Raw genomic sequence first — 115,343 nt, 5'->3', positions numbered from 1 at the left:
CAATTGCTAGACGTTCCCAATCTAACCAGTCAGGTTTTAAATCGAGTGTATCAAAAAAAGTAGAAAAAAATTTGTGCCTAACGTTATAAGAGGTTGGATTAGCTATAAAACTCTTCAAGGCTTCATCTGCCTTTCTGAAGCCATCTTTTAAAAACACATCCAATATCAATTGATCACCTATTCGATCCCATTCATAAAAAAGAGGAATAAACTCTTTTGATTTCACTAAATCTGGTTTTTTAGCTAGGCGATCTAATAAATTCACGCCAGTTCCATGCTGCCAATAATATGCAAAAGAGGATGTATTTTCTGTATATCTATATGGTATATCCAATGCTTTTAATTATCTAATACCCAATTAAAATAGCTGGCTTCTGCCCTTACTGTTTCTTGTAAATATTCGAATTTAAAATCAATATAATCTTCCGAACAGTTTCCAAAATCCGAACAACAAAAAACACGATCGATATTAAACTTTAAACGGAACCCACCAGTTTTTGTTTGCTCATCATAAGTGAAAAAATGAACCTTCATTGCTGATATTTCGGGACTACCATCTTTATCAGCTAAATTATCAAATAAAAACTCTTTTAACCGATGTAACTCCAGATCTCCTAGAAGAGACAATAAAACATCCGGATTGGAGGAAATTCCATTAAATATTATACGAGGAACGATAATAGAAATATTTATTTTAGCTTGCGTAGTCATAATCTAAAATTTTTTGATATTGTTTGGCCTGTGGAAAATGTTTTTTTAATAGATCCATTTCATCTTTATCTTCGAATGCTATCAGTTTACTAATAGCCGAAAAAACTATGTACCCTAAAATATCTTTGGAGTATATATGTAATTTTTTATCAAAAATAAAACTGTTATTACTATATATAAAAGCATTTCGATGTAACATCCTAAGCTTTATTGGAGGAAGTAAACAGGAGAAGTATTCTTCCCAGTGCGCTATTTGATCTTCAATAAACTGTTTAAGTAATGCTTGTATAATATGATCTTTTTGTCTACTCGAAATTACGCCAGAATAACTAGAACATTTGATCTTGCCATTGCTTATACAAGGAACAGCTATTGTTTTGCTAATTTCAACCAACCACCTTCTATCAAAAAGATCCCAATACTCATTACTACTGAGCTGAGCCTGCTGTTGCCCCTTCGCTAATAATATGTTCTTTAATGTCCATACGGCTTCCTCTTTTGTTAGCCTACTTGGTAAACAGACGATTTTCTTTCCTTCAGTCCAATATTTGACAAGGGGTTCATCCACAGCCGAAACCTGTATTTCAATCTCTGTGCCGTCTATATTCCAATTCATATTAACAAATTAAGCAATTTATTCGGTTATTTAACTTGTTTACTTACATATTAACGGTCTACTTTTATTAAGTTTGTCTAGTAAACACTATAAAACAAATTTAACGCATATGAAATTCTCATGTTTAATAAACTACAAACACAATGAGTATTCCACATAAGCACTAAACAACAAATTATTCACATATGAAAAAGATTCTTGCTATGGCAGTGTTACTTACTGCCTCTGGAAGCGCTCTACATGCACAGCAGCAGGCGATAAATCTTTCCTATATGGACACGAATGTACGTCCTCAGGATGATTTTTACAACTATGTCAATGGAAATTGGATGAAAACAGTAGAGATTCCGTCTGATAAAGCACGCTGGGGCTCTTTTGATGAACTTCGTGAACATACAGACGTCGCTGTTTTGAAAATTTTAAAAGAGTCACTAAATCAAAATTTCGAAAAAGGTAGTGATGGGCAAAAAATTGCTGACCTGTACAAGTCGTATATAGACTTTGATAGCCGTGATCAAATCGGTTTAGCCCCGGTAAAACCATATCTAGATAAAATAGATGCAATTAATAACTTAAATGACCTTTATAGTTATTTACTAGAAGTTGGCCCAGAAGGTGGAAACCCTTTTTTTGGAGGCTACGTTTACGCTCATATGAAGAACAGCGATGTAAATGCTGTTTATCTAGGCGGTGGTGGTCTAGGTTTAGGCCGTTCATACTATCAAAAAGTGGATGATAAGAACACAGAGACTTTAGCACTATACTCGGACTTTGTGTCGGCTTTGTACACAAGAACAGGGCAAATGACCCGTGATTTGAAAGGTCCTAAAATTGTAGCTTTCGAAAAAGAAATCGCTTCATACCTAAAAACAATCGAGGAATCCAGAGATGCACAGAAAAGATATAACCCCGTAGCTGTAAGTGATCTAGGTAAAATCGTTAAAAACATTGATGTAGCGAAGTATATTAAAGACTTAGGCTTTACAGCCGATACAGTTATCATTAGTGAATTAAAGTACTACGAAAATTTAGATAAAATTATTAATACAGATAACTTATCTCAAATAAAAGAATACCTAAAGTTCAATATTATGAACGATGCAACAGGGTATCTAACGAAAGACTTGGATGAGTTATCTTTTGATTTCTATGGACGAAAACTTCGTGGACAGCAAGAACAGCGGGATCTAGAAAAACGAGGTTTAGAGTTTGTAAATGGTACAGTTGGCGAATTATTAGGTAAACTGTACGTTAAAGATAATTTTCCGCCTGAAGCTAAGCAAGCTTGTGAAGAGATGGTACAATACCTTATCAAATCTTTTGATATGCATATCAATGATCTAGATTGGATGTCCAGCGCTACTAAAGTTAAAGCTCTAGACAAGCTTTCAAAGTTTAAAGTAAAAATAGGTTACACCGACAAATGGAAAGATTATTCTACTTTAGAAGTCGGAAATTCATTATTTGAGAATATCCAAAAGATAAGCCGTTGGTCTTTTAATCAAAACTTAGCTAAACAAGGTAAACCTGTTGACAAGTCAGAATGGGGCATGACGCCGCAAACAGTGAACGCCTACTATAGCCCTTTGTTTAACGAGATTGTTTTCCCTGCAGCTATCTTACAAGCTCCCTTCTATGATTATAAAGCAGATGCCGCTGTTAACTTTGGTGGTATTGGTGCTGTTATAGGACATGAGCTTTCGCATGGATTTGATGATTCTGGTTCGCAATATGATGGTAACGGAAATTTGAACAACTGGTGGACAGACGAGGATAAAGAGAAATTTGAAGCGGCTACAGATGCACTTGTTGCGCAGTTTGAATCTTATGAGCCTGTACCTGGAGTTTTTGTAAATGGACGTTTTACCCTGGGTGAAAATATTGGCGATTTAGGTGGCGCTTCGGTAGCATACGACGCTTTAAAAATGTACTTAAAAGATAAAGGAAATCCAGGGCTAATTGATGGTTTTACTCCTTCTCAACGCTTCTTTTTATCTTGGGCAACAATATGGCGTACTAAAACCACAGATGAGTTTGTGATTAACCAGGTCAAAACAGATCCGCACTCACCAGCTCAATACCGTGCCTTTGCTCCTATCGTGAACATTGATGCTTTTCACGATGCTTTCGATACAAAACCGGGAGATAAGTTATATAAAGCTAAAGAAGATCGTATTAAAATTTGGTAGTTTTTTTTAATATTTTATGATAAAAAAAGGGGATATAATGTCCCCTTTTTTTATCATAAAATATTAGGAAATTTTAATACAAAACTAAATATCAAAACTCTTCGTAATCATTGGGCAACAAATTAGACACCTTATTGTACCACCCCCAAAAACCACTCATCATCCACTGCATACCAGGAGCATAGTTCCCGTACTCGTCAATCATTATTTTATCTACATCGACTATAATCAATTCGGTGTGGGGAGTATTTCCTCCCGACTGTGCAACATAATTTTCTTTACCAATTATCCCTTCATTAAGTACATGAATATAGTCTGTATATCTTATAGCTTTATGTCCGTTTTCTGTTTCCATTAAAATATCCTCCTCCCGCATAAATTTACTAAGTACACTAAAGTACTCATCCTCTCGAGAACGCTTTCTCAATTCTTGCACATCTTCTTTACTATATTCTTGTTGACTATCATAATAAGACTGCCAGCTAGAATTATACTTTTGTGTTACAGACATACCAATAGTTTTTAATAGGCTATCTGCCCTCCTCTTTTCTAAATTTGGAAACTTCTGTAATTTGCGTACAACATAACCATCTTTTAACCAAGACTTCTGATAGATACTTCTCACGAAACGATTAAGAGAGTTTTGATAGGCGGTACGTCTATTTTCAATCACTGATCTATTGTTTTTTGTCTCTTCGAAAAATGAACTACCCTCAAACTGTACCATATTTTGATTAAAGTAGGCGGTAAAACTGACCAAATCGTAAGTGATTTTGTAACCTAACGCTTCGTTTTCTATATGTAGAGGTTCAATAGCACTTACATTAAGAATCTTATCTTTTTCATTATAACGAAACCTCAAAACCTCCGTATTCTTAATTTTGGTTCTAAACGCATTTTTACTGAGTCCAATAAAGTTCTCGTGAAAATAACGGCCCCACTTTGCCCAACCATTCTGATCATAGGCTGTAACAACAATCTCTTCAATTTCTTGAATTCTTTCACTAAGGTATAATATATGATAGCTTTCTTTATTTACAAACAGTGGTTTAGTCAAAACATCGTAGCCTATATTTGAAACAACTAACTCGATATGACTATCGTTTGCTGCATATACAGTAAAATAACCTGCGCTATCTGCTTGTGATTTTTGTGTCGTATTATTAATATAGACAGTAGCATAAGGAAGTGGAGTCTTATGTATAGCATGCAGCACTTGTCCCCGAATCGGAGTCTGACCGAAAACAGCTATTCCGAACATGAAAAAGAAAACAACGACTACGTATAATTTGTAAGAAAGAATCTTCATTTACGAAAATTACGTAAATCTACGCTGATTTCAAACAAGTAAATGAATATATTAAAAAATAAAAAATGGGTATTTCAATTATAAACTATTTACTTCACATCCATTTCATCAACATAATCCTTGTTTTCTTCGTAATCAGCCACCATTAAAGTAGCATAATCAGGTTTTTCGCCTCGACCAAAACGTCTGCCTAAGCTGTCGAATATGGCATAAACGACAGGCACAACGACAAGAGTTAAAAATAATGAAGACAATAGACCGCCCATAATAACAAGAGCTAATCCTCGGTTCATATCTGCACCGTCTCCTGTTGCAAAAGCGATAGGTACCATACCTATTGCCATAGCAATAGTGGTCATTAAAATAGGTCTAAAACGCGCATGGTTTGCAGATATTAATGCATCGTATGTACTTGCGCCTGCATCTTTTCGATGGTTTGCAAAATCGACCAACATAATAGCATTTTTTGCTACCAGACCGATAAGCATAATTATACCCAAAATTGTAAAAATATTCAATGTCTGGTTAGCTAATGCTAAAGCAAGTAAAGCTCCGATAAAAGATAAAGGAATGGAAAACAGAACGACAAAAGGAGTGACAAAATTATCGTACAATGCAACCATTACCAAATAAACTAAGATAATAGAAGCTAATAGAGCTACACCTAAAGTACCAAAGCCTTCTTCTTGATTTTCCATATTACCTACCCATTTATGAGAGACACCTGCTGGCAATTCTTCTTTTGAAAACTCAGCTTGCCATTCAGCGGCAACCGTTCCTACAGGGCGACCAACTACCTGGGCTTGAATAGAAACAGCTGGTGATTTATCCCGACGTTCTAGCAGTGTTGGACCAGAAGTATAGGATACATCAGCAAATTGCTCAAGCTTAACGGCCTGTCCGTTTTGATTAATAAACTTAAGGTTTTGTACATCAACAAGATTTCCTCGCCCAATTTCGTCGTAGCGGATATTGATATCATACTCGGTATCACCAGCTCTAAATTTAGAATCAGTATTACCAGAAAAAGCCGTTTGCATAGTCATTCCGACATTAGCTACTGTAAGTCCCAAGGAGGTCATTTTATCGCGGTCTACTTTAACGCTAATCTCAGGGTTACCATCTTCTGATGTTAATTTCACTTCGGAAGCTCCAGGTATCTTTCTCAGAATATCTGAAAATCGCCGAGCAACTTGTAATGCATCTTCTTGTGAAGAACCAATCACAGTGAGTGACAAGGGCGCTTGTTCCGCTCCCATCAACCCCATATTAACTGTTTTTACTTTTGCTCCCACCAACAGGCTTTCCATTTCGCGCTTCAGTTTCGAGGAGTACACTTTCGTGGATTCTTTCTTATAATGTCCGTCTTCTAAAATAATATGGATTTCAGACTTATATTTTGTTCCAGAGGTATTTATCATTCCATCAGAAGCCTGCCCAACGGTAGTAATGATACGCTGTATTTCGGGCCTTTTCATCAAATGCTGTTCGGCCTGCTGTGTCAAAAAGTTGGTTTGCTCTAAAGAAGCATCTTTATTCATCTCCAACTGTAAATAAAATTCTCCCTTGTCATTTTCAGGAAAGAAATCTGTACCGATATACCCTTTTCCAACCAACATAAACGAAGCAAATAAGAGACCAACAGAAAGTAATAGTGTTAAAACTTTGTTCAATCTACTTTTTAATGCCCATTCCAATAAGCCCGATATGAACGATGTGAGTTTGGATAAGCCCTTCTCAAAACCGTATAATATGCTACCAAATAAAGTGTTTTTATTGATTTGTTCGATTCGTCCCATCCGTGAGTAAAGCCAAGGAACAACCGTAAAAGAGACCAATAGTGATAACAGCGTTGAAACCATTACTGTTACACAAAATTGTCGTAAGATATCAGATACTAAACCAGACGATAAAGCAATCGGTAAGAATACGACCACAATAACTAAAGTGATGGCTAAGACAGTAAATCCGATTTCTTTAGCACCATCGTAAGATGCCCTAATTTTACTTTTACCCATTTCCATGTGCCTATGGATGTTTTCTATTACGACAATAGCATCATCAACAAGAATTCCGACAACAAGTGATAAACCTAAAAGTGACATCAGATTTAAGGTATAACCCAATGCATTTAAAAAAATAAAGGTACCGATAAGTGATAAAGGAATAGCAACAACTGCTATAAAAGCGTCCCGTAAGCTATGTAAAAAGAATAACATAATAAATGCAACCAAGCCAATAGCTATCATCAAATCCTTAATAACATTGTTTGCTGCGTTTAAGGTATAATCTGTTGTATCATTCGCAATAACGATACTTATTTCTTGCGAAGCATAATCCCGCTCTATCTCCGAATTCATCTCTTTTACTAGCTTAGAAACCTCGACAGCATTCGCATCTGACTGTTTGAAAACCTGTAGTAAAATAGTATTTCTTCTATCTATACGTGAGATTTTTTCGACATCTTTAATTCCATCTTGAACATCGGCTATATCCTGTAGACGAATAACAGTACCACTAGGTGTTCGTATAGGTAACTTACGGAACTCTTCTATCGAAGTTATTTTTCCGGATAAACGTAAAGTTGTCTGATTATTTCGTGTTTTAACGTTACCAGTAGGGAAATCCATATTTGAAGAAGCTATTGCCTGCTGCACCTCTAAAATACTTAAACCATACCCTTCCAATTTATCCGGATTTACACTAACTTGAATTTCTCTTTCCTCTCCCCCAATCATGTCTACTTTTGCTACCCCATTAAGTCGTGCAAAAACAGGTTGTATTTTCTGATCAAGTAAATCGTATAGTTCCTTTTCTGAAAGATTGGACGTAACTGATAGATTAATAATGGGCACATCATCTATAGAAAATTTAGATAATGAAGGGGTTTCTACATCATCGGGTAAGTCTGCGAGCACTGCATTTATCTTTCGCTGTGCATCTGTGAGTAAAAAGTTAACATCAGCTCCCGTATTAAGTTGAATCAATATAACAGACACGGATTCCATTGATTTTGATTCGATTTTTTTAACATTCTCTAATGAAGCAACAGCATCTTCTAATACTTTAGTAACAGAGGTCTCTACTTCGGAAGGAGCAGCTCCCGGATAAATAGTTTGTACAGTGATTACGTTAACCTCAAATTTAGGGATAAGTTCATAACCCATTTGTGTATAAGAGAATATGCCTCCTAAGGTTAACATAATAAATAGCACAATAATTATACTGGGCCTCTTAATCGATATTTCAGCTACTTTCATTGTTACCTATTAAAAAATATTACTTAATAATTTCAACGGCATTGCCATCCAATAAATTAATTTGTCCAGAAACAATCACTTGATCGCCAGCTGTTAAACCTGAAGAAACTTCAATATAGTCGCCAAAACTTCTACCAGCTACTGCATTTTTCAATACAGCTTTTCCTTTCTCAACTATGAAAACCTGATTAGAACTAATACTACCTACAAAAGCATTTCTAGGTATCACCAACACAGCCGTTTCTGCAACATCGCCAAAAGAAGCTGTTGCATACATCCCTGCCTTTAAAAGATTGTCTTTACCTGTGCTGACTTCTAAATCAACAGGGAAATTTAAACTTGCATCAGCCTTGGGTGCAATAAAAATAACTCTTCCAACAAAACTTGTATCGGGCAATACAGCTGTTTCTATTTTAATTGTTTGCCCTAACTGCACCTGGGTTATGTTTTTCTCGTCTACAGGTACTCTTAGTTTTAACGTAGAAATATTAACAATTTCAAAAAGCTCTTGCCCTGGCGCAACATAAGAACCCGGCTCAATATTTCTTTTATTTACCACACCTGCGAAGGAAGCGACAATATTTACATCTGAAGCTGTTAATTGTGCAGATTTCAAATTGTTTTTAGCATTTTCCAACTGAAGCTTTACTTGATCGAGCTGCTGCTTAGTAACACCGCCTGTACTGAAGGCACTTTCAAAGCGTTCAAGTTCCGCCTGAGCATTGTTAAATACAGCCTGGGCGTTTGATACATTAACATTTTGTTTGTCACCATCTACAATAGCTAAAGTTTGTCCTGCACGCACTGTGGCCCCTTCCTCTACTAAAACGCGAATAACTTTTCCTGCTGTTTCGGATGATATTTTCACTTCTTGCTTAGGCATAAAAATACCATTAGTCAAATATTGTGCGTTAACCGATCTAACTTTAGCTGTATCAACCCGAACTGCTACAGCTTCATTTTGTACGGCTACAACTGCAGTATCTGCCTCATTTTTAGCTTTGTTTTTATTTAAAACAAACATAATTCCCGCAAAAGCTGCAGCAAGGATCAGTATTGTTATTATTCCGCGTTTCATATGTATATAATCTATCTTTTATGAGTGTAAAGAATGTCTACTTCTATTTACAAGTTTAATCCAGCAAGGATTTTAGATCTCCCTTAGCTTTAAACAACTGTACTTCCGCCACTTTAAAGTTTAATAAGGAGGTTGTATAGTTATTTTGCGCATCTGCATAAGCCTTTTCTGCATCAAGGAGGTCAGTTAATGTAGCAAGCCCATTTTTATAATTATTAGAAGTATCATCTAATACATCTTTAGCAAGATGCACATTTTCTTGATTGGTTTTTATTGTCAATAAACTGTTTTTAATTTGTGCTTTGGCGTTCTCATTACCAAGGCTTAATGCAAGTTTCGTATCAACTAAGTCTACCTGTGCTTTTTTTATTTCAATATCTGCTTGTCTCACTTTAGACCTGATTTCAAAACCACTGAATATGGGAAAAGTTAAATTCAGGCCAATACCTGAAAAATTAGCCCATTTTACGGATGGATGCTTACTAAATACTGGAAATTGCTGACCATAGCCAGTATATCCATATGTCGCATTTAATGACAAATTCGGATAGTATTGCGCTTGCATAGCCTTTTTATTTAGCTCCAACAACTCAATTTGCTTGTCTAGTAACTTAATTTCTGTACGATTATCTAAACTGAACACTTGATTTACAACTTCAGCGTCTATAGTAAATGTCTCTTCAGGCAGAATAATATCTTGTGTAATATTCATACCTATTGCAAATTTCAACGCATTCTCTTGTAAATCTAAAGCATTCTGTAACTGTTGCTTTTGTGCTTTCAAATTATTGATTGCTACAGCAATACGGTCTAGGTCAATTTTTTTAGCTAACCCTGCATCATGGAGTCCTTTAATAATATTATGAGTCTTTTCGGTGCTTTTTAAATTTATTTGCAAGGTTTCCATCTGTAGTTGAGTTTGATACACGTTATAATATGCATCTGCAACTTTTTCTATAAGCTGTTCGTCTGTCAACTGATAATTTATAGCATAAAACTCTTTGGTAGTATTAGCAGCTTTTAAACCAGTGAACACCGACTGGTTAAACAATTGTTGATTTAAAGAAACAACTGGGGTAGATTGCCACTTCTGTCCCATGGTAACCAACATTGTTTCTCCCGGTTTATTCATTAAAGCACCGTCAAGTGCCACCTGCTGTATAATAGGATTAAAAGTTATGCCAGCAGAGACATCTATTTTAGGTAAAGCCCCCGCTCGCACTTCATCTATTTTATTTTGAGCATTCTCCACATCTAGTTTTGCATTGCGAGCTTCTGCCTTGTGCTCTAACGCAAACCTTAACGCATCTTTTAAGGTAATTAATTCTTGAGATAGACTTTCATTAAGTTGAAAAAAAAGCCCAAATACGAAAACACTCCAAAATTTACTTTTCATATTTTATGTGTTATTCTAATACTACAATTAGTATCCTTTCTTTTTTGTCTTATAAACTGTTTATAACTTGGTTACGATAACAGTTAATTTAATTAAGAATTTTACCATTAAAAATAAAGGAGGTAGCATATTTTTGACTTTGTAAAACTGCCTCAACATTACTTACATTTGGCATTCCTGAAATCATATCACCGACACAATTCATTAGACTTAAACCTTTTACAACTTGAACATAGGATGAAGCTGCTTGCTTAACATCTTCAAAATCAACCTCACCAGCTTTCACAGCTTTTGAAAAAAGATCACTCACAATATCTACGTCTTTGGCATGCATTTCCTCCAAGAGTATACCAATACCGTGCCCTTTTATCCATTCTAAATTTTCACTGATATGTAAAATATAATACTCCCGCATGAACTGAGCGTTTAACTCTAACAATTGATCTAAAGAGTTTAATAAATCGCCGTTATAGCTATCTAAAATTTTTAATTCTTCTTTTTCAACCTTAGTTGAGAGCGTAAGCAGCACATCCTTAACCAAGGAGTTTTTATCAGGATAATAATAATAAAGGTTTGCTTTAGTAATCCCTAGATCGACCGCTATCTCACTCATAGTAGTTTTATTAAAACCATAATGAGCAAATCTTTTTAATGCTATTTCTATTATTTGTTCTTTTCTATCATCCATCTTTTCTCCATACTATTTGACTTTCTTCAGAAAACATTCAAAAATATAGAAATAAAATGGTAGCACAAAAGATAGTGTTCCATATTCTATTATTAATATATAAAGTTAAGGTTAACTCAATCAGATATTTGAAGGAGATTCAGCTCCGATATGTCTTAGAAATTTCCGTTTATCAAGTTTATAAAGGCGTGCTGCTCGATAGGATACTCCTTTTTGAACCTCTGCTAGTTCCTTTAAGTAACCCATATTAGCTATTTTTTTTCTAAAGTTCCTTTTATCTAAAACCTTACCTAGAATAGCCTCGTAAGCTTGTTGTAACTGAGTTAAAGTAAATTTTTCCGGTAGCAGTTCATAAATAGCAGTTGAGTAATGCAATGTGCTTTTTAACTTGCTCAGACTTTCCTGAATTATTTGCTTATGATCGAAAGCTAGTTCTGGAAGATCTTCTACGGCAAACCATTTCGCTTGCTTCATATAGTTTGTAACAGGTTTAACTTTTGCGTGTACTTCATCATACTTTACTATAGTTGAAAAAGCTACAGTTAAAATTCGTCCTTGTGGGTGTCTTTTGACACTGGCAAAGGCTCCTAACTGCTCCATGAAAATATTTTTCAATCCTGTATTTTCATATAAAATTCTTTTGACAGCATCTTCCATTTCTTCGTGCATATCGACAAAATAACCTGGCAATGCCCACCAGTCTTTATAAGGGTATTCATTTCTTTCATTAAGAAGTATGTGCAGCTTCCCTTCATTAAAGCTATAAATGACACAGTCAATTGTAAAGTGCGTTTGCAAAATTTTATCCTGTTTTGTTAAATAACTGTTCTCAACCTATTAAGAAATCGCTCAAAGTTCATCAATTATATTATTTTTATCTAAAAAAAGCAAAAAAAATTTAATAGTGTAATAAATACACACTATATTCGTAAAACCTAAAAAATTGTAATCAAGTGAAAGAAATACATAAAATAGGCATTTTTACTTCTGGGGGAGACGCTCCCGGCATGAATGCAGCAATACGTGCGGCAGTCCGCACGGCCTTATATAATAATAAAGAAGTCGTTGGAATTTACCATGGTTATCAGGGAATGATTGATAATACCATGTTTGAGATGGATAGCCGATCTGTTAGTTCTATTATACAAAAAGGGGGAACAATTTTAAAAACAGCACGCTGCACAGCATTTCGGACACCTGAGGGCCGAGCATTGGCTTATGCCAACGTCAAGAAAGCGGGTATTGATGCTTTAGTGGCTATAGGTGGAGATGGAACCTTCACTGGTGCGGAGGTTTTTTCACGAGAATTTGATATTCCTGTCATGTGTATACCAGGTACTATTGACAATGACCTTAGCGGAACAGATTTAACAATTGGTTATGACACGGCAAATAACACAGTTATAGATGCTATTGATAAAATAAGGGATACTGCAGCTTCTCATAATCGACTATTTTTCATTGAAGTTATGGGCCGCGACTCAGGATCAATAGCGCTTAATGCGGGAGTCGCAGGAGGAGCTGAAGCTATACTTCTTCCAGAGAAAGACACAGCTATTGACGAATTAATAGACTTACTATCTACAGCTTTAGAACGTAAAAAATCGTCTATGATCGTTGTTGTTGCTGAAGGTGATAAAAATGGCGGAGTGAGCAATGTTGCTAAACGTGTGAAAGAAAAATTTGATTATTTTGACACAAAAGTTAGTATCTTAGGGCATCTGCAACGTGGAGGCTCTCCTAGCAGTGCAGACCGTGTTTTAGCTACCAGAATGGGGTATGCTGCAGTTAATGAATTGCTCCAAGGAAACACAAGAGCAACAATTGGCATCAGAGGCTCAACTATTGTGAACACGCCTCTTGAAGTAGCACTCAGTAAGAAAGAGTTAAAACTAAATGAAGATTTGGTGCAAATCGCCAAAATTATGACTATTTAACCATAGTTATAATATCAACTTAAACATGCACTATCTTTTAAGTGATCATATAAAATAGAAAAGAATGATTGTAGTTGTTTTTAGTGGTTCTAGATATGCCGATTGGCGAATAGCCGACCGAAACAGAGTCCTTCATGGGTTTCGTACTTCAGGCATAAATTCGTACATACAAGATGAAAGGTATATTTTACAACTTTTAAATAAAAGCACTCATTTGATTAATAATGCCGAGAAAATAAAACGTATTTATTTCTTTGGCGCAGGAGCTTCATCACCGGAGAGACAGAAGAAGATTGAAGGAGTATTTATGCAGTTTTTTAAAAATGCAAGAGTAAAAGCAAGTCACGATGTATTAGCTTCTGCCATTTCAACTTTTGGTGATGAAAAAGGGATAGTAGGGATTCTCGGTAGCGGTTCTAATGCTGCATATTATAATGGTAAGAAGATAATCTCCAATAATTATGGCTTAGGTTATATTCTAGCAGATGAGGGCTCGACAAATTGGTTGGGGAAGCAATTGCTTAAAGATTTTCTCACAGAAAATACGCCGAGTGGTATTCGTGAAAAACTAATTCAAAAGTACAATCTCGAAAGACGGGCTATTTTGGATCGTGTTTATTATAATCCTAACCCCAACATCTTCCTCAATAGTTTCGCTGATTTTATATATGAGAATAAAGAGCATAGTTATGTTGCTCAGCATATTAAAAAGGGATTAGATAAATATGTGCAAACGTATCTTATCCCCCTTTCGGAAACATATCCGGATAGCAAAATAAACTTTACTGGCTCTGTCGCAAATAACTACTCGACATGGCTACGTGAGATCGGCCAAGAGTATGGGTTACAGATTGACACTATACTTAGTGAGCCTGTACAAAATTTAGTAAAATATTACATTAACAAAAACTGATAAAATGAAAATTGGAATTAACGGATTCGGCCGTATTGGCCGCTTAGCTTTCAGAGCTGCTATAAAACGCAGTGATATCGAAGTAGTAGGTATTAATGATTTGGTTGAGCCAGATTATTTAGCTTATATGTTAAAATATGACTCTACACATGGTAAGTTTGATGGAACTGTAGATGTTAAAGACGGTAATTTAATTGTAAATGGTAAAACCATCCGTATTACAGCTGAAAAAGACCCTGCTAATTTAAAATGGGGTGAAGTTGGTGCTGAAGTTATTATTGAGTCTACCGGCTTTTTCCTTACACAAGAATTAGCGCAAAAACACATTGAAGCTGGCGCTAAGAAAGTAGTTATGTCAGCTCCAGCTAAGGATGACACACCAACGTTTGTAATGGGTGTAAATGATAAAGAGCTTAAGGCCGAGTACACAATTGTATCTAATGCTTCATGTACAACAAACTGTTTAGCTCCAATTGCTAAAGTATTAAATGATAAGTTTGGCATCTTAGAGGGCTTGATGACTACTGTTCACGCTGTGACAGCTACTCAAAAAACTGTCGACTCCCCATCTGCAAAAGATTGGAGAGGTGGACGTGGTGCTTACCAAAACATCATTCCTTCATCAACAGGAGCTGCTAAAGCCGTAGGCCTTGTATTGCCAGAGTTGAAAGGAAAGTTAACAGGTATGTCTTTACGTGTTCCTACAGCTGACGTGTCCGTAGTGGATTTAACAGTACGTTTGGAAAAAGGAGCGTCTTATGAAGATGTTAAAAAAGCAATGAAAGATGCTTCTGAAGGCGAATTGAAAGGTATTTTGGGCTATACAGAAGACGATGTTGTATCAACAGATTTCTTAGGAGATGAGCGTACTTCGATTTTCGATGCGAAAGCTGGTATTTCTTTAAATGACAACTTTGTTAAAGTTATCGCTTGGTACGACAACGAGTGGGGTTACTCCAACAAAATTGTTGACTTAGCTCAAAAAGTAGGTAGTTTATAAGAATTAATTAGCTATATAAAAAGGCTTGCCACACATGGTCAAGCCTTTTTTATTGCTAAAACAGCTTATTGTTATTTCATTAAAAACCCACCTCCTATCAAATCACTGCCTTCATAGAATACAGCTGACTGTCCAGGAGCAATGCCCTTGACTTGATGCGAGAAATCTACTTTCATAATATTACCGTCTAATTGGGTTATCAACGATTCTGCACCAGCATCTTTATAACGAATCTTCGTCACAGCTTCCATCGGCTCTTGAAGCGACGCATATTTAATTAAATTAACATCGCGCACAAAGGCTTGTGATTTTTCCAACTCATGCTCCTCTCCCAATACAACAGAATTACTTTCCGGCAGGATTTCAATAACAAACATTGGTTTTCCTAAAGCTATTCCTAATCCTTTTCTCTGACCAATTGTAAAATAAGGATAACCAATATGCTGGCCCACTACTGTGCCATCAGAAAGAATAAAGTTACCAGGCCCCACCTCTTCGTCCAACGTAGGGCGTTTGTGTCTTAAAAAAGCCCTATAATCGTTTTCAGGAACAAAACATATCTCATAGCTTTCCGACTTTTGTGCAAGCTCCTCCTGCCCCATTTCTAAAGCCATTTGTCTGATTTCTTTTTTCGTAAACCCTCCCAAAGGGAATTGTGTACGCGCTAAATTTTCTTGCGATACACCCCAAAGGACATATGACTGATCTTTATTCTCATCTCTTCCTTTCGATATAACATAACGTCCATTATCGTGCATGCGAATATTTGCATAATGCCCCGTTGCAATAAACTCACAATCCAATTTGTCTGCCCGCTTCATTAAAGCAGACCACTTAATATGTGTATTACAAAGAACACAAGGATTAGGTGTACGACCGGCAATATATTCATCGACAAAGTTATCGATAACGAAATCACCAAATTCATCACGTATATCCAATATAAAGTGTGGAAAGCCATAACCAACAGCTAAAGAACGTGCGTCATTAATACTATCCAAACTACAGCACCCTGTTTCTTTGGAAGAACCACCGGCAGAAGCATAATCCCATGTTTTCATGGTGATACCAATGACTTCATACCCCTGTTCATGCAACATAATCGCTGCTACAGAACTGTCTACTCCGCCACTCATAGCAACTAAAACTCTTCCTCTCTTACTCATAACATTTTTGTAAAGTGCAAAGATAGCCTAAAATGATTAATTGGACTGTTAATTTCCTGTAATTTTATCTCCATCACAATCAGCACTTTGATTGATATACGTAAAATAAATGCATTAAAAGTTTCAAAATTCAAAAAAAGAACATAGATTTGCATCGCAACAAAGGAAGTTTATTGCATAAGTAAGGTGCCATAGCTCAGTTGGTAGAGCAAAGGACTGAAAATCCTTGTGTCGCTGGTTCGAATCCAGCTGGCACCACCAGAAAATCTGAACGTAACAGATAAAAAAACGTAGCGGTGCCATAGCTCAGTTGGTAGAGCAAAGGACTGAAAATCCTTGTGTCGCTGGTTCGAATCCAGCTGGCACCACCAGAAAATCTGAACGTAACAGATAAAAAAAAACGTAGCGGTGCCATAGCTCAGTTGGTAGAGCAAAGGACTGAAAATCCTTGTGTCGCTGGTTCGAATCCAGCTGGCACCACCAGAAAGCTAAGAATATGTATTCTTAGCTTTTTTTATTAACCTCCTGCCCGGTTTATTTTCTTAATATTTTCTCCATCGCTTTCCCTTTTGCTAATTCATCGACCAGCTTATCTAAAAAGCGAATTTTCTGCATCAATGGCTCTGTTATTTCTTCCACCCGATAACCACAGATTACACCTGTAATCTTAGAAGCATTTAGATTTATTCGTGGAGCTTGATCAAAGAACTCTTCAAAGCTAACTTTTTCATCAATTTTATTTTGTAAAGTCAGCTTATCATATCCTGTTAACCAAAAAATAACTTCATCCAATTCGACTTTGGTACGGCCTTTTTTCTCAACTTTTGCAATATAATGTGGGTAAACACTTGCAAATGACATACGATAAACGCGTTCGTTAGTTTTCATGCAGCTATAAATAATTTTTATCAGTATCAATATATTTTAACTTAAAAATACTTAAAATGCATACAGTTCAAAATACCTAAAGATAAAACAGCATATTTTCTGCATACATACCGTCCCATATAAAGTTCTAATATATTACACCTTCTATTCCGTCGAGATGAAGCTACAATAAGTATAATTAAGTAAAACAAAATACGCTAAAAGAGGATTAAATATTCAATAATTCATTTACTTTTGCATTAAATACAGGCAAATCATTATTCATTGATGTCTTAGATGACTAAAGAAATAGTTTTTAAGTTTAAGAATCATTGACAGACTTTGGTTATTATCTTTAGAACATAACCAATAAGAGTAATCCCCATGAACAAAAAATATCGCACACTATTATTCGGAGCTATCATTTCAATAACTAGCTTGCTGACGGGTTGTTTTGAATTTGTTGAGAAAATAGACCTCCAGAACAATGGTTCCGGTGCTATAACCGCTACGCTCAACATGAGTAAAAGCAAAACAAAAGTAGCTTCATTAATGAAGTTAAGTAGTTTTGGAAGCTTCAAAATACCCTCAGAGACTACAGTTAAAGCGGAAATGGAAGAACTAGCAACAACACTCAAAAATACAAAAGGTATTTCTAATGTTAAATATACCCTAGATTTTAAAAACTATATCGCTACATTATCCTGCAATTTTGCACATATTGAAGCTTTAAATGAGTTTAGTAAAGCCCTTTCAAAAAAGACTAAAGTTTCAATTACAAGCTACAATAGCTATAGCTTTAATCCTTCGGCGGGCGTTTTTAAACGTAATTATACGTATACATCTGATATGGGCAAAGAATTTGGTAAGTTGTCCAACGATGATCAACAACTTTTCAATGACGCTATCTATACCAATATTACCCGTTTTGAAAAAAGTATTAAAACACAGCAACACAATCAAGCCAAAGTTTCAGAAGATAAAAAAACTTCCTTGTTGAGAGTTAAAGCCATCGACTTGTTAAGAAACAAAGCAAACCTTACTAATAATATCAGTTTAATAAATTAACCCTACATATGCATATCAAAAAGTATATATTCAGTACATTGGCTATTTTTGCTGCGTACTGTTCTTACGGACAGGATTTAATTAACCGAGTGCCTAAAGAAGCTAAAATCGTCGCTGTTATCAATCATGATGCAATTGTTAAAAATAGCTCGTTAGAGATGCTAAATAGAGCTTTTGTAAAACTTGGACTATTTGAAGCCTTAGCTAATGAAAAGAACATTCACACAGAAAGCATAACGGATCTCCCCATTGCTTTAGATAGAAGTAGTTACATATACTATGCACAAACGGATAGCATCAATTATACGGGGATTCTTATTCCCTTGAAAAAAAATCATAATATAGCAGATGTCCTTTTCAAGGACTATGAAAGTTTTGTTGGCTTAAAAGGCTATGAATCTAAGCACTCTCCCGATCAAAAGACAAATGTAGCATGGAATCATAATATGCTTTTCGTCATGACAAGTGAAATTGAAAAGAAATTTTTCGAAAATCCGGACAATGCCGCTAGATATGGGATAGAGGTTCAAGATGATTATGTTAGTATGTATGAAGAGTTGTTTGAAGAAGCTCCTGCAGTAAGTGATTCTAGTGATGAAGATAGCTGGGAATATAATGAGGAAGAGGAAAATGAAAATTTTGAGTGGGAAACAGATAGTTTAGAAGATTTTGATCTCGAATCCGATTCTACTGCTATTGCTCTTGAAGACTACGATTGGGATGATTATGACCTAAGCGATTTGGAAACAGATTATGCTACCATAAGTACTACAAATGATAGCCTACAAAATAGTCTCCTTAAAAAATGGTCTACGGATAATTTCCCTCTATTTCTGGAACCTGCTCATAACAACGCTAAAAATAAGGGACTAAAAAACTTCAATAGAAAAAACACCCTTGTTCATTTTTGGATGACAGACCTGGATGCTTTTTATAAAAAATCACTACCAGCGGATGTTATTAACTTACGTTTCGGACTACAAACAAATGAATTCACTACCGGCTATACAGACTTAACATTAAGCTTGACACAAAAAGCTAACCAACTGCGCGTGGAGTCTTCCCTAGGTATAGATCGTGATATTGAGAAAATGTTAAAAGACGTTTTCAAAAGTAAGGTAAATAGAAAATTCGCTCACTATGTCCCTGACGACCACTTGGGATACTTTTCCATCAATATGAATACTGAAGCTTATTTAAAAAGCTTGCCTAAGTTTATCGAGCGTTGGTATGCACCTTTAATAGCGCAGTACAAAGAGCCCCTCTCTATTGCAGCTATTGCGACCGACGTATTGTTTGATGAGAAAGCAATCGCCAATTTAGCTAATGGAGACTTTGTTTTTTTTGTTAATGATGTCAAAAAAGTACAAACAGAATATATAGACTATGAATATGATGAGAATTACGATTATACAGAAGTAACGAAAACTAAAGAAGAATATATTCCAAGCTTCTTATCTATGTTCACTTCAAAAGATCAACGTATTTATAAAAAAATAGCTGACTATAGTGTACATAAAGATGAGCTCGAATTTATTGATGGTATTTATAAATTGAATATCAAAGATGCTGGCTTAGCTATGTATTTATTATTTAAAGACGATATTGTATTTCTAGGTTCAGAATTAGAACAGTTAACGGCAATAAGAGATAATAGTTTCAAATCAAAAAGTGGTCACAGCATTTTAAAAGAGGTGAATGGCAATAGCTTTACTGCTGTCGCACATGCAGAAAAAATACCAGAAACGTTTAAGAAGCTAGGTATTCCGATTGTTAAAAGTTTTGAGAAAAATTTTGAAGAGTTAAGCCATTTTGGAGCTTTAAAGACAGAAGTAGGCGCTATCAAAAAAGGAAGAATAGAAAGTGCTATTAGTTTTGACTTGCCAAAAAAAGAAAATAGTGCAATTCGCTATATTCTTAATAAAATACTGTCAAGCCAGGATGGTATGATAGAAACTCTGTTTTAAATGCGAAAACTGTTAAGAAATACTATGATTGCATTAGCCACTATACTTATAGTGGCTATTGCAATATATATCATCCGTGAGAATAAAGCCGACAAACAGTACATTTTACAAAATAGCGAATCGTTAATAGGCCTATCATTAGATGATATATTTCTGAGTAATTTAAGTGTACTATTACCCAAGACGATAGAGAGAACGAGGGATAGCACTAAATCCGAAAAACTCTTCAATAAGATATGGAGTTCTGGATTAGCTATACCTGCAAAATTATATTTTACGACATTACAAGGTAGCACCTCTAAGCTATATACTATTCAAAAAATCAGAAATTGGGAAAATTGGATCACAACGCTACACCAATTTGACCAAAAAATTGACACCCTTGCTGACAGCCATTATTTTTTCAAATTCGACAAAAATATAGCGATAGTTTTTGATCGTGAGCATATTATCTTTGAACTAGCCATAGGTCAACAAACAGATAGTGAAATATTACGACAACTTTTAAAGAATAAAGAACGTTGGCAAATGGTTAAAAACATTACAAGTAGTAAACTAACATCAGGCCTAAAAACAGAACACCTATTCTATTACCATTTCAAAGAAGAACATTTCTTAGGTGGACAAATAATCAATAAAGAGCTAGCGTTAGAAGGTATCTACAAATCCCAACATAATTTAGCAGACATGAATTCTATAAGACGAATAGATGAAAAGTCAAATGCCTTAATTTTTTGGAGTAGTCTATACTGGGATGAAATGCCTCGCCTCGCTCTTTTTTTTGAAAAATTCCTCAACATTAATACAGAACAAATAGCGCAATCTTATAAGAATTATATAGATTTCGTTATCAAAACAAAAACTGTTGTGCAAAAAGACACCGTTATCAGCTATGATTATGATGAGAATTTTAGCAGCATAGCAAAAGAAGAAGTTCAAACAACCCAAGTGCCTCTTATTGAGTTTACTTTGAAAGGTGAAAAAGAGTTCTTGCAAACTATACCCCAAGAAATATTTTATAATTTTTATAAAACAAGTAAAGGACAATTTCAATTGCATAGCACCGAACAAGGCACTTTAAAAACTTTGAAATTTGAACAGAACAAAATGCCTTTTTATTTTTATACAGACTTCACTTTATGGCCTACAATATCGCACGTTGGAGCAATAGCCTACTTCGTGCAAGAAAAAGTAAAAATAGAAATCCAAACAAGCGTAAAAAGTAAAAAAGAATTAAAAATAAAGGCAAAAATCGATTTTAAAGGCAATTAAGGGACTATGTGCTATTTTCTATCATTCATTTTACATAAGAACAACAGAAAATAGCATTCTTTAAATGAATAAACTATTCTTATTTATTCTGTTGGTCAAAAAAGTATACAATCAGCATAACTGCATTCTCCTCGCCAATATTTTTAGGTGTATGTGCCAATCGTCCATTAAATAGAATAGAGTCGCCTTCATCCAACTCGATAACTTCATCTATAAATTCATAAGCTACTTTACCTTTAATAATATATTTATACTCAAAAGCCTCTGTCTCTACCATCGGTCGTGATGCGCCAGGCAACAGCTCTAACAAAACCACATCAATGGTAGATTGATCTACTGAAGTGGTTATTATTCTATTATATAGAAAGCCTTCCGCTTGCTCTTTCTCAAAACTCTCATAATCTTTCTTTCTTTTGACCAAAATCGGACCTAGAGCAACTTCTGATTTAAAATCCTCAAAAAATACATTGAGATCTATATCTAAAGCAGAAATAATATTGACCAAAACCAATAATGATGGAATTGTACGGTTATTCTCGATTTGCGAAATTAACCCTTTACTTACTCCTGCTTTGTCAGCTACCTCCTGAAGGGTTATCCCCTTCTCTTTACGGCACTCGCGTAATTTCTGACTTATCTTAAATATCGTTTTACTTTCCATAATTGTAGTGAACAAATGTAATTAAATAAAACATTAACTCTCTACCGAGCTATAGAAATCCCCAAATAAAAGTTTGAAAATTACACTTTCTAACAATCACTAAACAATTATATAACATAAAATTAATCCTTATAAATGTATAGTATTTGTAAACTTTCTTTAGTATTGTAAAAATAAATACAACATGAACAATACAACACTTGTCAGCGTGAGTAACGCGTTCAATACAGAGATTAGATGTACGAAACACTTTATTTCTCCTTTAATCTAAAGAATGATGGCTAATAACTTCAGAAGAGATCAGTGGAAAATGTTGCTCGTTACCATGTTTGCCTATCTGTTCTTCTATACCGGGCGTCACAATTTCGGTTGGGCGGCAAAAGGAATGGCTGAAGATCTTTCTATCAGCTTTCAACAAATTGGCTGGATAAGTTTTGCAATGCTTATGGGCTATGCGATCGGCCAATTGATCAATGGTAATTTAGCAGATCGTTTCAGCCCAAAACACATGATTTTAACTGGCGGAACATTATCTGTTCTTTGCAATCTCGGAATAAGTTATGCAGACACCTATAAGACTATACTCCTATTGTGGACTTTAAATGGATATTTTCAATCGATGGCCTGGGGCTCGGGAAGCAAACTGATTGCCAATTGGTGGAGTGGAAAAGAACGTGGTAAAGCCTTTGGCTTTTATACAATGGCAGCCGGGAGTTCTTCTGTCATGACCTTTCTAATAGCACTTTTCTTAATACAAGATGACCAAAGCTGGCGCACGTTATTTCGTTATCCCATTCTTTTTCTCTTGGGAGCTCTAATACTATTTGCATTTATAGCGTATAGCCATCCTCGATTAAAAAGTTATACCCTTGAGGAAGACCAAAAAAAAGAAGATTTAAAACTCAATTGGAAACAAGCCTATTTAGCAGTTTTTAAGAATAAAAGCTTCTTGATTGTCTCCTTTGCTATTGGTTTTCAAAGCATGGCTCGTTACGGTTTAATCTTTTGGGTACCCATACATTTTTTAGGATCCAACTATAAGGATTCTACTGATGATCTTTGGATAACGCTCTTTATTCCGATAGGCATGGCCATCGGGGCTGTCTCTTTTGGCTATATATCAGATTACATATTCAAATCAAACCGTATAAAGTCTATCCGCTGGGGGATGCTATGCAGTTGTGCAATAGCTTTATTAATCTATTTCCTTCCCGAAGCCAATCGTTTAACAGCAGTCATTCTTATGTTTGCTGCAGGATTCTTTGTTTATGGCCCTCAAGCTAATTTCTGGACACTTAGCCCCGATCTTCTTGGTGTAAAATTAGTAGGAACTGGAATAGGTGTAATGAATATGTTTGCTTATGTCTTTGCTGCATTTGGTGAGCCGCTATTTGGGAAAGTCATAGATTATACAAAAAACACAGCAAATATTTTTTTATTAGTCGCTATCATCTGCGCTATATGTGCACTAATAATTTCACTAGTAAATAATAAAAATAATATATTAAAAGATTATGAGTAAAATAAAAATGGCCATTTTTGATATGGCAGGAACAACTGTTCAGGATCATCGTGAGGTAGAAAAATGTTTTTATGAAGCGATAAAAGCAACCAACCTAGATGTATCATCCGAGAAAATAAACAGTATGATGGGTTGGTCAAAGATTTTAGTTTTTGAAACGATCTGGAAAGAAGAGCTTGGCGAAAACCATCCTGCTTATAAAAGCAAGGTACAAGAATCTTATGATTACTTTTGCCACACCTTAGAGTCCCATTATGAAACTGTTGGAGCTAAACCTTACGATGGGATATTGGAAGTCTTTGAATATTGTAGAGCAGCAAATATCAAAATTGCACTAACAACAGGATTCTACCGTAAAGTAACAGACATTATCTTAGCTAAATTGGGCTGGAATACAGATCTAAACAGTGATTATTTATGTTTAGAAAACACAGGTAAGAATTTTATCAACTGCTCAATAGCTAGTAGCGATGTAAAAAATGGACGTCCAGCACCTGAGATGATTCAATTGGCCATGGCAAAATGCAATATTACAGATAGCAAACAAGTTTTTAATATTGGCGATACTCCTTCAGATTTACAATCAGCAGAGAGTGCAAGAGTTTTGCTTTCTGTGGGTTCACTCTACGGAACGCATACCGAAAATGAACTAAAAGACTATAAACACGATAAATTTATTACAAAACCTATCGATATCATCGAACTGATTAAGACGCATAATAACTAAAAAGAGGAACAGCTAACCCGCTGATGAAAGAGTTTTCCAACGGGTTAGCTAGCCTTAATTATACCTCCTCAAAAAAATGTTTACCTAAAAACAACCAATCCTTTATCTATATTTTATTATATTTGCTTTGTTTCTTGCTAAGATCTGTGATTTTCAGCATTCTAAAGAAGAAACATTTCTTTGCCCACATTAAGGCTAAGATAAATGCAAATGAAAAAAAATATATCCATAACAATAACATCTTTAGCAACGCTGATTATTTTACTTTCAGCGACTCTAGCACACCACCATCACCAAGAATGGGTGCACCTCGTTATGGACACCTGCAATATGACCAATTGCGACTTAGATCAATCAATAACACATTGTCATGATCTACCTGATCATAGTGACTTCGATAAAGATTGTGTATTTGAAAAGGACTATGTGAGTGCATCTTCCTATGATATAAAATTTGGAGGACTTGAAAAACAAATTTTTCATAATCCATTTCTTTTATATTGTATCAACGACAATCAATTAAAAAAATTCAGCGAAGCTGAAAAGAAGTTGATTTATAAGCAATATAAACTTCCATATATACCTACATATGTGGCTTCGAGTGTCGGTCTTCGTGCTCCACCTACTTCTCTCCTCTCAAGTTTGATTTAAACCCACAACTTCTAGTTTTTTTTACAAAAGGGTATAAAATCAATCATGTTTCCCACAATATTCTAGTTACAATAAGATAGGCTTTTTGTAGTCTACCAAATTGTCTTTTTAAACATTTCAGTTTTAAAATTACATCAATCAGTTTTAAAGCAAGTATTGCGCTCTAAATCAGAAAGATCAAATTTAAAGAGCACTTAAGTAACATTTAAAATGATAAAATCATTTATTCCATTAATAGGGCTTATTTTCACTTTATATGCATGTAATAATAATGCAAATAAAGTGAGTGAAAGTAATACAGGGCACAATAACGACCATGCCAGCCATGATCACGACCATGATCACGACCATGACCACGAGCACGAGCATGGTGATGACCACAGCGATGAAATTGTCTTTACTTCTGAACAAGCAGAGGCGGCGGGTTTACAAACGCAGATAGTGTCTCCAGGTACTTTCCATGAGGTTGTAAAAACAAGTGGGCAAATACAATCATCTCAAGGTGATGAAGTCACCATTGTTGCCACTGGAAATGGCACACTCACTTTTAGTAACGCTGCTATTGCCGAAGGTAAGTCAATAGCTGCTGGCGAATCAATCGTAACTATATCTGCAAAAAATTTACAGGAAGGTGATCCCATCGCTAAAATAAAAATAGAATACGAAACTGCAGAACGGGAACTAAAGCGCGCAGAATCTTTAATTGCGGATAAGATTATCTCTGATAAGGATTTTCAATTAGCCCGTCAACGCTATGAGAATGCTCAAACTGTTTACAATGCACAGGCTGCCAATGTCACCTCTTCGGGACTTCGGGTAACTTCTCCAATAGCTGGTTTTTTAAAAAACAGACTTGTCAATCAAGGCGAATACGTGACTATAGGTCAACCGATAGCCGTCGTGTCACAAAACAGAAAACTTCAGCTAAAAGCAGAAGTGTCAGAGCGCTATTTCAACAATCTAAAAGGTTTAAGTACTGCTCATTTTAAAACAGCTTATGATACTGTGACGTACAAACTTAACAACCTCAACGGGAAGCTTTTATCTTACGGAAAAGCAACAAATAGTTCATCTTTCTATATTCCCGTTATTTTCGAGTTTGACAATAAAGGTGGTATAATACCTGGAGCATATACAGAAGTATATCTGCTCTCCACTCCTTTGCAAAATGTAATCGCTATACCGCTAACAGCTGTAACTGAAGAGCAAGGATTACATTTCGTTTATTTACGTATCGGTAAAGAGGCCTACAAAAAACAGGAGGTTCAACTGGGGCAAAGTGATGGTGATCGTGTCCATGTTAAAAACGGCCTAGAAAGTGGCAATGAAATAGTAACAAGAGGAGCATATCAAGTAAAAATAGCCGCAAATGCATCTATCATACCTGAAGGCCATACCCACTAAAACGTATAGAAAGATTAAAACATGTTAAATTCTATTATAAAATTTGCATTAAACAACCGGCTTGTAGTTTTACTTGGATCTGTTCTGCTGATGTTAGCAGGTACTTATACAGCTACAAATATGGAAGTTGATGTCTTCCCCGACTTAAATGCCCCAACAGTTGTTGTGATGACTGAAGCAAGAGGAATGGCGCCAGAAGAAGTAGAAAGGCTGGTCACTTTTCCTGTAGAAACAGCAGTGAACGGAGCTACTGATGTACGCCGTGTCCGTTCGTCTTCAACAACAGGGTTTTCCATCGTCTGGATAGAATTCGATTGGGGAACTGATATTTATCGCGCTAGGCAGATTGTTTCAGAAAAATTAGCCATGGTTAATGAAACACTACCTAACAATGTCGGTTCCCCTACCTTAGGCCCTCAATCATCCATATTGGGTGAAGTAATGATCATGGGACTAACAGCTGATACTACATCCTTGCAAGAATTACGTACCATTGCTGACTGGACCATACGCCCCCGTCTTTTATCTACGGGTGGAGTTGCACAAGTTACAGTCATAGGTGGAGATATTAAGGAATACCAAATCCTGCTTGATCCTGAAAGAATGAAGCATTTCGGTATCAGTTTAGACGAAGTTATCACGGTCACGAAAGGTATGAATGAGAATGCCACAGGAGGCGTTCTTTATGAATATAGCAACGAGTATTTAATACAAGGTCAATTGTCAACAAACCAAGTTGAAGACTTAGCGAAATCAGTTGTTAAGACAGTCGATGATTCACCGATATTATTAGAACATATTGCCGATGTTAAAATTGGAAACAAAGAGCCGAAAATAGGTTTAGCTTCTGTCGATGGTAAATCTGCAGTTATTATTACGGTCACTAAACAGCCAGCAACAGGTACAATTGAACTGACCGAAAAGATAGAACAATCTCTTTCTGACTTACAAACTACCTTACCGAGCGACATCACAATTAATACGGAAATATTTAAACAATCCAAGTTTATTGACAACTCCATCAATAATGTTAAAAGCGCTTTATTAGAAGGTGGTATTTTTGTTGTTGTTATTCTATTTATCTTTTTGATGAACGTAAGAACAACACTCATATCACTAGTTACCATACCATTATCACTAGTAACCTCTATTTTAGCTTTAAAAGCTATGGGGCTCACCATTAACACAATGAGTTTAGGAGGAATGGCTATAGCCATTGGTTCTTTAGTGGATGATGCTATCGTAGACGTGGAAAATGTCTTCAAAAGACTGCGCGAGAATCGTTTAAAACCTAAAGAAGAACAACTAAGCGTGCTAATGGTCGTTTACGAAGCTTCAAAAGAAGTACGTATGCCTATTTTAAATTCCACGTTTATAATAGTTGCCAGCTTTGTTCCTTTATTTTTCCTTTCCGGCATGGAAGGCAGGATGTTAGCACCTTTAGGTATTGCTTTCATAGTAGCTTTATTTGCATCTACTGTTGTCGCATTGACCCTTACTCCTGTCCTCTGCAGTTACTTATTAGGTAGACCCAAAGAAAATAAAAAAGCTGATCGTGAGCCATTTGTTGCGCGTACACTTAAAAAAGTGTATGAAAAGTGTTTAAACTGGGCTTTACGCTTTAAAATAGTAGTTTTGAGTATTACTGTTGTACTATTTATTGCCTCATTAATCATTTTCTCGACATTGGGCAGAAGCTTTCTACCTGCTTTCAACGAGGGCTCCTTAACCGTCAATGTAAGTTCACTTCCTGGTGTTTCCCTAGAGGAGTCTGACAAAATCGGACTTATTGCAGAAAAAATACTTTTGTCAGTTCCTGAAATTAAAACAACAGGTAGAAAAACAGGCCGAGCCGAATTGGACGAACATGCTTTAGGTGTGAATGTTTCAGAAATTGAAGCTCCTTTTGAATTAGCTGATAGGTCGAAAGACGATTTTCTTGCTGATCTTAGGGAGAAGTTCAAAGATTTACCAGGGGTTAGTATAGAAATCGGACAACCAATCTCCCACCGTATCGATGCCATGCTATCGGGTACACAGGCGAATATCGCCATTAAACTATTTGGTACAGACCTCAATAAAATGTTTTCTATAGGTAATGAAATCAAAGCTAGTATTCAAGATGTTGAAGGTATAGCTGATTTAAACGTAGAGCAGCAGGTTGAGCGTCCTCAATTGAAAATCGAACCCAAAAGGGAATTATTAGCAAAATATGGCATTTCGTTACCCGAATTTGCAGAGATCATACGTGTTATGTTAGCGGGAGAAGAGGTTTCTCTGGTTTATGAAGGAAATAAAGTGTTTGATCTAACACTAAAAGTAAAAAATGAAAGCCGAGAAACTTCAGAGCGGATAAGAAACCTAACTATTGATGCTAATGGCCGTAAAATACCATTAGAGAATATTGCCAAAATAACCTCTACAACTGGACCAAATACCATCAGCCGCGAAAATGTAGCTCGTAAAATCGTTGTGTCTGCAAACGTAGCAGGGCGTGATCTCCGAGGTGTTGTTGAAGATATACAAGACAAGATAAACACCCAAATAACATTACCCGAGGGCTATCACTTAGAGTATGGCGGACAATTTGAGAGCGAGCAAGCAGCATCACGCACCTTGCTTCTTACGTCTATCTTCTCCTTAGTTGTGATATTTTTATTACTCTTCAACGAGTTTAAAAGTGTAAAACAATCTGCCGTCATCTTATTGAATCTTCCTTTAGCACTTATTGGAGGTGTATTTGTATTATGGCTCACAAATGGTATAATGAGTATTCCGGCCATTATCGGGTTTATCTCTCTTTTTGGAATCGCAACGCGTAATGGGATGTTACTAGTATCGCGTTTTAACGATCTCCAAGCACAAGGCATGCCTGTTCATGAGAGTGTGATTATCGGTTCACTAGACCGATTAAACCCTATCTTAATGACAGCCTTTACTTCTGCACTTGCTTTGATACCATTAGCCCTAGCAAGTGATTTGCCCGGCAATGAAATACAAAGCCCAATGGCACAAGTCTTATTAGGCGGTTTACTTAGCTCCACACTACTTAATGGTTTTGTTGTTCCAATAGTGTATAGCATGATGGGTAAAAAACAACAGAATACACATACAGTAGCATAAATAAAATAATATGAAAAAAGTTATTTATTCCCTGATATGCCTTGCATTTAGCAGTACTGCTTATGCCCAATCGGATATGCAAGATATACTGCAAACGATTGAAACGAATAACAGCACACTCAAGGCATTAAAAGAAGAAATGAATGCCCAAAAGATCAGTAACAAAACAGGCATATATTTACAAAACCCTGAAGTAGAATTTACACACCTCTGGGGCTCGCCAAAAATGGTGGGTAATGAGAAAGATTTGAATATCAAACAGACTTTTGACTTTGCTACAATTAGTGGGCGTAGAAATGAATTAGCCAACAAACAAAATGTGTTAATAGATATACAATATAAATCCAACAGACTCACTATACTTTCTGAAGCAAAACAATACTTAGTTGACTACCTATATTATCAAAGTTTAAAGTCCGAGCTTAATGTCAGGTTGCAACATGCTCAAATTATCGCTCAGGTATACAAAAAAAGATTAGAGCAAGGCGATGGTAATATACTTGAATATAATAAAGCGCAGCTTAACCTGAGTATGATTGAAGGTGAAATGTCAGCCAACAAAGTAGAGGAACAAGCCTTAAATGCTCAATTGACTCGTTTAAATGCAGGACAAGAACTCAATTTAGCTGCCGTAAATTTTGATTTAGAGAAACTACCTGATGACTTTGACACCTGGTACCAGACAGCAGAAAGTAAAAACCCTCTCCTAGCTTATATAAAACAAGAAATCGAAGTCGGCAAACAACAAGTATCAGTCAATAAAGCATTAGGTATGCCAAACTTTTCTGCGGGCTACGTGCGAGAAAAATCCACAGGGCAATCACTCAATGGTGTTATGGTAGGATTATCGATTCCTTTATGGGAAAACAAAAATCGGGTTAAACAAGCTAAACTAAGCATCAGAGCCGCCGAAGAAAGGCAAATGGATGCCCAACTTCAGTTTTACCAACAATTAAAAGCTTCTTACCAAAAAGCTTATGGACTACAACAAACTGCTACTGCGTACAAGAAGTCTTTACAAAGCACCAATAACATAGAACTACTTTCCAAAGCGCTAAATGCAGGTGAATTGTCTTTGTTAGAATATATGGTTGAACTCAGTATCTATTACGAAAACGTCAATAGGACGCTTATAGCTGAGCGAGACTATCAGCGGGCCTTAGCACAGCTGAAAGAAGTTGAACTCTAAAAGTAAATCCCCAGACTAATCTGGGGATTTCTCATTCTACAACAAAATAAAAACCAATAAAAATTCTATTTATTTAAATCTATTAAGATTTTAACTTCTGATGGACTAGAAACTAAAGCTTCGAAACCTTTATCTACAATCTCATCTAAAGTAATTCTGCTTGTAACCAACTTTTCGACAGGCATTCTCCCAGTATCAATCATTGCGATAACTTCTGGAAAAATATTACGGTAAGCAATAGTCCCCTTAATAGTCAGCTCTCTCACTACTTGTTCATAAGCATTATATGTTACTGGTTTCCCAAATAAAGCCACCAGAACGGCAGTTCCACCGTTACGCAAACTAGCAATACCATTATCAAAAGATGCCTGTACCCCAGCTGCGTCAATAAAAACATCTACACCTATTCCAGTAATCTTCCTTACTTGCTCTGCAATATTTGTATCAGTAGCACGGATAATCTTCGTAGCACCAATTTCCTGCGCCTTCGCTAAGCGGCTTTCTGAAACATCTGTTACAATCACGGTAGCAGCCCCCGCTGCAATAGCTGCTTGCACACATAACAAACCGATTGGACCAGCGCCTGATACCATTACCGATTGTCCCATTTGCAAACCACTTTCCAACACCGCATAAACCGCTACAGCTGCAGGTTCTACCAAAGCACCCTGCTCAAAACTCATACTATCTGGTATCTTATGTACCATATAACTTTCTACAACCGTATAATCTGCAAACCCTCCATTTGAAGTCAAACCCACAAACCCCAAAGGTTCCGATAAGTTATACTCTCCTTTAGCTATAAATGGACTGTCAAAATTCTTAAAAAGAGGTTCAACAACCACACGGTCGCCTTTTTTAACATGTTTTACATGAGCTCCAACTTCCTCAACAATGCCTGAAAACTCATGTCCTAGAGTAGTCACACCCACATGTCCATTTAAAGAATAGGGTTTTTCAGCTGGTATCAACTGCGGCCCCCCTGTATATTCGTGCAAATCGGAACCACAAATTCCTGCAAATTGAACCGCAATCTTTACTTGATTTTCATTAGGCGTTGGAACAGCAACCTCTTCTACTCGAATATCTTTAGCAGCATACCATCTCGCAGCTTTCATTATATTTTGATTTGTACCCATAGTAATTTAATATATGTGAACCTAAGCCCCATACTTAAGTTCCTGAATACTTTAAATGTACGTATCATTTCATGTTTAATAAATGACCTAGGTTATCTTTTAAAATGCTAAAAACCACTCCACTCCTCATTTGTAAAAGAAAAACAATTGATGTTAAATGTCTACGAATTTGTAAAAATTGAAACAAAAACGTATATTCTGTGTTATCTATATTCCTAGAAGTATCTAAAAGCAAATATTTTCCTAACAGCATTTGCTTTGCAATATCAAAATATTATGTACAATAAAAAGACAATAATCGTTTCAAACCGGTTGCCCATCCGAATAGAGAAAAACAATAACGAACTGCAGTTTATCCCCAGTGAAGGAGGTTTAGCTACTGGGCTAGGGTCTATCTACCAACAAGGCAATAATATCTGGGTAGGCTGGCCAGGTTATAATCCAGAAAGCCCCGAAGAAGAAGAGTTTATACGCCAAGAACTTCAGCGGCTCAACCTCGCTCCTGTCTTTTTAACCGAAGATGAAATACAGGGTTATTATGAAGGTTTTTCCAATGAGGTTCTCTGGCCGGTATTTCATTACAGGCTTTCTTATGCTGTCTACGACACTGATAACTGGAATACTTATGCGCAGGTTAACAAGAAATTTGCAGATGCTATAAAAAGGCAGGATATACAAGAAACAGATGAGGTATGGATACACGACTACCAATTAATGCTGTTGCCACAATTGGTAAGAGCAGAATATGAAAATATTTCAATAGGTTATTTTCAACACATTCCTTTTCCTCCGAACGAACTTTTCCGATCCATCCCTTGGCGAGACGAATTAATACAAGGCTTACTTGGTGCCGATCTTATCGCATTCCATACATTTAACGATGCTCAGCACTTTTTAGATGCATGCATGCACCTTTTAGGCTTACCACTTCATAATAACGCTGTTCAAATTGAAGACAGAACCGTCTTTGTCGAAGTTTATCCAATGGGTATAGATTTCAATAAATTCAGCAAATTGGCCGCCAGTGCAGAAATAAAAGAACGGGCTAACGAAATAAAAGACTTTTATCAAAATAGAAAAATCATTCTTTGTATCGATCGCCTAGACTATAGTAAGGGCATAATCGAGCGTTTGCAAGCTTACGAAAGCCTCCTTATCGAGCGCCCTGAGCTGCGTGAAAACATAATGTTATATATGCTAGTCGTTCCGTCGCGGGATTCTGTGCCACAATACAAAGCATTACGCGACGAAATAGATCGCACAGTAGGCCATATTAACTCTGTATATGGTGTAAACGAATGGATTCCGATTGCCTATTTCTATAACTCCTTCGAGCTCGAAGAACTGTCGGCATTATACGTAGCTTCTGACGTGTGCCTTGTCACGTCTATTCGTGATGGCATGAACTTGGTGTGCAAAGAATATATAGCCAGCAAAGAACAAACTTCAGGAGTTCTGGTATTAAGTGAGCTTGCCGGTGCATCCAAAGAACTGATTGACGCTATATTAGTTAATCCCAATTCGATCGATCAGATCCGAGAAGGATTATCACAAGCTTTATTTATGAACGAAATAGAGAAGCGCCAACGTATGGATGAAAACATCGCTGTCGTAAAAAAGTTCAATGTAAACCATTGGGTATCTATCTTTTTTAACCGTTTACGGGAAATCAAAAAGTTACAGCAGGAAGAAAAAGCAAGAAAGGTAAAAATAGAAGTAAAACAGTTCATCCTACATCAATACTCATCTGCTACAAAAAGATTATTATTCTTAGATTACGATGGTACCCTCATGCATTTTCATAGAGATGCTGATGCTGCAATTCCTAACAAAGAATTGTATGTGACGCTCGATGAGCTACAAAGCAACCCTTCGACCCAAGTTGTAATTATCAGTGGCCGGCCACAAAGCACACTTCAAAAATGGTTTGGCGGCCGAGAAATTTTTCTAGTTGCCGAGCATGGCGCCTGTAGCAATTACCCAGATTATCAGTGGCGCTATAAAGATGGTCTTTCGACAGCCTGGAAGGATCCCGTTAGAGAAATAATGAGCAAATTTGCCGACCGCACAGCCGGTTCTTTTGTCGAAGAAAAGTCCTACGCTTTAGCTTGGCATTATCGAAAAGCTCAAATTGGTTTGGGTAAATTAAAAGCCCAGGAGCTCGTCGTTAATCTACAACACCTCATTAGTCAGCACAACCTACAGCTCCTACTCGGAAATAAAGTAATTGAAGTAAAAAACAGTGAACTCAACAAGGGAAAAGCGGCCCTCGAAATAGTCGCAGATTACAAGCCTGATTTTATTTTTGCTATTGGTGATGACGCTACAGACGAAGATATGTTTATTGAACTTCCAGACAATAGTATTACAATAAAAGTAGGTAATGACAAATCCAGGGCCAACTATTATGTAGAAAGCCAAAAAGAAGCGCTACATCTTGTGGAATCGCTGGCTAAAACAAAATAGTACATACATAATAATAAAAAAGAATATATGGTATCAACGAATAGACACACCTATGATAGCGGTATTATCGGAAACTGTTCCTATATCGCGCATGTTCAAAAAAACACAAATATTAGTTGGCTATGCTGGCCGTCCTTTCAAGACTCTTTTGTATTTGGAGGATTATTAGACAAAGGCTTAGGAGGAGAGTTCTCCATATTACCAGATAGTGAAATCGTACATAGCTATCAAGAATATATAGAAAACACAAACGTGTTAACCACAGTTATCGAAAGTGCATTAGGATCTTACCGCGTCACCGACTTCGCTCCTCGCTTCGAGCAGTACGAAAGGTATTTTAAACCATTAATGCTTGTTCGAAAAGTAGAGCCAATTACCGGCAATCCCAAAATTAGAGTTACTTGCGAGCCCACTTTAAATTATGGCTTAGATACTTTGGAAAAGTTCAGAGGCAGCAACCACATTCAATTTGAAAAATCAGGTGTCAAAATGCGTTTAGCGACCACTATGCCAGTTAGCCATTTTTTCGATCCCAGTCCTCATGTTTTAAGTAAACCTATTTATTTGGTATTAACGTATGAGAATCCCTTCGAAAGCCCATTGGAACGCACAGTAGAAGATTTTCTTCATCGCACCGTAGATTATTGGCAAAAATGGGTCAAGAAAGCTTCAATTCCTACTTTTCATCAACAAGCAGTTATAAGATCTGCTTTAGCACTTAAACTTCATCAATATGAAGACACCGGAGCCATCATAGCGGCCAGCACAACCAGTTTGCCCGAATACCCTGGTGCCGAGCGTAACTGGGATTATAGATTCTGCTGGCTTAGAGATAGCTATTATGTATTGACAGCATTAAGTCATATTGGTCATTTCGAAGAAATGGAAAAATATGCATCTTACATCGCTAATATTACACAAACAGATAGTGGTCGTCTCCAACCTTTGTATGGTATCATGGGGCAACATCAACTCACGGAACACACACTTGACTACCTTAATGGTTACCTGGGAAACAAACCTATACGCATTGGGAATCAAGCTCACGAACATATTCAAAACGATGTATACGGACAGGCCCTTATAGCCTTACTCCCCCTATTTACCGATTATAGATTCCGTCACCAAAACTTACGTTCAGCACGTGAATGGACAACTTTCATTCTTAATAAAATAGAAAATACAATTGATGAAAAAGATGCTGGTATATGGGAGTTTCGAAATATCGAGAACCGACATTGTTATTCCAATCTATTTCAATGGGCAGGCGCGACAGCCGCATTAAAAATTGCCAACCAGTATGGCTTTACCGAAATGGCAGCAAAGGCAAAAGGATTAAAAGCCAAAGCTGAACAACATATCGAAAGCTGCTATAGTGAAGAGGAAGAGGCTTATATGAACGCCACCGATAGTGATGATTTAGATGCATCGACATTACAGCTCATCATGATGAACTACCTCGATCCAAATAGTGACCGTGCAAAAAAACATCTAAATCGGTTAGAAAAAGAGCTGAAAGGCGATCATGGCCTCTTTTACCGCTACCTTCACCGTGATGATTTTGGCCGCCCAAAATCTACTTTTCTAGTTTGTGCATTTTGGTATGTGGAAGCACTTGCTTGTGTAGGGCGTTTAGAAGAAGCCAAGGAAATCTTTAATAAATTATTAAAATTTGGCAATCACCTTTCCTTATTTAGTGAAGATGTTGATGATAGTAATGGAAGTCAGTGGGGCAATTTCCCACAAGCTTACAGCCATGTAGGTTTAATGAACGCTGCTTATCGCATAAGTATGAAAATGGATTCACCAACGTTTTTTGAAGGTTAAAAAAAAGGTTCTTTAGGTATATAACACCTAAAGAACCTTTTAAATATTTTGGTTATACTTTCTTAATCTCTCAATAAAGAGATGTCCTCTTGCGGTTTAGGCAAATTCATTGCTTTTATAGCTGTTTTACATTCGTCAACCATCTCCTGTGTCATTTCATATGTATAAGGCCCATAATCATCATATTGCAATGTACCTACATAAAAGAAGCCATAGTTGTCAAAAAATTCTGTTAGATCCAGCTTAGCGACCTCACATGCAGTTTTCACAAAATTAAGTTGGTATACTGCTGGGTTCTGTCCTCTGCTACCATAACCTCCATCATAAGCTCTTCTAGACTGTTTCATTTCTTGTTCTGCCTGTTGGCGGAAACGTTCAAATAAGTCCGGGTAAAAATCTGGATTATTTCCTTTGCCTGCAAAATATAATTGTAATTGCCAGAAAGGCACCAATCTATTAAATACATCAGGCTCTTGCAGTAAGCCTACACCTTTACCATATAAAGTTTCTCTTACTTTTGTATAATTATCTTGTTCAGAAATACGACTTTTATTCCCAAAAGAAGTCGTAACATACAATGAATAGACGTTGTTACTTACCTCTGCCATACCTCCCCAGTTGAAAAAAGGTCTAGTTTGGTGCACATGTCCTACTTCATGGCTAAAACCCCAACAAGGATCTCCTTTAATCACGCTAGCTGGGTCAACAACCATAGCCATCGCATATCCTGGTTTTGTGCCGTTATAAGCTACCCCATCACCGTCTCTAAACATATAATAATTATAGTTTACACGTGTCAATATTTTATTTTCGGGTACACGGTCATATTTAATCAAACCCATGATACGGTGCTGTCTATACACCAAAGAATCATAATTACTTATCAATTCTACCCCTTTACCATATGCGTATTTTTTCAGTGCTTCTACAGGATATGCTACCTGAATATGCTCTCCTAAAGCATCAACTACTGGATAAACAGCATTGTCGATAAATGCATTCCAATCTGTATCATTATGTTTCTTAATATCAAAAACACCATTTACAGCAGCGTCTAAAAAGTGAACGGTGATTGGCTTTTCATTCGCAGGATTTTCTGAGAAATATGAAATATAAGCTAATCCTCCATAGCCTTTTACATCAACAATATTTAACCCATTCTTTAAATTAAAATCTTGCTTATGAATGCCCCATCCATTCGGGTCTTCGGTAGGCTCTATACCTTCGGGCGCACGTCTTTCCCAATTGGGGACCATCAAGCCGGCAGTCTTTCCTTCCATCAAACCATCTAGCAAAATAACATGCTTACCTACCGGCAGATAAATTCCGGTAACATTTTCATATTTACTATAGCCATCGCCAATTGCAAGCTGTCTACCTAATGTACGCGGAGATAAAATTGCGTTATATGTTGCCAATCTATAGTCCGTGTTGTAAGTGCCATCAATCAGCTTCTCAGCGACTGCACGTATTGCTTCATTTTTAATTTTAGCAATGTCTTTCTTTTTTACTCCTTTTGTAAGTCCAGTTGCTAAAGGGTCACTGAAAACTTCAAGCTCTTGATACGTATCTCTAATTTCTCCCGCTGTCTGCGCTTGTGAAACTGAAAATACCCCTGCCATAAAAAACAGAAAAAATAGGTTTTTCTTCATAAAAACATTTAATAATGAGTAAGCAAGATAAACCAATAGTGTCGCTTTTCATCTTTCTCATTTGTAAAATAGACCTTACAGAATCCTCTATAGGTCTAAAAAATGATATACAGCCATTTTAAATCGTTTGCGCAATTTTTCAAGAATTTGAACACGTTTCTAAAATTTCGGCTATTGATATCATGTTTTATCAGATTTTATTAATTTTGACATAGTTTTTGTTCTTATCTCATTATGCTCAAAAGAATGATATGGTTTTGTTTATTAATAGTAGGTTATTTTTTCCTACCGCAAATTGCCATGGCCTGTACCGAGCATACAATCGATGTAAAAACAGATACTAACTGTATCGACTGTTGTACTTCCCCCTCTCATACAGACAATAACACACACACATGTTCTCCTTTTGCCTGTCAGAATAGTTGCCACACATCGATGCCCTTTTATTTGTTTGGACAAGATCTTCAAAAACCGCTTATTACTTTTAAAGCGAAAAGCTATACTTTATACCTCTATCCTTTTTACATATCAAAGGCTTTATCTATCTGGACACCCCCCAAAGTCGTTTAGCTCTTTTCAGAGAAACTTGTTCTTAATAGCACACCTTAACAGCTCAATATAAATCAGCTTAATGCAATTAGCATCAAGTCGCTGTATAGATATCTTGTATAATAAAACAAGTTTCCTATTCAGATGTAAAACTGAGGCAATCGAATAAAATACTTCTTTCAAAGCTATTTAAGCAAGATTGATAGTTCAATTGTTTTCAAAAACTTTACACCGACTAAATGGTTATCTCATTAACAGTTTAATAGAAAAAGTAAATCAAACTTTCGTTGCTCATGAAATAGGGACAATTTATAAATGAATCCTCTTTAAAAAGTAATAGCGCGAATAATTATATACATAATGAAATTCATACAGAGCATAATATTCTTATTGATAGCACAATATTCATTTGGGCAGCAGGTTGTACGATACGACCTTCACATCACAGATACCCTTGTAAATTTTACAGGCAAACAGCGTAAAGCTATCGCAGTAAATGGGCAAATACCAATGCCAACCTTAACGTTCACAGAGGGTGATACTGCTGAAATTGTAGTTCACAACCACTTGAAAGAAGGCACTTCTTTGCATTGGCACGGAGTCTTCTTACCTAACTCCGAGGATGGAGTCCCTTGGTTAACACAACTACCTATAGAACCCAACAGTAGTTTTACATATCGATTTCCAGTGCTACAGAATGGCACCTATTGGTATCATAGCCATTCTGGAATGCAAGAGCAAATCGGGATGTATGGGAATCTTGTTTTTCTAAAGAAGCCAGAAGATCCAAAATTTAGAAAAGGTATCGACGATCTCCCCTCTGTTTCCATTGTCCTTAGTGAATGGACGGATCTTGACCCAGATAATGTTCACCGCATGCTCCATAATGCAAATGACTATTTCGCTATAAAAAAAGGTAGCACACAAAGCTACTCAGAAGCTATCAAAGCAGGACATTTCAAAACCAAATTAAAAAACGAGTGGAAACGCATGCTTGCTATGGATGTGAGCGACATATACTACGAAAAATTTCTTATCAACGGACAGACAGAAAATCAACTCACGCAATTTAAAGCCGGAGATAAGATCCGTTTACGCATCGCTAACGGCGGAGCCTCAAGCTATTTTTGGTTAAACTACGCTGGCGGTAAAATCACAGTGGTTGCCAACGATGGTAACGACGTAGTTCCAGTAAAAGTTGACAGGCTTTTAATCGCAGTATCCGAAACTTACGATATAGTGGTTGAAATCCCCGAAGAGGGCTTCTCTTATGAACTTCTCGCAACTCCTGAAGACCGTTCTAGCTCAGCTTCGCTATTACTGGGTAGCGGAACACCTAAAAAGCACACCCCCTTACCTCATTTAAAATATTTTGAAGGAATGAAGATGATGAATGACATGATGAAAATGAACGGGGATATGAAAAACATGGGTATGGCTATGAGTCTACAGCAAATGGACATGAATGAAGTGATGTATCCTGAAGTATTGACAAAAACAAAGCATGATAATCATCAAATGCACTCCGAGCAAAGCTCTCAGAAAGAAAACATACAACAGCACTCCCCAAAAAGTCAGCATCACGAAATGCAAGTACATGATGAACATCAAAAAAACAGAGAAAATAGCTCAAAGCACCATCACGACATTCAGTCCACTGAAAATGACATTGTAACCTTAAACTATGCAATGCTACAGTCGCCTCATAAAACCAACCTAGATCCTAATCTCCCTGTGCGTAATCTTCGTTTCGAGTTAACAGGGAATATGAACCGCTACGTATGGAGTATGGATAATAAGGTATTCTCAGAAGTTGATAAAATTTTAATTAAAAGAGGAGAAGTGCTCCGCATCGTCCTCTACAATAACTCAATGATGCGACACCCTATGCATCTTCACGGTTTTGATTTTCGGGTACTGAACGGGCAAGGAGATTATGCTCCTTTAAAAAATGTTTTGGATATTATGCCTATGGAAACCGACACCATAGAGTTTGCAGCTAATACACATGGCGATTGGTTCTTTCATTGTCATATTTTATACCACATGATGTCTGGCATGAACCGTGTATTCAGTACAGAAAACCAGCCAGATAACCCCAGGTTACCGCATAAGGAAATGGCATATAAGATGTTAAAAAAGGAAAGCAATATGCCTCATTTTATGTTCCAAAATGATTTTGCTAGCAACGGAAATGATGGTTCAATGATGTTACACAATGCACGCTGGAGCTTAACATCTGAATGGCGCTTAGGTTATAAGGATGCCCATGGTTATGAAGTAGAAACACATCTAGGTCGCTACATAGACAATATGCAATGGCTAATGCCATTTATTGGTTTCGACTACCGTTATCGTAAACAAGGACATAATCAGATCGAAAAAAATATTTTTGGTCAAAAAAACAGTAAAGATAGCCGCGCCTTAGTTTCTGCGGGTGTAGCCTATACTCTACCTTTACTAATCACCTTGCAAGGCGAAATATACCATGATGGAAATGTCCGTTTTCAATTGCTACGACGAGATATCCCCATATCCCCTCGCGTTCGTGCAGGTTTTATGTTCAATACAGACAAAGAATATATGGGAGAATTAGGGTATATTGTTAACAGACTTTTTGGTGTCCGCATGCATTATGACAGCGACATGGGCTTTGGAGCCGGGCTACAAATCACTTATTAAAATCAGATAATTAAAACATTAAACTCAACTTATAGACAAAGTGGCATAGCTTTGAAAAAAGAAATAAACAGAATCTATGCAATAATTCGAAAGTGCCTGCTCTATATTCAGTATTTTCGAAAAGTTTAAAATATCCCATGATCTATGACTCAACTTATTAATTTAAATGCGTTCAAGAACTTCTTGAAATCAAGCAATGCAGGTGGTGCTCTTTTATTTATTTGCGTAGTTATTTCAATGATTATCGCCAATACAAGCGTAGGCCCTGGTCTTGAAAACCTGCTTAACAAAGAGCTGGGCTTCGAAACTGAAAGTATTCACTTACGCTATCCCATCCTCATGTGGATTAACGATGGCTTAATGGCTATATTTTTCTTAATGGTCGGTTTAGAAATCAAAAGAGAAATTGTAGAGGGTGAGCTTTCGTCTCCAAAGAAAGCTTCTTTACCTATTCTATCGGCTATAGGCGGTGCCGCTATTCCGGCTCTTATATATTTGGCTTTCAACAATGGTTTGGAAACACAGCATGGTTGGGGAATCCCAATGGCTACTGATATTGCTTTTGCACTGGCTGTTATTAGTTTATTAGGGAAACATGTTCCTAGCAGTCTTAAAATATTTTTAGCAGCACTCGCTATTGTTGACGATCTAATTGCTATTCTTGTTATAGCATTTTTCTATTCTTCGGGTATTGAGATGACGTACCTTATGTATGCAGCTATAGGTCTAGTTGTTTTGATTATCATGAACCGCATGAACATTCAAAACCCTTATCTCTATTTGATTCCAGGTGCTTTTATTTGGTATTTTGTCCATCATTCGGGCATACATGCTACAATTGCCGGTGTCTTAGTTGCAATGACTATCCCAACAAACGACACCGATATCGAATCACCTTTAGAGCGCCTAGAGCATGCAATAAGCAAACCTGTTAACTTTCTTATCATCCCTTTATTTGCATTTGCCAACACCAATATCACCTTAGAAAGCGAAATGTTGGCCGGTTTAACAGCGCCATTAGGTTTAGGAATTTCCGCAGGCTTACTTATAGGTAAACCTATTGGTATTCTGCTTACTTCTTTCATATGCACCAAATTAAAACTTAGCAGCCTTCCACAAGGCAGTACTTGGAAACATATAGTAGGTGTTGGTTTATTGGCAGGTATAGGTTTTACCATGTCTATTTTCATTTCGATATTATCGTTTTCAGACCCTCTACATGTATCAGAAGCTAAACTATCGATTCTACTAACCTCCTTACTGGCGGGCATTATAGGCTACGTATTCCTTTATTCGAAGAAGACGTACGAATAGCTACAACAAATAATCTTAAGCCCCTTCAAAGCGCAATACTTTCTAGGGGCTTTTTCATGCTTATTCCAAAACAGTAGGATCAAGAAAACACTATTAATACTCACAAATAAAGTGTATTTTCAGCTCTAGATTATACAATAGATGAATAAAAACAACTGGATTTCTAAGAAAATGGGGGCCTTCACTTTACATTATCAGCCCTACACCCTAAGCCTGAAGCATATCTTTACAGTTGCTTCTTTCAGTCGTTCCACTACCCCTGTTCTACTCATCAAACTTAGCTATGAAGGGCTTACAGGCTATGGTGAAGCCAGTATGCCTCCTTATTTAGGCGAATCACAAGATAGTGTAATTCGCTTTCTACAAAAAGTCGATTTATCTTCTTTCCAGTCGCCCTTTCAAACGGCTGATATCTTACAGTATATCGATGATTTAAGCCCGCAAGACACCGCTGCCAAAGCATCCTTAGACATTGCTTTACACGATCTTTTAGGAAAAATAATGGAGCAACCTTATTATAAAATATGGGGCCTAAACCCGGAGAATATTCCGCCTACCTCTTTCACCATCGGCATCGATACCGAAGCTGCTATTCTTAAAAAGGTAGCAGAAGCCCATGACTTCAAGATTCTAAAAGTTAAATTAGGTTTGGATAGCGACCGAATGATTATCAACACCATTCGTTCTGTAACAAATGTTCCTATATGTGCCGACGTCAATCAGGGTTGGAAAATTAAAGAACAGGCTTTAGATATGGCGCATTGGCTACATGAGCAAAATGTACTATTCCTCGAACAACCTATGCCTAAAGAGCAAATCGACGATAACGCCTGGCTTACTGAACATTCCCCTATCCCAACCATCGCAGATGAAGCATGCCAACGCTACGCCGACATACTCGCATTAAAAGATGTATACAGTGGTATTAATATCAAACTCATGAAATGCACAGGTATGCGGGAAGCTAAAAAAATGATCGAATTGGCTCAAGGTCTTAATATGAAAGTTATGTTAGGCTGTATGACCGAGACCTCCTGTGCAATCTCCGCTGCCACACAATTAGCACCTTTAGCCGACTGGGTAGACCTTGACGGTGCATTACTCATCGACAACGATCCATATCAAGGCATCACCGTCGAAAATGGTATTTGCAAGTTAACAGACACGCCCGGTATTGGATTAACTATCTTACCATAGAACTCTAATATAAAACCTCGGTTTACGAACGAAAAACCGATAGACCAAGGTTTTATAAAAGACATTAAAACTACCAGTATAAAGTATACAGGGCAGCTGTAATTAAAACAATTAATAGTGCTCCGACTATAAATGCCGGGTGCGATTTAAACATCTTCGTATCTATCTCTAAACCATTCGGCACGACACCTCTTGCATTATCTACTTTACTGATAATACACATACCTAAAATACAAATCAGGAATACAAAGCCCATACGGTCTATAAAAGGTATCTCATATACACCACTTGCTGGGTTTAAAACTGAAAATCCTGTTGAACTCAAAAAAGATAAATCTACATAATCTGGCATTATCTTAAAGATCACTGATAGAATAAAGCCCCCGATAGTAGCAAACATCGCAGCACGTGATGTGGTTTTCTTCCAGAAGAAACCTAAGATAAACATCGCAAATATACCAGGTGATACAAAGCCTGTATACTCTTGAATATATTGGAATCCACCTTTTTTATCTATTCCCAAATGTGGTGCAATAAGCACGGCCATAATCATCGAAATTATAATGGCAACTTTACCGACATTCACCAATTTCCGTTCACTAGCCGATTTATTAAAAACCTTTTGGTAAATATCCAATGTAAAAATAGTTGCTATACTATTCGCTTTACCCGCCAGAGATGCCACAACTGCTGCAGTTAAAGCTGCAAAAGATAAACCTTTCAGTCCCGAAGGTAATAGATTTAACAATACCGGATATGCTCTATCTGGATTTAACTCTCCCGACTGCATCATTTCGGTCTGAAACAAACCGTCTTTCCATAACACGTAAGCTGCTATTCCTGGCAACACTACAATAATAGGCATCAATAACTTCAAGAATGCTGCAAACAGAATACCATTTCTCGCTGTTTTTAAATCGGCTCCCAAAGCGCGCTGGGTTATATATTGATTACAGCCCCAATAGTTTAAGTTCACAATCCACATGCCACCTATCAGCACAGAAAGTCCTGGCAGATCCAAATAATTCTCATTATCTCTTTTCAATACCATGTGAAAATGCTCCGAAGCTTTATCCACCATCGTTGAATATCCACTTATAATACCTTCCTGTCCATAATGCTCAGAAACCAAACTCAAAGCTAAGTACGTGGTTGCTAATCCGCCCAAGATCAAAAAGAACACCTGAATTACATCCGTGTAACCTATGACTTTCATACCACCTAATGTAATTATCACTGCGAATACAGCAATCAGGTACATACATACTTCCAAGCTGATACCCGATATACTACTTACAGCTAGTGCGCCTAAATAAAGAATAGAAGTCAAGTTTACTACCACATAAAGCATTAACCAAAACACGGCCATAATCATCGCCACTGTCCCGTTATAACGCTTACTTAAAAATTGTGGCATGGTAAATATCTTATTCTTTAAATAAACGGGAATAAAGAATACCGCTACGACTAATAGTGTAATCGCCGCCATCCATTCATAAGTTGCTATCGCCAGCCCCATTTTAAAACCAGAGCCACTCATACCAATGAATTGCTCCGCAGAGATATTAGAAGCAATAAGTGAAGCTCCTATGGCCCACCAAGTCAATGAACCTTCTGCTAAAAAATAATCCTTAGAGTCACCTCCTACGACCCGAGATCTCTTTTTATTATAGACCCATATTCCATAAGATGCCACAATTACAAAGTATACTAAAAAGACTAAGTAATCAGAAGTTGATAAGATATTATTCATGGTGGTTTATGTGATTAATAAGTGCTAAGGTAGTGAAACAATTTAAAATATAAACATTTCAACCAAGGATTTTATCTTTCGATAAAAAACTGTGCTCCAAAATATATAAAGCACAGGTAAATATTTTTACAACAGCAATACGAGCCAGGCCTCATTCACTTCGCCTTTATCAAGATGTGCCTTTGCTTTCAGTTCAATGTGTATGCCTCTCGTATGCTCATCACCGATAAAAGCATTAAGAAGTTCTTGCGTTTCAGGCGCAATACGCAGTGCATCCACCTCTTCGTCTGTCGGGAATTTTTCTATGCTACACAGTAAGTCACAGTCTTCCCTTGTCAGTACTGTGGACTCTTTAATAAACCTAGGCAAATCAATGTATTCCATGAAATTAAATATCTTTACCTAAAGTCTTTCTATAATTTCATCTGCAAAGGCACTTGTCTTCAAAAGCGTAGCACCTTCCATTAAATTATAAAAGTCCACCGTTACTAATTTCTCTTTTATAGTTTTCGCTAAAGCAGCTGTTATCGCATCTGCAGCTTCATGCCATCCCATATAATCCAACATCATTACTCCGCTCAAAATTACCGATGACGGATTCATACTATCAGTACCAGCAAAACGTGGTGCTGTACCGTGTGTTGCTTCAAAAATAGCATGACCAGTTTTAAAATTAATATTTGCGCCGGGAGCAATTCCTATTCCGCCTACCATTGCTGCCAATGCATCGGATATATAATCCCCGTTCAGGTTCATCGTTGCTACCACCGAATAATCTCTGGGCGCTATTAAAATCTGTTGCAAAAAATTATCTGCAATAATATCTTTCACAATTACTTTGCCCGAGGCCTCTGCTTCTCTTTGTTCTGCATTAGCTGCTTCCTGTCCTTTTTCATTCTTCGTTCGCTCCCATTGCCCCCAAGTATACGTTTGCTCTCCAAATTCTTTCTCTGCCACATCAAACCCCCACTGCTTAAATGCTCCTTCAGTAAACTTCATGATATTACCTTTATGCACAATCGTTACAGATGGTTTTTTATGCATTATCGCATATTCTAATGCTGCCCGTACTAAACGCTTAGACCCCTCTTCGGATACTAATTTAATGCCTAATCCGGTTGAATTTGAAAAAGAATAATCAACTTTCAGTTCATCTTTCAAAAAATCTTGTAGCTGCCCTGCTTCTTCACTACCTGAGGCAAACTCAATTCCAGCATATATATCTTCCGTATTCTCACGAAAAATCACCATATCCACATACTCTGGATGTTTTACAGGCGACGGTACGCCTTCATACCATTTTGTAGGTCGTTGACATACATACAAATCCAATGCTTTTCTTAGCGCAACATTTAAGGAGCGTATACCACCACCAATTGGTGTTGTTAACGGACCTTTAATACCTACTAAATAAGTATCAAACACATCAAGCGTTTCTTTAGGTAACCACTCTCCCGTTTCTTGGAAAGCCTTTTCTCCAGCCAATACCTCTTTCCAAACAATCTGCCGCTCCCCTGCATAACACTTTTCTACAGCTTCATCAAAAACACGAACAGCTGCACGCCATATATCCGGTCCTATACCGTCACCAATAATAAAAGGCACCGTTGGATGCATGGGTACATTTAAAACACCATGCTGTCCCATTGTAATTTTTTGTTCCATACCCATCTACTTATTTTTATTAAACATGTTTCCTATCTCCCTACTCAATTTACGGAATATAGGTGCTGTTTGTACATCTTCATAATCGTCGATATACTTATATGCCCTACGGCTCGAGAATATTAAAATGAGGTTTTGGTTTTTAAAATAGCGTCCCAAACGTTTTGCTAAGCCATCAAATGAATCCCTATATGAAACTTCGCCGTAACGTGATGTAACAAAAACCAGTAAAGAATCTGCATTACTAAAAGTTGCTAAACCATATACATTATCCCAATCTTCATAGTTGTTAAAATGTGTAGGCACACTTGCTTTACTCTGCTCTAAAGCTATCCGTATAGCACTTTCAGTTCGCGCATCCGACACAAAATTAAGTGGTATAGATAACTCTTGTGCCAATTTGATCATTTTTTCCATCCAAAAATCAAAGCCCATCTCCGATTCTGCCAATGGCGGCACAAATAAAGTAATAGACTTGTTCGACAAGAAAGGTTTATCAAATTTGCACATAAAAAGATTAGCGTCCGTACGATTCAAAATACTCTCTGCTTTTTCCCCCACCAATTTGTCAATAAATGACGTAGCGCTTGGCCACCCCAAAATCACGCAGTTAGCAAAAAGTTCTTTCGATGTACGCCCGATACCACTAGCGATATTATAATCTATGGTTGTCAGTAAATCCACCTCTGTTTCAGAGCCTGAGGCGTATTTTGCCATGCTATCCAAATTCTCCCTTGCATGCGCCATATTACGCTCTGCTTGTTCATTATCAGGCACAACACTTAAAATACTCAAAGGATACAGTGATTTTTCAGACTTGATTAAAGTTGCAAAATCCAATATTGGCTTCATGTTAGCCATATTCGCTAAAGGAATTAAGATATGCTCTTCATCCTCCGGAACGGGTTCCTCGTCAAAATCATCCTGATGTCCTTCAATAACAATCTTGCGTGAGGCATTCTCTGTCACTACAGAGGCTATAATGCATGTAATTAAAATTAATACAATCGTTCCGTTCAGTACATTCTCGTCAATAATTTCGCGATCGTAGCCTACCATAATAATTGCCAAAGTAGCTGCTGCGTGCGCATTACTTAAACCAAAAATCAGATTACGCTGATTGTTGGAGTATTTAAACAACAATTTCGTTACTGTAGCCGCTAAATACTTCCCCGCCACAGCAACTACTGTCAAAGTAGCTGTAATAATGAGTGCAGTGGGGCCTTTTGTCAATACACTCACGTCTACAATCATCCCTACCGAAATCAAAAAGAAGGGAATAAAAATAGCATTTCCTATAAACTCAATCCTATTCATTAATGCTGACGAGTGTGGGATCAACTTATTTAAAGCCAAACCAGCCACGAAAGCTCCTATAATGGGCTCTAAGCCGGCAATCTCTGCCAAGAAAGCTGCAAAAAACACCACCGCCAACACAAAAATATAATGTGCTGTTTTCTCACTTTCAATTTTTTGGAAAAACCACTTCGCTATTCTCGGTATAACCCCGAACATAATCAGTAAGAATACCGTAAAAGAAACTCCTAACGTCACCCAAAACTCCTGATTTAAACTTCCCTGCGAGGCTCCAGTGATGATCGCTAAAATAATCAACACCGCTGTATCTGTCAATATTGTCCCTCCAATAGTAATGGCTACAGCCTCATTTTTGGATATCCCGTAACTATTTACAATAGGGTACGAAACCAATGTATGTGTTGCAAACATACTTGCAATTAATATGCTGGATAGCAAGCCATAATCAAGCAAATAGTAACACACCGGAAAGCCAATACTAATAGGAATGATAAACGTCAGAAAGCCAAAAACTAGGCTTCGATTCTTAGTCTTTTTAAATTCATTCATATCTAGCTCCAAACCGGCTATAAACATGATATAGAGAAGCCCAATAGTAGAAAACAAGTCAATAGCATCAACGCCATTACCCTGCAATGCGGCCTTATCCATTTTAGTCAACCAATTCAAACCATGCGGCCCCAAAATGACACCAAATAGAATAAAGCCTATTATTCCTGGCACTTTAATAGGGCGTAATAGAATTGGTGATACTAAAATAATAGTTAATATTAGCGAAAAAACTAATACAGGATTCGTTATAGGGGTAGAAAATGCTTCAGAAACATGATGTAAGAATTTCTCCATATACTATGATTTTAGAGCAATTATAATGATAAAAAAATAATTTCACGATTTACATTTCAACAATCAGCCCGTTTGGCTCTGATTATTATATAAAACCTTATTTAAACTGTATAGTTTTAATCGGAGATATTTTACTGACCAACATGGCAGGAAGAAACAAAGAAAGTATGCCTATAGCAACCAAAGCTATATTTAAACCTACAACTTCATACCAAGTGATATACATCGGGACATATTCAATATAATAAATAGCTGGGTCTAAAGTGAAAAAGTGAGTGCTTGTTTGAAGCGCATATAGCAATAAAGCTACTCCATTACCGATAAGCAGCCCAATACCTACCATATAAATCGAGCTATACAAAAACACTTTTCGAATACCTCCATTATGGTAGCCTAAGGCTTTCAATACACCAATCATAGAAACGCGTTCCAGTATACTGATTAATAAAGACGATATCATATTGATCACAGCTACAATAACCATCAAAACAAAAATCACATTGTCGTTCATATCCAACATATTCAACCAATTAAATATATCAGGCATCTGCTCTACAATATTTGTTGCACTATAATCTATAGGTAATAGATCATTGATCTGCTCGCTTACTGTCTCTAATGAGTCAAATGATGCGATATGAAGCTGATATGCTCCAACCTCATTTTCACTTAAATTATTCAGTGTACGGATCAGGTTCAAAGAACCAATTACATAAGTTTTATCCAACTCTTCGGTATGTGTCGCAAAAATTCCCTTTACTGTAAAAGGTCTTTTACGTATAGGCTCTTGTACAAAGTACATAATAAACTTATCTCCCACACTTAAATTCAGCCTTTTCGCAATCAACTCTGACACCAATAGCTGTGTATCCGCATTAGCAGTAAAATCTAATGTATCTCCAGCTACAATATTCCGCTGAAAATACTTTTGATCGTAAGTCCCATCCACCCCCTTCACCAAAACACCTTCCACCTCCCCTTTCACATTCATAATCCCCGCTTTTGTGGCAAAAGGTGTTATAGAAAGTACTTCTTTATTATTTTTCAGCTCTTCCAGATCCTCTTTCGAAAGTTCTATCGGTGTATTCTCGTACGAGTAATTCAGATCATTTTTCGTGATAACTATATCTCCAAAAAATCCCCGTTGCTTTTCTATAATCTCTGTTTTAAAACCGTTTAAAATAGCAATTGATAAAATAATCGCGCAGATAGCCAGTGCAAGCGCACCTATTGTAATACGCACAATGAGCTTCGAAAAAGTCCGATGCCCTAAAAACATAATACGCTTAGCTAAGAAATAGGGAAAATTCAACCTGAAAATTTATTTGTAACTTAGCAAAGTTAACATTTTTTATCAATCGTGACAGCTAGGTCACACTATAAGGTTTTAATTATTATATGCGCATAATTTTCATGGGTACGCCGGATTTTGCTGTGGCGTCTTTACAAGCTCTATTACAAGCAGGTGAAAATGTAGTAGCTGTTGTTACATCGACAGACAAACCCGCTGGTCGGGGTCAAAAACTCCAAGAATCAGCTGTAAAGAAATTTGCTGTAGCCCACAACATTCCTGTACTACAACCCGTGAAATTAAAAGATTCTACATTTTTAGAAGAGCTAGCTTCCTATCAAGCTGATCTCCAGGTTGTCGTCGCTTTCAGAATGCTGCCCGAAGTTGTATGGAATATGCCTCCGAAAGGTACGATTAACGTACATGCCTCTTTATTGCCTCAATATCGGGGTGCTGCGCCAATTAATCATGCCATCATGAACGGAGAAACCAAGACGGGCGTCACTACTTTTATGCTTCAACATGAAATTGACACCGGCGTGGTTCTTTTCGCCACAGAAACGCCCATCACATCAACAGACAACGCAGGTACTCTACATGACAAGTTAATGCAAAGTGGCGCCGAAACCCTTATAAAAACAGTGCATGCTATAAAGTCTGGTAATATTCAGCCCATAGAACAAAACACCTTAATCAACGAACCTCTAAAAAGTGCGCCCAAAATATTCAAAGAAGATTGTCTTATAGACTGGAACGACAGCACTGAGAATGTTTACAATAAAATAAGAGGTCTTAGTCCTTACCCTGCTGCTTACACGATATTAGAAGGCAAAACCCTGAAAATATACGATATTGAGAAAGATTCTAACGTAACAGCAACAGCTGGGAGTTTTGAAACTGACGGTAAAACACAACTCTCTTTTTCTACTGCCGATGGTCGTATTCTAATTAAAGAACTTCAAATCGAAGGTAAAAAGAGAATGAGCACTGTCGATTTCTTACGTGGTTATCGTTTTGATATTTAGTGTTCCTCGTCGTCTTCAACATATTTAATGAGATCGCCTGGCTGACAGTCTAAAACCCTGCATAAGGCATCTAAAGTACTTAAACGTATAGCTTTAGATTTTTGATTTTTGATAATCGATAAATTTGACAAGGTAATGCCAACTTTTTGGCTTAACTCGTTCAACGACATTTTGCGTTTTGACATCATGTCATCTAGATGAATTTTAATAGGCATGGTATATTATTTAATAATGTTCATATATTATCAATAGTCCTAATTTTACTTCGTAATTATTATTTCATGTAACTGTGTCATACTTGTCATGCATCTTTATATACATATAATAGTAACAAATAAGATACGCACTTGTTTATTGTTTTGGGTAAAAAATGCACATCACATAGGTAAACTCTTTTAAAAGGCTGACTTATAACCCTTTCAACACAATATCAACATTATTTTATCAAAAATAAAATAAAACTGCCATTCTTTCGTTAAAGTAGATATGTTAAGTTGTTGGAATACTTTTTGTTGCCTTATAAGTGCAGAAAGATGCCGGCATAAACAACTCATAATGAATGTTCACTTTACACTCATATGAAGGTTTTCCGATTATTTTTTCGTATTTTCGCAAACATTTCAAAGAGAAAGGTTTTTATATAATAGATGAGACAGCTCAAAATCACACAATCCATTACCAATCGCGAATCACAGTCCCTGGACAAGTATTTGCACGAAATTGGTAAAGTCGACTTAATTACCGCAGAGGAAGAAGTTATTTTGGCCCAACGCATTCGCGAAGGAGACCAAGTGGCTTTAGAAAAACTTACAAAAACCAACTTACGTTTCGTTGTTTCTGTTGCAAAACAATATCAGAATCAAGGTCTTACTTTAGGTGACTTGATCAACGAGGGCAATTTAGGCTTAATTAAAGCAGCAAAACGTTTTGACGAAACCAAAGGTTTTAAGTTTATTTCTTATGCTGTATGGTGGATTCGACAATCTATTTTACAAGCTATTGCCGAGCAATCCCGTATTGTTCGTTTACCTTTGAACCAAGTTGGTTCACTAAGTAAAATCAGCAAAGCTTTCTCCAGATTGGAACAAGAGTATGAGCGCGAGCCTTCTCCGGAAGAATTAGCTGACATCTTAGAGACTACGGTTGACAAAGTGTCAGACACACTTAGCAATTCAGGTAGACATGTATCCATGGATGCACCCTTTGTACAGGGCGAGGAGAACACGTTATTAGATGTTCTTGAAAACGCAGATCCAGATACAGACAGTATCCTAATTGACGAGTCGCTTTCCGAAGAAATCAGACGTTCATTATCGACCTTGACAGAGCGTGAGCGAGAAATTATTATCTTATTTTTTGGTCTTGGCACTAATCATCAATTGTCGTTAGAAGAAATTGGTGAGAAATTCTCTTTAACTAGAGAGCGCGTACGCCAAATTAAAGATAAAGCTCTACAACGCCTGCGTCACACGTCACGGAGTAGAATTTTAAAATCTTATTTAGGCTAGATAGCTAGTCTTTATAACTGCACTTAGATGCGCAACTGGAGAGGTTGCGCATTTTTTTTGACTTTATTTTACGCTAACTTTTTTAATAAAAAAAGCTGCAGAACCAATCAGGCCCTGCAGCTTTCTATTCATGCGACGTTCTATTTACTTAACCTCTTCCGGTAATAAAATAAACTTAAATAGCTTCTCGTCTTTCAAGTATTTGTTAGCTACCTCTTTCACAGACTCTACTGTCACATTCTCCAAATCCTCCAAATAGCCTTGAACTATATAACTCGGATCATCACCACGTTGATATAAACCTGTTAATTGTCCTAACCAAAAACCATTATCCTTAAGTGATAGCTCTAGCGCGCGTTTCTTTTCGATTTTAAATTTATCTAAATCTGCTTGCGCCGGGCCGTTTTCCTTCACTTTACGCAACTCATCCATAGCCGAAGCCATCAACGACTCATATTTTTCGGTTCCTGTGCCAAACGACACTGTAAAACTGTAACGCTCTTTAGGTAACCTTGTTATTGACGAACGGGCTCCTGTGCCATACACACCACTTTCATCTTCGCGTAAGCGCTCAATAAGTTTAATGCTCATCACACTTTCCAGAGCCGACATATTCATATTTTCGGTTTTCCCATAATTGTAATCCCCGTAATATGTCATTGTCACATTTGCTTTTGGCTCCTGTCCTTTATAAACTATTTGTTCATATCCCTCTGCCGGTTCAGTTATTCCCAAATCTTTTGCATCTTCTTTTCTGCTAATATTTGGCAAAGACGCTACATACTTCTCTAAGTATGGAACTATCTCTTCTTCGTTGAAAGATCCTACAATGGTAAATACAAAATCCGAAGCATCTGCAAAACGTTCTTTATAAATTTCTAGCGCGCGTGCCTGGTTTATCTTATTGATACCTTCTGCTTCAACTGGCGTACGGCGGATATTGTTGTTGTACAATCGTCCTGTTACACTTTTGCTAAACACAAAGGATGGGTCACTTTCCCTATTCTCCATCATAGAAAGCGATTTGGAAATTATACTCTGAAAAATATCATCTTCTATCCTCGGCGCTGTAAAGTAGGCGTGTATCAACTCGAAAGCTGTTGTCAAACCTTCTTTATCCGCATACCCCGAAAGACCTTCCATACGTTCAGTAATATAAGGGCTAATATTCACGTTCTTGCCCGTCATATACTTCTGTAATTCAATGGTATTCAACTGCCCTACACCGCTGCTATTTATTAGGTTTGCGGCATTAGACGCCGAGTAATAATCCTCATCACTATATAGAGAAGTCCCGCCTGAACTAAATGCACTAATTAAAATCTGATCGTTTTTAAAAGTTGTCGGTTTTAAAACCACCTTCACGCCATTGCTTAATACAAGCTCTGTGCTTTCTATGACCTCTATAGATTTTTTATTCGTTATCGCACCAGCTTGTGGTTCATTTTCCAACAACGGCAACTCAGAAACCTTGTCCACATAAGGTGCAATATCCTCGGCCTCCATTTCTTTAAACCAAGTGTTCACTATGTCTTCTGTAGGTAGCACAGCCTTTTCTTTATCCGGAGCCATAATAATGATATCCCGATTCAAATCTGTATAATACGTTTTCCCTACAGCTTCTACCTCTTTGAGGGTCAAGGTTGGCAACAATTGCTTAGTCAATTGATACGAATCTTCGTTGCCCAGTGCTGGTGCATCTGATAGGTAATAATTCAAATAACGATTCACATAAGAATCAGATTTTTTCTTATCACGCTCTATGTACCCCACCTCGTTACCTTTATTCATTGCAGATATCACTCGTGCAAATTCCGTCTCCGAAAAACCATGGCGTTGAACACGTTCCAGCTCACGCACTAAAGCTTTAAAGCCTTGCTCAAACTCTCCTGGCTTAGCTACAAACAAAGGGTTATAAGCATCTAAATTACCGAACAAGCCGCCAAAGCTAAACTGAGCCTGTATAAAAGGCGGGTTAGCACTCTGGCCAAGCTCTCCTAGGCGAGCATTGATCATACTACTGTAAACAGACCTAAGCAGAGACTGGCGGTAATCTTTTACCGTTTTGACATCCTTATCCTCATGCTTAATCATAATCTGACCTATTGTGTAGGTCATTTCAGGATCGGTGACCACTACAAATTGATTTTTATTCAGTAGAGGAATCGTATATTTCTCTAAAGGCTTCGGGTTATCAGGTGTTTTCAGGTCCGAAAATAAGCGTTTCACCTCACTTTCCATCGCATCTACATCGATATCACCTACAATAATTATCGACTGTAAGTCTGGCCTATACCAATCTGCATGAAACTTACGCAATTCTTCATAAGGGAAATTCGTGATTACATCTTTAGTACCAATAGGCAACCTATTTGAGAACCTTGAGTTGTTCAGCATAACTGGTAAGTACTGATCTTGCATACGTTGTCCAGCTCCCCTTCCTCCACGCATCTCTTCCAATACGACACCACGCTCTTTATCAATCTCATCTTCATCCAATAGAGCATCCTGTGCCCAATCCCGCATAATCTGCAGACCGTTTTTCAACAATTCAGGATCATCCGACGGTATCGGCAATTGATAAACAGTCTGTTCGAACCCCGTGTATGCATTTAAATCACTACCAAAACGCACGCCAGCTTTTTGTAGATAATCTACCAGTTCATTCTTCGGAAAGTTTTTCAAACCGTTAAAATTCATATGCTCTAGAAAATGCGCTAACCCCAGTTGCTCTTCTGTTTCTAAAACTGAACCTACTTTATTCGCCAAATACATCGTTACACGATCTTTTGGTTCGATGTTTTTGCGGATAAAATACTGAAAGCCATTCGCCAGCTTTCCAACTTTAACTTCATTATCAAATGGCAAAGCCGCATTCCACGACAAGGTATCCTGCACTAAAATCTGCCTAGCCTCAACCGACATATTAGTCGGAGCTGCTTCTGCTGTCGAAAGCAAGGCAGGCACTAAAAATGCTAATGCCAATGGCTTGAATATATTCATATGTATTTATTAATTGTTTTTTTATATGGTTATCTAAAAATCAAAACATCATGTACTAAAGTTTGAAAAAAGAAGACTAATTCCTACTTGTACAGCCTTTATTACATGTTTATTTCATCTGTTTATATTAGTATACGGTTTATATAAAATATTACACTTTTTTTAAAAAAAAACTTATTTTTCACACAAATCTCATGCTCTCCCTTTATTTAAAGTACCAGCAATCGTATAGCAGACAGTCCTCATTAGGCTCTTTCTAAACAAAAAAGATGCAACTTCCACCTCTACCCTTTTTTCTTCTGAAATAAAAAGATTTACCTATCTAATCATCTACTTTCGCACCAAACTTACGAATTTCATTTAATTATAAACAAACTATACTAATTTTATTACGTAAATTTACCCTATGGAATGGGATATAGCCAAACGTGACTTTAAAAGGTTTCTACAATTCGAGAGAAATCTTTCCAAAAACTCCATTGAGGCTTACTTAAACGACGTTCAAAAGCTTGAAAGCTATTGCTTATTTAAAAACCTGACACTGGAACAGGTGCATACGAAGGTTATTCAGCAATTTCTCATCTACATCAACGACTTTAATATTTCCCCTTTCACACAAGCACGCTTACTGTCAGGGTTGAAAACTTTCTTCGATTTTTTGCAAATCGAATATGGTTTAGAGCAAAATCCAGCCGAACTGATCGAATCACCACGCCTGAATCGTAAAATACCTACCGTACTCAACATTCAGGAAATCGACAACCTTATCGGTGCTATCGACCTTTCAAGCCCTGAAGGACAGAGAAACAAAGCCATTCTTGAAATATTATACGGTTGCGGACTTCGTGTATCAGAACTGGTAAACTTAAAAATATCCAATCTATACCTTGATGTTGAATTCATCAAAGTAGAAGGAAAAGGCAGTAAAGAACGCTTAATTCCTATTGGCACACAGGCTATAAAATATTTAAAAACCTATCTCGAACAGATACGTCCACATAATCCTATACAAGCGGGCTACGAGGACATCGTGTTTCTTAACAGACGTGGCAGAACCCTCACCCGTGTCATGATCTTTATTATCATTAAAGATCTATCCCAAAAGATAGGCTTAGAAAAAAAAATCAGCCCCCATACATTCCGCCATTCCTTTGCATCACACCTAGTCGAGGGCGGAGCCGACCTCAGAGCTGTCCAAGATATGCTAGGACATGAAAGTATTACGACTACCGAAATATATACACATATTGACCGCGATTACCTACATTCTGTGATTACACAATACCATCCCCGCTCCTAAAATATCCCACTATCACTTGTAAATAAATGAAGTAAGAATTTAAATGCAACAAAATAACATTTAATATTGCAATACAGTTGCATTTGATTATCTTTGCCTTTGTAAATGGTAACTCAGAGACTTAAACATATACTCTTACTCGCATTAATTACTGTCTTCACAGTCAGTGGATCTATGCAGTATATGCACAGTAAAGAGCATCATTCTTGTGAAGCCCACGATCAGCAACACAATGATGATGATGATGACTGTTCCTTATGTTTATTCTTCACTCAACAAATAGCTGCGGATATCTCCATTACCGTATTTCAATTACCTGAGCTCTTCGCAAGTGTCCATACTAGCACTAAAACCGAGTTAGCTCTGAGATATCACGACATTACGCGCAGATCAAAACCTAATAAAGACCCACCACTCTAGGTAGTACTACCATATTTTTATTAAATAGTTTCTTTAGGTAAATCATCTTATCAACCATGATATATGATACTTACTAAATCAGAAAACTATTCTGTTTCTATACACTATATAATATTTTATTTTATGCTACCACATAGTCAAAGGCTATGCTTTACGCTACTACTTTGCTTTGTTTATAGCTATTCGCTATACAGCGCAACACAGCAAAAACATGCAAATTACACAGTCCAAAAAGACACCACAAAAACGGATGTTGTTCATTTGGATAGTATTGCTGTACAAGCAAAGTCGCGCACATTTACCAACAATAGTGTGCACGAACTATCTGTCTTAGAAATGGCTGAAAGTAAGGGTAAACTACTAGCAGAGTCCTTGACACAAATTGCTGGAATATCCACTCTAAGCACAGGGAGTACTGTTGTAAAGCCAGTCATTCACGGCCTGCACAGCAACCGTATCTTAATTTTAAACCAGGGTATACGCCAAGAAGGTCATCAATGGGGCACAGAACATGCCCCCGAAATTGACCCTTTTTCAGCCGATCGCCTACAGGTAATCAAGGGTGCGGAAGGTGTTCGTTATGGCGCTGATGCACTGGCTGGTGTTGTCCTTATCTCATCTGATGATATAGATAACAGCCGCCCTATTTATGGTGTTGCAGACCTTATAGGTATGAGCAACGGCCGTGGTTATGCAGTTAATACAAAGTTAAGTGGCGGTATAGCCGCAATCCCCTCTCTGGGCTGGAGCGCACAAGTATCGCATAAAAAAAGTGGGAACTACAAAACAGCCGACTATTACCTAGGCAATACCGGAGCACGCGAGCTCAATTTCTCTGGCAAGCTACAGTACAATCTTGCGGGCAACCGATTTACCATCTATGGCAGTCATTTTTCTACCGAAATGGGTGTCTTTGAAGGAGCTCACGCCGGCACTATAGAAGATATATATGCCCGCATAGCCCACGGACAGCCTTTTGACGACTATGACTTTAGCTACCATATCCATTCTCCGAAACAAAAAGTAAGCCACGACCTTTTAAAAGCAAGTTGGCAAAAACAACTTTCGGCAGTAAAAAAACTAGAGCTTGTTTATGGCCTGCAACACAATCATCGCCGCGAATACGATCTTAGACGGGTAGCTTCCGACGATGTACCTATGGCCGACATGAAATTGACCAGCCAAAGCTTAGACTTCACCTTTAAAAACAAGCTTTCATCCTATGGTGCACAAGCCTTGGTTCAAATCAACAACAATACTCCAGGTACGGGCACTACCCCTATTATCCCCAACTATGACAGCTATTCTCTAGGCCTCTTCGGTTTGCACCATTTCCACTGGAATCAAACGCATATAGAACTTGGAGCGCGCTACGACATCAAACAAATGGATATTGCAGGCTATCGCTACGACCGCAAACAAATGGATGAGGATGGCACAGTCGTTCAATACTTATTGACAGATAATAGGCTTTACCAAAGTCTCTCGGGCACTTTAGGCATCCGCCAACCACTTAGCCAGACAATAACCTGGAAAAGCAACCTGGGCTTAGCCTGGCGCGCACCTTCGGTCAATGAGCTCTACAGCGACGGCTTACACCACGGGAGTGCAACTTATGAAATTGGTAATGCGGATCTACATAGCGAAAAAGGCTTAAAGTGGATGAACTCCATCAGTCTAGGCAGCGAAAAAACCCGTATAAACGTAGACCTTTACGGGCAATTAATATTCAATTATATCTATGCCCGCCCCGATCCGTCCCGTGTACAACAAACTATACGTGGCACCTTTCCTGTTTTTGTCTATGAGCAGCACGATGCGCTACTTTATGGCACTGATATCGAACTTTCACAACAATTGCCCGCACGCTTACACTATCAAGGCCAGCTTAGCCTGTTACGTGCCAAAAATATCGAGCAACATACTTACCTGCCCTATATTCCGGCTGATCAGGTTCAACAAAGCTTACTGTGGCAAACAACACCCTCTTGGGGCGATAGCTATCTCAAAATCACGCAGCGCTATGTATGGAAACAAACACGCTATGAAACAGGCACTGATTACGCTGCGCCTCCAGGAGCTTACAACTTATTTGACTTTAGTATGGGCAACAATTTCAAATTAAAAAAAGAACGGCAGCTCAAAGTGATCGTTAGTGTAGACAACCTATTCAACACTGCCTACAAAGACTACATGGACCGTTTTCGTTATTTCGCCCATCAACGAGGAAGAAACATACAATTAAGAACATCATATAATTTTTAAAAACCAAAAAACATGAAAAAAACAATTCTTTATTTCAGCTTAATCTTTTTTATAGCCTTCGCTAGCTCTTGTTCTAAAGACGATCCTACTCCCGAAGTCGATTTAGAAGAAGTATCACAGGCAAGCTTAATATTTACCGAAGTTGAAGTTGACCCTACAGGCGGAGCCGGTGCTTATCGCGATGTAAAGGACGGGCAAAAAGAAACAGTCACCTTTAGCGGAGCTGAATACCTACCTCCGGCAGGTCTCCACCTTCACTTATTTGAAGGCAAAACCTACCGCTTAGATTTAGTAGCAAAAGATTTTGCAGGACGCGAAACACAGCAAACTTTCCTTGACCGCGCCGATATACACCAAGTTTTTATATTGGGTGCTCCTGCCAATGTACTCGACTATACTTATGCCGATAAATCATCCGACGGCAAAGATCTCCAAGTTGGTGTCAAAGGCTACTTACATGTACAAGCTGCCAGCAGTACATTTGTATTTCGCTACATCATGCGCCATTTAAACCCGGGTGTAAAAGCAAAAATCAAAGCTAGCGACTGGAACAATGCCAACTACACACAATTTACAGGCGCTAATGACTTGGATTTAAAAGTCGAAATACACCCTGTATCGGGCGATCATGGACATGGACACGATGACGATCATGACCACGACCATCACCATTAAAATTGATCGGAGTTTCTAGTTAACCCGAGTCATTTGTGTGAGGGGGCAATATTATTTCTCAAATAGCTTCTTATTTTACATAAAATTGCTATTTTTGCCCCCACTGCCTGCGTAGTTCAATGGATAGAATATCAGATTCCGGTTCTGCCGATGTGGGTTCGACTCCCGCCGCGGGCACTCTAAGAGGTTTTGTTTTAAACAAAACCTCTTTTTTATGCTTTAAAGCCTCTTGTATACCTTCTCGCTACAGCTGAAATAGAGCTATTCTTTCGTCAACTTAGGAAACAGGCAACAAAACATCGTTTAGAAACGTTGGTTCTTACGTCGCCTATTTTTTATAATCATCAACCGGATTATGCGGTAGCCATAAGTTACCTTCTTCTTTTGTGTCAACATCGGCAAAGCCATCGTACACATCAAAGCTACACAGGCCAATATCCCCAAACCACCACCAAAGCCCTCAAACTCCTTCGCTGCAAACCATAGCAAAAAAGCATATACAAAAGAAGAAAATGCCAGCGAATAACGGTTTATATGCGTTGTAGACGTTACCATACCAATAAAACTACCTCCCACAATATATAAAGGGATATTCTCCACATAAAATGAGGGAATGAATTCCTTAAATACATAGAAAAACAAGCCACAAAAAAGGGCTACTAAAGCCGAAGCCCGAACAGGCCCCTGATTGGCTTTAATATTAATGCCATATGTCAAAAAAGTACCGCCCATAGCTGCCAACGAACACAGTATATAATGCGATGTCATCATCTTAACAGCCACTCTACCAGTAAAACACTAAACAAAAAGCCAATAAAAGCGAGCGTCCCCATTTTACCGCCTACGCCCACTAAAATTGACTTGGTCAGTAAATACATAACCGCAGCAAATAAACCCGCCAGGCCAATAATGAGATATACATCCTGCACCTGCAAAGAACTCATCCCAATAAAAGCACCACAATAAATCGGCGGTGGTATCTCTTTCAAATAAGCCGACTGCCTATCAAACAAATAAAGATAGGAACCCAGTGTGCCTACTACCCCAAGAGACAAAACCGGCCCCCAACCCACTGCGTTATTTAGCCAATAGGTAAACAATGCTGCAATAGGTATCCAAATAACGACGCCTACTTTTTCAAAATGTAAATTTGTCTGGTGTAAGTTTTTTAGCCGGTAGCCACCCAATAACAAAGCCGCCACCACAAGCAAGAGCACAGGCAATGCCACATCATTTTGCCCCGTCTGTGCGAACATGCTGAATAGCACAAACAGCTGGACAAAAAATATAACGAGGATAACCAGAATTTTGAGAAGATTCTTTTTCTTCATTTGCCTGTAAATTGTCGGCAAACTTACGAAATGTTGGTCTGTCGAACGACAACTTCTACGAATGATCCAAGTATTTACAAAACAATTACGAATATACAATTACAGATTATTATGTATCTTAAGCACAGATAAACCATGAAGAAAGAACGAATTAACGGCAATGATCTTATTGCCCTTGGCTATACAGAAAATCACGCTATAGGCGTAGCTTTAAAGATCAACAAAAAGAGACATGGCTACACCCGAGAGCAAATGCTTGCAAAGTTCAGGGATGTACTTAATCATCCTGAAAACTACCTGACTGACAAAGTTTTCAAACCTCTATCTAAAGCACTACTAGCTATAGATCAGGTAGAGGCTTCCGCTATTAACCTCCGTGAGCAAAGCCTACCTTATACAGTATACGGTGAAGAACACATCGACAAAGGCGCTAAGCAGCAAATGCATACCGCCCTCAAACTCCCCATCAGCATAGCAGGTGCATTAATGCCCGATGCCCATCAAGGCTATGGGCTACCTATTGGCGGTGTATTAGCCACCAACAATGCCGTCATCCCTTATGGTGTAGGGGTTGATATCGGCTGCCGAATGGCCCTTTCTATCTTCGATCTCCCTGCACACTATCTGGATCAAGAGCACCAACAACTTAAAAAAGCTATACTGGACAACACCCGTTTTGGTGCCGGCAAAGGTTACGAAAAGCAAGAACGAGCCGAACATGCAGTTTTAGACAATCCTCTTTTCAAAACAGACAAGCTCATCCACTCGCTCAAAGATAAAGCTTGGGCACAGCTCGGCACTTCCGGCGGTGGCAACCACTTCGTGGAATTTGGTATCCTCAGTTTTGATCAAGACGACACGATGCTAGGCGTAGCTCAAGGGAGCTACCTTGCTTTACTCACCCATTCGGGCTCCCGTGGTTTGGGCGCAACCCTAGCCGATCATTATACCCGATTGGCTAAAAGCCTATGTAAACTACCCCGAGAAGCACAAAACCTCGTTTACTTAGACCTCAACAGCGAAGAAGGTCAATCCTATTGGCTAGCTATGAACCTAGCGGGCGATTATGCTTTGGCATGTCACGAAATCATCCACCAAAAAATCAAAAGCGCACTCGGAGCCGAACTACTTGCTAAAGTAGAAAACCACCATAATTTTGCTTGGAAAGAGCTGCTCAATGGCCAGGAAGTTATCGTACACCGCAAAGGAGCCACGCCTGCCAGTAAAGACATTCTAGGTATTATTCCTGGCTCTATGGCCACACCTGGCTTCTTGGTGCGTGGTAAAGGCACAACTGCAGCCATCAACTCTGCTGCCCACGGCGCAGGGCGTTTAATGAGCCGCACCCAAGCCCTAAAAACATTGTCCACTGCTGACCTCAATAACATGCTTGCCGACCAAGGCATCACATTGCTTGGCGCTGGTATGGATGAAGCCCCCATGGCCTATAAAAATATACACCAGGTTATGGCAGCCCAATCGGATCTCGTTGATATTGTAGCGACTTTTTCGCCCAAAATTGTACGCATGGCAGACGACGGTTCGCGCGAAGACTAAGCTGCACTTTTGAATAAAAAAAAGAAATCCCCGCCTCGAATAAAGACCTGAACAGCACGACAATACTGCTTTGTTACAAGAAATATAAAACCATATTGTAGCAAAAACTTTTCTAAATCGTTTGATTATTATTGTAACAGTAGATTACCAATTCACTAAATATTATTTACTATGAAAAATTTAAGTTTTTTATTTTTACTAATCTTATTTTCCTGTAGTAAGGATGATACCAAAAATGATCCCATTCCCATTATGGATAATGAAGTTATGATCGAGCTTGTCGATTCAGAAGGCAATGACCTTTTAGACCCAAATACTAAAGCAGGAAACCCCATAGATATACAAAAGATAACAGTAGATTTTAGCGGCAATAACGACTCCGCTCCAAACCCAATGACGGGCATTTCTCCTATCTACGAATACATCTCCTCCAAAACTTTTCATGTAAAAGCACCGAAGTCTAAAGGCGAACGCTATAAACTTATTTTTCACTTATATTCTGCCTACAGTACATCACATTTGCTAATTAAATGGGGAAATGGATTTGCGGATGATACCCTTACAGCTAAAATGGAAAATATAGATAATAAAGAAGTAACCTGTTCTGAATTGTATCTGAACGATACACACGTTTGGGATAAAAAAAGTAATAAAGAACGACTTATTGTTCTTAAAAAATAAACCTCAGTACTTCCCTCGCAGGAAATCACCGTAAAAGTCAGGGACATCACTTTCATAAATTGCATTAGCCACCTTTTGGATCGGGTAATGCAATTTTACGATCTCTGCCTCCACTCCCTTGTCCGTTATCGTCAGAATACTATAAGTCGCCATTCGGTCTGCTTCTCTGCTCCGGCCTACTGAGCCACAATTCACCATCGTTACACCTTCTAGACGCTCTACATAAGATAGGTGCGTATGCCCCATCACCAATGCATCTACCCTTCTTTCTTTCAGTACAGGCAATACCTTCGCTACCGCATCATCCTGATACACATACTCATCGTTACTTTCCAAACTAGCGTGCACCAGCAAAATATTTTTATACACTCCATCAAAGCGATACTGCAGCTCGATATTATAAGGAAGCCCTCCAAGCCACGCTTTATTATCAGGTCTTATATGCGCCTTGCTATGGTTTATAGCCAATAGGCGATTCGCCGTTTCCACGTCGTCATGGTGCTTTAAAGGCGTCACCGGCTGATCAAAAGCAATACGTTCGTCATGGTTTCCTAATAAACAAGGAATACCTTTCTCCCGCATTAAGTCTACCACTTCATTGCCCCAAGGTGCAAAATCCACCAAATCTCCCAAACAGTAAACCTTCGAAATGCCCCGTCGGTCTATATCTGCCAACACCTCCTCCAGCGCCACTATATTGCCGTGTATATCACTTATTACAGCAAATTGTATACTCATCTCTTTTCTTTTATTCCCCCGTAGCTTGTCTTTTCAGCTCTTTATCCATAAGAGACTGTCTGTCGTAAATATTATAAAAATTATTGCCCAGCCTAATCAAACTGTAAAAGCACGAACCGCCTATAAATAAAGCTCCGGCTATCTTCAGAAAGAAAAATATCAGCCAGCCCACTATCGGCAACGCCAGAAAGATATTGGAAGTCATGCGGTTCAGCAAGCGCCATCCCGAAATAAAAGATATACCCGTATAAAACGCCAACAGGTAAAACGTTATCAAAAACTTCCATGTATATTCATACTTCACCGGAAATGTCTCCCTTGTCAACAAAAAATAAGCCAGGCCTATACCTATAAAGCCGGCATAAAAAATCTCTTTCGTATCTTTAATATACCGCTGTTTCTCTATATAATAATGTGTATACTGATCCATATATAAGGTCTATTTTGCTGTTCCTTTTAATATAAAACCCTCCACCTGATTCTCTCCATCCTGCACCTTCACTTTATAAAAATACTTCGTTGCCGAAAGTGTGTCGAGCACATCCTGCTGTAAGCTCTGCCTCAGTATCAACGAATTAAGATCAGGCTTCTGATACACCGTCACCCGGGCTGTATCCGCCACTACTTCAGCATTGCGCTGTACACTTTTCTTCCCCGATAGCCTATCTGGGTAAAAGAAACCTGCTACCACTAAAAAAATAACAAAGCGCCCGCCAACCAGCTTCCAGTTTATGGGCGATGGTATGGCAAATCCATCCGACAAACCTACTGCCGTCTGCTTCTTCCATCTTCGCCATTGAAAAAACACCCACAAAAAGTAAATGCCAAAACCTATCAATAAACCGTAAAATATCGGTTCTTCCGGACCGATTATCGTTTTGTTCATATGCAACTCGTTTATTATCCCTCACCTAGCTTAGGGCATGCATTAACCACTAAAATTAACTTGCCAAGTTAAAACAAAAAAATAATACCTGCTAGATAAAACTTTCAACAGCCAAATAAAAACCGCTTTCCATTACTGCAAAATCAGCAACCCTAAAAGAAAGCTTATCTATTAAAAAGAAAAACAACCTAAACCTATGAATTATCTATATTTTTAAATCTTCTCACCTTAAATGCCAAAGAAAATTCCGATATTTAATACTATCAAATTTAAAGCGTATACAAAACCCCATTCCAAATGCTCAACCTTCGTCCTGTCTACAAACAGGAAACACCCCTTATTATCAACCTACTTCAGTTTAACCCAGTGGTTAAACACTAAAGCAAAACTACTAAACATGTTAAGATCAAAAATCATAGCCACCGGATGCTATATACCCGAACAGGATGTCCCTAATGAATCATTTGCCAACCACAGTTTTTTCACTGCCGAGCAAACTTCTATTGAACAGCCTATCGAAACTATCATACGTAAATTCAAAGCTATTACAGGCATAGAACGACGACGTTATGCTCCTGGCCTTACAGCTTCTGCTATGGGGGCTATAGCAGCTCAAAATGCCATAAGCGAAGCTGGCATAGATCCCGAATCTATTGATCTTATCATTGTAGCCCATAACTATGGTGACATGGAGCATCCGGGCTCACCACGCGACATGGTCCCTTCTCTTGCCTCGCGCATAAAACATAAACTCGGCATACGTAACAGACAGTGCATACCCTATGATATCATTTTTGGTTGCCCCGGCTGGTTGCAAGGCATGATACAAGCCGATCAAGCTATACGTGCTCAAAATGCAAAAACCTGTTTAGTTATTGGCACCGACACCCTTTCCAGGGTTTTAGACCCGAGCGACCGCGACAGCATGATCTTTTCCGATGGTGCTGGAGCTTGCTTATTACAAGCCAGCAACACAGGCAACAGTGGTTTTCTAAATGCTGCGGTCATTTCAGACACCGCAGAAGAATTAGATTTTATTTACTCAGGCGGAGACAACAAAGGCGAGCAGAGCGATCCTCGATTTATCAAAATGAAGGGGCGCAAAGTCTACGAATATGCCCTTAAAGAAGTTCCGCTAGCTATGAAATCTTGTTTTGATCAAAGCGGCGAGAACATCAATGATCTAAAGATGATCTTTATACACCAAGCCAACGATAAAATGGATGAAGCTATCATCAAACGTTTCTTTGAACTTTATGGCATAGATCATCGTGAAAACAATATCACCCCCATGAATATATCTACTATGGGCAATAGTTCGGTAGCCACCGTTCCTACCTTACTGCACCAAGTACGTAGCGGCGCTATTCCGCCGTTCCAAATCGCGGAAGGCGACCTTGTGCTATTTGCATCTATTGGAGCGGGCATGAACATCAATGCAGCTACCTACCGCTGGTAAAATAACGATATAAAAGACATCATATCCCAATTATCTATTCGGGATATGATGTCTTTCATTGTCTCCCCAGTTCTGCTACGACTCCCTAAAGTCCTTCCTGCCAAAGCAGCCCTTTTCATTCTTTCTCCTACTAATACACGAGTAATATTCAAAACCATTATAAAACAATCCTCCTATTATTAGGAGGGTAAAAAGCCCTGTTACTCGGTATTTCAAACAACAATAGCCTCCACTACCTTTACCGTAGAAAAAAAAGTATGGTATACCCCTGTTTAGCGAAGCACATATCAACATGACTACGAAGGAGCACGAGTATGCCACGATCCATATAGAAAATTCAAAAACAAATAATACACATATGAAAAAAACAATCCTTTATCTTGCACTCGCTTTAGGTGCTACTACAGCTTCTGCTCAGTCTTTCCAGAAGGGAGATAATATCATAAATGCAGGAATAGGCTTTGGCACTAATCTTGGCGGTATAGGCGATTCTCGTCCGGCCATCAGTGCTTCATTTGAACATGGAAAGTGGGATATCGGTGGCCCTGGTGTCATCAGTCTAGGTGGTTATGTAGGCAATACAGGCTATTCTTACAAAAATGCAGGCTACACCCAAAAATGGAATTACACCATCATCGGCGCACGCAGTGCCTACCACTACACAGGCTTCACCAGTGTGCCTAAGCTTGATGTATATGGTGGTTTGATGTTGTCCTACAATATTGTAAACTATTCGGCCGACAACTACACAGGCCCAAACAGCTACGGCAGCGGACTGGGTTTTTCAGCTTACATAGGCGGGCGCTGGTTCTTTAGCGAAAAATTCGGAGCCTATGCAGAGCTGGGCCACGGCGTCTCTACGTTAAATGCCGGTGTAGCTATAAAATTGTAAATTGAGGTGATTATAATTCACTTTGAAGCTCAGCCTAAAGGCTGGGCTTCTTCATTTGGAGAAGTGCCTACATGCCCAGCCGGCCTTTCAAAAGCTTCTTTTGCCCCTTAAAAATTGTTTGCATTTAGTCATATTTGCCCATGGCTATGTCGTATGCATATGCGGCACAAACAGCTTTTCAATAAAACGACATTCTCTTTTTCAACTTTACCCACTCATGTTTGGGCAAACTCGTCAGATGGTAACCGCCACACAATTCACAGGCATACACATGTCGTACATTGGGCTTCCGTATACCATCTTTGCGCTGCCTCGTCCGCTTTCGCTTACTATACCGCCACTTCAGCCAGTGCATAAAAAAACTCGCTTCCGCATAACTACCAAAGCTTACTTTGCCACTTCCTCTACATTTTGTCCGTTCAATATCCGAAGCGCTCACCTGCGACATCAGTTCGTCCAGACTTCTTTGCCTAAACTTCATCATACCATGCTCCTTTCTGTTTTATACCATGTATCTATATTAATTTATATTTTCTGCTTCAATGTCTACTACTTCCAATATTCGTTTCTCTAATTCTACATCTGGCTCTACCGGGCCTTCTATCACCGTTCTGTGTTTATCTTTCAGCTCTAACACGATCCTTCTGTCCGACCTTCTGAAACAACGGCTTATAGCCTCTTCGTTTATATAAAACGACCGTTTGACCATAAAAAAACCTTCCTTTAGCACCTCCCGCACTTCTGCCAACGTCTTCTCCGTCGCGATAAACTCTTCCCCGTTTATCAAGCGTAGCCATGGCTCACCCTCCCGCATAAAAAACAAAGCAATCAGCGCCACCGCTATCCGCTTGATACTTGTACCTAGTATCAGTATATATACCTGCGCCTTGCCTTCACCTGCTTCCAAAAGCTGCTGCTGTGCGGCTTGCAAAGCCGTTTTAAAGGTAGCTTCCTGCACCAGCAACTGCTCTTTCAACTCCTGCAGCTCTTCTTTATATGTCTTTTGTACCTTTTGCAGTGCCTTCTTTCTTTTACGATTATCTTCTTCTAGCGCCATCAACTGGCTACTCATGTCTTGCTGTAGTGCTGCTTGCTGCTTCACCATCTCCTCGTTTTGCACATCCACATAACGCACATAAAAAGCAATCAGGTAGCCTGCATTCACCAAAAGCAACAGCAAAGCCGTAACATATATATCGATATAAAAGAAGGCTGATTCCCTTAGCGCTATGGGCAACACAGTCGAGAGCCCTAAAAAAATCCCGTAAAAAGCCGCCGTTGGCAACAGCCAACACTGAAACAACTGCAACACCGCCCGCCGATAAAATGCCTGGCGCCAGCTGATGCGGTTATCCAGCCATTTGGTGCGCTGCGCAATATAAAAGAGCAGGCTAAAACACAGTAAAATATATAGCCATACGATCACCAAAAACTCAGTCTGTGTTGTCGCCTCCATCAGCCCACCCCGATAACCATAGGTTGCTAGAATGCCCCCCATCACCAAACTCGCCCCTACAATCGGTATCAGATCGGGGTATCTTGGAGCCACCTCTACGCTCCCATGCCTGGCAGTTGGTGTACTGGGTTTATTCTTTATCATCATGCTTTAGACTTACTGTCTCATTGTTTAGTTCTACAACAAGATACACATTAAAAAACCGACAAACAATTCCACTAGCCCCCAACAGCCCATATAAATCACAATAAAACAACACTTTACAGATTTCAACCTGTAAATTCGGGGTTTCATCCCCAGTTTGCAAGGTTTCATCCACACTATTCCGGTTTTCGACAAAATACCTACCCAAAACCTGCTTACTCTACCTTTTGCTATAGGTATATTTAGCTATACATCGCAAAAACTAAGGCTATGAACAAAACAAAACAGCATTGGACAACCTACCTTTTGGTAGGGCTTCTGGTATTTCTACTCACCAGTACAGCTGGCCTACTGAGCACACATTTTGTAACACAGCTAGCTGCGCTACAACACGCCCCGTCCATCAACGCAATCATAGGCCAGGTCATCCTGCTTCTCAGCAACCTCAGCTTAATTATTTTTATGCTGCTACTCTGCTACATACTTTTCGCCTATTTGGAAGACCTCCCCGTCCCGTTCCGCAAACAACTTGCTTTACTTACCGGCATTCCCAACCTTCGGCAGGCTTTCAACTTTCGGGCATCCATCCGCAACAGCTACATCATGCTATTGGCTTTGCCGGCCTGTTTTTACGGGCTAGTTATGCAGCGGTCGGTCAGCGTCACGCTGGGCATCGCCCTATTACCTTTGCTATTACTATATGCCATAAACTTTAAATCCAATAAGCAGAATGGCCTGCTTACCACCATCAGCCTAGTGCTGCTCTTGGTGTTTTGTATGTTAAGGCTACGTTCCTTCCAAAACTACAGCCTTCTCAACAGCCTTTCAGCTAACGGCATAGGGCTAAGCATCAGCTTTGCGCTGGCTATACTACTGGCTATACGCTACCGCAAGCTAGCTAAAAGCTTTAACAGAAAAACTCCAAAAACCTCTATACTTTTACCCTTTCTATCGCTCAGCACCCTACTTATCGCTGTCTATATCACCTGTATACTCACCATCATCAACTGCCACTATGCACCACCTGGCGCCGACAACTATAAGGCGCATGTCGTGCGCAAATGCCCCATCACGACATTGCAGCTCAGCTATATCGAAAACGGGAAAAAGCAATATGCAGCCATCGATGTGCACCCCAAACTATTTCATCGTGTTGAAGCAGGCGACAACATGCAACTTCACCTTCACCGTGGGCGTTTAGGTTGGTCGTGGTACCACGATGACATCAGCAAACGTTATTATGATTAGTGCTTTACACATATTGCAGGAAAGTATTTCTACACACATAAAGTCGGACGTTTCCATATCATCCGTGGAAAACGTTCATGCGCTTAAACTCAAAATAGAAAATATTTTTTCGGACATGCTTAAAAACTACAACCAATACACTTCCTTAGAAATGGCTACTTTTTCTTGTACCCATAGTTACCAGCTTCTTATTCACCTAGAAAATCAACTTCTACTCGAAAGAGGGGAAACTGACAGCTATTTTACTATTATACATCAATTTACGGCAAAATTTGAACGTTATTTTAACCGCCTAATTAACAATGAGCAGCCTATTTCAATCTATTGTCAACAAACACTGGAAAAACAAGTATTGGAACAATACAACAAGCTAGCACCCCTATTTACTAAGAAGCAAATTCCTGCTGTCTATACACAAGAAGTTCAAAATGCGTTTACATCCCTCTTCCAACAAGGGAAATTGCCTGAAATAAAATACTATCACCGCGAATATTTGCATAAGCTAATGGAGGCTTTAGAGCAACTGGCAAACGACAATAGGAAAAAAGATTGGCCTTTACGTTTATTATTTATTTTGGTAAAATACAATTTTAACTACATAGGCCTCTTCAACCGTTGGACAGAAGAACTACAAAAGCAACTCCAGACTTACTCAAGTGTTGAAGAGACCTATACGCATCTCGTCGAGCTCCAAACTACTTTTTCTATAAGTTATACCCTGGACAACCACGCTTTTGAAAGCCAGGGCAAAAATCTACAAAAAAGAATACTTGAATACCTACAAAACGAAATAAACGTACGACAGGCAGCTTATGATATTGCCCTATCGCAACAATATGATGCTATTCCTAGTAACCTCACCGCGCAAGAACTCTCCATTATGTTTCACTATACATTCAATGCGGGTTTCTTAGCTATTCAAACTAAAAAAGAAGCTGCTGAAGCCTTCTCAGCCAATATAATTACCAAAACCGGCATACGTGTTTCTACCAACACCTTGCGCAAGCTAGATAAAAAAGAATTCACCAGTGCTGCCTATACCATTTACAAAAAATTTCAACAAATCATACAGCAACTTAAAAAAGACTTTGATTTGTAGTAGCTACTTTCCATCTTATTCAATATACACTTTAACATAAAAATGAAAAAAGGGGGGATTATACCCCATCATCCCCCTTTGAGTTTGATCTTTTTCTCATAAAAACACACTTAGGACCATCTGTTGAGCCTCTTTGGTAAAAATTTAAAAAATCAAAAAAACGGTCAAATTATACCCTTAACAATTCTTACCCTCCTTATACACCCTACAGCGCAGACCTATAGCCATAATGTTATACCCCAAAAACTTTGCTTTTCGATATACATTTGAATTCTAAGCGGACGAGAAGTAGAAACAACGCTTAAGATAGGCAGCCGCAGCACGAGCAATCGTACTGCGGCCCCCTATCAGGAGAAGAAATAAAAAAAGAATAACATGGATATAAAGAAACATAGCACCACCCTGATCAGCATCGCGCTGCTACTCCTCTGGATACCGGTAGGCGTAGATAAGCTGTTTCATTTTGCAGTATTCAAAGCAGGCATCCTGCGGCAACCATTTTCCAACAGTTTGGGCTGGGTGCTCATTTATACTTTGCCGGTTTTAGAGCTCGCCACGGCGCTTTGCCTAGTCATCCGCCGCTTGCGGCTGATAGGCTTTGCACTATCATCATTGCTGATGCTTGCTTTTACAGGCTATATAGGCATAGCCCTGCTGGGCGGTTGGGGCAAGCTCCCCTGCGGTTGCGGCTCCATCATCAGCGGAATGAGCTGGGGGCAGCACTTTTGGTTCAACCTGTTTTTTCTAGCACTCAGTGTGCTGGGCTACTATTTACAACGTAAAACACATCGAAATACCCGTTGCCAGGCAGCAGGTAATGAAGGGCTTGTCGGCCAAAAGACAACCTATAAAATTTAAACTAATACAACATGAAAATGAAAACTTTTTTCTTAAAACATGCAGTGGCTGTAGCAGCTATAGCCATCGCATCATTATCGTTAATGTCGTTTGGGTTGGAGAAAACAACTGACGAGACATTATTCTTTGAGTATAAACCCGGCAATATTGCTGATCCCTATTCAAAACAGAATGTGGAGAATGTAGCTCATTGGGAACCCACTAGCGCCCCTTGCCCAAGTCCTGACAATGTTCTTGCTTGTACTATTGAGGTTCCTAAGGCTAACACAATAGGTGAACTGGGTTTAGAGCTTGATGATATGAAGGTTAAACTCCAGACAAGTTCTGCCTCAAGCACACCTACCTTATTTCGAGTTGACGATACAGGTGCTATAGGCTACTCAAATCCAGTAAATCGCGCTACACCTTAGTAGCGAGTGAGTTTTTATTTCTTTATTAAGAACAGCCCTACTCACAGGTAGGGCTGTATTTCATTAATCTACAAATGGTTTTAAATCATCAGGTAATCGAAAAACTATTCTTGAATCATTAGGTAATAGATTATACTCTTTATCTCCTAAAAATCGCTTTATACTTATATTATAACCTTCTTTGTTCAATCGTTTTATATCCACCAAGCGCAGACCTCTAAATATCAAACTCTTTCTACGTTCTAAAAGTATTATCTCTAAAGCTTCCTTCGAATCAAATGCTACTTTCCTCAAAAAAGCCACCTTATTATCATATCGATATTGTAACAAATGGTTCAAATCTTCCATTGCTCCTTCCATATCATTCAACCTAGCTTTACATTCCGCACGAATTAAGTAAACCTCATCAAAAGCCAATCCTGAAAAATATCTAAAATTTGCACCGGTATAAATACCTCTATTTTGGTAATAATCACCAGACTTTACAAAATAAAACTGTCTACGTAAGTCATTTTCTCCGAAATTAGCGTATAATACTGTATCGATACGTCCTCCATTGCTACTCATGAAAAAAATACTTTGATAACTATTCATTTCACTATAAAAAATAGTTTCTTTATTATACTTCTGTAAGGGTATAGTAGCCGTTGTCTCAACACCATCTTCAGGCTTATTATAATCCATCAGATCATCACTTATCTTAAGGGTCTCATCGGCATGAAATAACGCTTTATCATATTTTCTCATAGATAGATAAGCTCTAGCCAATAACGCATGTGCAGCTACTTTAGACGGTTGTGTCGGAATATCAGATAAAACAGGTAACAATGCAAGAGCGTCTTGCGCATCTTTCAACATCTTTTGATACCCTTCTTCCACGCTCGAGCGTACACTGCGAGTATTAAAATCCGTATCTTCTTTCAGCACTATACCCAAATCTGTAGTGGATGTCGCCTCATCATAAGCAGGAGAAAATGTCCATAAAAGCTTTAAATAGAAATAAGCTCTAAAAAACAGAGCGGTTCCTTTTATTCTATCATACTGAGCTTTATTAATATCTGTTTTCTCTATTTTTGGTAAGCCCTCCAAACAAAAATTAGCATAATATATAGGCCTATAGCACGTAGACCAATCATTAGGATATAAAAGTTGATCAATTTCCCAAACATATCTATTTTGAATCTGAACATCAAAAAGCTCAACTCGACTTGCTAAAGCAAAATAGTCATCAGCCCAATCTTCAACCAAAGATGGGGTCGTCCCATTATTCATGTTAACAGGATTATTGAGCAAAGCTTGGAAATCATTCAAGCTTGTAGGTACAAGCAACGTATTATCACTTTTTAGATCCAAATAGTCCTTACATGACCACTGGCAAAACACTATCCCTATTATCAATAAGGTTTGAACTATTTTTAACATAACTTATATTTAAAAATTAGCAGATAATCCTAAACTTAAAGTCCGGCTAGGACTGATACTATATGGGTAATCTGGGTCGAGCTTATGTTTATTTGCTCGCCAAATGATGCCTAGATTAGAAGCATTCACAAATAATCTAGTATATTTTGGCATATAACGGTGCGTCTTACGCAAAGTATAAGAGAGGTTAATAAACTGTAAGCGAACATGATCACTTTTTTCTAACAAGTGTTCCGAACCCCAATACAGTTCATCTCTACCTTCCTGTACTTCCGGAAATATAAAAGCTGGCACATTAGTCCTTAACTCATCGCCTGGTTGCTGCCAACGATCTCCGAAATCTCGATGACCTCCACCACCACCAACCAAACCATTATAATAAATACTATTTCTTCTAAAATAATAGCCAGCTCTATATGTTATATTCAAAGAAACACTAAAATTTTTATAACTCACATCGTTATACCAAGAACCAAAGTATAGCGGAACTGTTGTTCCTACATAAAATGCTGAACTACTATTTTCCCCTTTAATTCGTACATCCTCTCGAATAGCCACATAATCTTTACTCAACTCTCCATTTAAGTAACCTAAAGGATTCCCCTCTGAGTCTAACCCACCCCATTTATAAGCCGCTAGCTCATATAGTGGTCTCCCCTCTGTCGGACGAATTATATCTCCATTTACACCTATAGAATTATACAAATGGCTTTGATAATCACTAGCCGATAAATGATACTTCTTTACTTTAGATGTGTTATAATTAAATATCATCGAGCTATTCCATATGATTGTTCTCTTCACTGGTGTCACTTTTAACAAAACATCTACTCCTTTACCAGATAAGTCTGCAGCATTCATTTCCATCGTAGAGGAAATCCCTCTAACAGTATAATCATAAGCACTAGGTCCATATAAATCAGTGGATTCTTTTAAATAATACTCTACTGATCCTGAAAAACGGTTATCCCATATTTTAAAATCTAATCCGAAATTGACCTGTTGCACCTGCTCCCAACGTAAAGAAGGGTTGTTTAAAGTAATAATAGAAGCAATAGGCAAAGACCCTAAAGCAGCCTCTCCTGTAGAAAAGCTAGCGACAGGTAATGCTGACCTACTGATATCCACATTACCCGAATAACCTAAACTAGCACGAATCTTTAAATAGTCGATGATATCAGAGTGAAAGAACGGTTCTTTTGACAGTTCATAGCCTGCTGCTATAGACCATAGTGGCTTCCACTTATCATTGGTCGTCAGACCATATATATTGGAGCCGTCTCTTCTAAAGCTTGCGCTCACACTATAACGATCTCTAAAACTGTATTGTCCATTTCCATAAATGCTAACAAATCGATTAATCCTTTCTGAGTCTGGAAAAGGGCTATCACCAATCCGTGTAGATCCTGCCGGACGCACCGTGAAAGAGGTGGTTCTATCCGGAGAAGCATAAGACAATGGATCTGAATTATAGGCGTAATAAGTAGCATTTGTACCCCAATTTTTAGCTTCTCTTGCCTCGAAGCCTAATATACTAGTGATACTGTGCTCATCCCATTTTTTTGCATAGTTTCCCTGTAACCTAAATTGTTGGGAGAAAATATTCTTGTTTTGTACAAGAAGCCTATCTCTATTAGCTACGGGGTAGCTTACAGTTCCTGTATTCTCATTAATCTGCGCAAAACGATTAATCATATCACGCATTGTATAACTCTTCCTATCTTCAAATCTATTTATATCAGATACCTGCCTCTGATATTGATAAGAAGCCATAACTTGCATGCCTTGAACAGGCTGCACCTGAACATCAAAAACACCTATAAGTTCTTGACTATTTTGATCGGTTATTTGCAAACCTCTATCACTTACAGGGTAGTAATTCCAGTCTTCAAGCCTTCCCTTTCCTACCGTATCCAGATACACACCATTGTACCTTTCAAAAGGCATCTCTCGTCCTTGCTCATTAAAAAGTAAAACATAAGGCACCGAGCTCCGTGAACCAAATCTCTGCAACTCATTAATAGAAGGCGTAACTGCTGTTTTATTATTCCGTTTATTCAACTGCGCATCAACACCTATATTGATCCAATCTGCTAATTTCATCCGGTTGGAAAGATGTAAATTCAAACGCTGCTGCTTATCACTTGTTATTGTTTTTACATCGTTCAGATTGGCTGAAAAAGCCCAACTCTGCCTATCCGAGCCTCCCCGAACACCCAGATGATACTGTTGTGTCTGTCCCCGTTTATAAAATGCTTCTTTATACTGTTTCAAAAAATCTGCATTTTCGTATTGTTTAATAAGACTTTCCGCTTCCTCTAAACTTACCAACCCTTTATCTACTTTATTCAATATATTTACTACAGGTGTCAATGCGGGTTTTGTTATTCTATTGATATCAGAATTAAAGTTACCTCTATCGTAGAGCATCCGCTCTATCTCTATGTAGTCTTTATTATCCATATCTCTGAACTTACTTAAATCTGGTATATCTGTAATTAAGTTGCTAACTCTAACGTCAACTTGCACGGGTTGATTAAATTTGCCTCGTTTACTTGTAATTACAATAACACCATTCCCTCCTCTAGCACCATAAATAGAGGTTGCGGAAGCATCTTTCAAAATAGTGACTGATTCTATATCGTCAGGGTTGATATTTTCAATATCCCCTTCATAAACGAAGTTATCCAAAACAATTAAAGGATCGAGCGGACCATTGATCGTGCTATGCCCTCGAACCGTAATACCACTCTTGCTTTGTGCATTAGTGCTTCGTTTACCAATCAGGAAACTAAACCCATTACTCACCCCGTCCAATCGCTCTAGTATGTTGGTTCCATTCTGTAGTTCTAACATCTCCCGACTAATTACCGTTACCGATCCGTTCACCTCATTGGGTTTTAACTGTTCATAACCTGTATTCACGACTACTTCCTCGATCTCCATATTCACTTTATGCAATATGAGTTTCAGCATGTTCTCATCGGTTTTGCTGACATATTCGAGCGGTGCATAACCAACAGCACTTATATGCAGTGTATCTCCTTCAATAAGCCATAATTCAAACTTTCCCTCGTTATCACTCATCGTTTTACTTTTAGTCAGCACGCCATAAACAGTGGCATTAGATACGGGATTTTCATTACCATCCATCAACTCACCTTTCACCAACTTTTTATCTTGCTGGCTCCAAAGGTATATTGGGCTTGTTATCAATAAACAAAGCCATAATATATATAATCTCATTTTTAGTATTCTAAATAAATAGGCTGTTTATTATCTCATTACCCACTTAGCATGTTCCGGAATATGATTTAGCTCACCGTGTAAAATTTTCACTTTCTCTTCTTCCGTCAATTTTATACCTGAAGAACCGAAAACCCGGCCATTCTTAATCCATATAGTTGAGCCTGAACTATAGTGATTACGAGCAAGCGCAGTTCTCAATATTTGCATAGATTCTCCTATAACTTGAGGACTCTGCCAACCAAATCTCCTAGATTCAAAGGCAGCACGATGCGGATAAAGACTGGTGAATACACCAATCAGGTTAAAATGTTCTGCTTCGGCTGTAGCTAAAGTCTCCCATCTCTTCATACCATGAACGCAGGGCGGACAACTTTCAAACCATGAGTGAATAATAATCCACTTCTTATCCATCTCCGAACGTAGTGTGATAGTATCTCTACCATACTGATCGTTAACAACCCATAAAGGCAAATCCAATACCTCCTCAGGCAGCAAGTCACCATCTTTTAACCAAGGAATTTTTTCCTCATCAATGTCGTATCTTGCCATAGGATACTTATACAAATCAGCCTTAGGATATCTCTTTATTGCTTCATTATAATATTTCTTAGACATTAAAGGGATGCTCCGAACATTTTTCAAAAGAGAATGATTGTAACTTGCTCCTTTGGATATTAAACACTCTTCTGTAGCAACAGTCGCCCCGCCTGGGCGGAGCTCCTGAGCCTTTGCTTCTACTATAGAAGCAAAATTAAACAACACACAAAATATCGTTAATAATACCTTTCCGTCACTGCGAGCAATGCGAAGCAGTCTCTCTTTTATTGCTAAAGCCCCCCTTACCCTATTATCTCTATCCACGGCATAGCCAGTTGTCCCGCGGGCGCGGGACTTCTGAACATTACAACTAAACTGATAATAAATTGCGCTGAGAGACAGCAATAAACATTGAAAGCTATTTATAGATAAGTAATATCTTTTCTTTCTAGGTTCTGAAAGGGCATAACATTCCCCTTTGCGTAAAAATCGCATCATAGTAACATAGATTTATAAAATTCATAAATGGTTTATAAAAAATAAAAATCCTATATCGGGGCGCCCTCTTCCATAGGAATACATCATCGTAGTTTAGCAAATAGACTACGACACTCCATTATTCTGGAGGGCAAAAAATGTTTTGAAGAAATTGTTTTAAGCTCATACTCGCTATTGGTTAACGAGTCTTGTTGGAGAGTAGCTCTTTGATACATATGGGGCTACAAACCGTAACTACTTTTCAGTTCTCACGCCTTACGTAACACGGACTTACAGTAGCCCCACATCTATCTTAATATGCAAATATAAGCAATTGCCATTATAAGAATAGATATGGGTATTTAAACTACTGCCTTGCGTTACGGCGTGAGAAAATGTAGTTGCAAGACTCTGAATTAAATACTCACTTTAATATCTATTCAAATATAGTAATTAATACTTGGTTGTCAAATTTTTCTCCAAACATTTTAACTCAATTAGGTTATGGATCGAGAAGCAAATGATAATTATAACAAAACTATATCCGAAAGATTGCTATTGATACTTGAATACTCACAATTAGAAATAAAGGGTATTGCTGTATTAACAGAAAAATCTATTGATATTTTTTATGCAGTATTATCTCTTAGAAAACCACTTTCAAAAGATTTAGCTAATTCAATTGGGAAAGCATTGGATTTTGACGGAAGCGTTATTTTCAATCTTAATATTAAAATCCCCTCCTCTATTCGTGAATCAACAACTCTATCTCAGTTTAAAAAAGAAAACATAAATAATAAACAGTATTTCTCAGATTTATGGTCGAAAAATAAAGATTCTGAATTTATAAAAACAAATTTGATCTATAAAGGGTATTTTAGTGAACCACGTTACACTTGGGAAATAAGCGAAGCCCTTATTGAATTGGATAGAGATATCGATCCAGACCTATTAAAATCTTATCTAAAGTATTTTGTAAAGAAAGATATTCTTAAAAGTAAAGTTGCACCTATAAAGAAGAAAAATGGAGAATACGGCACTAGAAAAGTTAATATTTACTATTTATAATAATTCAACTATGGTTATTAAAAACTTAATTTTAGTGGTTTTTTTAGCTTTTACTGCAAGTCACTGTCTAGCGCAACTTCCTCAGAGTCTGACAAAAAGCGACTCTACTCTCCTAGAAAACTTCAACTATACAGTTAATGTTCCTCGACCAAACGAGGCAAAGGGTGTGGCGGTCTTAATACCTGGTTTGTATGACCATCCCTTTTCTATTTTCTTTGAATCAAGCCTACCCCAACTCCTTAATGACTTAAACTATGCTGTGATTATCCCTGTGCTTTCTCAAAAAGGAGATCGCTTTGATCTCTCTTCGAAGTCCGTCCTTCAATTAAGCAGATTAATTAAACAGTACATTCAAACCTCAAATTTACGACAGGATATACCTGTAATATTAGGTGGCTTTTCAATAGGTGGCACAAGAGTCCTCAAAGCTTGTACAAGTAAAGATAGTCCAATGAAAGAGTTGAACATTAGCCATGTCTTCGCCATAGATCCACCATTGGATCTAAATAGGCTGCTAGCATCGGAAGCTAAATATGATGAAACTTTTATAAAAGAGGTGCTCGTAGAGGAAATTGGACACCTAGATAGTGAAAAACTATCCTCCCTATCGTTAGTTAATATCAATAACATTGCGTCTATTGCCCCTCCAATCATAAAAGGTGTCAAAATAAGAATCTATAGTGAACCTGCCCTTGAATGGCAGATGGAAAACCGTAAAAGAGACCTACTGGATTTGAACTTATTGGATCAGTCCGTTTATGTAAACTTTTTAAAACGAACCTATTCTGATGTCAACATTGAACTTGTGCTCAGTAAGATAGAGGGTATGAGAATACAAACGGACGAAAGGAATCCGCACTCTTGGAATATCGTGGATACCGATGAGTTTATTGAATGGATAAATAATAACGAATAGCCCCATGTCAAGGCTCTACTTCTTAGCAATCTCAGCACGAACATCTTCAACGATAGCTACAGTTGTCTCGGCGATACTGGCAATCTGCTGGTCTGAAAAATCAGTTTGACTGATCAGATTGCGAATAAAAGATCGTTCTTTAGCTATTCTCTCAGCCTTTCTCTCTGCTTCCGCACGTGCACGCTCTTCAATACGACCCTTTGCTAAGCCATACTCTCTTTCTTGTCTTTTTACAATTTCTAATACTCCCATGTCAATAGTGCCTCCTGTCACTTCATAAATGTATGTATCAAAGATACTGTTTATTTCATTATCACGGATAAAGATAAAGTTTTTCAAGAAGATTAAAAAACTGATAATCCGATCTTTATCGTATTTCTGCGTATCGATCAAAGCACGGGCTATCGTGCTGCGATCGGCCGCAAGTTCCTCCTCTGGCACTTTACCTTCAAGCAAAGCTTTACGGCAAGCCAGCACGATATAGGCAAAGATATTGTCCATAGCAAGAAGTTCGCCCTCCTCGTGATCTAAAATATGGTAAGAAAGATAGTTAAAATGGTGCGACGTTTTTATACCATCGTATACGTACTTGCCGGAGCGAACCTGCTTATCATCTCCCGTAAAAATAGCGATAGTTTCGACAGCTACTTGGTAACGATCCAGTATACGGTAGTTGTACTGGAAGATACGGAAAGAAAAGTTAGGGTCGCTCCCACCCTCGATTTCCGTATGCACGAGGAGCCATCGCTCGGCACCATCAAGTAGATAAACTTTGACCAACAGATCGGCAATACGGGTGTTACTCTTGCGATCCCGATCGGGGATAATCTTTAAAAGCTCTTTATCCAGAAAGGCGATACCTTTAGGAAAATCGAACAGCTGATCGGCTTCCGCATACATAAAACGCAGGAAATCGGGAAAGTTCTCTTTAAAGATGCCTTTCAACAACTCGTCGTTCTTGCGGTGCGGAATATTGGGCTTCCCAGCAGAGTCACAACCTGCAGATTGCTTGCTATCCTTAGACATAATTAACTGATTTATTTATAATTAGTAACACTAAGATAGTAAATAGAAAACCAGTTGCCAAATATTTTAGCAAACGCGCAATTAAAATAAGTTCCTTAAATGAACATTACTTCAAGTAAAGAAAAATAATAAACGAGACAACTACCGGAAAAGATATCATCGATAGACACTTGCAAGTAACAGGATAGAATGTCAATGACTTAACTCAAGTAGTGCTCGAATTTGAAAAAAAGAATTTTTTATTAGAAGAAGGAGCATTCTCGTGGTTTATTAAATTATCATTTTACTACATGACAAAATAAGCCTTTATTATTAATAATAAGCTTATTTTTGGTGTAATACATAAATAACTAGTTATATGTTTAAAATAATGATATATCCAATAATTGTAGTTGCAACTACAATATTTATTTCTTGTTCAAAAGAAAAAGATATTTCTTCAAAATTTATTGACATTAATATAGATATTGATTTTGTTGATAATAAAGGTGAAAGTATCACCAAACAATTACTTGATCAGAATGGACTAACACTATTTGAGTATAAAGAAAATAATAAGATTCCTATCTTTAAACCAAATCTTGACGCAAAAAATGGTTATACAACATACACCACCAATAATAATACTATTATTAGAATATTCCCCCCTTTATCAGAAGGTTTAAAAAATCAAAAAATATTATTACAATTCAATGAAAACACAATAGACACTTTAGATCTTTCTTATATAAATTCGGGTAATTCTATGTATTGTAAATCCGTTCTATATAATAGCTCTTTAGTATGGGATGTTTCTTCAGAAGAGTACAGAAATAAAGATAGAATAATAAAAATAGTAAAGTCCGAAATTTAAGCAAGCATTCAACGCACTGAGTTATTTGCATACTTTATCAAGCAGAAAGTTATTGGCGTCATTTAAGCCGTTTGAAAGTTCCTTTTATTTTTAATTAATATAGAATTATAGATAGCTACAAGCGAATCAATGGAAAAACAGCTTATTAAGTAAGCATATGAAGAAAATTTCCATTTGTTGTTAAAAAAATTCCCGGCGATCTATTTAATTCAATTTTTTTGAGTTTGAAACTCTTGGAAAATTAAATCTTTAAGAGCTATAATTCAAATCTTAGCTAGTTACCATCTTTTATATTATCACATAATTCTTGTAAACTATCTAATAATCTAGCAACATGAAGTCCATCACAAGTAGCATGGTGAACTTGTATAGAAAGAGGCATTAATACTTGCTCTGCATTTTTCATATATTTACCAAGAGTAAAAATAGGCGCAAAATATTCTCCAAGATCAGGTAGGTTTAGATTGAAACCATCAAAACTAATCCAAGGTAACATAGAGATATTAAAAATGTTATCTATACCTTTTTGAGGAGATAGCGCATAGTTTCCCTTATACTTTTCTTGAACTTTATCGTACTCTTTTAAAAAAGCCTTCAAATCATCAGTATAAAGCGTACACAATTCTGAGAAGGTCTCCGTTTCAGCATGCATTGTTGTATAAGCAGGATTTACGGTTTCCCACTGTATTAACTCACCATTTTTCATAGCAAATTTAAACTCTGGATGCTTATTAACTGCTTTGGCAATTAAGTAAATGATGACGGGATAAAACTTATATCCGCGCTCCTTTATAAATGCAATAACTTCGGTAATATCTATTTTCGTTGTTAAACTAAAGCTACATCTCAATTGATCTTTATAATGATAAAAATGCTCTTTCCTATTCCAGGATTCAATATCAAACTTTTTATAATTCATTGTTATTTATTTATTCCTAACAAAAATAAGGTTACTTGTCCATTGTAAAGATAAAAAAGATACTACGAGAGTATAAATCGATAAAGTCTACATCAAACATCTTATGCGATAATAATCAAAACTGTTGTAAAGTTTTGTTTTTAACTTTACATTATAAAAATAATACAATGCAAAAAATAGATATATTTAAACGGCTACGCAATGGCGAAACCATTTCACCAAACGACCCCGAAGCCTATAAAATGCGTGAAGCATCGAACAAGACAAAAGAATTATTGATACAGATGAACAACGCAACAGCCCCGAAAGAAATAAGGGAGTTGTTGAGCCAGATCACAGCGACTGAAATAGACGAAAGCGTTGCCGTTTTCACGCCTTTGTATATCAACTACGGAAAGCACACAAAAATCGGAAAAAACGTATTCATCAATTTCGATTGTGTTTTTTTGGATTTAGGTGGAATTACCATTGAGGACAACGTACTGATAGCACCGAAAGTAAGCCTGTTGTCGGAAGGACACCCCATAGAACCCGAAAACAGACATGCCCTCGTGCCGAAACCTATCCATATCAAAAAGAATGCTTGGATTGGTGCAGGAGCCACTATTCTGCAAGGAGTAACCATTGGTGAAAATTCCGTTGTAGCTTCGGGTGCAGTGGTTTCAAAAGATGTTCCCGACAATACAGTTGTGGGCGGCATTCCTGCGAAAATTATTAAAAAGATTGAATAATAAAAAAGATCCTTTACAAGACTCCATACCCACTTTAGACTGCAAACAATTATATGCCTATAGTACGGATAAAAGAACACACATACCCAGAGCGAAAAATAGCGTACCAAAATAAGATACAGTGAAACTCAAAACAATCATAAAAAAAACCGCCTGTTTAAATAACAAGCGGTTTTTGCAATAGTATTATAATAAAGCTCTAGTTAGAGCTTCTTTTCTTTCATTAATAAATAAACCGGCACCTCCTATATCGGGCTACTTCTTATTTACCTCAGCCCGAACACCCTCAACCACAGCTACAGTTGTCTCGGCGATACTGGCAATCTGCTGGTCTGAAAAATCAGTTTGATTGATCAGATTGCGAATAAAAGAGCGTTTTTCAGCTATTCTATCGGCTTCCGCACGTGCACGCTCTCTTTCTAACGCTAGTCGCCCTTTTTCAAGCCCTTTTTCAAGCCCCTTTGCTAGACCATACTCTCTTTCTTGTTTTTTTACGATTTCTAGTACTCCCATGTCAAGGCTCTACTTCTTAGCAATCTCAGCCCGAACACCCTCAACCACAGCTATAGTTGTCTCGGCGATACTGGCAATCTGCTGGTCTGAAAAATCAGTTTGATTGATCAGATTGCGAATAAAAGATCGCTCTTTAGCTATTCTCTCAGCTTCTACACGTGCACGCGCTTCAATACGACCTTTTTCAAGACCTTTTGCTAGACCATACTCTCTTTCTTGTCTTTTTACGATTTCTAGTACTCCCATGTCAATAGTTCCTCCTGTCACTTCATAAATATATGTATCAAAGATACTGTTTATTTCATTATCACGGATAAAGATAAAGTTTTTCAAGAAGATTAAAAAACTGATAATCCGATCTTTATCGTATTTCTGCGTATCGATCAAAGCACGGGCTATCGTGCTGCGATCGGCCGCAAGTTCCTCCTCTGGCACTTTACCTTCAAGCAAAGCTTTACGGCAAGCCAGCACGATATAGGCGAAGATATTGTCCATAGCAAGAAGCTCTCCCTCCTCGTGGTCTAAAATGTGGTAAGAAAGATAGTTAAAATGGTGCGACGTTTTTATACCATCGTATACGTACTTGCCGGACCGAACCTGCTTATCATCTCCCGTAAAAATGGCGATAGTTTCAACAGGTACTTGGTAACGATCCAGTATACGGTAGTTGTACTGGAAGATACGGAAAGAAAAGTTAGGGTCGCTCCCACCCTCGATTTCAGTATGCACGAGGAGCCAGCGCTCGGCACCATCGAGTAGGTAAACTTTAACCAACAGATCGGCAATACGGGTGCTACTCTTGCGATCCCGGTCGGGGATAATCTTTAAAAGCTCTTTATCCAGAAAGGTGATACCTTTAGGAAAATCAAACAGCTGATCGGCTTCCGCATACATAAAACGAAGAAAATCGGGAAAGTTCTCTTTAAAGATGCCTTTCAACAACTCGTCGTTCTTACGGTGCGGAATATCGGTTTTTTCAGCAGAGCCACGACCTGCAGATTGCTTGCTATCCTTAGACATAATTAACTGATTTATTTATAATTAGTAACACTAAGATAGTAAATAGAAAACTAATTACCAAATATTTTAGCAAACACGTAATTAAAATAAGTTCCTTAAATGAGCACTACATCCTCCACAAAAGCTATTTGCATATTATACTTCACATCCATCCGGATTTTATAGAAAAAAAAGGAACTATTGAGGGAGCTACCGTAGCTGTTAAAAAACTAGCTAAACTACTCCATGCCACAATCACTAATGAAAGAAAGCGAGAACCTGAATACAGTAAGCCCTTGCTTAACACTACCAGCACACAGCAACAACCCAAGGAGCACCCAAGGATGAGCCTAAAAGTCTGTACCGATCATCAATAACGACATACTTTTAAACCGCCATTCAACGATTATTACTCATAAAACAGACTTAAAAAGAAGCTATCTGTACTAAATGGTCCATTTTGAATACATACATGAAGAGTAAGGCCGTTACATGAGCGGCCAAGTACAATGACTTAGCCGCCTAAGTATACTATTTTGTCTGCTAAGTAAACATACTTAGCCCTCAATGAACAATTCTTTGCTCCATTTTGCAACGTTCGGCCGTTCTTGTAATTACACCAGCGCACAAACCCCAAGACAACAAGCGCTATGTAAAAGACAATAAGCGCTATGTAAATAACATTGACGGCTAAAACAACATACATAGTCTGATTTAGACATTACACCAAGTCCATGTAATTGCAAAATGCGCTATGTATGTTGCGCTAGTGGCTATGAATGTAGCGCGAATGGCCAGATTCTCAGCATTAGCGGCTATTTATACTACCAAAACATAGCTGTAGGTCTTATATATGAGCAGGTTTTTGAAGCTAGTAACAAAGTCTATCATAGTCGCCGTTTATTTACTAGACAAACCTTTCAAAGATGTAAGCTTACGTCTAAGGGGTTAAGCTTTAAGCGTTAAGTGTACAACGCTTGGACGGGAATAGTAGGTCATTGCTCTAAAAACATAAGACAACATCGCTATGTAAGAAGCATTAGCCATCGGATAAAATACTTTATGGAGAATATCAATGTGTTTACAAGGATCCAGTTGCTGTTTCTCCATCTATTAAACTGGCCAAATCAACCAGTAGCTACATCAGAATCAAAAAAAAACACCGAACTAAAAATAAAACTATAAAAAAAGCCATTCAATAAACTGAACGGCTATGTATATTTTTTTGCTGATGCTCTCGTTAGAGCTTCTCGATTTCTTCTATAGACAAGCCCGTACCTTTAGCAATATCAGCAATAGGCAAACCCATTTTCTTAAACTCTAAAGCGATAGCGATAGCTTCTTCTCTTTTTCCATCAGCTTTACCTTTTTGCAGGCCTTTTTCTCTTTCCTGTCTTTTGATTGTCTCTATTACACCCATTTGTATTGTGCCTCCGGTCACTTGATAAATGTATTGATCAAAATTACTATTTAAATCCTTATCTCGTATAAAAAGAAAACTTTTTAAAAATACTAAAAATGAGGTAAATTAAACCTTTATATTACGTTTTTTAAACAAAAGTATTGGTATATCTCCTAACAATATTTAGTAGCTTTGATAAGCGCAATAATAGCGACTAAAAATGTATCTCAGAGCTAGTGAGTCCGTGTTGACTCCAAGTCATCTCCGTATTGAGAGCGAGTGATACATAGCAGCAAAACAGTAGCATTTCCAGCACATTACCCATACAGCCCCTTGCTTAACACTACCACCACACAGCAACAACCCAAGGAACACCTACAGTCGTCTCGGCCATACTGGCAATCTGCTGATCAGAAAAATCAGTTTGATTGATCAGATTACGAATAAAAAATCGTCCTTTAGCTATTCTCTCAGCTGCGGCACGTGCACGCTCCTGTTCTAATTCTAGATGTCCTTTTTCAAGACCATATTCTCTTTTAGATAAAACATATATCAGGATCATAAACTGATATACACAATATTTATAAAAAATTACAAAAAACAATTAAAATAACTTATTTTAGTTAAAAAAAATAAATGAAAAAAGAAATAGTCACATTCCTGGCATTATGTTCCCTAAGCATAGCTGCTATAGGTCAGGTAAATTATGGTGTTAAAGGGGGAGTAAATCTAGGTAAATCCAGTTATTCTGAAGCTAATTTTAAAGACTATCAGACAAATAACGTATCTTTTTACATTACAGGATATAGTGAATTTAGTATAGCAAAAAATACAGCTATACAACCAGGTATATCCTTACAAGGTAAAGGTGATAAATACAAGTTTGATAAAAATAATCTGGATGGCAGTGTCACTTGGAGCACTATGTCCATAGAAATCCCTGTCAATGCAATTTATTATATTCCTACTGGTGTATCTGGATCTTTTTTTCTGGGAGCAGGTCCTTATATAGGCTTTAATGTCAGTGGAAAACAAAAAGCGAAAGGTAATATAGACAATTGGGTGAGCAATGGCAATAAAAACCTAAAATTCACTGGTAGTAAAAGAGATATGAACCTTATAGATGCAGGTTTGAATTTTCTTGGTGGCTATAAGTTGAACAATGGATTATTAGTCAATATAGGTTACGGTTTAGGTTTAAGCAATCTATCACCAAGTAATGACTCCGATAGAAAATTATCAAATAGAACATTTTCTTTTGGTATCGGGTATCAGCTTTAAGTCAAAACAACAAGCGTTATCAAGTAACATTGACGGCTAAAACAACATACATAGTCTGATTTACACATTGCAACAAGGTCATGTGATTGCAAAATGAGCTATGTATGTTGCGTTGCCGTTTATTTACTAGACAAACCTTTCAAAGATGTAAGCTTACGTATAAGGAATTAAACTTTAAGCGATAAGTGTACAACGGCTGGACGGGAATAGTAGGTCATTGCTCTAAAAACATAAGGCAACATCGCTATGTAAGAAGCATTAGCCATCGGATAAAATACTTTATAGAGAATATCAATGTGTTTACAAGAATCTAATTGCTGTTTCTCCATCTATTAAACTGGCCAAATCAACCAGATAAGTTCAGATATCCGTTTATCCAACATGACGGAAACTTATCCATGGTACTCAAGTGTTTAAGTAAATATAGCCAGTAATCCATTAAAGAGACTATTAAGATAATTTGATCAATAGGATTTTATTTCTCTTCCCTACCAAACTAAAACTTCCAGACAAAGTCTGTCCGGGGGGTCAACATACTTACCGAGATGCTTTCTTGATCTAGGCATAATTATCATATATTGGGTTAATAAACAAATATAAACACAAAAAAGCAGATTAGCTTTTGTCTATAAGCTTAAATACTACACTTGCATTATATTAAAACATTGAATACCTTAGAGAAACGATTACCAACGATTGGGTAATATAACAAAACCATATCAAAAACTTGAATTAGCTAGGTTATGAGGCATTCATTTACACTTCCCCATTTTCCCGAGTCTATATTAGAGATAGAAACGTCTTTATGGACTGGCGCGTTAACACTATGGAAAGATGGCGTAGAATTGGAACGCTCCTCAGAAAGCGGAAAGCCCTTTCTCGCACATACAGAATCCGGAGAGGTACTCAAGATGTATCCTAAATTGTCCTTTGCTCACTTGTCTCCACCACTTGAGATAGATGGTATCAAATATAATACAGCCGAAAAGCTTCCTTGGTACCAGTATGCGCTATCCGCTCTACCTTTGCTACTGGGGTTTATAGGAGGTGGTCTCGGGGGTTTTATTGGCGCTATAGGGACGGTATTAAATCTTAAGACTTTGAGTAGAGATGAGCCTGCCACCCTGAAGTATTTAAAGGTGATAGGCATATCTATCCTCTCATACGCACTGTATACGCTGATCATCTATCTACTTGTAAAGATGACAACATGATAGAGCTTATACGCATTACGGAAAACTGTACTGGAATTAAAAATTAATCATGAACACAGGAGTGCTAAACGAGCAAATGGACCGGATTTCCTCGCTATATTAAAAATAAAGATGTACAGAGAAGCGGACATAAAGCGAAAAAAAGGTAAGTAATCCATATATAAATTATCACTTAAAGCCTTAATAAAAGAAATAAACTTCTGTCAGGATAAATTATGATTGTATACTAGTTAATTTTTTGTAGAATCATAATATACCTCACGTAGTACTTCCCTAAAAAAACTGTCCGCTTTATCTGTTAGTTTTTGATAAAGACACCATCCCGATAAGTGTATAAGTTCTTAATTTTTCTATTATATTTTAAAATATAATAACACACCCCTACCAAAACAATTTCTCTGTATATATAATAGGTAGTAAGGATATGGAGATAAAAAAACTAATAGAAAAGTTCAAAACCGGAACGATTACGCCCGCTGAACTTGATAAGCTAAAAAGTCTGATCAAGGAATATCAAGGTTCTAAGGAGTTATTAACTTCCTTTCATGATACCTTTCAGAAATTTATAAACTCAGATTTAGAAACTAAATATTTATACCCTAGGAAAGATAAAGTAAAGAATAGGCTACTGGAAAGTATAACAGAAACGAAAAAACTGACCAATAAAAAACGAAATTGGGACAAAACAGTAATAGGATTGTCAATAGCCGCTATGCTTACAATTGTAGGTTTTATTTTTCTACATAAAACTAATGACATTGAAACATCAAATATTGAATGGGCAGAAATTAAGACAAGACAAGGCGAAAAAAAGAGTCTCGAACTTTATGACGGAAGTAAAATAATAATGAATGGAAATTCAACTATTCACTATGCAAAAACTAGCCTAGACAGCGTAAGGCTAGTTAAGCTAAAAGGTGAAGCATATTTTGAAATTAGCCCTAATAAAGTTAAACCTTTCTTTGTTATTACAGATCAGTTCATCACCACAGTTGTAGGAACCTCATTTAATATTGATTCAGAAATAGACAAGCTTATTGACGTTTCCTCCGGAAAAGTAAAAGTTACTGCACTTTATAACTCAGTCGATGAATCTACATGGAGCAAGCCTCTATCGATAAAAGCTAATTTGCAGTCATTTATACGAAGAAACAATGAGAATACAATAGAACTAACCAAAGGAGAAACAGCTAAACTCCAAAAAAACAAATGGACAATCTCTTCATTTGATAAAAACAACTGGCAAGATAATATTCTATTTTGCTTGAATGAACCATTACACAATATTGCGCAAAAAGTACAACAGCTTTATGGCGACTCTATATATGTAGCCCCCGAAATAGGAATGAAAAAGTTATCGATTACATTTAACAAAACACCTATAAACCAAATCGCAGAGACTTTAGCTGAACTGTCAAATGCAAAATTAAAATATGATGATAAAAACAAAACTTGGCAAATTATGAAATAACAACCTGCTTGTAACATTAAACCGAGGATGCTAGGCATCCCCGGAAAAATAATTAAAAGATGTCAAACAGCCTGAGAAACTTACTGACATCATTTTTCTCATTAACAAAGATTTAACCTTTATTAATTAATGCAAATATGCAAAAAAAAAGACTTATTTACCCCACCTCAAAACTCACTCAGATCATGCGTATCTCATGCCTACTCTGGTGTTTTCTTATGACCAGTGGTATTGTTTTGGCTTCATTTGAAAGTTATGGACAAAAAGAATTAGAAAGCACTATACGTGTCAAATTTGAAAACTCTAGCCTTAAAGAAGTGCTAGAACAACTTCAGGTGAAACACGCCGTTCCTTTGGCCTATGATAGCGAAGCAAACTACTTAAAAGCCAAAGTAAACTATACAGCGAATAAAAAGATTAAATTTATTCTTAAAGATTTATTAGAAGAAAAAAACCTAACGTATGAACTGCGGCATAACTTCATTAGGATAATACCTTCGCCTATTATAGCCAGCCTAAAACAGCAAAATATAGAAATAACAGGAACAGTTGTCAGCGCCAACGGAGAAAACTTGGCAGGTGTTTCTATCTTTGTTAAAGAACAACCTACTATTGGTACTACATCGGACTTAAACGGTAAATTTATTTTATCGGTTCCAACAACAGCTACCATAGTTGCTCAAATGGTAGGCTATAGAAATGTGGAAGTTTCTATCGGTAATGCAAGAAGCTACACAATCAAACTTATAGAAACTGAGGAAGGAATTGACGAAGTAGTTGTAGTAGGCTTTGGTACACAAAAGAAAATAAGCTTAGTAGGTGCACAATCTACAGTTGAAGCAAAAAGTTTACAAGTACCTGTTGCTAACTTATCAAATGCCCTTGCGGGCAGAATTGCGGGGGTAGTATCTGTTCAAAGAACGGGAGAACCAGGATTCGATGACTCCGGAATTTGGATCAGAGGAATATCAACATTTAGTCAAGGTCTGAGCGAACCCTTAGTATTAGTCGATGGTACGCCACGAAAAATGTCCAATGTCGACCCTGAGGATATCGAAAGTTTTACTGTTTTAAAAGATGCTGCAGCAACAGCTGTATACGGAGTCAGAGGGGCAAATGGTGTAGTGATTATAAAAACAAAAAGTGGTGTTGCAGGCAAACCAAAGTTTAACTTCAGATATTACGAAGGTCTAACACAATTTACCACATTACCAGAATTTGCAGACGGAATTACCTACATGCACATGTCCAATGAAGCACTAACAAATAGAGGTGCAGCTCCTATTTACAGCGAAGAAAGAATAGAAAAAACAGCTAGTGGAGAAGACCCCTACCTATATCCAAACGTAAATTGGATGGATGCTTTATTTAATAAATTTGGACATCAAAGAAGAGGTAACTTAAATATTAGTGGCGGATCAGATAGAGCAACATATTACGTAGGAACAAGTTACTTTGATGAGGTTGGTATGTACAAACAGGATAAATCTGTGAACTATAACCAACAAGTTGGCTATAAAAGATATAACTTAACTTCGAACCTGACAGTAAAACCTAGTAATATTACTAAAATTGAACTTGGTGTTCAGGGGTATCTGGCAAATGCAAACTACCCAGCAACAGGACAAGGTGATATATTCTCAAATGCCTGGATGGTAACACCTGTAATACATCCAATTATGTTTGAAAATGGAACTGTTCCAGATCAACGGGCAGGAAGCTTAATGAATCCATATGCGCACCTTACACAAACAGGTTACGCGAATCAATGGAGAAATCAGTTGTTTTCAAACTTAAGAGCGACACAGGAATTACCTTTTATATTAGATGGATTGTCAGCAACCGCAATGTTTTCTTTCGACGTTTATAATTACACAAGCATGAGAAGAACAAAGAGACCAAGTTCTTATCTTGCTATAGGAAGAGATGAAAACGGCGAAATGATGTATGAACAAACACACGAAGGAGATCGTTTTTTATCTTTTAGTAGAAGCAGCCAAGGAGAAAGAACCATTTATTTAGAAGGTGCTTTAAACTATAAAAAAGCTTTTGGCAAACACTATACTACAGGTATGCTTCTTTTTAATAAAAGCGACATGCTTAATTCTCAAGCTTCAAACTTAATAAACTCCTTACCTTACCGATATCTTGGGCTTTCCGGTAGAGCTACTTACAGTTTTGCTGATAAGTATTTTTTAGAGGCCAACTTTGGATACAATGGCTCAGAAAACTTTGCCCCTAATCATAGATTTGGTTTTTTCCCATCAGCAGGACTAGCTTGGGTATTTAGTGAGGAAGATTTCTTCAGCGGATTAAAAGATAAATTACCAGTAGCTAAATTACGTTTTTCACATGGTAAAGTCGGGAACAGTAAAATACTTAGCGGAAGCTCAGAAACACGATTTGCCTATATATCAACTATAGATAGCAGTACTGGTTATAGTTTTGGGAAAAGTAGAGGTAATAATTTTGGAGGCTATAATATAGGAGAATATGGGGTAAATGTAACTTGGGAGACCTCTATAAAAAGTAATATAGGTTTAGATTTACAAACAACAAATAATACTTTAAATCTTCAATTGGACTTTTTTAAAGAGAGAAGAGAAGGTATTTTTATTAGAAGAGGTAACGTTCCTAGCTATGTAGGTCTTCAATCAGCACCCTTTGGTAATCTAGGTATAATTGATAATAAGGGCTTTGACGCCTCGCTAACATGGAATAAACAGTTTAATGACATGTTTGTACAACTACGGGGAAATATTACTTATAATAGAAATAAAATTGTAGAAAATGATCAACCTGCCCCGCTCTACCCATGGTTAGATCAGAGAGGGAAAAAAATCGGTCAACGCTGGGGCTTAATTGCATTAGGTTTATTTGATTCGGAAGAAGAAATTCAAAATGGTCCATTACATCCTGGAACCGTAAAACCAGGTGATATACAATTTCAAGATGTTAACGGCGATGGAAAGATTGACGATTTTGACCGCATGCCTATTGGATATGGTACGATTCCGGAATTAGTATATGGTTTTGGATTTTCTTTCGGCTATAAAAACTGGTCTATATCTTCTTTATTCCAAGGAGTAGGAAATGTTGACGTTTTAATGAATGGAGAAGGAATGATGCCTTTTTCAGTTTCTATGAGTCGTGGTAATCTTTTAAGCAATATTGAAGATAGGTGGACGATAGATAACCCAAGACAAGACGCATTTTATCCACGCCTATCGGATGGTAGTCCAAATAGTAACTATGCGACCAGTACCTGGTGGGTGAAAAATGGGCGCTACCTGAGATTAAAAGATTTACAAATAACCTACCAAATCCCTCAGAATGTCGTCAAATCGATGAAACTTACCGGGGCAAATGTCTTCTTTGCTGGCTACAACTTATTTACATGGAGCCCATTTAAATTTTGGGATGTCGAATTAGGTGACGGAAGAGGTACAAGATACCCTAATATTACTACCTATTCTGTAGGCGTAAACGTTAACTTTTAAACCGCAAGAAAATGAATTATAATATGAAACATAAAATAACAGCGCTCTTTATTTCTTCTTTTTTATTGATATCAACTTCTTGCCAAAAAGATTTTCTAAATCAAGTGCCCGATGATAGATTATCATTAGAAGAAGTTTTTAACAGACGAAAACTATCAGAAGAATGGCTTGCAGGAACATACAATTTTATAAGAGATGAAGCGCATAGAACTAATGATACGCCCTGGGATGTATTGTCAGATGATAATGATGTTTCGCAAAGAAATGCACCTTATAGAGTAAATCTTGGTAACTGGAATGCTTCATCAAATTATTGGAATTTTTGGGACCACTATTACAAAGGGATACGTACTGCAACCACTTTTATTAATAACATAGATGGAAATGAAGAAATTCTGCAAGAAAGAGAGGGGGCAGCATTAATTAAGAAAAGAAAAGCAGAAGCCCGTTTTTTAAGAGCATTCTTCTATGCAGAAATATTAAAACAATATGGCCCATTTGTAATCATAGGTGATGTAGAAATAGATCCTGACCTTCCTCTTACGGATCCAGAAATGCAATTGCCAAGAAGTTCTTATGACGACTGCGTAAACTATATAGTGTCCGAATTGGATATGGCAGAAGCTGATTTAGATATAACCCATTATTATGATGGCGATGATGTATTAGAGAATGATATGGGCCGTGCTAGTAAAATTCTATGTCAGGCTATAAAAAGTAAGGTCTTGTTATATGCGGCAAGTCCGTTGGTTAATGGAAACAATGACTACAATGGCCTAACAAATAATGATGGTAGTCCCCTTTTCAATAATACTTATGACGAGAAAAAGTGGGAAAGAGCAGCAACGGCGGCAAAGTCTATTATTGATTACGCTGAATCAAGTGGACGACTTGGTTTATACAAGAAAATGGATAAAAATGGTAAAATAGATCCTTACTTATCTTATAGAGATGTTTTTCTTGATTCATGGAATATCGAGTGGATAATGGCTAGAAACAATGCTAATCTACATGGGTATCAGAGATCTTCTACACCACGGCTAGCTAATGGATATGCATCAATGGGTCCTACTCAACAGCTTGTAGATGCATACCGAATGCAAGATGGAAGCGTCCCCATTACAGGTTACAGCAGTAATGGAAGTCCGGTTATCAATACACAGAGTGGATATGCTGAAACCGGCTTTAGTAAGTTTACAGCACCAGGAGCTACACGGGAAAAAAACACATTTAATATGTATGTTAATAGAGAACCTAGGTTTTATGCCAGTATTACCTATAGTGGTAGTGATTGGATAAATACGACTTCAAGTTTAGGCGTTCGCGAAGTCCAGCTTTATTACACTGGGGAATCAGGTAAAGGTGGTTCACATGACTATTCAGAAACAGGTTACTTATTTAGGAAAAATATATCTCCTACTTATCACCCAACCCAAAATAATGTTGCAAGATCATTAGTAATGATGAGATATGCTGAGATTCTATTAAATTATGTAGAAGCACTTAATGAATACAGTCCGAATCATCCTGATATTTTAAAGTATTTAAATCAGATACGTGAAAGAGGAGGAATTCCCGCTCTTTCAACAGGTATTTCACAGTCAGAAATGAGGACACAAATAAGAACGGAAAGAAGAATAGAACTGACTATGGAACATTTACGATATTTCGATACACGTAGATGGAAAATCGCAGAACAAACTGATGGCGGTGCATTTTACGGAATGAATGTAGAAGCTGGTACATCGAATACAGATATAGCCTTTTTCCAAAGAACTCGATTTGAAACAAGGGTATTCAGAAAGAGCTTCTATTTCTTCCCTATCCCACAGACAGAAATCCAGCGGAATCCAAATTTAGTGCAAAATCAAGGATGGTAAAGCTACGCTATAAAAAAAATATTCATATGAACCCAAAAGTATATTCGAAAAAGAAAAAGATGAGTCTATACCAATCATCTTACTCATTAATACTACTCTTATTGTTTAGTGCCTGTAGTAAGCCTGAATATAAAATAGAGAATCCAGATGCATACGCTAAAGTTTTTATGCAACTGGCCACAAACGGAACGGTTAATCAATCTCTGCCTATAAAAGACGAATGGATAAGCACATCTTTTGGTGTTGGCTATGGCGGTGTGCAACTTTTAGATAATAATGTGGAAGTTGATTTTTTAATAAACCAAAAAATGGTAGACGAATACAATCAACAAAACAACAGTAATTATGAGCTCGCTCCATCAGAAAGTTACCGAGTAGTAGAAAAGTCTGTAGTAATTCCAGCAGGAAAAACGGGTAGTAATTTTAATTCTCTAGAAATTAACCCGATAAAACTTGGAGGTACGAAGAACTACATTATTCCTGTAAGTATTAATAATGTCACGCCTAGTATAGCCATATCAGAAGAGTTACATACCACATATTTCATTGTAAACGGCTTTTATGAAGAAAATCCATTTACACCGATAGCTATTAATGATTGGGAAATTGATGATTTTTCTTCAGATGATTATGATGGTATAGGTGGTCGTGCTCCATATTGTATAGATGGTGATGTAAATACAAGCTGGCTTTCTACATACCGAAGAGTAGACGGTTGGAGGCCTGGACCACCGCATCATGTTACCGTCAATATGAATAATAAACACCTATTACATGGTTTGACCCTCTATGGTAGACCGGGTACCAATCATGCTTACCTGTTTCCTAAAAATGTACAAATTGAGACTAGTGTTGATGGAGAAACATGGACAACCGCAGGTATTTATACTATTGCTCCAACTACTGAAGCTCCGTCGGCCACGATGTATTTTGAACAAAGTGTTGAATGTACTTACTTTAAAGTTACTGTATTAAGCAGTACAAATGGAGGTGAAACAACAGCAATTGCTGAACTTGTTGCATTCTAATACTACCCTAATTAAATTAGAGGCTGTTGATAATAATCAACAGCCTCATTAAAAAATATAAAATGAAAAATATCTTTAAATTATTTTGCTGCGTGTTTCTATTTAGTGCTTGTAGTAAAAGTACCGATGAAATAGACACAATTACGCCTAAACCAGACAAAGAAACCATAGTAAAAACTATGACTTACAATATATGGGGAGCAAGACCTAACGGTATTCCTGATTTAGAAGAAATAGCCAAAGTAATACGTAAATACGATCCTGACCTAGTGGCATTACAGGAGGTAGATAAGTTCACAACTAGAAATGCTAAACACGGTGACATAGCAAAACAACTAGCTGAATTAACAGGTATGGATTACTATTTTGCAAAAGCAATAAATGTTTATGGCGGTGAATACGGTGATGCTGTACTTTCCAAACTTCCTATTAAAGAGAAAAAAGCATATAATTTAGACGTTACAGCAGAGCTCGGCGGTGAGATTCGCTCTGTTGCTCGTATAATGGTAGAGAAAGATAATAAAGATTTTTATTTTATAAGCACCCACTTTGACCACCTTGGGAATGAAGCCAATAGGCTTAAGCAGGCAAAAGATTTTGTAGAACTAATAAAAAGCTTTAATAAACCTGTTATCGTAGGTGCTGACTTCAATGCGCGCCCCGATTCTGAAACGATTAAAATATTAAGAAAACACCTTATACTAGGTTGCTTAAATGCAAATTGCAGTCAATTTACATTTCCCACTCCAAACGCATACAACTCAAAACCTGATCGGACAATTGATTATTTAATGTATGCACCTTTAGATGCTATATCAGTAAAATCATACAATGTATATACTTGGGCAGATAGAGAGTCTGACCATTTTCCAGTAGTAGCAAGTTTCAATATTAAATAATAGAATTTAACAAACTAAAAGGTAATGAACATAATAAACTAACAGTAAATATTACATCATGTTCTTTGGTTATATAATCTTTTATAGTTCGCATTGCTAAAGACATATGTTCTTTAACAGTATTAGGTGAAATATTAAGGTGTTCAGCAATTTCTTTATGACTCAACCCCTCTTCTCGACACATGATAAAAATCCGTTTTCTTTGGGGAGGAAGCTTATTAATTGCCATATTATATATTTCACCCAATTCATCTTCAAGAACAGTTTGATAAGCACTTCCTTCAAACATTCCCTTTTTATTCTCTGCATATGTGCTTAATGTAGTTTTTCGCTGGATCTGCTTAGTCAATTCTTTATACACTTCATTTCTTGCAATACGATAAAGGTAGTTTTGAATAGGATGCCCTTCTTTAATATTACGTCTATATCGCCACAAATTATAAAATGAATCATGAATAAGATCTTCCACTACATTCTCGTCAGCTATAAACTTTCTAATAAAATTAAATAATCCATCTACATACTTTTCATATAACTTCATGAACGCCAAATGATCCCCGTCCCTTATAAGCAGTCCTAAATTATTTATATTATCAGAATTAGACATAACTTTAATGTATCAGCTACTAAAGTAGTTCTTTAGTATTAAGCAGTTGTTAAATCACTTTTAAATATGTAACTATTTTCTTGGTTTTAGCTTAGAATTTATAATTCAAGAGTATTAACCAAATATATCGAAACATAATGAAACCACAAAAGAAAGAATAAGAAATAGAACATGTACTTTCGAAAACACATAAGGCACTGGCTTTTAACAATAAAATATGGCATTATTAATTAACAAACTTTGAGGTAGCTACAATTATATATATTAGCAAAACAGTGCCTTAAATGTGTACATCTACATATAGTCCAGCTTATTGACTGGCTTTGTGAATTTTCAAAATGCTACATCCCCAAGGATATATATACCAACCTTGTAAACAAACATCAGCATCAAAAGAAAACTTTACTTATCAAAAACTTGTGTTAGAAGCGATCGCCATGGCAGAAATTGAGCAATTGATTTGGCCTTATGTCGGGCTCCCCCACCGCAGATAAGGTATATCGTGTGACGGTAGCGTACGAAACGAGGGTAGAAATAACCCCGAAATTCACATCAATGCACCAAAAAAAGGGTGTCCATTTTTAGACACCCTATCCTCATATTTTAGTTGGTTAGAAGTTGAAATTTATACCTTCATAGGGCAAGCTTATAACATCTCCAATACTTCCTCTATTTAAATTGACCTTAATAATACATGGTTCACATTTGGTATTGCCACAAATCGGTGTGAACTTGATGTTGTATGTTCCGAATTGTGAAAATTGATGGGTAAAAGTTTTACCCTGTCCATGGTAAACTACTCCACTAGGTGCGGTGATCTCCCATTCATAGGTAGCTGTACAGTCTTCTGATTGGCACACAAAATCGGGACTCGTAAAACTATAACTACCTTTGGCTAGATTGATTACGCCGCCACACTCTACTTTTTGAGTAACATTAATAACCGCAGCCTTTTTCAATAAAGAGGCACTATTTTCAAACTGATTATTGGGGGTTGCAGTAAGGATCTTTTTGATTGTCACGTCATTTGTTTTCCAAAAACCACAATCGCAGGCTACTGCACAACAAGTGATCTGAAACTTTCGGGTTTGTATAACACACTCTCCTTTGGGATCTGTCACTAATAGGTACCAAACACGCTCTTCTCCACACGGGAAGTCTGATGGAATAGTGAAACTTAAGGAATTAAGACCACTAACTCCATGTGCTAAAACCTGATAAATAGTATTGGTTAGCCCATCCATTAGGTATACATCTACGAAACCAGATGACGTGGCTCCTGACCACGCAATATCTATTACATCTCCTGGGCAGAATGTGCGACCTTCACTCATACTCGTGAGCTCAATGTCGCATGGTGGAACTTCAGGCTCGCCGTTGTAGCAGATTGTTTTTTCACATACATTACAGTTAACGTCTTTTATGCGTACCTTAAGACAGAATGTAAACAACATCTCACAACAGGAAATATCGAGCATTTCGGGTAGACTAACTTCAACTTCCAACTGACCATTAACAACGCTTGGCTGCCCTAAACCCCATGTAAGAACTCCAGCTGGACCAGTATTTTGCAAAACTAAACCTCCTACTTGTGTTGTATTGGAAGTTAGCTGCCCAAAGACTCCAAGGTTCAGAGGCTTGCAGTCTTCTTGATTGTAGCTTACATGAAAGTCAAGCATGCTAATATCGAGCTCTTGAATCGGCACTGCTCCTCCTGTTATTTGAATAATATACTTACCTTCTCGTTTTATCAATTCTGCACTAAAATCAGGAATATCACAACATTCTGTACTACTTACACAGGCTGCAGGTGAATCTTCTGTTCCGTCGCTAGCATCGAGTAAGATACCTGAGGTGGATATTATGGCAGTAGCTATCACATCAACATTACAACAGGTTCCATTTTGTGTTTTACGAACAGGTACGGTAACTGTAAACTCTTCACCAGGCATAATTTCTGCTGTACTTTCGATATGAATTTCTAGGTTTCCAGTACTCGTATGTGGAATTACTGCTCCTGCCATATTCCGAGCGACGATAGCACCGTCTAATACAACACAGGATGGCAGATCATCGATTATCTTAACGCTGTGTAAAGGTACTGTCCCTTTGTTTTTAACTTTAAGGATGTAGTTGAAAACTTGCCCATTTTCAACGGCTTCACGGTCCGCACGCTTTTCAACTCCCAATTGCCCGCCTTGATCTATCGTATAATTGACCGAAGCACTGAGGTTTTGGTCGTTAAAAGTCATGTTGGCTATATTGGTCTTAGTACCATACATCTGTGGAAGTATATTGGCCGAAAAGGTTATTTTCAGATAATTACCCCGCTGTATTTGACAAACGCCTGGCATATTACTAATGGCGAAAGTAGGATGTTGAAGATTGGCTGTATTAGCAGTAATCGAAAAAGGAATGGTCGACTCTAAGGTTCCAGTTGCTGGGTTACATTCATTGATAAAGCCAGTATGTGCATTGGTGTAGTATTCATAGTGAATTGAAGATGGGTCGATCTGTAGATTTTGTCCTAATGCGGCTAAATTATCAGATATTAATTCACTCAGACTTCCTGCACCAGTATTCCATACAATAATAGAAAATTTGATCTGATCGTCCATAGAATATAAAGGAGGTGTAATACCCGATGGTGGATCTACAAGACACTTTCTAATGGTTGGAATAGGTCTTGGCTCTTCCACTTTAAACTTAACTGAGGCCGTATCGTTTTGTATAGAAGTATCTATTTCTGGACAATCTACGCCTAGACAAGAAACAGTGCCAGAACCTCCGCCGGTATCTTCCTCTTCAACCCCGTCTGCCTGATAGCTAACAACTGCAACATTTTCTATCTCTGTACCTATGGGCACGTTTTGATCTATCGAAAAAGGAATAGTAATTGTTATTTGATCGCCTGGATTGAGGACAGTTGTACCTCCATCAAAAGTATAGATTCCTCCACTATTGGTTTCTGTCCATCCTGTTGGCAGAGAAAGAGGCGGAATAATGGATATACCTGGAATATTGAAGTCATCGGTGACTTTAATATTCGTCCATGGAATATTTCCACTATTGCTTAATGTAATAGCATAACGTCCTTGACAGCCAGGAGTAAGATTCGTCGTCGTGACATTAATAATATTTTTCGAAAATGATAGACGGGCATTGGGGCTTGCAATTGGAGGAGACGCTGCTGTCACTTCGCCTTCCATGGTTTCACAATCGTCTCCTAACTTCAGCTTATACTTCACTTTGTTTTCAATGGTGCTTCCGGCAGGCGCACAGTTTCTTAAATATACATTGTGAACATAACGGCTGTTATGAGGCATGGTATATGGGCCTACTTGAAGAAATGCACCTTCGATAACATCTACAGGGGCATCTTCTGTGAGTGTACCTTGAATGGAATAAGTGCCTAATCCTGCTCCATTTGGGTTATTGTGCACTAAGCTAACTAACCAACGTGACGTGCCGCATAGGAGATTGCCCGCAAAAAACTCTTTGGTGACTGTCCAATAATTGGCTGCCCTCCCGATGGTTCGCACTGTTACAGTGGCTGTGTATTCTACTCCACCACAATTGATCGTAAGGGTAACATCAAACGAACCTTCCGTTCCATTGCATGTGACGTATCCCGGAAACTTATAGTATATATTAAAACTCATCCCATCATTCCCTGTTAAAACACCCGAATTTTGATATGTATAGGGGCCGATTGGAGAGAAAGGTTCTGTACCATGTGCTTGATATGCTACCTTATCGGAATGGGTTACAGTAACTGTTTTAACACAGCTAGCAGACACAAGGCCGGGCAAGGTTATGTTTAATGTAATATTATCGCCTGTTAACACTTCTGAAGGTACACTAACTGTTAGGTTACCAAAGTTGCCTATTGGTGCACTAGAAGTTTGCGGCGTTGTGTTTAAGACAATCTGTCCTCGGCTTACTAAAGCAAAAACTATTAAAAAAAATAAGAGGCTCGTGCTTTTTATATATTGTAATGTACTCATTTTTCTATTTTTTTAATTGGTAAACTGAAAGCATTTGGTGAAAACGCATGATTTACAATTTGAAGGATCATAATACACTACTATTCTAAAACAAACTTCATATTTCATCTTACAACAGTCTGCATCAAATCCAGCCAATGGCCCCGGAAGACCCATGAGAAGATGAATGGGTATATTTCCTGAGATGGTATTATTGGCTGTATAAGTCACTACTTTTGATGCATGTGGATTATTATTCGGATCGCCTGCTGCGGTGTAAAAACTCAGGTTGCTCGAGTTATTAATTGTTGATCCACTGCGCAAGAACATGCCTGCTTCTTCTAGGGTTGTTATACCTCCTGAACAGGGCTCCGGATCGGCTGAATAGTTAAAAGAAAGCACTTGAAACTCTATCGCATAGATAGGGACATTAACTTGTATATCGCCTGTAAAAGAAAACATATTGGTATTGGACGGTACCTGGTTAATTTGAACTGGATCAAAATTTAATGTCATTTGATCGCAGTCTTTACAAAGACAATCAGGTAAACTATCTAATACAACGCTAACTCCTGGCTGACATAAAACTGGCCCTGGGTCTAGATCATCTCCTTGAAGCCCTATACCAATACTAGTAACTTGGGGGCCAACTTCTACCTCAAAACAGTATTGTACCGAGCTGCTGCTAGCACCTAGCTGACTTACTAACATGGGTTGTGCGCCTACTAATGTATGCGGAATAACTGTATTGTTTTGATCATAAATAGTCAACCCTGAACTTGACTGCTGGTAGGTAAGATCGCCAGAAGAACTCTGGTATACCGAATTAAAACAAATTTGATACTTACGATTTTCACCTTCGTAGCCCAAGCAACTAATGCTTTCTTCTTCTATTTCAAACTGTATATCACAGCTTCCAACAGAGAAAAATTGCATAGGGGTAGTTAAACCTGATCCTATTTCAGATACTTGCCAACGGTAGTTGCCTTCTTTTAATTCTCTTCCTTCTGTGATTTGTTCAATAGATACTTCCATTTTTGAAGTCATCGTATGAAAAGTTCGTAATGGCTTACGCTTTGCCCCGAGTTCTACTAGTGTAATACTATATTCTGCTTGTGGAAGACGGCGCCCTAGGAGTTCCCAGTGTAAACCTTTGAGCTCTCCTTTTGACTTGAAGCGGCTGTTATTCTTTGGTGTAAGGGGCAGAAGTTTTCTATTTTCTTTTGGCTGGACTTGATCGGCTACATTGCTCACGAAAAGACCTTCACGCTGTGGCTTCGTAGACTTTGCTATTCGAGCGCTTGATTTGTGCTTCCCAAGCCTTAAAGATATCCCTAGCTGTGCACCAAAGCTATTCCATCTGGCAGTGGTTTTCTCGCTAGTATACTTTGACTCGAGAAACTGCCCCCACTCTTTAAAAGCATTGCCTTCGCTATCTGTCATTTGAACTTGTTCTTCTTGAACTTGAAAACGGGACATCATATAATTTCCCTCTGCCCACACTTTCCATTTCTCCGCTATAGGGTATGATAAACGTAACTTTGGTGCCCATTGAAAAGAAGTGGCCTCTACTTTTTCACGGCTATATATTCGCTTTTTATACTCGTGATCTCCATACTTAAAAAACTGATCAAAGGCTATAGGATCGCTTTTTAACAGGGATAAGCCTCCTTCAATTCCTGCACTCAGTTGTAACTTCTCGATCAGATTAAAATCGACCCTTGGTCCAATTCCAAATCGGAACATACGACTGCTAGGGCTTAAATCAGGATCATCATGTACATAACTATCAAGAACTCCAGGAAGTTCGAATGGCTTAATACCAGACAACTTACCTTTATTGGAAAAAAAATAACCGGCACCTGCATCTACGCCAAATGAAAATGATTTTTTGGATACGAAGGGCATATAAAAGCCAAGGTTCCCTCCTTGCGTATTAGGAATATGAATGTCTTTTATCCCATTAACGAGACCTCCTCCAAGGTAAAGCTCTGGTCTCTGTTGCGCTATACCTCTATTTGCAAAAAGAGTGTATGCGATACAACATAAAGTGAGTAGAATGTTCTTCATCATAAATATTCTGTATTAGTTATAATTACATACAGAATGCTTATGATTTGTTACCCCTTTTAAAAAAATATATTTTGCTTATTGGAGTCTATCCTCTACTAAATGGTCCATTTTGACAACATACATAAACAGTAAGGCTTTTATACTACCACAACATAGCTATAGGCCATCTATATGGGCTGGTTTTTACAGCTTGTAACAAAGTGTACCACATTTACTGTTTATTTACTAGACATAGCTTTCTAAGATATGAGCTTAGGTCTAAGAAAGTAAGTTTTAAGCGTGAAATATACGTGAGCTTATCAATTATATTGTTCAAGCAAATTAACTATTTCTTCGTGTTTATTTTTAGTTGCAAAAGTAAGGGCATTATAACCGCCTTTTTCCTCGGCTCGAACATCTGCTCCAGCTGAAATTAATAACTTGACACTTTCAATATCTCCCTTAATGCTTGCTGACATTAAAGGTGTAATTCCTTTTTTACTTTTGATATTCACATCTGCCCTACCTTCGATGAGTGCACGTACACTTTCTGTTTTTCCGTTTTGTGCCGCCCATGTCAATGCTGTGAAACCGCCTTTATCTTTAATATTCGGATCAAGGCCTGCCTCTAACAGCACACTGATCAAATCTAGTCTCCCGTTATAGGAAGGCAAAAATAACGCTGTTTGCTTGTCCTTATCTTGTACATTTAAATCCACTCCTGCATCAATTACCATTTTTAGAATAGCAACATTAGGCTGTGTACAAGCATAGTGTAGAGCAGTCTTTCCGTAAATATCGCTGATATCAGTCTTCGCTTTTGCTTTTAACAAGCTATTAACGACATCGGTATATCCACCTCTCAGAGCTCCTTTTAAAGCGGTAAATCCCTGTATATTCGAAAGATCGATATCAGCTCCAGACGCTATCAGTAACGACACCAAGTCCAAATAACCAAAATTCGATGCAATCATCAAGGCTGTAGTTCCCGTATGGAATGGTTCATAGTTTTTCGCTTCCCCTTCTTGCAGTGTGGCATTCAGACTATCTGCTATAAGTTTCTTAATCTCAGGAATACCTTTTTCCGTGTCGGAATAGGCGTTTATTTGTTTTAACAGTTGACTTTTATAATTCACTATAATAAAAAATATGCTTGTCGAACTAAGATAAACAAAATACTAACTTAATTGGTTGTACAGAGTATTTATCATTCCCCTCCTTCACAATTTCATTGTCTTCTTTGTGAGAATTAAAAAGTTCAAACTTAAGCACACTAATATTATTGAACATTCTTTATAATTTTAATTGCTTTTTCCAACAATTCGTCCTCTCCGCTTACAATAGCATTAATACTTCTTTCTACCAAAACATCCGGGATAATCCCAATTTTTTGCGTTTGCTTACCATCTGGATACAATATACCAATTCCTGATATTGAAGTAGATAATCCACCAGGTAGTTTGAAGGGTGACATGTTACCGTCAGCGCCAGCTGTAGAGGTCCCCAATAAACTCGTATTTACCCCTGCTCTAAGTACCATTGCTGTATATTCTTGCGAACTCTGAGTGTTTTCATTGACCAGTACAACTACTTTTCCTCGATAAGTATCCTCTGAGGGTTCAATTTGGTTTGGCGAACGCAAAATAAACTCACCTGGTTTATTTATATTCATAACAGTAGGTCTGACGAATGGAACTGAACTTTCAATGAATAATGCCCCTAAAGATGCATAAATATCTGCTCCTGATGTTGAATGCCTTAAATCAATAATTACTCCTCTAGTATCTTTCAATTTTTCCCTTAATTCAGAGACATGCTTTGGTAAAAATGAACTTGTATTAATATATCCAACATTTGACTCTAAAACTTTGAAGTAACTTTCCCTTGACTCTTTGAGATAAACATCCCGTATGTTAAGCTGGTTACGAAGATACAACGTTATCTCTTTTCGAAAAGTCTGTCCGTTACTTATAAAAGTGACGAGCAATTTTGTATGTGGTGATCTCAGAATTTCGTGCGCTAAATCTCTTTTTATGGTTCGATCATTGGATCCTGAATAAAGTATTTTTAAACTATCTACAAGATCTTCAACTTTCTTATCATTAATATGTGTAATAATATCTCCCAATTTAAAAGGAGTATGTATATAGGGCCCTACTCCATAGTTATAGGGCCCTACTCCATAGTGATCGGTAACGACTAGTTGTTTTTCTACAAATTCAACTTTGGATGGTGAAAAATAATCTCCCTTTAATTGAGCTATTTTGTCAGCGCCTGACCATATGTTAGCATGAGAATCTCCAATTTCACAGATTAATCTTAAAGCAGCCAATTCATATTCTAATTCGTTTTTGGAATGTATAAATTGTGGCAAATATTCCTCTAAGACTTTTTCCCAGTTTTTGTCTATCAAATTTCTATAAGGAAAATAATACTGAATAATATTCCAATACCGCATTAACGAGAGTAATCGAAAACCAGCATCTGGATAGGGCATATTTTCGTAAGCAGCCTCATTCTTAAAAATAGGTTTTTCTGTATCGTGTCCAATTCCAATATAATAATGATTATTAGCTTCATTCCATCGATTTTCATAAACTTGTATAAGTTTGTTCTTTAAGTCAGAAGAAAATGGACCTGTTTTAATCCAATCAATATTGTTACTTAAAAATATCTTTAGGTTATCCTGTTTAGGTTGAGCTAAAGTATTTAATTGTCCTAGATTTTCTATCCAATTGACAAGTAACATATCTCTTTCTTTAGATGAATTGACAGGCAAATATTGAGGCAAAAACCTAAATAACTCGTAATCCCAATTTAATTCTCCCTTTGCAATTTTTGGATGATGATATTTTAGAAAACCCCAAATTTTAGTTAATAAGATGAGATTTTCTGCTTTAGCACTACTTATGTCGGATGTATTGATCTTACTTCCATGATTAAATTCTTTGTCCGTCGAAGCCGGATAATCTTTTTTTTCTAAAAGAGTAATATCTTTCCCATCAACAAAGACTTTAAAATCGTCAAACCAAGCTTTACCATCTCCTACTAAAAGCCCACCAATTGCTATACTTTTTGTCTTCTCAGGCTGCAGAGGTAAACTAATCCGATATTCTTTCCAATCAGTTGTACCATTTACCGCCTGTTTCTCCATTATATTATAAGCAACTGCCGGATCTATTCTAATCATTAATGCTGCGAATCCATTGAGAATATTTTCGGTTTTTATATATCCTGAAAGTGTTATCTCTTTCCCCTCCAAGTGGTCAGGTAACATAAATACCCATGTTTTTAATTGCTTGTATGAGTTCCCTCTTGACTCTAAAACCGCTGAATACTTACCATGTTTTACATGAACTGAATCTAGATAGTTTAGGTAGTTATTGTTTCCAAGTACATGCCAATAGATCGGTTGATTAAATTCAACTTGTTCAAAACTTAAGTTATATCCCTCTCTATATGACAACTTTGGTTCTTGGGCACAAGATATAATTATAGAAAAGTAAAAAAAAAGAAAAACAAATCGTTTAAAATATTTCTTGCTACCCATATCTTTGAAAAATCTATATTGGTTAATAATAAATATAATTATAGTCGTAAAAATTCACAAAAATTTAAATTTAACTTTTTTAAAAATATAATTTCCGAGACACTAAAGGAGTCGATAAGTCGCATGTCCTTTTATTCATCTGTAAAATTGGCTTAATAGTCTCTAATTCGCTTAGCTACGTGTAAACTTATCGTATTCAACTATGGGGTCATATCTTATAGTAATAGTTCAAAAAGGTAGTTGACAAATTGATTACTTTATCGTAAGAAATGATATGACTAATATAAATAATCTTTATGAGACTTTGAGTAATGTAAGTAGTAAAATAAGTGTTTCACCTTATACTATTATACTAAAGACTCTTTTAGTCATAAATTTATTGCCTTTCTAACCAATAAACATTCATGGGGAGCGGCCGCCTACATAAAACGAAGAAAATTGGGAAAGTTCTCTTTAAAAAGCCGAACGGATCGACTAACTGCCTGAAATACCTATCATGCAGATAATATCATCTATAACCAATTGAAGCCATTAAAAATAGAAATCAACAAGCTTGCTACTTAAAGTAGCGGGAAGAAGTTAGCCTAATCCTCCACCAATCAACACTAAATGTCCAGCTGTCAAACAGATTCGAGCATTTGATTTACCTAGATGATATTTGTTTTAAATATATTATTTAAACACAACAAAATGAATAAAGTCAAATCAGCAGCTATGGCTGTTTTAGCCCTATCTCTAGTGAACATGAAAATGACGCAAGCACAAGAAAAACCAGTCCAGTTCGGAATTAAAGCAGGTGCTAATCTATCTGCATTATCGGGTGATGTAAAAGGTATGAAAACTGCTATTCGTTATCAATTTGGAGTAACAGCAGATATTGCCCTTAGCACAAACATGTATTTACTGACAAGCATAAATCTTCAGCAAAAGGTATTAAAAAAAGATATATCTAAGGAAAGCAAGCTAAACATGACACTCACCTACGTGCAAATGCCCTTTCACTTAACTTACAAGCTTCCTCTTACAGAAGACATCAATTTATTGATGGGTGCAGGTCCATATATAGCATATGGCATTGGTGGAAAAACTAAAGACTACAATCTGAATGAAAAAACCTTTAAGAGTACAGGGCTGAAAAAATTAGACTACGGAGCAGGAGCTACTGCCGTATTAGCACTGGGAAAATTGGGGATTGGCGCAGGTTATGATATAGGCATTCATAATATCAGTGCCCCCGAAGGAACGAAGCTAAAAAACCGAACAGCTTATATAACGGTAGGCTATAAATTCTAAAACGTAAATAAAAGCAAAAGGAGCTCCATGCTCCTTTTTACTTGCTAATAAGATTTTTATACACAACAGAATTAAAAAAAGCCTCTCGACGATATTTAGAAAGAGGAAGCTCCTTCCCCTTGACTATAACACGGTTTGAAAAGATAGAGTCTATATGCCTTACATGGACAAGATAGGAGTTGTGAATACGAAAAAAACTATCTTTCGGTAGCACATCTTCAAGAGAACTCATTGTCTGATGAATAATATATTCCTTATCCTTAAAACAAAGTTTTAAATAATTTTGCATGCCTTCAACAAATAAGATCTCTTCCCACTCAATGCGCTGATAGGCACTCCCCTGCCGAATATACATCGTCACAGCTTTAGTGCTTTGATCCTTCTGCAGCAACAACTTAGACTGATATAACTCCCGTGCTTTACTTACGGCTGTAAAAAAGCGCTGCAAACTATAAGGTTTCAAGAGATAATCTACCACATTAAGCCTGAAACCATCTAACGCAAATTCCGCATAGGCAGTTGTCAATATAGTTAAGGGAGGGTTTTCGAGAAGCTCTAAAAACTCTAACCCTGTTAAACGAGGCATATTGATATCGAGAAACAAGAGATCAATATGCTCTGTTTTTAAAACTTCTATGGCTTCCATCGCAGAACTACATTTGGCAACAATATTAAACCCTCCGATTTCGTCCAGATAGTCCGCCACTCCTTCAATAGCATACATCTCATCATCCACAATGAGACAGCGCATCGAAGACTGTCCCTCCGTTTCTATATTAATTTTACTCATGCTTATACGGTTAACTCTAAATGTATATGGAATATTCCTTCCTGCTGTTTCGAAACTTTTAAAACATGTTTATTCGGATACAATATCTCCAATCTTTTTTTTATATTCTCTAAACCTAAACCCGAAGAAGACAAAGATTTCGCTTGTTCATATTGGTCAGTATAGGTTGAGTTTTCCACCTTTAATATCAATAAATGATCCTTTTGAATGAGCGCGATATGTATAAAACCTTGCTGTGATATAGAGCGCGATACATGCTTAAAAGCATTTTCTATAAAAGTGATAAGTAAAAGTGGAGATAATTTTTTATCATCTTCTTCCACATCCCAGGAAGAGCGGATATTAAGAGTGTTTTTCCATCTTACTTGCTCGATAGCTATAAAGTTTTTTAAAAAATTCACCTCTTGTTGTAAGCTGATCAATGGCTGTTGACCTGCATATAACTGGTAGCGCAAAATTTCTGTGTACTGCAACAATAAGTTTGATGCTAGATCAGGTTCTTTCTTAATTAAAGTATTTACATGATTGAGAACATTAAACATAAAATGAGGAGTAATCTGCGCCTGCAATACCTGAAGCTCAGTTTCAATAATAACTTTATGTAATCGTAAATTTTCCTCAAAGAAACGTAGACCACAAAAACCAAAATTAATAAGAGAGACAGCCGCCAATGCCCCTAAGATGTCACGGTGCATACCTCCACTATTCTCGAATAATCGTGATTTAGGAAAAACATTAATATCTTCCAAGTAGCTAAAGACAATATACAGTCCTAAAACAAAGCCTGCCATCAGCATAGAGACTAAACAAAACTGAATAATAAAAGGTAATACCCTATTTTCTTTAATTGCTTTTTTAAGCAGTACTGTACTGAGGTAAGTGCTGAAAGGATAAAAAACCAAAACGGAAGTAAAAGCAAAAGCTACCGCTTCTAGAGTCGAAGCCCGCTCTGAAAATTGAACGCTTAGTACTATGGCTATACCTGCCCATACGAAGAAAACAAACAAATCGAACCGCTCTAAATTGTTAATATTCATTATACAAAGATGCTGTTTTTACAGTAATTACACTATCCATCGGTCATAAGCAAACGTCTAGCCGTCAAAAAAGTTTTCCTGTTTTATATGGTCTGCCCACTTTTGCTGACATAAAATAATAACAGAACGAATTAAATATGGTACTTAGAAAAATAATCTACTTATTAATAACATTCTTAAGCATGCAGGCAAATGCACAGCTGACAGTAAAAACTGAATATTTTGGAGAATCAAGCTATTGGCAGGACAAAGGAGAAGCACCAAGAGAACGGATTGGCACAACAAAAGGATCGGCTATAGTTTATAGTGCGAGCTTAAATATTCCATTGTCGATGCGCCTGGATGAAAATGAGAAACCTGTAGTATGGGGTGTCGGTATTGCAGGCTCCTATGCATCCCTAAAAAACAAAAATTTCACGGAAGAACTAGTGATTCCCGAAATAGGAAATTTAAGTGCAGCGCTCTATCACATGAGACCTATAAACGATCGATGGTCAATGATTATGAGTGTTGGCGCAGGCGTATATGCTCCGACAGGCCTACTGAAAAATATACGGGCAAAGCATGTTTTAGGAAGTATGAGCGCTATATTTATATATGAAATGACACCTAACCTAGACTTAGGAGCAGGTCTGGCGATTAATAGTACATTTGGATACCCCATGGCTTTTCCAGCCCTTTACGTAAATTGGAGAATGCAAGGTAATATAGATTTTAAACTGGCACTAACCAATGGTTTAGAAGTAAAAGCAGGATTAAATATGCATAAAAACCTCTCTTTATCTGTGGTTGGAGAAATGAACGGACAAACCGCTCTACTGAAAAAAGATGAAAAGGACGTTATATTTACACATCAATATATTATAGCTGCACTACAACCCGAGATCAAAATAAATAAAAACATTCATATCCCAATACGCTTAGGAATAAATGGCATACGATCAGCATATTTTTCAGATAGGACGCTAAAAGCAATGTTTCAAAATAAAAACAATTATTATTTTCAGGTATCTCCGTATGCATCAGCAGGAATAACCGTCAATCTTTAACCCATAAACATTTATATATAAGACAATTAAGAATACATCTCAAAAAAAAACGAGAAGAATGACCCTTCTTTAATGTGCTCCAAGCAAAAGTAAAACAGTATCACAACAGGTGACTTTAATAAAAAATGACAATAAAAAAAGACTTAATAAAGTTGATTTTATCTTAGCTTAGTAAAAAAATAAGGACTATGGAAAAGCAATTAAAGCATAGAGCAGTGCGAAGATTAGCAATATTTGCTTTACTGTCCGCTATTATAGGGGCCGGCAATGATACCTTACAAGCCCAGGAAATCAGGCCCGGAACAATAAATCAACATCGTACACATATGATTGAGACAGATAAAATTTTAATAAGCGAAAATCCCCAAAGTGTATACACACTTGAGCTCAAAGATGGAAAACCATTTAATGGTTATGAAGTGACCCAAGAAAAACTATTGGGTGAATTTCCTTTTGTCAATTACTACGAAAATGGAGAGTTAAAAATCAAATATGCTGTAGACTTCATCGCAAAAGATCAATACGAACCACCAATAGAATATACCTTAAAAACGACTTACGTCAACAATGCCGTAGTAACAGGTAATGTATACCGCAACTCAGCGATTGGGTTTCTACTGACAGACCATTATATAGACGGGGAAAAAAACGGGCTGACAATAGATATGTTTGCTATGCATTATTTTAATCGTATTTCTTTTAAAATAAAAAACAACAAGCTAATTATCAAAACATTTGACAGCAAGGATGAAGTCAACCTTTCCATAAAAGAAGGATGGGCAGTAGCTGATTATTTTAGAAATGGAGAGCATGTACAGCAATCGCCGCCAATTCTGCACCGTGTCGCAGAAGGCACGCCCAACTCAAGCTCTGTATTCTACTATAATGCAGATAATAAGCTTTGTCAATACAATATGCTTCCAAACCAAGATCGCAGCCCGGTATCTGACCACGAATTGCTGTCTCAATTCTACGCACAGTTTTCTTTTGAATATGGAGGCAAAGCTGAAGATTTACTGGAAGAAATAGACCAATACTTCAGCACAGCTACCAAAGAAACTGAAAAGCCCATAGAAACTATATTCGAACATTTGGTTATACCCTACACCCAGGAAACACTATTAAGCTATGTAAGCTTTGACAACGCAGGAAGGCCAGACATGGCGGTGCTCTTCAAAAATACGGAACAAGAAAAATACCAGCAGTTTGAGGTTAACGAAGAAATAACAGATTCCGCAAGTATAAATCAACTATTGAAAACGCTCAAAGAAGACATTGGTAAATAAGAGAAAATTAAATGAGAATTACTTTAATAGCACTCTGCTTATTATTAGCCGCGGCGACTAAATTACAAGCACAAGATTACATTTTTGGTCCGTCCGTAAGCTACCAATATCAAAAGGGAAGTGTTCTAAAAACAGGGGTTTATTACGCTTCTAGTATAAACACTAAGCATATATTAAAATTAGACGCCACGGTTAACTTCACTTGGATACAAAAAAAACATACAATAATCCCTGAATTAGCAGCAACCTACTATACGGATATATATATTCTGGGTGCATTTGCTAGAACAGAATTCACACCCTATACAATAAGCCCAAAAGTTGGACTATCTATACTGACTTTAATTGAATTGGATTTTGGTTATGGATTTCCTATTTCTGATAAAAAAGATTTCCGTCCCATAAAAGGTTTTACAACGTCTTTACGTTTTAATATACCAATTAATAGCCTACTACTGTAAAGAGTAAAATAAAAATTATATCAAATCTACATACGGTGCCCTATTTATAAAATACCGCATGTAGATTTGATATCAATAATGTCGAATCATCTCCCCATTTATTTAATACCTGGAGCTGTAACATTAGAAGGTTTTCTGACGGGCTGACTTCCTTCTTCACATACATACTCGCCATATTCATCTAAGTAACAATATGGTTCATCATCATCGCAAGCAAAAAGAAAAGCTGTAGAGAATATAAATAGGGACAGATAAAATGTTTTACGCCCTAACCGTATCCCCTTTTTAGTTAATAGGGTTCCCATAGTAGTTGATACCAAAGGAGAAGAAGTGGTATTTTTTTTCATGTCTTATTTTTTTGGTTTATCAAAACTAGAGACTAAAAAAATATTCTGAAATACCTAGAGTTAGGTATTTTGCTGTTTCGATGAAGGTTTTGCTGCGGAGAGCGAGGGATTGGTTCAGACCCACCCACCCCCC

Annotated in this window: 95 protein-coding genes and 4 tRNA genes (1 of these 99 running past the window's edge); 52 read left to right on the top strand and 47 right to left on the bottom strand. The window is 37.5% G+C overall.

The genetic code is table 11. The annotated features are described in order from the left end of the window. The 3 genes in view from ORI89_RS04385 to ORI89_RS04375 are tightly spaced (at most 5 nt apart) and all read right to left on the bottom strand, a layout consistent with a single transcriptional unit that may run on beyond the window. Positions 1-334: the start of an oxygenase MpaB family protein gene (locus tag ORI89_RS04385; protein WP_268229224.1), read on the bottom strand. Its footprint begins 848 nt before the window's first position; the window shows 334 of its 1,182 coding nt (coding positions 1-334); the start codon lies at positions 332-334; the stop codon falls past the left edge of the window. Positions 335-339: 5 nt separating this feature from the next. Beyond that, positions 340-711, bottom strand: a complete 372-nt coding sequence (locus tag ORI89_RS04380; protein ID WP_268229223.1) for a hypothetical protein — start codon at positions 709-711, stop codon at positions 340-342. Next, entirely contained in the window at positions 695-1,327 is a 633-nt protein-coding gene (locus ORI89_RS04375; protein ID WP_268229222.1) for a hypothetical protein, read from the bottom strand. Before ORI89_RS04375 ends, ORI89_RS04380 begins: the two co-directional genes overlap by 17 nt. Positions 1,328-1,512: 185 nt before the next feature. Here ORI89_RS04375 and ORI89_RS04370 point away from each other — a divergent pair, with 185 nt between their 5' ends. Beyond that, complete coding sequence (locus ORI89_RS04370) at positions 1,513-3,516, top strand: M13 family metallopeptidase (protein WP_268229221.1); 2,004 nt, start codon at positions 1,513-1,515, stop codon at positions 3,514-3,516. A 91-nt stretch (positions 3,517-3,607) separates the two neighbouring features. Here the strand turns inward: ORI89_RS04370 and ORI89_RS04365 are convergent, their stop codons facing one another. The 6 genes from ORI89_RS04365 to ORI89_RS04340 form a co-directional block, all read right to left on the bottom strand. Further along, complete coding sequence (locus ORI89_RS04365; protein WP_268229220.1) at positions 3,608-4,825, bottom strand: carboxypeptidase-like regulatory domain-containing protein; 1,218 nt, start codon at positions 4,823-4,825, stop codon at positions 3,608-3,610. Between the two features lie 89 nt (positions 4,826-4,914). Next, positions 4,915-8,085: an efflux RND transporter permease subunit gene (locus ORI89_RS04360; RefSeq protein WP_268229219.1), complete on the bottom strand. Its 3,171-nt coding sequence runs from the start codon at positions 8,083-8,085 to the stop codon at positions 4,915-4,917. Positions 8,086-8,104: 19 nt separating this feature from the next. Then, positions 8,105-9,163 carry an efflux RND transporter periplasmic adaptor subunit gene (locus ORI89_RS04355; protein ID WP_268229218.1) on the bottom strand — a complete coding sequence of 353 codons (1,059 nt, stop codon included), beginning with the start codon at positions 9,161-9,163 and terminating at the stop codon, positions 8,105-8,107. Between the two features lie 55 nt (positions 9,164-9,218). Then, on the bottom strand, positions 9,219-10,559 hold the full coding sequence (locus ORI89_RS04350; protein WP_268229217.1) for a TolC family protein: 1,341 nt from the start codon (positions 10,557-10,559) through the stop codon (positions 9,219-9,221). An 88-nt stretch (positions 10,560-10,647) separates the two neighbouring features. Further along, positions 10,648-11,247 (bottom strand): TetR/AcrR family transcriptional regulator, encoded by a 600-nt coding sequence (locus ORI89_RS04345; protein ID WP_268229216.1) that lies wholly within the window; start codon positions 11,245-11,247, stop codon positions 10,648-10,650. A 120-nt stretch (positions 11,248-11,367) separates the two neighbouring features. Next, on the bottom strand, positions 11,368-12,045 hold the full coding sequence (locus ORI89_RS04340; RefSeq protein WP_268229215.1) for an NUDIX hydrolase: 678 nt from the start codon (positions 12,043-12,045) through the stop codon (positions 11,368-11,370). 155 nt (positions 12,046-12,200) lie between these two features. On the opposite strand from ORI89_RS04340, the gene pfkA reads away from it, so the two are divergent. From pfkA to gap, 3 genes are all read left to right on the top strand, one after another. Next, on the top strand, positions 12,201-13,184 hold the full coding sequence (pfkA, locus tag ORI89_RS04335) for a 6-phosphofructokinase (RefSeq protein WP_268229214.1): 984 nt from the start codon (positions 12,201-12,203) through the stop codon (positions 13,182-13,184). A gap of 64 nt (positions 13,185-13,248) precedes the next feature. Further along, a complete protein-coding gene (locus ORI89_RS04330) occupies positions 13,249-14,097 on the top strand; it encodes a hypothetical protein (protein WP_268229213.1) in 849 nt (282 codons plus the stop codon). Positions 14,098-14,101: 4 nt separating this feature from the next. Beyond that, a complete protein-coding gene (gene gap, locus ORI89_RS04325) occupies positions 14,102-15,097 on the top strand; it encodes a type I glyceraldehyde-3-phosphate dehydrogenase (protein WP_268229212.1) in 996 nt (331 codons plus the stop codon). A gap of 71 nt (positions 15,098-15,168) precedes the next feature. Here the strand turns inward: gap and mnmA are convergent, their stop codons facing one another. Next, positions 15,169-16,263: a tRNA 2-thiouridine(34) synthase MnmA gene (gene mnmA, locus ORI89_RS04320; protein ID WP_268229211.1), complete on the bottom strand. Its 1,095-nt coding sequence runs from the start codon at positions 16,261-16,263 to the stop codon at positions 15,169-15,171. A gap of 185 nt (positions 16,264-16,448) precedes the next feature. Between mnmA and ORI89_RS04315 the strand changes: the two genes are divergently transcribed. The 3 genes from ORI89_RS04315 (at position 16,449) to ORI89_RS04305 (ending at position 16,746) form a co-directional block, all read left to right on the top strand. Continuing rightward, positions 16,449-16,524 (top strand) — tRNA-Phe (locus ORI89_RS04315). 34 nt (positions 16,525-16,558) lie between these two features. Continuing rightward, positions 16,559-16,634, top strand: a tRNA-Phe gene (locus ORI89_RS04310). A 36-nt stretch (positions 16,635-16,670) separates the two neighbouring features. Beyond that, positions 16,671-16,746, top strand: a tRNA-Phe gene (locus ORI89_RS04305). 51 nt (positions 16,747-16,797) lie between these two features. On the opposite strand, the gene ORI89_RS04300 is transcribed toward ORI89_RS04305, so the two are convergent. Further along, positions 16,798-17,151, bottom strand: a complete 354-nt coding sequence (locus ORI89_RS04300) for a DUF2200 domain-containing protein (RefSeq protein WP_268229210.1) — start codon at positions 17,149-17,151, stop codon at positions 16,798-16,800. 363 nt (positions 17,152-17,514) lie between these two features. Here ORI89_RS04300 and ORI89_RS04295 point away from each other — a divergent pair, with 363 nt between their 5' ends. From ORI89_RS04295 to ORI89_RS04285, 3 genes are read left to right on the top strand one after another with little or no spacing between them, the layout of a single operon-like run. Then, complete coding sequence (locus ORI89_RS04295; RefSeq protein WP_268229209.1) at positions 17,515-18,198, top strand: hypothetical protein; 684 nt, start codon at positions 17,515-17,517, stop codon at positions 18,196-18,198. Positions 18,199-18,206: 8 nt separating this feature from the next. Further along, entirely contained in the window at positions 18,207-20,165 is a 1,959-nt protein-coding gene (locus ORI89_RS04290; protein ID WP_268229208.1) for a hypothetical protein, read from the top strand. Beyond that, positions 20,166-21,437: a hypothetical protein gene (locus ORI89_RS04285; protein WP_268229207.1), complete on the top strand. Its 1,272-nt coding sequence runs from the start codon at positions 20,166-20,168 to the stop codon at positions 21,435-21,437. 79 nt (positions 21,438-21,516) lie between these two features. On the opposite strand, the gene ORI89_RS04280 is transcribed toward ORI89_RS04285, so the two are convergent. Beyond that, positions 21,517-22,098: a helix-turn-helix domain-containing protein gene (locus ORI89_RS04280; RefSeq protein ID WP_268229206.1), complete on the bottom strand. Its 582-nt coding sequence runs from the start codon at positions 22,096-22,098 to the stop codon at positions 21,517-21,519. Between the two features lie 274 nt (positions 22,099-22,372). On the opposite strand from ORI89_RS04280, the gene ORI89_RS04275 reads away from it, so the two are divergent. The 6 genes from ORI89_RS04275 to ORI89_RS04250 all read left to right on the top strand — a co-directional run bounded on the left by ORI89_RS04275 (position 22,373) and on the right by ORI89_RS04250 (position 30,714). After that, positions 22,373-23,620 (top strand): MFS transporter, encoded by a 1,248-nt coding sequence (locus ORI89_RS04275; RefSeq protein WP_268229205.1) that lies wholly within the window; start codon positions 22,373-22,375, stop codon positions 23,618-23,620. Then, complete coding sequence (locus ORI89_RS04270; RefSeq protein WP_268229204.1) at positions 23,613-24,347, top strand: HAD hydrolase-like protein; 735 nt, start codon at positions 23,613-23,615, stop codon at positions 24,345-24,347. The genes ORI89_RS04275 and ORI89_RS04270 overlap by 8 nt, the downstream gene beginning before the upstream one ends. A 210-nt stretch (positions 24,348-24,557) precedes the next feature. Next, positions 24,558-24,998, top strand: a complete 441-nt coding sequence (locus ORI89_RS04265) for a hypothetical protein (RefSeq protein ID WP_268229203.1) — start codon at positions 24,558-24,560, stop codon at positions 24,996-24,998. Between the two features lie 210 nt (positions 24,999-25,208). Next, positions 25,209-26,402, top strand: a complete 1,194-nt coding sequence (locus ORI89_RS04260) for an efflux RND transporter periplasmic adaptor subunit (protein WP_268229202.1) — start codon at positions 25,209-25,211, stop codon at positions 26,400-26,402. Between the two features lie 21 nt (positions 26,403-26,423). Then, positions 26,424-29,525, top strand: coding sequence for an efflux RND transporter permease subunit (locus tag ORI89_RS04255; protein WP_268229201.1), 3,102 nt, complete (start codon positions 26,424-26,426; stop codon positions 29,523-29,525). A 10-nt stretch (positions 29,526-29,535) separates the two neighbouring features. Then, a complete protein-coding gene (locus ORI89_RS04250; RefSeq protein WP_268229200.1) occupies positions 29,536-30,714 on the top strand; it encodes a TolC family protein in 1,179 nt (392 codons plus the stop codon). Positions 30,715-30,779: 65 nt separating this feature from the next. Here ORI89_RS04250 and ORI89_RS04245 read toward each other — a convergent pair whose 3' ends face one another. After that, the gene (locus ORI89_RS04245) at positions 30,780-31,853 is read right to left on the bottom strand and encodes a 2,3-butanediol dehydrogenase (protein ID WP_268229199.1); all 1,074 of its coding nucleotides are present in this window, start codon (positions 31,851-31,853) and stop codon (positions 30,780-30,782) included. Positions 31,854-32,129: 276 nt separating this feature from the next. Here ORI89_RS04245 and ORI89_RS04240 point away from each other — a divergent pair, with 276 nt between their 5' ends. Both ORI89_RS04240 and ORI89_RS04235 read left to right on the top strand, forming a co-directional pair. Next, positions 32,130-34,319, top strand: a complete 2,190-nt coding sequence (locus ORI89_RS04240; RefSeq protein ID WP_268229198.1) for a bifunctional alpha,alpha-trehalose-phosphate synthase (UDP-forming)/trehalose-phosphatase — start codon at positions 32,130-32,132, stop codon at positions 34,317-34,319. A gap of 27 nt (positions 34,320-34,346) precedes the next feature. Further along, the gene (locus ORI89_RS04235; RefSeq protein WP_268229197.1) at positions 34,347-36,146 is read left to right on the top strand and encodes a glycoside hydrolase family 15 protein; all 1,800 of its coding nucleotides are present in this window, start codon (positions 34,347-34,349) and stop codon (positions 36,144-36,146) included. A 62-nt stretch (positions 36,147-36,208) separates the two neighbouring features. Here ORI89_RS04235 and ORI89_RS04230 read toward each other — a convergent pair whose 3' ends face one another. Next, positions 36,209-37,798 (bottom strand): M60 family metallopeptidase, encoded by a 1,590-nt coding sequence (locus ORI89_RS04230; protein WP_268229196.1) that lies wholly within the window; start codon positions 37,796-37,798, stop codon positions 36,209-36,211. A 909-nt stretch (positions 37,799-38,707) separates the two neighbouring features. Here ORI89_RS04230 and ORI89_RS04225 point away from each other — a divergent pair. The 3 genes from ORI89_RS04225 to ORI89_RS04215 all read left to right on the top strand — a co-directional run bounded on the left by ORI89_RS04225 (position 38,708) and on the right by ORI89_RS04215 (position 43,540). Then, the gene (locus ORI89_RS04225) at positions 38,708-41,029 is read left to right on the top strand and encodes a multicopper oxidase domain-containing protein (RefSeq protein ID WP_268229195.1); all 2,322 of its coding nucleotides are present in this window, start codon (positions 38,708-38,710) and stop codon (positions 41,027-41,029) included. A 144-nt stretch (positions 41,030-41,173) separates the two neighbouring features. Beyond that, positions 41,174-42,343, top strand: a complete 1,170-nt coding sequence (gene nhaA / locus ORI89_RS04220; RefSeq protein WP_268229194.1) for a Na+/H+ antiporter NhaA — start codon at positions 41,174-41,176, stop codon at positions 42,341-42,343. A gap of 171 nt (positions 42,344-42,514) precedes the next feature. Beyond that, on the top strand, positions 42,515-43,540 hold the full coding sequence (locus ORI89_RS04215) for a dipeptide epimerase (RefSeq protein ID WP_268229193.1): 1,026 nt from the start codon (positions 42,515-42,517) through the stop codon (positions 43,538-43,540). Between the two features lie 70 nt (positions 43,541-43,610). Here ORI89_RS04215 and ORI89_RS04210 read toward each other — a convergent pair whose 3' ends face one another. From ORI89_RS04210 to ORI89_RS04190, 5 genes are all read right to left on the bottom strand, one after another. After that, entirely contained in the window at positions 43,611-45,293 is a 1,683-nt protein-coding gene (locus tag ORI89_RS04210) for a sodium/sugar symporter (RefSeq protein ID WP_268229192.1), read from the bottom strand. Between the two features lie 126 nt (positions 45,294-45,419). After that, positions 45,420-45,677: a hypothetical protein gene (locus tag ORI89_RS04205; protein ID WP_268229191.1), complete on the bottom strand. Its 258-nt coding sequence runs from the start codon at positions 45,675-45,677 to the stop codon at positions 45,420-45,422. Positions 45,678-45,695: 18 nt separating this feature from the next. Continuing rightward, positions 45,696-46,958, bottom strand: coding sequence for an NADP-dependent isocitrate dehydrogenase (gene icd / locus ORI89_RS04200; RefSeq protein WP_268229190.1), 1,263 nt, complete (start codon positions 46,956-46,958; stop codon positions 45,696-45,698). A 6-nt stretch (positions 46,959-46,964) separates the two neighbouring features. Then, positions 46,965-49,121: a cation:proton antiporter gene (locus ORI89_RS04195; RefSeq protein WP_268229189.1), complete on the bottom strand. Its 2,157-nt coding sequence runs from the start codon at positions 49,119-49,121 to the stop codon at positions 46,965-46,967. A 97-nt stretch (positions 49,122-49,218) separates the two neighbouring features. Beyond that, the gene (locus tag ORI89_RS04190; RefSeq protein WP_268229188.1) at positions 49,219-50,400 is read right to left on the bottom strand and encodes an ABC transporter permease; all 1,182 of its coding nucleotides are present in this window, start codon (positions 50,398-50,400) and stop codon (positions 49,219-49,221) included. 119 nt (positions 50,401-50,519) lie between these two features. Here ORI89_RS04190 and fmt point away from each other — a divergent pair, with 119 nt between their 5' ends. After that, positions 50,520-51,437, top strand: a complete 918-nt coding sequence (fmt, locus tag ORI89_RS04185; RefSeq protein ID WP_268229187.1) for a methionyl-tRNA formyltransferase — start codon at positions 50,520-50,522, stop codon at positions 51,435-51,437. Here the strand turns inward: fmt and ORI89_RS04180 are convergent. Beyond that, the gene (locus ORI89_RS04180; protein WP_268229186.1) at positions 51,434-51,625 is read right to left on the bottom strand and encodes a helix-turn-helix domain-containing protein; all 192 of its coding nucleotides are present in this window, start codon (positions 51,623-51,625) and stop codon (positions 51,434-51,436) included. The two genes, fmt and ORI89_RS04180, sit on opposite strands and share 4 nt — an antisense overlap. A 459-nt stretch (positions 51,626-52,084) precedes the next feature. Here ORI89_RS04180 and ORI89_RS04175 point away from each other — a divergent pair, with 459 nt between their 5' ends. After that, positions 52,085-52,945, top strand: a complete 861-nt coding sequence (locus ORI89_RS04175; protein WP_268229185.1) for a sigma-70 family RNA polymerase sigma factor — start codon at positions 52,085-52,087, stop codon at positions 52,943-52,945. Positions 52,946-53,089: 144 nt separating this feature from the next. Here ORI89_RS04175 and ORI89_RS04170 read toward each other — a convergent pair whose 3' ends face one another. Then, entirely contained in the window at positions 53,090-55,948 is a 2,859-nt protein-coding gene (locus ORI89_RS04170; protein WP_268229184.1) for a M16 family metallopeptidase, read from the bottom strand. A 406-nt stretch (positions 55,949-56,354) separates the two neighbouring features. Here ORI89_RS04170 and xerD point away from each other — a divergent pair, with 406 nt between their 5' ends. The 5 genes from xerD to ORI89_RS04145 all read left to right on the top strand — a co-directional run bounded on the left by xerD (position 56,355) and on the right by ORI89_RS04145 (position 60,785). Continuing rightward, the gene (gene xerD / locus ORI89_RS04165; protein WP_268229183.1) at positions 56,355-57,248 is read left to right on the top strand and encodes a site-specific tyrosine recombinase XerD; all 894 of its coding nucleotides are present in this window, start codon (positions 56,355-56,357) and stop codon (positions 57,246-57,248) included. Positions 57,249-57,353: 105 nt separating this feature from the next. Then, complete coding sequence (locus ORI89_RS04160; RefSeq protein ID WP_268229182.1) at positions 57,354-57,668, top strand: hypothetical protein; 315 nt, start codon at positions 57,354-57,356, stop codon at positions 57,666-57,668. Positions 57,669-57,791: 123 nt separating this feature from the next. After that, positions 57,792-59,933: a TonB-dependent receptor gene (locus ORI89_RS04155; protein WP_268229181.1), complete on the top strand. Its 2,142-nt coding sequence runs from the start codon at positions 57,792-57,794 to the stop codon at positions 59,931-59,933. A gap of 12 nt (positions 59,934-59,945) precedes the next feature. Further along, positions 59,946-60,608: a hypothetical protein gene (locus ORI89_RS04150; protein ID WP_268229180.1), complete on the top strand. Its 663-nt coding sequence runs from the start codon at positions 59,946-59,948 to the stop codon at positions 60,606-60,608. A 105-nt stretch (positions 60,609-60,713) separates the two neighbouring features. Then, positions 60,714-60,785, top strand: a tRNA-Arg gene (locus tag ORI89_RS04145). Between the two features lie 126 nt (positions 60,786-60,911). Here ORI89_RS04145 and ORI89_RS04140 read toward each other — a convergent pair. Then, on the bottom strand, positions 60,912-61,379 hold the full coding sequence (locus tag ORI89_RS04140; protein ID WP_268229179.1) for a hypothetical protein: 468 nt from the start codon (positions 61,377-61,379) through the stop codon (positions 60,912-60,914). Then, positions 61,376-61,864 carry a hypothetical protein gene (locus tag ORI89_RS04135; protein ID WP_268229178.1) on the bottom strand — a complete coding sequence of 163 codons (489 nt, stop codon included), beginning with the start codon at positions 61,862-61,864 and terminating at the stop codon, positions 61,376-61,378. Before ORI89_RS04135 ends, ORI89_RS04140 begins: the two co-directional genes overlap by 4 nt. Before the next feature lie 210 nt (positions 61,865-62,074). Here ORI89_RS04135 and ORI89_RS04130 point away from each other — a divergent pair, with 210 nt between their 5' ends. Together ORI89_RS04130 and ORI89_RS04125 are read left to right on the top strand one after the other, a co-directional pair. Beyond that, a complete protein-coding gene (locus ORI89_RS04130; RefSeq protein ID WP_268229177.1) occupies positions 62,075-63,496 on the top strand; it encodes an RtcB family protein in 1,422 nt (473 codons plus the stop codon). 171 nt (positions 63,497-63,667) lie between these two features. After that, the gene (locus ORI89_RS04125; RefSeq protein WP_268229176.1) at positions 63,668-64,177 is read left to right on the top strand and encodes a hypothetical protein; all 510 of its coding nucleotides are present in this window, start codon (positions 63,668-63,670) and stop codon (positions 64,175-64,177) included. A gap of 3 nt (positions 64,178-64,180) precedes the next feature. Here ORI89_RS04125 and ORI89_RS04120 read toward each other — a convergent pair whose 3' ends face one another. The 3 genes from ORI89_RS04120 to ORI89_RS04110 are packed head-to-tail and all read right to left on the bottom strand — an operon-like array spanning position 64,181 to position 65,801. Beyond that, positions 64,181-64,915 carry a metallophosphoesterase family protein gene (locus ORI89_RS04120; RefSeq protein WP_268229175.1) on the bottom strand — a complete coding sequence of 245 codons (735 nt, stop codon included), beginning with the start codon at positions 64,913-64,915 and terminating at the stop codon, positions 64,181-64,183. Positions 64,916-64,925: 10 nt separating this feature from the next. After that, a complete protein-coding gene (locus ORI89_RS04115; protein WP_268229174.1) occupies positions 64,926-65,345 on the bottom strand; it encodes a hypothetical protein in 420 nt (139 codons plus the stop codon). A gap of 9 nt (positions 65,346-65,354) precedes the next feature. Further along, positions 65,355-65,801, bottom strand: coding sequence for a hypothetical protein (locus ORI89_RS04110; protein WP_268229173.1), 447 nt, complete (start codon positions 65,799-65,801; stop codon positions 65,355-65,357). A gap of 232 nt (positions 65,802-66,033) precedes the next feature. On the opposite strand from ORI89_RS04110, the gene ORI89_RS04105 reads away from it, so the two are divergent. Both ORI89_RS04105 and ORI89_RS04100 read left to right on the top strand, forming a co-directional pair. After that, the gene (locus tag ORI89_RS04105; protein WP_268229172.1) at positions 66,034-67,260 is read left to right on the top strand and encodes a 3-oxoacyl-ACP synthase III family protein; all 1,227 of its coding nucleotides are present in this window, start codon (positions 66,034-66,036) and stop codon (positions 67,258-67,260) included. A gap of 358 nt (positions 67,261-67,618) precedes the next feature. Further along, the gene (locus ORI89_RS04100) at positions 67,619-68,152 is read left to right on the top strand and encodes a hypothetical protein (protein ID WP_268229171.1); all 534 of its coding nucleotides are present in this window, start codon (positions 67,619-67,621) and stop codon (positions 68,150-68,152) included. Between the two features lie 178 nt (positions 68,153-68,330). On the opposite strand, the gene ORI89_RS04095 is transcribed toward ORI89_RS04100, so the two are convergent. Together ORI89_RS04095 and ORI89_RS04090 are read right to left on the bottom strand one after the other, a co-directional pair. Further along, positions 68,331-68,636, bottom strand: coding sequence for a hypothetical protein (locus ORI89_RS04095; RefSeq protein ID WP_268229170.1), 306 nt, complete (start codon positions 68,634-68,636; stop codon positions 68,331-68,333). Between the two features lie 36 nt (positions 68,637-68,672). Further along, positions 68,673-69,755, bottom strand: coding sequence for a hypothetical protein (locus ORI89_RS04090; RefSeq protein ID WP_268229169.1), 1,083 nt, complete (start codon positions 69,753-69,755; stop codon positions 68,673-68,675). A 267-nt stretch (positions 69,756-70,022) separates the two neighbouring features. Here ORI89_RS04090 and ORI89_RS04085 point away from each other — a divergent pair, with 267 nt between their 5' ends. From ORI89_RS04085 to ORI89_RS04070, 4 genes are all read left to right on the top strand, one after another. Next, positions 70,023-71,000 carry a hypothetical protein gene (locus ORI89_RS04085; protein ID WP_268229168.1) on the top strand — a complete coding sequence of 326 codons (978 nt, stop codon included), beginning with the start codon at positions 70,023-70,025 and terminating at the stop codon, positions 70,998-71,000. Next, positions 70,993-72,099, top strand: a complete 1,107-nt coding sequence (locus ORI89_RS04080; RefSeq protein WP_268229167.1) for a hypothetical protein — start codon at positions 70,993-70,995, stop codon at positions 72,097-72,099. Before ORI89_RS04085 ends, ORI89_RS04080 begins: the two co-directional genes overlap by 8 nt. A gap of 375 nt (positions 72,100-72,474) precedes the next feature. Next, positions 72,475-72,957, top strand: a complete 483-nt coding sequence (locus ORI89_RS04075) for a MauE/DoxX family redox-associated membrane protein (RefSeq protein ID WP_268229166.1) — start codon at positions 72,475-72,477, stop codon at positions 72,955-72,957. Positions 72,958-72,968: 11 nt separating this feature from the next. After that, positions 72,969-73,367 (top strand): hypothetical protein, encoded by a 399-nt coding sequence (locus ORI89_RS04070; protein WP_268229165.1) that lies wholly within the window; start codon positions 72,969-72,971, stop codon positions 73,365-73,367. A 63-nt stretch (positions 73,368-73,430) separates the two neighbouring features. On the opposite strand, the gene ORI89_RS04065 is transcribed toward ORI89_RS04070, so the two are convergent. Genes ORI89_RS04065 through ORI89_RS04055 form a run of 3 tightly spaced genes read right to left on the bottom strand, consistent with a single transcriptional unit; the run spans position 73,431 to position 79,073 of the window. Next, positions 73,431-74,789, bottom strand: coding sequence for a RagB/SusD family nutrient uptake outer membrane protein (locus ORI89_RS04065; RefSeq protein ID WP_268229164.1), 1,359 nt, complete (start codon positions 74,787-74,789; stop codon positions 73,431-73,433). 9 nt (positions 74,790-74,798) lie between these two features. After that, on the bottom strand, positions 74,799-78,035 hold the full coding sequence (locus ORI89_RS04060; RefSeq protein ID WP_268229163.1) for a SusC/RagA family TonB-linked outer membrane protein: 3,237 nt from the start codon (positions 78,033-78,035) through the stop codon (positions 74,799-74,801). A 30-nt stretch (positions 78,036-78,065) separates the two neighbouring features. Further along, entirely contained in the window at positions 78,066-79,073 is a 1,008-nt protein-coding gene (locus tag ORI89_RS04055) for a hypothetical protein (RefSeq protein ID WP_268229162.1), read from the bottom strand. 483 nt (positions 79,074-79,556) lie between these two features. Here ORI89_RS04055 and ORI89_RS04050 point away from each other — a divergent pair, with 483 nt between their 5' ends. Together ORI89_RS04050 and ORI89_RS04045 are read left to right on the top strand one after the other, a co-directional pair. Then, positions 79,557-80,120, top strand: coding sequence for a hypothetical protein (locus ORI89_RS04050; RefSeq protein ID WP_268229161.1), 564 nt, complete (start codon positions 79,557-79,559; stop codon positions 80,118-80,120). Then, the gene (locus tag ORI89_RS04045) at positions 80,077-81,036 is read left to right on the top strand and encodes a hypothetical protein (protein ID WP_268229160.1); all 960 of its coding nucleotides are present in this window, start codon (positions 80,077-80,079) and stop codon (positions 81,034-81,036) included. The genes ORI89_RS04050 and ORI89_RS04045 overlap by 44 nt, the downstream gene beginning before the upstream one ends. 15 nt (positions 81,037-81,051) lie before the next feature. Here ORI89_RS04045 and ORI89_RS04040 read toward each other — a convergent pair whose 3' ends face one another. Next, positions 81,052-82,062 (bottom strand): hypothetical protein, encoded by a 1,011-nt coding sequence (locus ORI89_RS04040; protein ID WP_268229159.1) that lies wholly within the window; start codon positions 82,060-82,062, stop codon positions 81,052-81,054. Between the two features lie 370 nt (positions 82,063-82,432). Here ORI89_RS04040 and ORI89_RS04035 point away from each other — a divergent pair, with 370 nt between their 5' ends. Further along, positions 82,433-82,915 carry a hypothetical protein gene (locus tag ORI89_RS04035; RefSeq protein ID WP_268229158.1) on the top strand — a complete coding sequence of 161 codons (483 nt, stop codon included), beginning with the start codon at positions 82,433-82,435 and terminating at the stop codon, positions 82,913-82,915. A gap of 274 nt (positions 82,916-83,189) precedes the next feature. Here ORI89_RS04035 and catA read toward each other — a convergent pair whose 3' ends face one another. Then, positions 83,190-83,834: a type A chloramphenicol O-acetyltransferase gene (gene catA, locus ORI89_RS04030; RefSeq protein WP_268229157.1), complete on the bottom strand. Its 645-nt coding sequence runs from the start codon at positions 83,832-83,834 to the stop codon at positions 83,190-83,192. A 167-nt stretch (positions 83,835-84,001) separates the two neighbouring features. On the opposite strand from catA, the gene ORI89_RS04025 reads away from it, so the two are divergent. Next, the gene (locus ORI89_RS04025; protein WP_268229156.1) at positions 84,002-84,565 is read left to right on the top strand and encodes a sugar O-acetyltransferase; all 564 of its coding nucleotides are present in this window, start codon (positions 84,002-84,004) and stop codon (positions 84,563-84,565) included. A 255-nt stretch (positions 84,566-84,820) separates the two neighbouring features. Here the strand turns inward: ORI89_RS04025 and ORI89_RS04020 are convergent, their stop codons facing one another. Both ORI89_RS04020 and ORI89_RS04015 read right to left on the bottom strand, forming a co-directional pair. Next, complete coding sequence (locus tag ORI89_RS04020) at positions 84,821-85,078, bottom strand: hypothetical protein (protein ID WP_268229155.1); 258 nt, start codon at positions 85,076-85,078, stop codon at positions 84,821-84,823. Positions 85,079-85,087: 9 nt separating this feature from the next. Further along, complete coding sequence (locus ORI89_RS04015; RefSeq protein WP_268229154.1) at positions 85,088-86,098, bottom strand: hypothetical protein; 1,011 nt, start codon at positions 86,096-86,098, stop codon at positions 85,088-85,090. Between the two features lie 128 nt (positions 86,099-86,226). Between ORI89_RS04015 and ORI89_RS04010 the strand changes: the two genes are divergently transcribed. Further along, positions 86,227-86,454, top strand: a complete 228-nt coding sequence (locus ORI89_RS04010; protein ID WP_268229152.1) for a hypothetical protein — start codon at positions 86,227-86,229, stop codon at positions 86,452-86,454. 571 nt (positions 86,455-87,025) lie between these two features. Here ORI89_RS04010 and ORI89_RS04005 read toward each other — a convergent pair. The 3 genes from ORI89_RS04005 to ORI89_RS03995 all read right to left on the bottom strand — a co-directional run bounded on the left by ORI89_RS04005 (position 87,026) and on the right by ORI89_RS03995 (position 88,041). Beyond that, positions 87,026-87,187 (bottom strand): hypothetical protein, encoded by a 162-nt coding sequence (locus tag ORI89_RS04005; protein ID WP_268229151.1) that lies wholly within the window; start codon positions 87,185-87,187, stop codon positions 87,026-87,028. Positions 87,188-87,317: 130 nt separating this feature from the next. Then, entirely contained in the window at positions 87,318-87,497 is a 180-nt protein-coding gene (locus ORI89_RS04000) for a hypothetical protein (RefSeq protein WP_268229150.1), read from the bottom strand. A 325-nt stretch (positions 87,498-87,822) separates the two neighbouring features. After that, complete coding sequence (locus ORI89_RS03995) at positions 87,823-88,041, bottom strand: hypothetical protein (protein ID WP_268229149.1); 219 nt, start codon at positions 88,039-88,041, stop codon at positions 87,823-87,825. A gap of 74 nt (positions 88,042-88,115) precedes the next feature. On the opposite strand from ORI89_RS03995, the gene ORI89_RS03990 reads away from it, so the two are divergent. Beyond that, the gene (locus ORI89_RS03990; RefSeq protein WP_268229148.1) at positions 88,116-88,760 is read left to right on the top strand and encodes a porin family protein; all 645 of its coding nucleotides are present in this window, start codon (positions 88,116-88,118) and stop codon (positions 88,758-88,760) included. A gap of 167 nt (positions 88,761-88,927) precedes the next feature. Here ORI89_RS03990 and ORI89_RS03985 read toward each other — a convergent pair whose 3' ends face one another. Continuing rightward, a complete protein-coding gene (locus ORI89_RS03985) occupies positions 88,928-89,089 on the bottom strand; it encodes a hypothetical protein (RefSeq protein WP_268229147.1) in 162 nt (53 codons plus the stop codon). A gap of 414 nt (positions 89,090-89,503) precedes the next feature. Between ORI89_RS03985 and ORI89_RS03980 the strand changes: the two genes are divergently transcribed. The 6 genes from ORI89_RS03980 (at position 89,504) to ORI89_RS03955 (ending at position 98,752) form a co-directional block, all read left to right on the top strand. Next, a complete protein-coding gene (locus ORI89_RS03980) occupies positions 89,504-89,974 on the top strand; it encodes a hypothetical protein (RefSeq protein ID WP_268229146.1) in 471 nt (156 codons plus the stop codon). A gap of 424 nt (positions 89,975-90,398) precedes the next feature. After that, positions 90,399-91,445, top strand: a complete 1,047-nt coding sequence (locus ORI89_RS03975; protein WP_268229145.1) for a FecR family protein — start codon at positions 90,399-90,401, stop codon at positions 91,443-91,445. A 137-nt stretch (positions 91,446-91,582) separates the two neighbouring features. Continuing rightward, positions 91,583-94,945, top strand: coding sequence for a SusC/RagA family TonB-linked outer membrane protein (locus ORI89_RS03970; protein WP_268229144.1), 3,363 nt, complete (start codon positions 91,583-91,585; stop codon positions 94,943-94,945). Positions 94,946-94,968: 23 nt separating this feature from the next. After that, positions 94,969-96,825, top strand: coding sequence for a RagB/SusD family nutrient uptake outer membrane protein (locus ORI89_RS03965; protein WP_268229143.1), 1,857 nt, complete (start codon positions 94,969-94,971; stop codon positions 96,823-96,825). A 26-nt stretch (positions 96,826-96,851) separates the two neighbouring features. Next, complete coding sequence (locus ORI89_RS03960) at positions 96,852-97,853, top strand: BT_3987 domain-containing protein (protein ID WP_268229142.1); 1,002 nt, start codon at positions 96,852-96,854, stop codon at positions 97,851-97,853. Between the two features lie 62 nt (positions 97,854-97,915). Then, the gene (locus ORI89_RS03955; protein ID WP_268229141.1) at positions 97,916-98,752 is read left to right on the top strand and encodes an endonuclease/exonuclease/phosphatase family protein; all 837 of its coding nucleotides are present in this window, start codon (positions 97,916-97,918) and stop codon (positions 98,750-98,752) included. Here the strand turns inward: ORI89_RS03955 and ORI89_RS03950 are convergent. The 5 genes from ORI89_RS03950 to ORI89_RS03930 form a co-directional block, all read right to left on the bottom strand. Beyond that, positions 98,745-99,359, bottom strand: coding sequence for an RNA polymerase sigma-70 factor (locus ORI89_RS03950; RefSeq protein ID WP_268229140.1), 615 nt, complete (start codon positions 99,357-99,359; stop codon positions 98,745-98,747). The genes ORI89_RS03955 and ORI89_RS03950 overlap by 8 nt on opposite strands. 611 nt (positions 99,360-99,970) lie before the next feature. Next, positions 99,971-103,366 (bottom strand): hypothetical protein, encoded by a 3,396-nt coding sequence (locus ORI89_RS03945; protein WP_268229139.1) that lies wholly within the window; start codon positions 103,364-103,366, stop codon positions 99,971-99,973. A gap of 12 nt (positions 103,367-103,378) precedes the next feature. Continuing rightward, complete coding sequence (locus ORI89_RS03940) at positions 103,379-105,418, bottom strand: hypothetical protein (RefSeq protein ID WP_268229138.1); 2,040 nt, start codon at positions 105,416-105,418, stop codon at positions 103,379-103,381. Positions 105,419-105,717: 299 nt separating this feature from the next. Beyond that, positions 105,718-106,533 carry an ankyrin repeat domain-containing protein gene (locus tag ORI89_RS03935; protein WP_268229137.1) on the bottom strand — a complete coding sequence of 272 codons (816 nt, stop codon included), beginning with the start codon at positions 106,531-106,533 and terminating at the stop codon, positions 105,718-105,720. A 143-nt stretch (positions 106,534-106,676) separates the two neighbouring features. Further along, positions 106,677-108,863 (bottom strand): S41 family peptidase, encoded by a 2,187-nt coding sequence (locus ORI89_RS03930; RefSeq protein WP_268229136.1) that lies wholly within the window; start codon positions 108,861-108,863, stop codon positions 106,677-106,679. Between the two features lie 774 nt (positions 108,864-109,637). Here ORI89_RS03930 and ORI89_RS03925 point away from each other — a divergent pair. Then, positions 109,638-110,240: a porin family protein gene (locus ORI89_RS03925; protein ID WP_268229135.1), complete on the top strand. Its 603-nt coding sequence runs from the start codon at positions 109,638-109,640 to the stop codon at positions 110,238-110,240. Between the two features lie 37 nt (positions 110,241-110,277). Here the strand turns inward: ORI89_RS03925 and ORI89_RS03920 are convergent, their stop codons facing one another. Beyond that, positions 110,278-111,030, bottom strand: coding sequence for a LytR/AlgR family response regulator transcription factor (locus tag ORI89_RS03920; RefSeq protein WP_268229134.1), 753 nt, complete (start codon positions 111,028-111,030; stop codon positions 110,278-110,280). Between the two features lie 2 nt (positions 111,031-111,032). After that, the gene (locus tag ORI89_RS03915) at positions 111,033-112,067 is read right to left on the bottom strand and encodes a sensor histidine kinase (RefSeq protein WP_268229133.1); all 1,035 of its coding nucleotides are present in this window, start codon (positions 112,065-112,067) and stop codon (positions 111,033-111,035) included. 137 nt (positions 112,068-112,204) lie between these two features. Between ORI89_RS03915 and ORI89_RS03910 the strand changes: the two genes are divergently transcribed. From ORI89_RS03910 to ORI89_RS03900, 3 genes are all read left to right on the top strand, one after another. Beyond that, complete coding sequence (locus tag ORI89_RS03910) at positions 112,205-113,116, top strand: DUF6268 family outer membrane beta-barrel protein (RefSeq protein ID WP_268229132.1); 912 nt, start codon at positions 112,205-112,207, stop codon at positions 113,114-113,116. 188 nt (positions 113,117-113,304) lie between these two features. Continuing rightward, positions 113,305-114,402, top strand: a complete 1,098-nt coding sequence (locus ORI89_RS03905) for a hypothetical protein (protein ID WP_268229131.1) — start codon at positions 113,305-113,307, stop codon at positions 114,400-114,402. A gap of 11 nt (positions 114,403-114,413) precedes the next feature. After that, positions 114,414-114,863: a hypothetical protein gene (locus ORI89_RS03900; protein WP_268229130.1), complete on the top strand. Its 450-nt coding sequence runs from the start codon at positions 114,414-114,416 to the stop codon at positions 114,861-114,863. Positions 114,864-114,961: 98 nt separating this feature from the next. Here ORI89_RS03900 and ORI89_RS03895 read toward each other — a convergent pair whose 3' ends face one another. Then, the gene (locus ORI89_RS03895; protein WP_268229129.1) at positions 114,962-115,210 is read right to left on the bottom strand and encodes a hypothetical protein; all 249 of its coding nucleotides are present in this window, start codon (positions 115,208-115,210) and stop codon (positions 114,962-114,964) included. Positions 115,211-115,343 lie beyond the last annotated feature (133 nt).

It is taken from the genome of Sphingobacterium sp. UT-1RO-CII-1 (genome assembly GCF_026711005.1).
Classification (GTDB): domain Bacteria; phylum Bacteroidota; class Bacteroidia; order Sphingobacteriales; family Sphingobacteriaceae; genus Sphingobacterium.
Note: the sequence above shows the minus strand (reverse complement) of the source record. Positions and strands in the feature narration are given on the sequence as shown.

Excerpts from the sequence above, each read along its gene's own strand:
- ORI89_RS04045 (WP_268229160.1), top strand. The coding sequence starts at position 80,077 with ATGGAGAATACGGCACTAGAAAAGTTAATATTTACTATTTATAATAAT.
- ORI89_RS03960 (WP_268229142.1), top strand. The coding sequence starts at position 96,852 with ATGAACCCAAAAGTATATTCGAAAAAGAAAAAGATGAGTCTATACCAA.
- ORI89_RS04040 (WP_268229159.1), bottom strand. The coding sequence starts at position 82,062 with ATGTCTAAGGATAGCAAGCAATCTGCAGGTTGTGACTCTGCTGGGAAG.
- ORI89_RS04215 (WP_268229193.1), top strand. The coding sequence starts at position 42,515 with ATGGGGGCCTTCACTTTACATTATCAGCCCTACACCCTAAGCCTGAAG.
- ORI89_RS03945 (WP_268229139.1), bottom strand. The coding sequence starts at position 103,366 with ATGAGTACATTACAATATATAAAAAGCACGAGCCTCTTATTTTTTTTA.
- ORI89_RS04095 (WP_268229170.1), bottom strand. The coding sequence starts at position 68,636 with ATGATGAAGTTTAGGCAAAGAAGTCTGGACGAACTGATGTCGCAGGTG.
- catA (WP_268229157.1), bottom strand. The coding sequence starts at position 83,834 with ATGAATTATAAAAAGTTTGATATTGAATCCTGGAATAGGAAAGAGCAT.
- ORI89_RS04150 (WP_268229180.1), top strand. The coding sequence starts at position 59,946 with ATGAAAAAAACAATTCTTTATTTCAGCTTAATCTTTTTTATAGCCTTC.
- ORI89_RS04250 (WP_268229200.1), top strand. The coding sequence starts at position 29,536 with ATGAAAAAAGTTATTTATTCCCTGATATGCCTTGCATTTAGCAGTACT.
- fmt (WP_268229187.1), top strand. The coding sequence starts at position 50,520 with ATGCGCATAATTTTCATGGGTACGCCGGATTTTGCTGTGGCGTCTTTA.
- ORI89_RS04090 (WP_268229169.1), bottom strand. The coding sequence starts at position 69,755 with ATGATGATAAAGAATAAACCCAGTACACCAACTGCCAGGCATGGGAGC.
- ORI89_RS04055 (WP_268229162.1), bottom strand. The coding sequence starts at position 79,073 with ATGATGCGATTTTTACGCAAAGGGGAATGTTATGCCCTTTCAGAACCT.
- ORI89_RS04235 (WP_268229197.1), top strand. The coding sequence starts at position 34,347 with ATGGTATCAACGAATAGACACACCTATGATAGCGGTATTATCGGAAAC.
- ORI89_RS04275 (WP_268229205.1), top strand. The coding sequence starts at position 22,373 with ATGATGGCTAATAACTTCAGAAGAGATCAGTGGAAAATGTTGCTCGTT.
- ORI89_RS04195 (WP_268229189.1), bottom strand. The coding sequence starts at position 49,121 with ATGGAGAAATTCTTACATCATGTTTCTGAAGCATTTTCTACCCCTATA.
- ORI89_RS04100 (WP_268229171.1), top strand. The coding sequence starts at position 67,619 with ATGAAAAAAACAATCCTTTATCTTGCACTCGCTTTAGGTGCTACTACA.
- ORI89_RS03980 (WP_268229146.1), top strand. The coding sequence starts at position 89,504 with ATGAGGCATTCATTTACACTTCCCCATTTTCCCGAGTCTATATTAGAG.
- ORI89_RS04015 (WP_268229154.1), bottom strand. The coding sequence starts at position 86,098 with ATGTCTAAGGATAGCAAGCAATCTGCAGGTCGTGGCTCTGCTGAAAAA.
- ORI89_RS04075 (WP_268229166.1), top strand. The coding sequence starts at position 72,475 with ATGGATATAAAGAAACATAGCACCACCCTGATCAGCATCGCGCTGCTA.
- ORI89_RS03950 (WP_268229140.1), bottom strand. The coding sequence starts at position 99,359 with ATGTCTAATTCTGATAATATAAATAATTTAGGACTGCTTATAAGGGAC.
- ORI89_RS04155 (WP_268229181.1), top strand. The coding sequence starts at position 57,792 with ATGCTACCACATAGTCAAAGGCTATGCTTTACGCTACTACTTTGCTTT.
- ORI89_RS04365 (WP_268229220.1), bottom strand. The coding sequence starts at position 4,825 with ATGAAGATTCTTTCTTACAAATTATACGTAGTCGTTGTTTTCTTTTTC.
- ORI89_RS04060 (WP_268229163.1), bottom strand. The coding sequence starts at position 78,035 with ATGAGATTATATATATTATGGCTTTGTTTATTGATAACAAGCCCAATA.
- ORI89_RS04205 (WP_268229191.1), bottom strand. The coding sequence starts at position 45,677 with ATGGAATACATTGATTTGCCTAGGTTTATTAAAGAGTCCACAGTACTG.
- gap (WP_268229212.1), top strand. The coding sequence starts at position 14,102 with ATGAAAATTGGAATTAACGGATTCGGCCGTATTGGCCGCTTAGCTTTC.
- ORI89_RS03995 (WP_268229149.1), bottom strand. The coding sequence starts at position 88,041 with ATGATCCTGATATATGTTTTATCTAAAAGAGAATATGGTCTTGAAAAA.
- ORI89_RS04025 (WP_268229156.1), top strand. The coding sequence starts at position 84,002 with ATGCAAAAAATAGATATATTTAAACGGCTACGCAATGGCGAAACCATT.
- ORI89_RS03955 (WP_268229141.1), top strand. The coding sequence starts at position 97,916 with ATGAAAAATATCTTTAAATTATTTTGCTGCGTGTTTCTATTTAGTGCT.
- mnmA (WP_268229211.1), bottom strand. The coding sequence starts at position 16,263 with ATGAGTAAGAGAGGAAGAGTTTTAGTTGCTATGAGTGGCGGAGTAGAC.
- ORI89_RS03975 (WP_268229145.1), top strand. The coding sequence starts at position 90,399 with ATGGAGATAAAAAAACTAATAGAAAAGTTCAAAACCGGAACGATTACG.
- ORI89_RS04255 (WP_268229201.1), top strand. The coding sequence starts at position 26,424 with ATGTTAAATTCTATTATAAAATTTGCATTAAACAACCGGCTTGTAGTT.
- ORI89_RS04105 (WP_268229172.1), top strand. The coding sequence starts at position 66,034 with ATGCCAAAGAAAATTCCGATATTTAATACTATCAAATTTAAAGCGTAT.
- ORI89_RS04115 (WP_268229174.1), bottom strand. The coding sequence starts at position 65,345 with ATGGATCAGTATACACATTATTATATAGAGAAACAGCGGTATATTAAA.
- ORI89_RS04330 (WP_268229213.1), top strand. The coding sequence starts at position 13,249 with ATGATTGTAGTTGTTTTTAGTGGTTCTAGATATGCCGATTGGCGAATA.
- ORI89_RS04170 (WP_268229184.1), bottom strand. The coding sequence starts at position 55,948 with ATGAATATATTCAAGCCATTGGCATTAGCATTTTTAGTGCCTGCCTTG.
- ORI89_RS04380 (WP_268229223.1), bottom strand. The coding sequence starts at position 711 with ATGACTACGCAAGCTAAAATAAATATTTCTATTATCGTTCCTCGTATA.
- ORI89_RS04355 (WP_268229218.1), bottom strand. The coding sequence starts at position 9,163 with ATGAAACGCGGAATAATAACAATACTGATCCTTGCTGCAGCTTTTGCG.
- ORI89_RS04035 (WP_268229158.1), top strand. The coding sequence starts at position 82,433 with ATGATATATCCAATAATTGTAGTTGCAACTACAATATTTATTTCTTGT.
- ORI89_RS04265 (WP_268229203.1), top strand. The coding sequence starts at position 24,558 with ATGAAAAAAAATATATCCATAACAATAACATCTTTAGCAACGCTGATT.
- nhaA (WP_268229194.1), top strand. The coding sequence starts at position 41,174 with ATGACTCAACTTATTAATTTAAATGCGTTCAAGAACTTCTTGAAATCA.
- ORI89_RS04240 (WP_268229198.1), top strand. The coding sequence starts at position 32,130 with ATGTACAATAAAAAGACAATAATCGTTTCAAACCGGTTGCCCATCCGA.
- ORI89_RS04120 (WP_268229175.1), bottom strand. The coding sequence starts at position 64,915 with ATGAGTATACAATTTGCTGTAATAAGTGATATACACGGCAATATAGTG.
- ORI89_RS04290 (WP_268229208.1), top strand. The coding sequence starts at position 18,207 with ATGCATATCAAAAAGTATATATTCAGTACATTGGCTATTTTTGCTGCG.
- ORI89_RS04180 (WP_268229186.1), bottom strand. The coding sequence starts at position 51,625 with ATGATGTCAAAACGCAAAATGTCGTTGAACGAGTTAAGCCAAAAAGTT.
- ORI89_RS04375 (WP_268229222.1), bottom strand. The coding sequence starts at position 1,327 with ATGAATTGGAATATAGACGGCACAGAGATTGAAATACAGGTTTCGGCT.
- ORI89_RS04210 (WP_268229192.1), bottom strand. The coding sequence starts at position 45,293 with ATGAATAATATCTTATCAACTTCTGATTACTTAGTCTTTTTAGTATAC.
- ORI89_RS04300 (WP_268229210.1), bottom strand. The coding sequence starts at position 17,151 with ATGAAAACTAACGAACGCGTTTATCGTATGTCATTTGCAAGTGTTTAC.
- ORI89_RS04160 (WP_268229182.1), top strand. The coding sequence starts at position 57,354 with ATGGTAACTCAGAGACTTAAACATATACTCTTACTCGCATTAATTACT.
- ORI89_RS04065 (WP_268229164.1), bottom strand. The coding sequence starts at position 74,789 with ATGTTAAAAATAGTTCAAACCTTATTGATAATAGGGATAGTGTTTTGC.
- ORI89_RS03990 (WP_268229148.1), top strand. The coding sequence starts at position 88,116 with ATGAAAAAAGAAATAGTCACATTCCTGGCATTATGTTCCCTAAGCATA.
- ORI89_RS04370 (WP_268229221.1), top strand. The coding sequence starts at position 1,513 with ATGAAAAAGATTCTTGCTATGGCAGTGTTACTTACTGCCTCTGGAAGC.
- ORI89_RS04345 (WP_268229216.1), bottom strand. The coding sequence starts at position 11,247 with ATGGATGATAGAAAAGAACAAATAATAGAAATAGCATTAAAAAGATTT.
- ORI89_RS03985 (WP_268229147.1), bottom strand. The coding sequence starts at position 89,089 with ATGGAGAAACAGCAATTAGATTCTTGTAAACACATTGATATTCTCTAT.
- ORI89_RS03900 (WP_268229130.1), top strand. The coding sequence starts at position 114,414 with ATGAGAATTACTTTAATAGCACTCTGCTTATTATTAGCCGCGGCGACT.
- ORI89_RS04350 (WP_268229217.1), bottom strand. The coding sequence starts at position 10,559 with ATGAAAAGTAAATTTTGGAGTGTTTTCGTATTTGGGCTTTTTTTTCAA.
- icd (WP_268229190.1), bottom strand. The coding sequence starts at position 46,958 with ATGGAACAAAAAATTACAATGGGACAGCATGGTGTTTTAAATGTACCC.
- ORI89_RS04050 (WP_268229161.1), top strand. The coding sequence starts at position 79,557 with ATGGATCGAGAAGCAAATGATAATTATAACAAAACTATATCCGAAAGA.
- ORI89_RS04225 (WP_268229195.1), top strand. The coding sequence starts at position 38,708 with ATGAAATTCATACAGAGCATAATATTCTTATTGATAGCACAATATTCA.
- ORI89_RS03965 (WP_268229143.1), top strand. The coding sequence starts at position 94,969 with ATGAAACATAAAATAACAGCGCTCTTTATTTCTTCTTTTTTATTGATA.
- ORI89_RS04005 (WP_268229151.1), bottom strand. The coding sequence starts at position 87,187 with ATGGAGAAACAGCAACTGGATCCTTGTAAACACATTGATATTCTCCAT.
- ORI89_RS03905 (WP_268229131.1), top strand. The coding sequence starts at position 113,305 with ATGGAAAAGCAATTAAAGCATAGAGCAGTGCGAAGATTAGCAATATTT.
- ORI89_RS04245 (WP_268229199.1), bottom strand. The coding sequence starts at position 31,853 with ATGGGTACAAATCAAAATATAATGAAAGCTGCGAGATGGTATGCTGCT.
- ORI89_RS03940 (WP_268229138.1), bottom strand. The coding sequence starts at position 105,418 with ATGATGAAGAACATTCTACTCACTTTATGTTGTATCGCATACACTCTT.
- ORI89_RS04085 (WP_268229168.1), top strand. The coding sequence starts at position 70,023 with ATGAACAAAACAAAACAGCATTGGACAACCTACCTTTTGGTAGGGCTT.
- ORI89_RS04130 (WP_268229177.1), top strand. The coding sequence starts at position 62,075 with ATGAAGAAAGAACGAATTAACGGCAATGATCTTATTGCCCTTGGCTAT.
- ORI89_RS04125 (WP_268229176.1), top strand. The coding sequence starts at position 63,668 with ATGAAAAATTTAAGTTTTTTATTTTTACTAATCTTATTTTCCTGTAGT.
- ORI89_RS04135 (WP_268229178.1), bottom strand. The coding sequence starts at position 61,864 with ATGTTCGCACAGACGGGGCAAAATGATGTGGCATTGCCTGTGCTCTTG.
- ORI89_RS04140 (WP_268229179.1), bottom strand. The coding sequence starts at position 61,379 with ATGATGACATCGCATTATATACTGTGTTCGTTGGCAGCTATGGGCGGT.
- ORI89_RS04175 (WP_268229185.1), top strand. The coding sequence starts at position 52,085 with ATGAGACAGCTCAAAATCACACAATCCATTACCAATCGCGAATCACAG.
- ORI89_RS03910 (WP_268229132.1), top strand. The coding sequence starts at position 112,205 with ATGGTACTTAGAAAAATAATCTACTTATTAATAACATTCTTAAGCATG.
- ORI89_RS04110 (WP_268229173.1), bottom strand. The coding sequence starts at position 65,801 with ATGAACAAAACGATAATCGGTCCGGAAGAACCGATATTTTACGGTTTA.
- ORI89_RS04190 (WP_268229188.1), bottom strand. The coding sequence starts at position 50,400 with ATGTTTTTAGGGCATCGGACTTTTTCGAAGCTCATTGTGCGTATTACA.
- ORI89_RS03925 (WP_268229135.1), top strand. The coding sequence starts at position 109,638 with ATGAATAAAGTCAAATCAGCAGCTATGGCTGTTTTAGCCCTATCTCTA.
- ORI89_RS03895 (WP_268229129.1), bottom strand. The coding sequence starts at position 115,210 with ATGAAAAAAAATACCACTTCTTCTCCTTTGGTATCAACTACTATGGGA.
- ORI89_RS04000 (WP_268229150.1), bottom strand. The coding sequence starts at position 87,497 with ATGGGTGTAATAGAGACAATCAAAAGACAGGAAAGAGAAAAAGGCCTG.
- ORI89_RS04260 (WP_268229202.1), top strand. The coding sequence starts at position 25,209 with ATGATAAAATCATTTATTCCATTAATAGGGCTTATTTTCACTTTATAT.
- ORI89_RS04285 (WP_268229207.1), top strand. The coding sequence starts at position 20,166 with ATGCGAAAACTGTTAAGAAATACTATGATTGCATTAGCCACTATACTT.
- ORI89_RS04230 (WP_268229196.1), bottom strand. The coding sequence starts at position 37,798 with ATGAAGAAAAACCTATTTTTTCTGTTTTTTATGGCAGGGGTATTTTCA.
- ORI89_RS04270 (WP_268229204.1), top strand. The coding sequence starts at position 23,613 with ATGAGTAAAATAAAAATGGCCATTTTTGATATGGCAGGAACAACTGTT.
- ORI89_RS04280 (WP_268229206.1), bottom strand. The coding sequence starts at position 22,098 with ATGGAAAGTAAAACGATATTTAAGATAAGTCAGAAATTACGCGAGTGC.
- ORI89_RS03920 (WP_268229134.1), bottom strand. The coding sequence starts at position 111,030 with ATGAGTAAAATTAATATAGAAACGGAGGGACAGTCTTCGATGCGCTGT.
- ORI89_RS04080 (WP_268229167.1), top strand. The coding sequence starts at position 70,993 with ATGATTAGTGCTTTACACATATTGCAGGAAAGTATTTCTACACACATA.
- ORI89_RS04295 (WP_268229209.1), top strand. The coding sequence starts at position 17,515 with ATGAACAAAAAATATCGCACACTATTATTCGGAGCTATCATTTCAATA.
- xerD (WP_268229183.1), top strand. The coding sequence starts at position 56,355 with ATGGAATGGGATATAGCCAAACGTGACTTTAAAAGGTTTCTACAATTC.
- ORI89_RS03970 (WP_268229144.1), top strand. The coding sequence starts at position 91,583 with ATGCAAAAAAAAAGACTTATTTACCCCACCTCAAAACTCACTCAGATC.
- ORI89_RS03915 (WP_268229133.1), bottom strand. The coding sequence starts at position 112,067 with ATGAATATTAACAATTTAGAGCGGTTCGATTTGTTTGTTTTCTTCGTA.
- ORI89_RS04360 (WP_268229219.1), bottom strand. The coding sequence starts at position 8,085 with ATGAAAGTAGCTGAAATATCGATTAAGAGGCCCAGTATAATTATTGTG.
- ORI89_RS04070 (WP_268229165.1), top strand. The coding sequence starts at position 72,969 with ATGAAAATGAAAACTTTTTTCTTAAAACATGCAGTGGCTGTAGCAGCT.
- ORI89_RS04020 (WP_268229155.1), bottom strand. The coding sequence starts at position 85,078 with ATGGGAGTACTAGAAATCGTAAAAAAACAAGAAAGAGAGTATGGTCTA.